This is a genomic window from Escherichia sp. 93.1518 (genome assembly GCF_013368915.2).
In the GTDB taxonomy this organism is placed as follows: domain Bacteria; phylum Pseudomonadota; class Gammaproteobacteria; order Enterobacterales; family Enterobacteriaceae; genus Escherichia; species Escherichia ruysiae.
Genome location: NZ_JABWMT020000010.1, coordinates 1 through 113,501 on the forward strand (window position 1 = coordinate 1; position 113,501 = coordinate 113,501).

General features: G+C 47.8%; 115 protein-coding genes, 2 tRNA genes and 3 pseudogenes (1 of these 120 running past the window's edge). 43 read left to right on the forward strand and 77 right to left on the reverse strand.

Going from position 1 to position 113,501, the window contains the following annotated elements; genetic code table 11:
• Window positions 1-328: 328 nt before the first annotated feature.
• From csgD to csgG, 4 genes are read left to right on the forward strand one after another with little or no spacing between them, the layout of a single operon-like run.
• On the forward strand, window positions 329-979 hold the full coding sequence (csgD, locus tag HEN21_RS09205; RefSeq protein WP_000481491.1) for a biofilm master transcriptional regulator CsgD: 651 nt from the start codon (window positions 329-331) through the stop codon (window positions 977-979).
• Between the two features lie 4 nt (window positions 980-983).
• Window positions 984-1,373 carry a curli production assembly/transport protein CsgE gene (gene csgE, locus HEN21_RS09210; RefSeq protein WP_000833234.1) on the forward strand — a complete coding sequence of 130 codons (390 nt, stop codon included), beginning with the start codon at window positions 984-986 and terminating at the stop codon, window positions 1,371-1,373.
• Window positions 1,374-1,396: 23 nt separating this feature from the next.
• Window positions 1,397-1,813 (forward strand): curli production assembly/transport protein CsgF, encoded by a 417-nt coding sequence (gene csgF / locus HEN21_RS09215; RefSeq protein ID WP_001264079.1) that lies wholly within the window; start codon window positions 1,397-1,399, stop codon window positions 1,811-1,813.
• A 26-nt stretch (window positions 1,814-1,839) separates the two neighbouring features.
• Window positions 1,840-2,673, forward strand: coding sequence for a curli production assembly/transport protein CsgG (csgG, locus tag HEN21_RS09220; RefSeq protein ID WP_001189336.1), 834 nt, complete (start codon window positions 1,840-1,842; stop codon window positions 2,671-2,673).
• A 62-nt stretch (window positions 2,674-2,735) separates the two neighbouring features.
• Here csgG and HEN21_RS09225 read toward each other — a convergent pair whose 3' ends face one another.
• The 3 genes and pseudogenes from HEN21_RS09225 to HEN21_RS09235 all read right to left on the reverse strand — a co-directional run.
• A complete protein-coding gene (locus HEN21_RS09225; protein WP_032147879.1) occupies window positions 2,736-3,227 on the reverse strand; it encodes a DUF1097 domain-containing protein in 492 nt (163 codons plus the stop codon).
• Between the two features lie 101 nt (window positions 3,228-3,328).
• On the reverse strand, window positions 3,329-3,883 hold the full coding sequence (gene ycdY, locus HEN21_RS09230; RefSeq protein WP_001001895.1) for a molecular chaperone YcdY: 555 nt from the start codon (window positions 3,881-3,883) through the stop codon (window positions 3,329-3,331).
• 23 nt (window positions 3,884-3,906) lie between these two features.
• Window positions 3,907-4,341, reverse strand: a pseudogene (locus tag HEN21_RS09235) (phosphatase); the annotation flags it as partial.
• Here HEN21_RS09235 and HEN21_RS09240 point away from each other — a divergent pair.
• The 4 genes from HEN21_RS09240 to HEN21_RS09255 all read left to right on the forward strand — a co-directional run bounded on the left by HEN21_RS09240 (window position 4,288) and on the right by HEN21_RS09255 (window position 7,382).
• Window positions 4,288-4,557: a hypothetical protein gene (locus HEN21_RS09240; RefSeq protein ID WP_097742834.1), complete on the forward strand. Its 270-nt coding sequence runs from the start codon at window positions 4,288-4,290 to the stop codon at window positions 4,555-4,557. The pseudogene HEN21_RS09235 and the gene HEN21_RS09240 overlap by 54 nt on opposite strands.
• A gap of 10 nt (window positions 4,558-4,567) precedes the next feature.
• Window positions 4,568-4,954 (forward strand): hypothetical protein, encoded by a 387-nt coding sequence (locus HEN21_RS09245; protein WP_097742837.1) that lies wholly within the window; start codon window positions 4,568-4,570, stop codon window positions 4,952-4,954.
• Window positions 4,955-5,264: 310 nt separating this feature from the next.
• On the forward strand, window positions 5,265-5,657 hold the full coding sequence (locus HEN21_RS09250; protein WP_176252308.1) for a hypothetical protein: 393 nt from the start codon (window positions 5,265-5,267) through the stop codon (window positions 5,655-5,657).
• A 45-nt stretch (window positions 5,658-5,702) separates the two neighbouring features.
• Window positions 5,703-7,382: a recombinase family protein gene (locus tag HEN21_RS09255; RefSeq protein ID WP_163500094.1), complete on the forward strand. Its 1,680-nt coding sequence runs from the start codon at window positions 5,703-5,705 to the stop codon at window positions 7,380-7,382.
• Window positions 7,383-7,464: 82 nt separating this feature from the next.
• On the opposite strand, the gene HEN21_RS09260 is transcribed toward HEN21_RS09255, so the two are convergent.
• Entirely contained in the window at window positions 7,465-8,640 is a 1,176-nt protein-coding gene (locus HEN21_RS09260) for a hypothetical protein (RefSeq protein WP_163500093.1), read from the reverse strand.
• Window positions 8,641-8,807: 167 nt separating this feature from the next.
• Between HEN21_RS09260 and HEN21_RS09265 the strand changes: the two genes are divergently transcribed.
• The 3 genes from HEN21_RS09265 to HEN21_RS09275 are packed head-to-tail and all read left to right on the forward strand — an operon-like array spanning window position 8,808 to window position 11,161.
• Entirely contained in the window at window positions 8,808-9,365 is a 558-nt protein-coding gene (locus HEN21_RS09265) for a hypothetical protein (protein ID WP_163500092.1), read from the forward strand.
• Entirely contained in the window at window positions 9,365-10,855 is a 1,491-nt protein-coding gene (locus HEN21_RS09270) for a DEAD/DEAH box helicase family protein (protein ID WP_183082907.1), read from the forward strand. The genes HEN21_RS09265 and HEN21_RS09270 overlap by 1 nt, the downstream gene beginning before the upstream one ends.
• Window positions 10,856-10,897: 42 nt before the next feature.
• Window positions 10,898-11,161: a UvsW-1 domain-containing protein gene (locus HEN21_RS09275; RefSeq protein WP_183082908.1), complete on the forward strand. Its 264-nt coding sequence runs from the start codon at window positions 10,898-10,900 to the stop codon at window positions 11,159-11,161.
• Between the two features lie 44 nt (window positions 11,162-11,205).
• Here HEN21_RS09275 and HEN21_RS09280 read toward each other — a convergent pair whose 3' ends face one another.
• The 23 genes from HEN21_RS09280 to HEN21_RS09390 form a co-directional block, all read right to left on the reverse strand.
• Complete coding sequence (locus HEN21_RS09280) at window positions 11,206-11,559, reverse strand: D-Ala-D-Ala carboxypeptidase family metallohydrolase (protein ID WP_097742848.1); 354 nt, start codon at window positions 11,557-11,559, stop codon at window positions 11,206-11,208.
• Window positions 11,560-11,569: 10 nt separating this feature from the next.
• Complete coding sequence (locus HEN21_RS09285) at window positions 11,570-11,917, reverse strand: hypothetical protein (RefSeq protein ID WP_097742850.1); 348 nt, start codon at window positions 11,915-11,917, stop codon at window positions 11,570-11,572.
• 38 nt (window positions 11,918-11,955) lie between these two features.
• A complete protein-coding gene (locus HEN21_RS23035; RefSeq protein ID WP_250845875.1) occupies window positions 11,956-12,639 on the reverse strand; it encodes a hypothetical protein in 684 nt (227 codons plus the stop codon).
• A gap of 1 nt (window position 12,640) precedes the next feature.
• On the reverse strand, window positions 12,641-12,811 hold the full coding sequence (locus HEN21_RS09295; protein ID WP_153443508.1) for a hypothetical protein: 171 nt from the start codon (window positions 12,809-12,811) through the stop codon (window positions 12,641-12,643).
• A 19-nt stretch (window positions 12,812-12,830) separates the two neighbouring features.
• Window positions 12,831-13,109: a hypothetical protein gene (locus tag HEN21_RS09300; RefSeq protein ID WP_137569957.1), complete on the reverse strand. Its 279-nt coding sequence runs from the start codon at window positions 13,107-13,109 to the stop codon at window positions 12,831-12,833.
• Between the two features lie 104 nt (window positions 13,110-13,213).
• Complete coding sequence (locus HEN21_RS09305; RefSeq protein WP_176252307.1) at window positions 13,214-16,963, reverse strand: phage tail tip domain-containing protein; 3,750 nt, start codon at window positions 16,961-16,963, stop codon at window positions 13,214-13,216.
• Window positions 16,954-17,382, reverse strand: a complete 429-nt coding sequence (locus HEN21_RS09310) for a DUF6950 family protein (RefSeq protein ID WP_225381833.1) — start codon at window positions 17,380-17,382, stop codon at window positions 16,954-16,956. Before HEN21_RS09310 ends, HEN21_RS09305 begins: the two co-directional genes overlap by 10 nt.
• A gap of 45 nt (window positions 17,383-17,427) precedes the next feature.
• Complete coding sequence (locus HEN21_RS09315; protein ID WP_309487108.1) at window positions 17,428-17,997, reverse strand: hypothetical protein; 570 nt, start codon at window positions 17,995-17,997, stop codon at window positions 17,428-17,430.
• Window positions 17,998-18,080: 83 nt separating this feature from the next.
• Complete coding sequence (locus HEN21_RS09320) at window positions 18,081-18,641, reverse strand: hypothetical protein (protein ID WP_097758669.1); 561 nt, start codon at window positions 18,639-18,641, stop codon at window positions 18,081-18,083.
• Between the two features lie 50 nt (window positions 18,642-18,691).
• Entirely contained in the window at window positions 18,692-21,115 is a 2,424-nt protein-coding gene (locus tag HEN21_RS09325) for a hypothetical protein (protein ID WP_176252305.1), read from the reverse strand.
• A 3-nt stretch (window positions 21,116-21,118) separates the two neighbouring features.
• Window positions 21,119-21,439, reverse strand: coding sequence for a hypothetical protein (locus HEN21_RS09330; RefSeq protein ID WP_250845874.1), 321 nt, complete (start codon window positions 21,437-21,439; stop codon window positions 21,119-21,121).
• Window positions 21,440-21,498: 59 nt separating this feature from the next.
• Window positions 21,499-21,807, reverse strand: coding sequence for a cytochrome (locus tag HEN21_RS09335; protein WP_176252304.1), 309 nt, complete (start codon window positions 21,805-21,807; stop codon window positions 21,499-21,501).
• Between the two features lie 81 nt (window positions 21,808-21,888).
• Complete coding sequence (locus HEN21_RS09340; RefSeq protein WP_176252303.1) at window positions 21,889-22,359, reverse strand: hypothetical protein; 471 nt, start codon at window positions 22,357-22,359, stop codon at window positions 21,889-21,891.
• Window positions 22,360-22,417: 58 nt separating this feature from the next.
• Window positions 22,418-23,425: a tail fiber domain-containing protein gene (locus tag HEN21_RS09345; RefSeq protein ID WP_404864661.1), complete on the reverse strand. Its 1,008-nt coding sequence runs from the start codon at window positions 23,423-23,425 to the stop codon at window positions 22,418-22,420.
• Between the two features lie 208 nt (window positions 23,426-23,633).
• A complete protein-coding gene (locus tag HEN21_RS09350) occupies window positions 23,634-23,912 on the reverse strand; it encodes a hypothetical protein (protein WP_176252302.1) in 279 nt (92 codons plus the stop codon).
• The gene (locus HEN21_RS23040; RefSeq protein ID WP_286192458.1) at window positions 23,912-26,383 is read right to left on the reverse strand and encodes a pyocin knob domain-containing protein; all 2,472 of its coding nucleotides are present in this window, start codon (window positions 26,381-26,383) and stop codon (window positions 23,912-23,914) included. The genes HEN21_RS09350 and HEN21_RS23040 overlap by 1 nt, the downstream gene beginning before the upstream one ends.
• Window positions 26,384-26,462: 79 nt before the next feature.
• Window positions 26,463-27,299 (reverse strand): hypothetical protein, encoded by an 837-nt coding sequence (locus tag HEN21_RS09360; RefSeq protein ID WP_176252301.1) that lies wholly within the window; start codon window positions 27,297-27,299, stop codon window positions 26,463-26,465.
• Between the two features lie 9 nt (window positions 27,300-27,308).
• Window positions 27,309-27,731: a hypothetical protein gene (locus tag HEN21_RS09365; RefSeq protein WP_052994784.1), complete on the reverse strand. Its 423-nt coding sequence runs from the start codon at window positions 27,729-27,731 to the stop codon at window positions 27,309-27,311.
• A complete protein-coding gene (locus HEN21_RS09370; protein WP_089590824.1) occupies window positions 27,715-28,005 on the reverse strand; it encodes a hypothetical protein in 291 nt (96 codons plus the stop codon). Before HEN21_RS09370 ends, HEN21_RS09365 begins: the two co-directional genes overlap by 17 nt.
• A gap of 188 nt (window positions 28,006-28,193) precedes the next feature.
• Window positions 28,194-30,212 (reverse strand): phage major capsid family protein, encoded by a 2,019-nt coding sequence (locus tag HEN21_RS09375; RefSeq protein ID WP_176252300.1) that lies wholly within the window; start codon window positions 30,210-30,212, stop codon window positions 28,194-28,196.
• A 42-nt stretch (window positions 30,213-30,254) separates the two neighbouring features.
• The gene (locus HEN21_RS09380; protein ID WP_176252299.1) at window positions 30,255-31,769 is read right to left on the reverse strand and encodes a phage portal protein; all 1,515 of its coding nucleotides are present in this window, start codon (window positions 31,767-31,769) and stop codon (window positions 30,255-30,257) included.
• Between the two features lie 10 nt (window positions 31,770-31,779).
• Window positions 31,780-32,274, reverse strand: a complete 495-nt coding sequence (locus HEN21_RS09385; RefSeq protein ID WP_176252298.1) for a hypothetical protein — start codon at window positions 32,272-32,274, stop codon at window positions 31,780-31,782.
• 69 nt (window positions 32,275-32,343) lie between these two features.
• Window positions 32,344-34,248, reverse strand: a complete 1,905-nt coding sequence (locus tag HEN21_RS09390) for a terminase gpA endonuclease subunit (protein WP_176252297.1) — start codon at window positions 34,246-34,248, stop codon at window positions 32,344-32,346.
• An 87-nt stretch (window positions 34,249-34,335) separates the two neighbouring features.
• Between HEN21_RS09390 and HEN21_RS09395 the strand changes: the two genes are divergently transcribed.
• Entirely contained in the window at window positions 34,336-34,947 is a 612-nt protein-coding gene (locus HEN21_RS09395) for a hypothetical protein (RefSeq protein WP_176252296.1), read from the forward strand.
• A 34-nt stretch (window positions 34,948-34,981) separates the two neighbouring features.
• On the forward strand, window positions 34,982-35,206 hold the full coding sequence (locus HEN21_RS09400) for a hypothetical protein (RefSeq protein ID WP_000208373.1): 225 nt from the start codon (window positions 34,982-34,984) through the stop codon (window positions 35,204-35,206).
• Between the two features lie 83 nt (window positions 35,207-35,289).
• Here HEN21_RS09400 and HEN21_RS09405 read toward each other — a convergent pair whose 3' ends face one another.
• From HEN21_RS09405 to HEN21_RS09415, 3 genes are all read right to left on the reverse strand, one after another.
• Window positions 35,290-36,111, reverse strand: coding sequence for a Rha family transcriptional regulator (locus HEN21_RS09405; protein WP_176252295.1), 822 nt, complete (start codon window positions 36,109-36,111; stop codon window positions 35,290-35,292).
• A gap of 94 nt (window positions 36,112-36,205) precedes the next feature.
• A complete protein-coding gene (locus tag HEN21_RS09410; RefSeq protein WP_176252294.1) occupies window positions 36,206-36,379 on the reverse strand; it encodes a hypothetical protein in 174 nt (57 codons plus the stop codon).
• 120 nt (window positions 36,380-36,499) lie between these two features.
• Window positions 36,500-36,958, reverse strand: a complete 459-nt coding sequence (locus tag HEN21_RS09415) for a hypothetical protein (protein WP_176252293.1) — start codon at window positions 36,956-36,958, stop codon at window positions 36,500-36,502.
• Window positions 36,959-38,231: 1,273 nt separating this feature from the next.
• Here HEN21_RS09415 and HEN21_RS09420 point away from each other — a divergent pair.
• The 3 genes from HEN21_RS09420 to HEN21_RS09430 all read left to right on the forward strand — a co-directional run bounded on the left by HEN21_RS09420 (window position 38,232) and on the right by HEN21_RS09430 (window position 39,797).
• The gene (locus tag HEN21_RS09420) at window positions 38,232-38,411 is read left to right on the forward strand and encodes a hypothetical protein (RefSeq protein WP_069720741.1); all 180 of its coding nucleotides are present in this window, start codon (window positions 38,232-38,234) and stop codon (window positions 38,409-38,411) included.
• 118 nt (window positions 38,412-38,529) lie between these two features.
• Entirely contained in the window at window positions 38,530-39,540 is a 1,011-nt protein-coding gene (locus HEN21_RS09425) for a hypothetical protein (RefSeq protein ID WP_176252292.1), read from the forward strand.
• A 14-nt stretch (window positions 39,541-39,554) separates the two neighbouring features.
• The gene (locus HEN21_RS09430) at window positions 39,555-39,797 is read left to right on the forward strand and encodes a hypothetical protein (RefSeq protein ID WP_069722513.1); all 243 of its coding nucleotides are present in this window, start codon (window positions 39,555-39,557) and stop codon (window positions 39,795-39,797) included.
• Window positions 39,798-40,083: 286 nt separating this feature from the next.
• On the opposite strand, the gene HEN21_RS09435 is transcribed toward HEN21_RS09430, so the two are convergent.
• The 4 genes and pseudogenes from HEN21_RS09435 to ghrA all read right to left on the reverse strand — a co-directional run bounded on the left by HEN21_RS09435 (window position 40,084) and on the right by ghrA (window position 42,816).
• Window positions 40,084-40,368 carry a hypothetical protein gene (locus HEN21_RS09435; protein ID WP_069722514.1) on the reverse strand — a complete coding sequence of 95 codons (285 nt, stop codon included), beginning with the start codon at window positions 40,366-40,368 and terminating at the stop codon, window positions 40,084-40,086.
• 127 nt (window positions 40,369-40,495) lie between these two features.
• Complete coding sequence (locus tag HEN21_RS09440; RefSeq protein ID WP_176252291.1) at window positions 40,496-41,053, reverse strand: hypothetical protein; 558 nt, start codon at window positions 41,051-41,053, stop codon at window positions 40,496-40,498.
• A gap of 365 nt (window positions 41,054-41,418) precedes the next feature.
• Window positions 41,419-41,823 (reverse strand): annotated as a pseudogene (locus HEN21_RS09445) (PHP domain-containing protein); the annotation flags it as partial.
• 54 nt (window positions 41,824-41,877) lie between these two features.
• Window positions 41,878-42,816, reverse strand: coding sequence for a glyoxylate/hydroxypyruvate reductase GhrA (ghrA, locus tag HEN21_RS09450; RefSeq protein ID WP_176252290.1), 939 nt, complete (start codon window positions 42,814-42,816; stop codon window positions 41,878-41,880).
• A gap of 233 nt (window positions 42,817-43,049) precedes the next feature.
• Between ghrA and HEN21_RS09455 the strand changes: the two genes are divergently transcribed.
• Window positions 43,050-43,137 (forward strand) — tRNA-Ser (locus HEN21_RS09455).
• Between the two features lie 284 nt (window positions 43,138-43,421).
• On the opposite strand, the gene phoH is transcribed toward HEN21_RS09455, so the two are convergent.
• The 5 genes from phoH to putP all read right to left on the reverse strand — a co-directional run bounded on the left by phoH (window position 43,422) and on the right by putP (window position 49,970).
• Window positions 43,422-44,210, reverse strand: coding sequence for a phosphate starvation-inducible protein PhoH (gene phoH / locus HEN21_RS09460; RefSeq protein WP_016158041.1), 789 nt, complete (start codon window positions 44,208-44,210; stop codon window positions 43,422-43,424).
• Window positions 44,211-44,950: 740 nt separating this feature from the next.
• Window positions 44,951-46,222 carry an iron uptake transporter deferrochelatase/peroxidase subunit gene (gene efeB, locus HEN21_RS09465; protein ID WP_176252289.1) on the reverse strand — a complete coding sequence of 424 codons (1,272 nt, stop codon included), beginning with the start codon at window positions 46,220-46,222 and terminating at the stop codon, window positions 44,951-44,953.
• A gap of 5 nt (window positions 46,223-46,227) precedes the next feature.
• The gene (gene efeO / locus HEN21_RS09470; RefSeq protein WP_000154421.1) at window positions 46,228-47,355 is read right to left on the reverse strand and encodes an iron uptake system protein EfeO; all 1,128 of its coding nucleotides are present in this window, start codon (window positions 47,353-47,355) and stop codon (window positions 46,228-46,230) included.
• Between the two features lie 57 nt (window positions 47,356-47,412).
• The gene (gene efeU / locus HEN21_RS09475) at window positions 47,413-48,243 is read right to left on the reverse strand and encodes an iron uptake transporter permease EfeU (protein ID WP_176252288.1); all 831 of its coding nucleotides are present in this window, start codon (window positions 48,241-48,243) and stop codon (window positions 47,413-47,415) included.
• A 218-nt stretch (window positions 48,244-48,461) separates the two neighbouring features.
• Window positions 48,462-49,970 carry a sodium/proline symporter PutP gene (putP, locus tag HEN21_RS09480; RefSeq protein ID WP_176252287.1) on the reverse strand — a complete coding sequence of 503 codons (1,509 nt, stop codon included), beginning with the start codon at window positions 49,968-49,970 and terminating at the stop codon, window positions 48,462-48,464.
• Window positions 49,971-50,390: 420 nt separating this feature from the next.
• Between putP and putA the strand changes: the two genes are divergently transcribed.
• Window positions 50,391-54,353, forward strand: coding sequence for a trifunctional transcriptional regulator/proline dehydrogenase/L-glutamate gamma-semialdehyde dehydrogenase (putA, locus tag HEN21_RS09485; RefSeq protein ID WP_176252286.1), 3,963 nt, complete (start codon window positions 50,391-50,393; stop codon window positions 54,351-54,353).
• A 40-nt stretch (window positions 54,354-54,393) separates the two neighbouring features.
• On the opposite strand, the gene rutR is transcribed toward putA, so the two are convergent.
• Together rutR and HEN21_RS09495 are read right to left on the reverse strand one after the other, a co-directional pair.
• A complete protein-coding gene (gene rutR / locus HEN21_RS09490) occupies window positions 54,394-55,032 on the reverse strand; it encodes an HTH-type transcriptional regulator RutR (RefSeq protein WP_010352087.1) in 639 nt (212 codons plus the stop codon).
• A 221-nt stretch (window positions 55,033-55,253) separates the two neighbouring features.
• A complete protein-coding gene (locus tag HEN21_RS09495; RefSeq protein ID WP_001273661.1) occupies window positions 55,254-55,427 on the reverse strand; it encodes a con-10 family general stress protein in 174 nt (57 codons plus the stop codon).
• A gap of 361 nt (window positions 55,428-55,788) precedes the next feature.
• Between HEN21_RS09495 and wrbA the strand changes: the two genes are divergently transcribed.
• Window positions 55,789-56,385: an NAD(P)H:quinone oxidoreductase gene (wrbA, locus tag HEN21_RS09500; protein ID WP_001151442.1), complete on the forward strand. Its 597-nt coding sequence runs from the start codon at window positions 55,789-55,791 to the stop codon at window positions 56,383-56,385.
• A 20-nt stretch (window positions 56,386-56,405) separates the two neighbouring features.
• The gene (locus HEN21_RS09505; protein ID WP_001143120.1) at window positions 56,406-56,633 is read left to right on the forward strand and encodes a YccJ family protein; all 228 of its coding nucleotides are present in this window, start codon (window positions 56,406-56,408) and stop codon (window positions 56,631-56,633) included.
• Window positions 56,634-56,670: 37 nt separating this feature from the next.
• Here HEN21_RS09505 and agp read toward each other — a convergent pair whose 3' ends face one another.
• Both agp and HEN21_RS09515 read right to left on the reverse strand, forming a co-directional pair.
• A complete protein-coding gene (gene agp / locus HEN21_RS09510) occupies window positions 56,671-57,912 on the reverse strand; it encodes a bifunctional glucose-1-phosphatase/inositol phosphatase (RefSeq protein WP_176252285.1) in 1,242 nt (413 codons plus the stop codon).
• A gap of 153 nt (window positions 57,913-58,065) precedes the next feature.
• Window positions 58,066-59,499, reverse strand: a complete 1,434-nt coding sequence (locus HEN21_RS09515) for a gluconate:proton symporter (protein ID WP_105284909.1) — start codon at window positions 59,497-59,499, stop codon at window positions 58,066-58,068.
• 272 nt (window positions 59,500-59,771) lie between these two features.
• On the opposite strand from HEN21_RS09515, the gene HEN21_RS09520 reads away from it, so the two are divergent.
• From HEN21_RS09520 to cbpM, 5 genes are all read left to right on the forward strand, one after another.
• Window positions 59,772-60,686: a LysR family transcriptional regulator gene (locus HEN21_RS09520; RefSeq protein ID WP_000776563.1), complete on the forward strand. Its 915-nt coding sequence runs from the start codon at window positions 59,772-59,774 to the stop codon at window positions 60,684-60,686.
• Window positions 60,687-60,736: 50 nt separating this feature from the next.
• A complete protein-coding gene (locus HEN21_RS09525; RefSeq protein ID WP_176252284.1) occupies window positions 60,737-61,990 on the forward strand; it encodes a D-amino acid dehydrogenase in 1,254 nt (417 codons plus the stop codon).
• Complete coding sequence (locus tag HEN21_RS09530) at window positions 61,987-62,343, forward strand: RidA family protein (RefSeq protein ID WP_105284948.1); 357 nt, start codon at window positions 61,987-61,989, stop codon at window positions 62,341-62,343. The genes HEN21_RS09525 and HEN21_RS09530 overlap by 4 nt, the downstream gene beginning before the upstream one ends.
• A gap of 213 nt (window positions 62,344-62,556) precedes the next feature.
• Window positions 62,557-63,477: a curved DNA-binding protein gene (cbpA, locus tag HEN21_RS09535; protein WP_176252283.1), complete on the forward strand. Its 921-nt coding sequence runs from the start codon at window positions 62,557-62,559 to the stop codon at window positions 63,475-63,477.
• Entirely contained in the window at window positions 63,477-63,782 is a 306-nt protein-coding gene (gene cbpM / locus HEN21_RS09540; protein WP_000024560.1) for a chaperone modulator CbpM, read from the forward strand. The genes cbpA and cbpM overlap by 1 nt, the downstream gene beginning before the upstream one ends.
• Before the next feature lie 141 nt (window positions 63,783-63,923).
• On the opposite strand, the gene torD is transcribed toward cbpM, so the two are convergent.
• From torD to torC, 3 genes are read right to left on the reverse strand one after another with little or no spacing between them, the layout of a single operon-like run.
• Window positions 63,924-64,523, reverse strand: a complete 600-nt coding sequence (gene torD, locus HEN21_RS09545; protein WP_176252282.1) for a molecular chaperone TorD — start codon at window positions 64,521-64,523, stop codon at window positions 63,924-63,926.
• Window positions 64,520-67,066 (reverse strand): trimethylamine-N-oxide reductase TorA, encoded by a 2,547-nt coding sequence (gene torA, locus HEN21_RS09550; RefSeq protein WP_176252281.1) that lies wholly within the window; start codon window positions 67,064-67,066, stop codon window positions 64,520-64,522. The genes torD and torA overlap by 4 nt, the downstream gene beginning before the upstream one ends.
• Window positions 67,066-68,238 (reverse strand): pentaheme c-type cytochrome TorC, encoded by a 1,173-nt coding sequence (torC, locus tag HEN21_RS09555; protein WP_176252280.1) that lies wholly within the window; start codon window positions 68,236-68,238, stop codon window positions 67,066-67,068. Before torC ends, torA begins: the two co-directional genes overlap by 1 nt.
• A gap of 129 nt (window positions 68,239-68,367) precedes the next feature.
• Here torC and torR point away from each other — a divergent pair, with 129 nt between their 5' ends.
• Window positions 68,368-69,060, forward strand: coding sequence for a two-component system response regulator TorR (gene torR / locus HEN21_RS09560; RefSeq protein ID WP_001120129.1), 693 nt, complete (start codon window positions 68,368-68,370; stop codon window positions 69,058-69,060).
• Here torR and torT read toward each other — a convergent pair.
• The gene (gene torT / locus HEN21_RS09565) at window positions 69,033-70,061 is read right to left on the reverse strand and encodes a TMAO reductase system periplasmic protein TorT (RefSeq protein ID WP_176252279.1); all 1,029 of its coding nucleotides are present in this window, start codon (window positions 70,059-70,061) and stop codon (window positions 69,033-69,035) included. The two genes, torR and torT, sit on opposite strands and share 28 nt — an antisense overlap.
• A gap of 82 nt (window positions 70,062-70,143) precedes the next feature.
• Here torT and torS point away from each other — a divergent pair, with 82 nt between their 5' ends.
• Together torS and HEN21_RS09575 are read left to right on the forward strand one after the other, a co-directional pair.
• A complete protein-coding gene (gene torS / locus HEN21_RS09570) occupies window positions 70,144-72,888 on the forward strand; it encodes a TMAO reductase system sensor histidine kinase/response regulator TorS (RefSeq protein ID WP_176252278.1) in 2,745 nt (914 codons plus the stop codon).
• Between the two features lie 71 nt (window positions 72,889-72,959).
• Window positions 72,960-74,033 (forward strand): 4Fe-4S binding protein, encoded by a 1,074-nt coding sequence (locus HEN21_RS09575; protein WP_176252277.1) that lies wholly within the window; start codon window positions 72,960-72,962, stop codon window positions 74,031-74,033.
• Between the two features lie 48 nt (window positions 74,034-74,081).
• On the opposite strand, the gene HEN21_RS09580 is transcribed toward HEN21_RS09575, so the two are convergent.
• The 5 genes and pseudogenes from HEN21_RS09580 to cspG all read right to left on the reverse strand — a co-directional run bounded on the left by HEN21_RS09580 (window position 74,082) and on the right by cspG (window position 74,858).
• A complete protein-coding gene (locus HEN21_RS09580) occupies window positions 74,082-74,255 on the reverse strand; it encodes a GnsA/GnsB family addiction module toxin (RefSeq protein WP_001019202.1) in 174 nt (57 codons plus the stop codon).
• A complete protein-coding gene (locus HEN21_RS23415; RefSeq protein WP_135486412.1) occupies window positions 74,245-74,295 on the reverse strand; it encodes a hypothetical protein in 51 nt (16 codons plus the stop codon). Before HEN21_RS23415 ends, HEN21_RS09580 begins: the two co-directional genes overlap by 11 nt.
• A pseudogene (locus HEN21_RS22850) lies at window positions 74,274-74,472 on the reverse strand (protein YmcE). Before HEN21_RS22850 ends, HEN21_RS23415 begins: the two are co-directional and overlap by 22 nt.
• The gene (gene ymcF / locus HEN21_RS09595; RefSeq protein ID WP_071524879.1) at window positions 74,447-74,635 is read right to left on the reverse strand and encodes a cold shock small protein YmcF; all 189 of its coding nucleotides are present in this window, start codon (window positions 74,633-74,635) and stop codon (window positions 74,447-74,449) included. The pseudogene HEN21_RS22850 and the gene ymcF overlap by 26 nt, the downstream one beginning before the upstream one ends.
• Before the next feature lie 10 nt (window positions 74,636-74,645).
• On the reverse strand, window positions 74,646-74,858 hold the full coding sequence (gene cspG, locus HEN21_RS09600; RefSeq protein ID WP_000066493.1) for a cold shock protein CspG: 213 nt from the start codon (window positions 74,856-74,858) through the stop codon (window positions 74,646-74,648).
• Window positions 74,859-75,143: 285 nt separating this feature from the next.
• Here cspG and cspH point away from each other — a divergent pair, with 285 nt between their 5' ends.
• Complete coding sequence (cspH, locus tag HEN21_RS09605) at window positions 75,144-75,356, forward strand: cold shock-like protein CspH (RefSeq protein ID WP_000087759.1); 213 nt, start codon at window positions 75,144-75,146, stop codon at window positions 75,354-75,356.
• Here the strand turns inward: cspH and HEN21_RS09610 are convergent.
• The 10 genes from HEN21_RS09610 to hyaA form a co-directional block, all read right to left on the reverse strand.
• On the reverse strand, window positions 75,344-76,654 hold the full coding sequence (locus HEN21_RS09610; protein WP_024191095.1) for an AppA family phytase/histidine-type acid phosphatase: 1,311 nt from the start codon (window positions 76,652-76,654) through the stop codon (window positions 75,344-75,346). The two genes, cspH and HEN21_RS09610, sit on opposite strands and share 13 nt — an antisense overlap.
• An 87-nt stretch (window positions 76,655-76,741) precedes the next feature.
• Window positions 76,742-76,834, reverse strand: coding sequence for a cytochrome bd-II oxidase subunit CbdX (gene cbdX / locus HEN21_RS09615; protein ID WP_000270308.1), 93 nt, complete (start codon window positions 76,832-76,834; stop codon window positions 76,742-76,744).
• 13 nt (window positions 76,835-76,847) lie between these two features.
• A complete protein-coding gene (gene appB / locus HEN21_RS09620) occupies window positions 76,848-77,984 on the reverse strand; it encodes a cytochrome d ubiquinol oxidase subunit II (protein WP_176252276.1) in 1,137 nt (378 codons plus the stop codon).
• Window positions 77,985-77,995: 11 nt separating this feature from the next.
• Complete coding sequence (gene appC / locus HEN21_RS09625) at window positions 77,996-79,540, reverse strand: cytochrome bd-II oxidase subunit 1 (RefSeq protein WP_176252275.1); 1,545 nt, start codon at window positions 79,538-79,540, stop codon at window positions 77,996-77,998.
• A 134-nt stretch (window positions 79,541-79,674) separates the two neighbouring features.
• Window positions 79,675-80,532, reverse strand: coding sequence for a hydrogenase expression/formation protein (locus HEN21_RS09630; RefSeq protein ID WP_176252274.1), 858 nt, complete (start codon window positions 80,530-80,532; stop codon window positions 79,675-79,677).
• Window positions 80,529-80,927: a hydrogenase-1 operon protein HyaE gene (hyaE, locus tag HEN21_RS09635; protein ID WP_000606444.1), complete on the reverse strand. Its 399-nt coding sequence runs from the start codon at window positions 80,925-80,927 to the stop codon at window positions 80,529-80,531. The genes HEN21_RS09630 and hyaE overlap by 4 nt, the downstream gene beginning before the upstream one ends.
• Complete coding sequence (hyaD, locus tag HEN21_RS09640) at window positions 80,924-81,511, reverse strand: hydrogenase 1 maturation protease (protein WP_176252273.1); 588 nt, start codon at window positions 81,509-81,511, stop codon at window positions 80,924-80,926. Before hyaD ends, hyaE begins: the two co-directional genes overlap by 4 nt.
• Window positions 81,508-82,218: a Ni/Fe-hydrogenase b-type cytochrome subunit gene (hyaC, locus tag HEN21_RS09645; protein WP_176252272.1), complete on the reverse strand. Its 711-nt coding sequence runs from the start codon at window positions 82,216-82,218 to the stop codon at window positions 81,508-81,510. Before hyaC ends, hyaD begins: the two co-directional genes overlap by 4 nt.
• 18 nt (window positions 82,219-82,236) lie before the next feature.
• Window positions 82,237-84,030 carry a Ni/Fe-hydrogenase large subunit gene (hyaB, locus tag HEN21_RS09650; protein WP_176252271.1) on the reverse strand — a complete coding sequence of 598 codons (1,794 nt, stop codon included), beginning with the start codon at window positions 84,028-84,030 and terminating at the stop codon, window positions 82,237-82,239.
• Window positions 84,027-85,145 carry a hydrogenase 1 small subunit gene (gene hyaA, locus HEN21_RS09655; RefSeq protein ID WP_010344442.1) on the reverse strand — a complete coding sequence of 373 codons (1,119 nt, stop codon included), beginning with the start codon at window positions 85,143-85,145 and terminating at the stop codon, window positions 84,027-84,029. The genes hyaB and hyaA overlap by 4 nt, the downstream gene beginning before the upstream one ends.
• A gap of 405 nt (window positions 85,146-85,550) precedes the next feature.
• Here hyaA and HEN21_RS09660 point away from each other — a divergent pair.
• The 3 genes from HEN21_RS09660 to tusE all read left to right on the forward strand — a co-directional run bounded on the left by HEN21_RS09660 (window position 85,551) and on the right by tusE (window position 86,926).
• Window positions 85,551-85,638: transfer RNA gene (locus HEN21_RS09660), tRNA-Ser, on the forward strand.
• A gap of 207 nt (window positions 85,639-85,845) precedes the next feature.
• On the forward strand, window positions 85,846-86,505 hold the full coding sequence (gene yccA / locus HEN21_RS09665) for an FtsH protease modulator YccA (RefSeq protein ID WP_000375136.1): 660 nt from the start codon (window positions 85,846-85,848) through the stop codon (window positions 86,503-86,505).
• A 91-nt stretch (window positions 86,506-86,596) separates the two neighbouring features.
• Window positions 86,597-86,926, forward strand: coding sequence for a sulfurtransferase TusE (tusE, locus tag HEN21_RS09670; protein WP_000904443.1), 330 nt, complete (start codon window positions 86,597-86,599; stop codon window positions 86,924-86,926).
• Here tusE and yccX read toward each other — a convergent pair.
• Window positions 86,923-87,201, reverse strand: coding sequence for an acylphosphatase (yccX, locus tag HEN21_RS09675; RefSeq protein WP_176252270.1), 279 nt, complete (start codon window positions 87,199-87,201; stop codon window positions 86,923-86,925). The genes tusE and yccX overlap by 4 nt on opposite strands.
• Before the next feature lie 93 nt (window positions 87,202-87,294).
• Here yccX and rlmI point away from each other — a divergent pair, with 93 nt between their 5' ends.
• Both rlmI and hspQ read left to right on the forward strand, forming a co-directional pair.
• Complete coding sequence (gene rlmI, locus HEN21_RS09680) at window positions 87,295-88,485, forward strand: 23S rRNA (cytosine(1962)-C(5))-methyltransferase RlmI (protein ID WP_000116312.1); 1,191 nt, start codon at window positions 87,295-87,297, stop codon at window positions 88,483-88,485.
• Between the two features lie 57 nt (window positions 88,486-88,542).
• Window positions 88,543-88,860, forward strand: coding sequence for a heat shock protein HspQ (gene hspQ, locus HEN21_RS09685; RefSeq protein ID WP_001295356.1), 318 nt, complete (start codon window positions 88,543-88,545; stop codon window positions 88,858-88,860).
• Between the two features lie 44 nt (window positions 88,861-88,904).
• Here hspQ and HEN21_RS09690 read toward each other — a convergent pair whose 3' ends face one another.
• Window positions 88,905-89,318 (reverse strand): CoA-binding protein, encoded by a 414-nt coding sequence (locus tag HEN21_RS09690; protein WP_010348869.1) that lies wholly within the window; start codon window positions 89,316-89,318, stop codon window positions 88,905-88,907.
• A 172-nt stretch (window positions 89,319-89,490) separates the two neighbouring features.
• On the opposite strand from HEN21_RS09690, the gene HEN21_RS09695 reads away from it, so the two are divergent.
• Both HEN21_RS09695 and mgsA read left to right on the forward strand, forming a co-directional pair.
• Window positions 89,491-90,153: a DUF2057 family protein gene (locus HEN21_RS09695; RefSeq protein WP_000847775.1), complete on the forward strand. Its 663-nt coding sequence runs from the start codon at window positions 89,491-89,493 to the stop codon at window positions 90,151-90,153.
• A gap of 95 nt (window positions 90,154-90,248) precedes the next feature.
• A complete protein-coding gene (gene mgsA / locus HEN21_RS09700; RefSeq protein WP_000424179.1) occupies window positions 90,249-90,707 on the forward strand; it encodes a methylglyoxal synthase in 459 nt (152 codons plus the stop codon).
• Window positions 90,708-90,738: 31 nt separating this feature from the next.
• On the opposite strand, the gene helD is transcribed toward mgsA, so the two are convergent.
• On the reverse strand, window positions 90,739-92,793 hold the full coding sequence (gene helD, locus HEN21_RS09705; protein WP_176252309.1) for a DNA helicase IV: 2,055 nt from the start codon (window positions 92,791-92,793) through the stop codon (window positions 90,739-90,741).
• A gap of 122 nt (window positions 92,794-92,915) precedes the next feature.
• On the opposite strand from helD, the gene HEN21_RS09710 reads away from it, so the two are divergent.
• Window positions 92,916-93,362 carry a YccF domain-containing protein gene (locus HEN21_RS09710; RefSeq protein WP_001261238.1) on the forward strand — a complete coding sequence of 149 codons (447 nt, stop codon included), beginning with the start codon at window positions 92,916-92,918 and terminating at the stop codon, window positions 93,360-93,362.
• 9 nt (window positions 93,363-93,371) lie between these two features.
• Window positions 93,372-95,534, forward strand: a complete 2,163-nt coding sequence (gene yccS / locus HEN21_RS09715) for a YccS family putative transporter (RefSeq protein WP_176252269.1) — start codon at window positions 93,372-93,374, stop codon at window positions 95,532-95,534.
• Here yccS and sxy read toward each other — a convergent pair.
• Entirely contained in the window at window positions 95,497-96,126 is a 630-nt protein-coding gene (gene sxy, locus HEN21_RS09720; RefSeq protein WP_000839140.1) for a CRP-S regulon transcriptional coactivator Sxy, read from the reverse strand. The genes yccS and sxy overlap by 38 nt on opposite strands.
• 217 nt (window positions 96,127-96,343) lie before the next feature.
• Between sxy and sulA the strand changes: the two genes are divergently transcribed.
• On the forward strand, window positions 96,344-96,853 hold the full coding sequence (sulA, locus tag HEN21_RS09725; protein ID WP_000288696.1) for an SOS-induced cell division inhibitor SulA: 510 nt from the start codon (window positions 96,344-96,346) through the stop codon (window positions 96,851-96,853).
• 355 nt (window positions 96,854-97,208) lie between these two features.
• Window positions 97,209-98,261 (forward strand): porin OmpA, encoded by a 1,053-nt coding sequence (ompA, locus tag HEN21_RS09730; protein ID WP_016158018.1) that lies wholly within the window; start codon window positions 97,209-97,211, stop codon window positions 98,259-98,261.
• Window positions 98,262-98,336: 75 nt separating this feature from the next.
• On the opposite strand, the gene matP is transcribed toward ompA, so the two are convergent.
• Window positions 98,337-98,789: a macrodomain Ter protein MatP gene (gene matP, locus HEN21_RS09735; RefSeq protein WP_000877169.1), complete on the reverse strand. Its 453-nt coding sequence runs from the start codon at window positions 98,787-98,789 to the stop codon at window positions 98,337-98,339.
• A gap of 185 nt (window positions 98,790-98,974) precedes the next feature.
• Here matP and HEN21_RS09740 point away from each other — a divergent pair, with 185 nt between their 5' ends.
• Together HEN21_RS09740 and fabA are read left to right on the forward strand one after the other, a co-directional pair.
• The gene (locus HEN21_RS09740) at window positions 98,975-100,735 is read left to right on the forward strand and encodes an AAA family ATPase (RefSeq protein ID WP_176252268.1); all 1,761 of its coding nucleotides are present in this window, start codon (window positions 98,975-98,977) and stop codon (window positions 100,733-100,735) included.
• A 68-nt stretch (window positions 100,736-100,803) separates the two neighbouring features.
• Window positions 100,804-101,322, forward strand: a complete 519-nt coding sequence (gene fabA, locus HEN21_RS09745) for a bifunctional 3-hydroxydecanoyl-ACP dehydratase/trans-2-decenoyl-ACP isomerase (protein ID WP_000227927.1) — start codon at window positions 100,804-100,806, stop codon at window positions 101,320-101,322.
• Between the two features lie 68 nt (window positions 101,323-101,390).
• Here the strand turns inward: fabA and rmf are convergent, their stop codons facing one another.
• From rmf to rlmKL, 6 genes are all read right to left on the reverse strand, one after another.
• On the reverse strand, window positions 101,391-101,558 hold the full coding sequence (rmf, locus tag HEN21_RS09750; RefSeq protein WP_000828648.1) for a ribosome modulation factor: 168 nt from the start codon (window positions 101,556-101,558) through the stop codon (window positions 101,391-101,393).
• Between the two features lie 255 nt (window positions 101,559-101,813).
• Window positions 101,814-102,377 (reverse strand): membrane integrity-associated transporter subunit PqiC, encoded by a 564-nt coding sequence (gene pqiC / locus HEN21_RS09755; protein ID WP_000759127.1) that lies wholly within the window; start codon window positions 102,375-102,377, stop codon window positions 101,814-101,816.
• A complete protein-coding gene (gene pqiB / locus HEN21_RS09760; protein WP_000445526.1) occupies window positions 102,374-104,014 on the reverse strand; it encodes an intermembrane transport protein PqiB in 1,641 nt (546 codons plus the stop codon). The genes pqiC and pqiB overlap by 4 nt, the downstream gene beginning before the upstream one ends.
• A gap of 4 nt (window positions 104,015-104,018) precedes the next feature.
• Entirely contained in the window at window positions 104,019-105,272 is a 1,254-nt protein-coding gene (gene pqiA, locus HEN21_RS09765) for a membrane integrity-associated transporter subunit PqiA (RefSeq protein ID WP_176252267.1), read from the reverse strand.
• Between the two features lie 188 nt (window positions 105,273-105,460).
• Window positions 105,461-107,368, reverse strand: a complete 1,908-nt coding sequence (locus HEN21_RS09770) for an ABC transporter ATP-binding protein (protein ID WP_105284927.1) — start codon at window positions 107,366-107,368, stop codon at window positions 105,461-105,463.
• An 11-nt stretch (window positions 107,369-107,379) separates the two neighbouring features.
• A complete protein-coding gene (gene rlmKL, locus HEN21_RS09775) occupies window positions 107,380-109,488 on the reverse strand; it encodes a bifunctional 23S rRNA (guanine(2069)-N(7))-methyltransferase RlmK/23S rRNA (guanine(2445)-N(2))-methyltransferase RlmL (RefSeq protein WP_105287154.1) in 2,109 nt (702 codons plus the stop codon).
• 97 nt (window positions 109,489-109,585) lie between these two features.
• On the opposite strand from rlmKL, the gene ycbX reads away from it, so the two are divergent.
• Window positions 109,586-110,695: a 6-N-hydroxylaminopurine resistance protein YcbX gene (gene ycbX, locus HEN21_RS09780; protein ID WP_000224256.1), complete on the forward strand. Its 1,110-nt coding sequence runs from the start codon at window positions 109,586-109,588 to the stop codon at window positions 110,693-110,695.
• Here the strand turns inward: ycbX and zapC are convergent.
• From zapC to HEN21_RS09800, 4 genes are all read right to left on the reverse strand, one after another.
• Entirely contained in the window at window positions 110,692-111,234 is a 543-nt protein-coding gene (gene zapC / locus HEN21_RS09785) for a cell division protein ZapC (RefSeq protein ID WP_001220664.1), read from the reverse strand. The genes ycbX and zapC overlap by 4 nt on opposite strands.
• Before the next feature lie 173 nt (window positions 111,235-111,407).
• Window positions 111,408-112,418 carry a quinone-dependent dihydroorotate dehydrogenase gene (gene pyrD, locus HEN21_RS09790; RefSeq protein ID WP_010355464.1) on the reverse strand — a complete coding sequence of 337 codons (1,011 nt, stop codon included), beginning with the start codon at window positions 112,416-112,418 and terminating at the stop codon, window positions 111,408-111,410.
• Between the two features lie 110 nt (window positions 112,419-112,528).
• Complete coding sequence (locus HEN21_RS09795) at window positions 112,529-113,239, reverse strand: fimbrial chaperone (protein ID WP_010348853.1); 711 nt, start codon at window positions 113,237-113,239, stop codon at window positions 112,529-112,531.
• Window positions 113,232-113,501, reverse strand: the 3' portion of a protein-coding gene (locus HEN21_RS09800; RefSeq protein ID WP_000919390.1) for a fimbrial protein. 246 nt of this gene lie beyond the right edge of the window; only the last 270 of its 516 coding nucleotides appear in the window; its start codon lies beyond the right edge, outside the window; its stop codon occupies window positions 113,232-113,234. Before HEN21_RS09800 ends, HEN21_RS09795 begins: the two co-directional genes overlap by 8 nt.

A 113,501-nucleotide genomic window follows, 5' to 3' on the forward strand; every position in this document is an offset into this window, starting at 1 on the left:
ATTATAGACTTAGCGTCATTTGTATGACTTTTTAAAATTGTGCAATAAAAGCCATATGTACAACTTTTCTATCAATTCTAAACTCTATAACCACGCTTCGTTAACATTTTAAAATTCCAGATTACATTTTGTTACACGTTTAACACTTGATTTAAGATTTGTAATGGCTAGATTGAAATCAGATGTAATCCATTAGTTTTATATTTTACCCATTTAGGGTTGATTTATTACTACACACAGCAGTGCAACATCTGTCAGTACTTCTGGTGCCTCTATTTTATAAAGGCAGCTGTCAGGTGTGCGATTAATAAAAAAGCGGGGTTTCATCATGTTTAATGAAGTCCATAGTATTCATGGTCATACATTACTGTTGATCACTAAACCTTCTTTGCAGGCGACCGCGTTATTGCAGCATTTAAAACAATCGCTGGCAATCACAGGAAAACTGCATAATATTCAACGTTCTCTGGACGATATATCTTCTGGCTGCATTATTCTGTTGGATATGATGGAAGCAGATAAAAAGCTCATTCATTACTGGCAGGATACATTAAGCAGAAAACACAACAACATTAAAACGCTGTTGTTAAATACTCCAGATGATTACCCGTACCGCGACATTGAAAACTGGCCGCATATCAATGGTGTTTTTTACGCCATGGAGGATCAAGAACGCGTAGTCAATGGGTTGCAAGGCGTCTTACGTGGTGAATGCTACTTTACGCAAAAGCTTGCCAGTTACTTGATTACACATTCCGGTAACTATCGTTATAACAGCACGGAATCAGCCCTCCTTACTCATAGGGAAAAAGAGATCCTTAATAAGCTGCGTATCGGCGCCTCCAATAACGAGATTGCTCGTTCGCTGTTCATCAGCGAAAACACGGTAAAAACGCATCTTTATAATCTTTTCAAAAAGATAGCAGTTAAAAACCGAACACAAGCGGTCTCATGGGCAAACGATAACCTCAGGCGATAAAGCCATGAAACGTTATTTATGCTGGATTGTAGCAGTAGAACTTCTCTTCGCTGCGGGAAATGTTCACGCCGTTGAAGTAGAAGTACCGGGATTGTTAACTGACCATACCGTTTCCTCTATTGGCCATGATTTTTACCGTGCCTTTAGTGATAAATGGGAAAGTGACTACACCGGTAACTTAACAATTAATGAAAGACCCAGTGCACGATGGGGAAGCTGGATCACAATAACGGTGAATCAGGACGTTATTTTCCAGACATTTTTATTCCCATTGAAAAGAGACTTCGAGAAAACTGTTGTCTTTGCACTGATTCAAACTGAAGAAGCACTAAATCGTCGCCAGATAAATCAGGCGTTATTGAGTACGGGCGATTTGGCGCATGATGAATTTTAAATAAAAATTGTTCGGAGGCTGCAATGCGTGTCAAACATGCAGTAGTTCTACTCATGCTTATTTCACCGTTAAGTTGGGCAGGAAATATGACTTTCCAGTTCCGCAATCCAAACTTTGGTGGTAACCCGAATAACGGTGCTTTTTTATTAAATAGTGCCCAGGCGCAGAACTCGTATAAAGATCCGAGCTATGACGATGACTTTGGTATTGAAACGCCATCGGCGTTAGATAACTTTACTCAAGCCATCCAGTCCCAAATTTTAGGTGGGTTGCTGACAAATATTAATACGGGTCAGCCAGGAAGAATGGTGACCAATGAATATATTGTTGATATTGCCAACCGCGATGGTCAATTGCAGTTGAATGTGACGGATCGCAAGACAGGACAAACCTCGACCATCCAGGTTTCGGGTTTACAAAATAACTCAACCGATTTTTAAGCCCCAGCTTCATAAGGAAAATAATCATGCAGCGCTTATTTGTTTTGGTTGCCGTCATGTTGCTGAGCGGATGCTTAACCGCCCCACCTAAAGAAGCCGCCAGACCGACATTAATGCCTCGTGCCCAGAGCTACAAAGATTTGACCCACCTGCCAGCGCCAACAGGTAAGATCTTTGTTTCGGTATACAACATTCAGGACGAAACCGGGCAATTTAAACCCTACCCGGCGAGTAACTTCTCCACTGCTGTTCCGCAAAGCGCCACCGCGATGCTGGTCACGGCATTGAAAGATTCTCGCTGGTTTATACCGCTGGAACGTCAGGGCCTACAAAACCTGCTCAACGAACGCAAGATTATTCGTGCGGCACAGGAAAACGGCACTGTCGCGGTAAACAACCGAATCCCGCTTCAATCGTTGACCGCAGCCAATATCATGGTTGAAGGCTCTATTATTGGTTATGAAAGTAACGTCAAATCGGGCGGTGTTGGGGCGAGATATTTTGGTATTGGTGCAGATACGCAATACCAACTTGATCAGATTGCAGTGAACCTGCGCGTCGTCAATGTAAGTACCGGTGAGATCCTCTCTTCGGTGAACACCAGTAAGACGATCCTTTCGTATGAAGTCCAGGCGGGTGTCTTCCGCTTTATTGACTACCAGCGGTTACTGGAAGGGGAAGTGGGTTATACCTCTAACGAACCGGTTATGCTCTGTCTAATGTCCGCCATCGAAACAGGCGTTATCTTCCTGATTAACGACGGCATCGACCGTGGCTTGTGGGATTTGCAGAATAAATCAGAGCGGCAGAATGACATTCTGGTGAAATACCGTCACTTATCAGTACCACCGGAATCCTGATACATAAAAAAGCCGGAGTTAATTCCGACCCTTGATGATTCAATATAAAGCGTGAGTGCTCCTCACGCTTTATTTTTGACTTGTTGCTCACGGTGAGCGGACTTAGCACTGCGCGCCGCCAGCCAAAGACCGCTGTTTTTCATTGCGTAACCAAACACCAGCCCAAGCGCCAGCGAAGGTAGCACCAGCTTCCAGTTCCCTTGCCCGGCAAACGTCGCACATGCACCAATAAACGTCCCCGGAACAAACGACAACAACACCTGTTTCGCCTGAATACACATCAGAAAAGCGACAATACCGGTTATGACATAACCGAGAATTTCCAGATGTGGTGCCAGAGCACTGCCGTAAATAATAACCATCGCCCACACCACGCCGCTAAGCAGTGTTGCAGCGGAAATAGCCAGCCCTTTTAGCCCACCTTGCGGACAGGCAAAGTAGGCCGTGCAGCCCAGGAAACCTGCCCAGCTAAGTAAGCCAAGGGAAACAGCCACCCAGCCCCAGATACCGGAGAGAATGCCTGTTGTGATTGCAATAGAGAGAAGTATGTTCATGCCGCGCATAATAGCAGAAAACGCGACTATGAATGAGATCGAGCACACATTTTATGCAACAGCTATATATAGATTGCAGTAATGAGTGATTCCGATCACATTTACTCCTCTGATTCTTCCTCAAGTTCATCCCACATTGCGCTGATTGCATCGCGGGTCAGCGGTGCCATGGTGCGCCAGAACGGTGTAGTCGCATGAGCCTCTACTTTTCCGAGAAATGCGCCGCACCAGGGCAACAAGTACTCGCTAAACAGTGTTTCCAGAGCTTCGCTTTCATCCTCTGTTGACTGATCTTCCAGCCAGGAAGCGGCCAGCAGCAAAGTACCGATGTGATCGGCTGGCGTATCCGCTAACGGCATCCCGCGTTCAGAAAGGAAAGTACGGATTTCCGCTTCTGTGGCTCCCTCAACCCAGGTGCTGCGATAAGGTGAAACTGCGCATTCATCACCGACGAATAATGCATTGTAATCGGCAGAAACTTGCGCCATATCACAGCTTTTCTGCAAACGCGCCAGCAATTCATCCTGTTCCAGCGGCCAGTTCGCCGCCAGTTTCCCTTCACGAATTAAGGTAAACAGCGGAACCAGTAAAGGATCCTGCGGTTGACGGTAATAGAGCGAACCCAGCACACGACACAGGATAGAAAACTCGTTCATTAATTTATTTCCGTTAATAGCAATTAAAGATCAGCAAATTCCGCAATCGGCGCCATACCGCGAGATTCAAGGAAATTCAGCAAACGGCGTGGCGAAACATTCAATATTCTCTCTTCCGGAAAATCCACTGCGTCGAGGATCTTACGGCATTCTTCAAAATCGCCCATGGTAAAAGCGGTATGAGAATCCGATCCTAACGCGACCCAACCTCCGGCATCGCGCACCGCAGCGGCAACCGCACGGCAGTTATCTTCACTGCCCTTACGCGAATGTAAGAATGAGGAGTTATTGATTTCCAGCGCCACCTGATACTTAGCAGCAGCTTCAGCAACAGCTTTAAAATCAATTGGATATCGTGGATTCCCTAATATCATAAACCCATCAACACGAGAGAGGGTACAACAATGAACATTACCAAAGCAATCCATAACTATGCTCGCCGCCGTGGAATCGAACTTCAACTCGAAGATGAGCAGGTTAGATTCTGGGAGACTGAACAAGATTGTGAATGGATGTTCAGCTATTCGATTGCTCAATGTGGTTGCTTGTTCTGGAAAGGTAATGTGTATCTTCCCCGCGATATTAAAGAAGAACTTCCGGCGATGATTGGCACCGATAAGAAGTTGAAAGAAGTTTTAGATTTTATCCATAAAGAGTTTATTAGCAAGAAGTAAGGGTAGCACTATGTTCAATATCATGATTCGTAAATTTGGTGAGATGACTTTCGAGAAAGCTGGTGTTGCTCGTACCGAAGAAGAAGCAATGGCCTTAGTTCTGGTAGCACTGAGATCATCACCTGAGATCATCGACGCTGAATATGTAGCTGCCTCTGGTGAGATTAACGAGATTAAAGCAATTGCTAAAGAGTTAGGCATTAAAGGTTTTCGTAAGCTGAGACTATCCCGCGAGTCATATGTAATTGGTAAGCAGGGGCAATATCTTGATGAGAATAGTGCGATTGTTCTACTGAATAAGATCACCCGCTATGGTTTCCAGATTGAACAATATAAAACCTGCTTCGAATTACACGAGAAAGGTTTGCTGGATACACTGACCATCACTCGCGCTTAATTAATTTCTAATTTGGTGGGTGTAATTCCCACCGCTTTTTAAACTAGGAGAATCAAACATGTTAGCTTTTATCTCATTCGTGGGAGGTAGTCTCACAACTATGATTAGTCTTTCTTATCTTGTCGTTAGTATGGGGTGAGTAATGAAACAGTTTCATGATGGCATTTCATCTAAGACATTCAAGAAAGATTATTCACTTAGTATTAGCTGGACTGATTTAATCTGCGCGGTTGCATTTGGTCTGATTATTAGCATCAACTTTTAACGATATAAATATATCGTAATTCAAATAACAAGAGGAAATTCTACTATGAAACGATTGATTATCGCGAGTGTTGTATTGGCTGCATTTGGTCTTACTGGTTGTAAGGCAGAGGAAGTAAAGCCGGATGTAAAATATTTCTGTGAGGTCGAAGATGTATATGATACCAGCACAGGAAACCATATCATTCAATTTGTTAATGGTAGTAAGAATTATAAAGGTAGCCGTGTTATGATTAAAGGTGACAATTCCGGCTTCATGTATGAAGATGTTTTAGGTGCGGTAGAAAAATCCCCTAAGTTACATCGACAATCTGAAAATCTCTACTCGTCTGAGAATGGAGTGTTCTCTCTAAAATATGACGAGTTCGGGGATATTGACGCTATAGAAATCAAATATGAAGATACCACTAGTGTTATTCATGAATGCGTTAAACGTTGATATAATGCCTCGACTTCGGTCGGGGCTTTTTTGTTTGGAAATGGTATGAAAACTAAACTGTATTCGTATATTCGCTTCTCGTCTATGCGTCAGAATGATGGTTCGAGTTATGAACGACAAATCAGGATGGCTAGAGAGGTTGCGGCAAAGTATGACCTTGAACTGGTAAATGATTATCAGGATCTGGGTGTATCTGCGTTTAAGGGTGCTAACTCTAAAACAGGTGCGCTATCTCGTTTCCTTGATGCAATTGGTAGATCCGTTCCTGTTGGTAGCTGGCTATTCATTGAAAACTTGGACCGCTTATCCCGTGCCGATATTGTCAGTGCGCAGGAGTTGTTCTTGTCTATCATCCGTAGGGGAATAACCATTGTTACGGGTATGGATAACAAGATCTACTCGCTGGATACTGTTACCGCTAATCCGATGGACCTGATGTTCTCCATCCTTCTATTCATCCGTGGTAACGAGGAAAGCCAGACTAAGCGCAATCGTACTAACTCAAGCGCATTGATTAAGATTAAATCGCATCAAGAAAATCCACAAAATCCGGCTGTTGCAATCGAGGAAGTTGGAAAGAATATGTGGTGGACTGATACCACTTCCGGTTATGTATGCCCCGATCCGGTTTACTTCCCGATTGTTAAAGAAATTGTGGAATTGCGGAAGAATGGACGTTCAACCTCCGAAATACTGAATTACCTTAACGAGACATATACACCACCACCAGCGGTTAGTAATAAGAAACATTCAAAATGGCCACGGGCGATGATTGGTAGGTTGTTCCATACCCGCGCTTTGATTGGTATCAAGGAAGTCTCGGTCGATGGCGTTAAGTATGAGTTAAAGGATTATTACCCGCGTGTTATTGATGATGCTACGTTCTATCACCTTAAGAAAAATATTGGTGCTAGAGCATGGAACTTTGGAGACAAGGAAGAAGTTAAACCGATCCCCCTGCTTAGTGGCATTGGCCTCTTGAAATGTGAACATTGTAGTTCCGCTATGATTAAGGTGAAGGGAACGAACAAACGCGCTGATCAATATCGTTATTCATGCGAGGGTATACGATCACATAGATTTGATTGTGAGCACCCAAACTGGAGTTTTCGAGGCGACCAATTAGAGAAAGCTGTATTGCAATTGCTGGCTGATAAAATCTGGATTGCTGAGGACAAGGCTAATCCGGTTCCGGCGTTGAAAGTACAGATTGATGAAATATCACGCAAGATTGATAACCTGATCGCCCTTTCTGCTATGACAGGAGCAACGAAGGAGCTAGCCGATCAGATTACTACCCTCAATAGCGAGCGTGAAACACTCTACAATCAAATTAAGATGGCAGAAGAGGAAATGTATTCTGTGGACTCTCAAGGCTGGGAGAAGCTCGCAGAATTTGATTTAGAAGATGTTTACAATGAGGATCGCATTAAGGTCCGGTTTAAGATTAAGCAAGCTCTAAGGCGGATCGGGTGTAGAAGGATTGACAGGAACAAAAACTTGTTTGTACTGGAATACGTTGATGGTAAGACCCAGAGAGTTGTAATAGAAAATTCAAGAGGAACGAGGAAAGGCCGGATATTCATTGATTTGAAGACTATCAATGATAGGCAGATTCTGGAAAGTAACGGGCTTGTTCTGCATCCATGTTTAGACATGCTGACAGATAAGAACTGGAAACCAGAAGAAGAAATACCAGGTCCGTTACAGGAATTTGGGATTTAAGCGGCCTAAATCGACGTATAACGAGTTAAACGCTTTAAGGGGTACAGATGTACCCCTTTTTAATTTAATTGCGTTAGAGAGCCTATAAAGGGCTTAAATCAAGTTCTAGGTCTTCCGGTTCCAAATCGGCTAACGGTGCATTCATCCATTGAGCTAAATCTTCATCGGTTACGACAAAATCCGGTTTTTCTTCCCATTCATTAAGATACATCGGACGATCTGGATTTGCTGCGATATATTCATTAATGAAGTTTAATGCTTTCTTGAGAGTTTTAATCGGGCGTGTTTCCGTCCATCCATCCGGTACATCATGTTTTGAGGCAGTCTTACCCTTAACATGAATCTTTAACCCTTTCTCTAAGTCGATTGCTTGCCATCCCTTTTCAAACAGATGATTGAATATCAATTCATGTTTGTATGTGGATAATTTGGCTTGTTGTTGCATTCTCTTTTTAGAGTTGGAGGCGAAACCGATTTTAATAAATTCATCTCCTAATTTCTGAATATAGAGATAAGTCGGACGTGTCTTGTCAATTCTTCTTAGATTATATTCACCTGTTTCTAATGAACGTTGGTTTGAAAGGCAATCTGGACAAATCAGGATTCCACGGTCGCAAGGTTCACGGGTAGTTAAATCCCAATCCCCATGATGCGGACAATTACAGCGCAAGAGTGTCTCTCTTACTCCCTTCTCTTCTGACAACCAACAAACGAAGGTGTATCCGAATTCTTTACACAATTCCTTAATCTGTGCTTCTCTCTTAGCTCTCAATTCGGTGAGCGTATTACATCCGTTTCTACGAGCCAGATTGCTCTCTGCGGTGCAGCATGAACAGTTTAAATTTCTTCTGAATGCCAGATTAAGAGGGATAGTGAATTCTTCGTTATGTTTCTGGCAGAGGAATTTTGCTTTGGTTCCTTTGATGTGATTGTACTCGCCATCCCAACCTAAAAATTGTTTCCCTTCCTGTTTCCCTCGTTCGGTTAGCTGGATTTTATATCCTTCCTCATTCCTTTTAAGGCTTCCCCCATTGATTTGATTTAACTGTTTCAGTGCATGAATGCTGGAAAGTCCGGTAGGTTGATATGACACCTGAAAACGGGCTTCTACTCCTGATACATATGGCAAAACGAAACCATCAAAGGTTAATCCATGTTTCTCGCACTGTTTAATGATTCTGGCTTGCACTTCTTCCGGTGTCTTCTGGTTTGGGTGAGTCTTAACAAAATCAATATCTTTGGCAAATGCTAGTTTCATAGTAGTTTCCTCTAAAATTATAAGTTCACTACTATTTATTGGATAAAATTATCTCACTATTGCATCCTCACCCACTTTGATATATAATCCGCGACCCTAAAGTTACAAACCAACCACATTTCGAGGGTGTGCCTATAAGTTAAAGTGAGGTCTATATGATTCCAGTAATGGCTAAAGATATTGTTTTTACCCCTAAATCATCCCGTGCTGTAACTCCACCAGCATTAGAACAACGCATTCTTACTCACATCAAAGATAATGACTTACCGTTAGTCTTTCATGGCTTTCTGGGTGAGTTTAAAGGGCTTCACACGAGAATTGCTCTTACATGTACTCGCTGCGGTGATAGAGCCGACAAATCAGCTACTAACCTGCTTAATGAAGGCAAACGCTGTGTATGTTTCAAGAGTGATTATTTTCAATATAAAGCGGGTGTGCCTTATCTCTATGTGATGCAATCCGGCGATATTGGTAAATTTGGTGTAACAAAATCGATTATCAAACGTAGGGTTAATCTGGGCTTACGCAATCCAGGTCATAACTTTGATATTGTCTATGCTCGTGAAATGCCATCAATGAAACATGCGCTAGCCACTGAGCGAGCAATAAAGAGAATGTTGGATGTGGGTATAGGCGGGATTGAATACGGCAAAACTGAAACATTCCACTACTGCAATAAATCACTAAACAATATAAAGAATATTGCAAGTGTGGAGTGGAATTAATGCAAGATATTAACATTCATTTTCAAGATTACAGTTTCGTTAAGGTTGAATGCTCTCCTTCTATCGGAATGGAATTAAGAGATTATTTCTCGTTTGAGGTTGAAGGGGCTAGATTTAGCCCCCGCTACAAATATTCCGGCTGGGATGGAAAGATAAGACTGTTTACGCATGAAAATACCCTGCCAATCGGATTATTGAAAACATTGGGTATCTTCGCTAAAAACATGGGCTATAGCGTATGGGTAGACCCCAGATTGCTTGAGAAGGAAGATGTAACCAAAGAACAGATTGATTCATGGATTGACTCTTTAGAAGTGTATTCCGGTAGCAATAAAATCAATCCTTACTGGTATCAAAGGGAGGCAGTCTTTCAGGGTATCCATAATCGCCGTAGAATGCTGGTTCTTCCTACCAGTGCCGGAAAGTCATTGATTGCTTGTATGCTGTCTCGTTGGTACTTAGAGAACTACACCGGAAAGATTCTAATCATTGTCCCGACTACATCGCTGGTGGTTCAAATGAGGGATGATTTTGTTGATTATCGGCTATTCCCTTATGAAGCAATCCATACAATGATGAGTGGAAGCGGGAAACATCCGGGAGACAGGTTAATCACTGTTTCAACATGGCAATCAGCTTGCAAGATGCCTCCTGAATGGTTCCGACAATATGGAATGTTGATAGTTGATGAATCACATCGTGCCAGTGCAAAGAACATCACCAATATCATCAACGGAATGAATCATTGCCAGTTTAAAATCGGTATGACTGGTTCCCCGAAAGAATCAAAGTGCCATTTAATGCAATATGTCGGTTTGTTCGGTGATATTCAGAAGATAGTAGCAATTAAACAATTGATGGATGACGGACAAGTTACCCAGCTTAAAATTAATGCTCTCTTCCTTAAGTACAAAGATGAAGAATGTAAAGCAATGCGGGGCAAAGATTATCAGGAAGAGATTAAATTCATCAACGCCCATAAGGTAAGGAATAAACTGGCTTGTAATTTGGCCTTAAAACTCGCCAGGAAGCAAGAAAACGTATTTTTGATGTTCCGGTACTCTAAGCATGGAAAAATTCTTTATAATGCATTACAGCGCGTTTACGATAAGGTTTATTACGTTTCCAGTGAGATTACAACCGCCGAACGTGATGCTCTAAAGAAAATGGCTGAAAATGAGAAAGGATTGATTGTAGTTGCCTCCTATGGTGTTTTCTCTACTGGCGTTTCAATTAAGAATCTTCATCATGTTATTTTTGGTCATCCAGTGAAGGAATCAACCATTGTCCGGCAATCAATAGGACGTGCTCTTAGGAAACATGGTAGTAAAGCAATTGCGTATGTGTGGGATTTGATAGATGTGATTTGTTCGAAAGACAAGAAAGGAAAATATACACGCAAGAATTATGCTTTAACTCATGGCCTCCAGAGAATCAATACTTACATATCAGATCGCTTCGAATATGTAACAAAAACCATTGAAATTTAATAAATAGGGGATTCGTCCCCTATTATCATACGGAGATTAAAAATGATTAGTTTTAAACGTTTTTTGGTTGAGGCCGCTATTGACGGTTTCATGAGTAAGATTTATTCTTGTAATACTATCGAGGGATTAAATGAACTTGAGGCATATTATGAGAAGCGCAAGAAAGAAACAGAATTGAAACCTGCTGATGATATTTCGATCCGTGATGCCATCGCCGGACGACGCAAGCAACTGGAAGCGGAGAACGAGCCGGATGAGGAGCCAGAAGAAGATTTTTCTATCATCAATTTGTGCCAGATAAAATAAAAGCGCCCATGTGAGGCGCTTTTTTGTTATATGTGAATTGATGATCAGCCATTCCATCGAGATTTTTTCGACCTGCTATCAATATGCGTAAAGGTTTTATATTTGCCTAAGCCGTATTGAGTAGGATATTTCCCATCAAGATAAGCATGGACAATATCAGGAGAAACACCCTTGACAACTAGGTCACACGCTCGACCGCGAACATGGTAGCTATTGGTTGCCCCGCCTACATTCTTGTTATGAGTCGGACAACGGTTCCCACTGTTAATAATTACTGGTTTCCCGAAGTGTTCTCGTACATCCTCAAGAATTACCAGTAATTCAGCGTCGATAGTATCATAATCACATTTTCCGCATTTACATTTAAATTCCTTGCGAGAAAAGTATTTGCTTAACATATTACCCCCATTAGATGTACTGCATAAGATACCCAATAAAGCGCATCCCCTTGATGTAATAAGGTGTAGTGCCTACACAAACCGCTCGTGCATCGCCAATACAATTGAAGTTGTAAGGATTAACTACATCAATCTCCTGCCCTACACGAAAGCGATACTTAGGACGTTTAGCGAGTGTCGCAACACAAAACACTAGCCCGTTACCATCATCGCGGATCATCTGCTTGAATTGTTTATGTTGGACTCTCTTCGCCTCAAAATCATGTGTCATGGATTCTGGGCTAATGCCATTAATAAAAATACCGGAAAGCTGTTCGACCGGATAAGTAGGAAATTCAGTAAAAATATTTTTAGCCATGTTATACCCCCATAAGATTCTATGAGGGTATTTATGGATTAAACGTATTTCATGCGCGATTTAATGTGCTTATTGATGTTTTCAAGCATCATTGCTTCGTTGCTTTCCCATGATCCCATTGTCGAATAACGAGTAGAAATTTTGTCCGACTTAACGGCAACAATTCGCTTACTCTGTTTCTGTGTGCGTTTCTCTAAGCGACGTTTTGCCACCGCCGACCCATTCTTAGCGCGTTTAGTTCGGGATTTCTTAGGCTTGTACTTCTTCATGATAAAAGTCCCTTCCTGGTTCTCTACCTTGATGAAGTTGCCGTTTTCGATGTTACGCATCATCTTACCGCCTTTGATGGCCTTAATGTTCCCGTGGGAGTCTAAGACCTTGCCGTTGGCGATTGGAACTAGCTTATTGATTTTGCCACCATCGAAATAATGTTTCAGATAGTCATCCTGACTGCCGATCTTCTTGTCCTTATCCCTTGCGCCCTTGATGAAGATTTGGTGTCTCGTCCCTGATCTGTTCTTATAGTTGGTATTACCTACAGCTTGCTGAGTCCAACGAGTAGGTCTATCAACATTCTTGTTTATCTTCTTCTGGAGTGCTCTGGAAGCAAAGATCGCCCCTTCCCCTATTGCCCTTTCGAATGTATCGGTTGCTTTATCAGTCCATTGGCGTAACGCTTTCTTAGTCCTTAGAGCGTTTCGTTTATTGGTACTGATTGCCATGTTAGCCCCCTAATAACGAAAAGACCCCCGCCAGTGTCCTTAGCAATTGTTCATCCACGGTCATAGCCGGGAGTTCAAGCCCAAAGGACGTAAGCAGAGGTCTAATAGCTACGTTATAAGTGAGGGCGATAATTAAGAGATAACCAAAATATTTCTTAAGTTTATTCTTCATATATTCACCCCTTTTATTATTATTTTTTCTTGAGTAAATCGATAACCTGATCAAATTTGGCGTCCATCGCAACCACTTTCTTTTCTATGCCGTGTAGTGTTTGTTCCATTTGGTAAACACGTTCAGCAATCTGAGTATGGTTGTTCTGCATCGTCTCAAACTTCTGGTTTAACAATGCGTCGCTGGATTCCAATTTAGACAACCTATTTTCTGTGGCTATTTGATTTCGGTGGAGTCTCCAAAGCCCACCACAAATTAAGGCGATAACACCGATACCGCCATATATAATTTCAGTCATTACGCCCCCGATATTTTTATATAGTTTAATGGCAGAAATATTTAGATAAAAATAATCCCGCCTAACTCAAAAGAATTAAGCGGGATTAATTATTAAATTAAATTTTAAGAAATAGAAATGCCCGTTGAGGCTTTCTTAGTGACAATTACAGTCAAATCACTGATATATCCAATAGGGTTATAGTTGTTAACACCATCGCAAGAAACTTCAAACGTTAGTGTTACCGCCCCCTGTCCGGCTGGCATATCAATTATACCACTGTACATACAGCCAGAAGTTGCCGTGCGATCATACAAAACAGTACCATTCTTTCTAACGATAAGGCGGCAAGTGTCCCATAAATCCGCGCTGTCATATTTCCTAACAGATCCATTGTGATGGATAGCCGGAATAATGATTTGTCGGTTGAAATTATGGTCATCTTCAATGCGCACTGTCAAAGTGCCGTTAGGCCAGTTGGCGTTTGTGTGTGGGAATCGCTTACCAACCGCTTTCACGAAGTCACCGCGTACCTGAGTAGCATCAAGCATACCCTTAATCGTACAGTTAGAGTTAATCGTGACGTTGTTCAGAGTACCAGAATCAGCCGTGATATTACCTTTAACGGTGGCGTTCATGAACGTAGCACTACCATTCTTGTTAATATGCCATCCGGTAGATCCGTTCCAGTTGGAAGACTGGATATAGTTACCGATTTTGGCATTATCAATAGCACCGTTTACGATCTTGGCATTGGTGATCGCCCCGTCCTGAATCTTCGCTGAGTTGATAGCAGCATTGCCGATCTTAGCGGTAGTAATAGCCGCATCATTGATCTGGGCTGTGCCAATCGATGCATTGCGGATCATTGCGGAATCGAGATAAACCTTGTTATTTTCGATACCAAACGGACAAACACCCGATCCAGTTTGTGGAGCTACCGCGATTTTATCAGCCGTAAAGATGATTCTCGTCGGTTGTGCCGGATCGTTGGTTGCGCTCATGTGAATACCAGCCACGCGACCATCTGCATTAACTGCCAGATTATATTTGCTGTTAATGGTTCCCTTCAAAGCATCGATTTTTACGTCTGCTTCCTGGTTAACGCCAGCAATCTTACCGTCCATTTCTACCCGAACTTGATCAATCTTACTTGCGCTTGCTGCCTCACTGGTAGCAATAGCTTGTTTCAGGGTAGTAGCAGATGCGCTAACTTCTTTGGTAATGTCGCCTTTCAGTTCAGCTTTAACTTGATCAATTTTAGTGGAGCTAGCTTGGTCACCAGAGACAATCAGACTCTTGAGAGTATCGGCTGAGGCTTGAACAGTTTTACCCGTTTCGGTAGTAATCTGCTTATGCATTGCATCAATCTTAGCATCGGCATTAGCGCCAGCTTGAGCAATAGCATCAGCGATAGTTTCATCTAAGCGATCCTGTAAACCAATCAGGTCTTCCAGTGCTTCTTTGTCCTGATCTTCCCAACTAATCGAAGATTTCATTTGCATGAAATAAGGTTCAGACCAGACAGCATCATCAGTACCGAAAATATCGTAGTGTGCCGCACGAAGATAATAATCACCGTCCGCAATATCAAAGGATGTATGACTAACACTATTCGTGCTTACTGCCCGTGCATTAGAAAAATCTTGAGTAGTTGCATACTGGATGATTGTACCCGCGTAATCTGACTCTAAAACATCACCATTCCAGCTAACGAAAGCAGAGTTAAAACCACCACGCGCACTAAAACCTTTAATTGCTTTATGTTGTGGGTTAATAGCCACTAAACGCGCTGGGGCGCTTTGTGAGTTGTTATAGCCCTTAGCCGATACTTCTACAGTCAATTCACGGGAAAGGCCGTTAAACTGGTTCATATCGAGCGTATAAGTCCATGATTCAGGATCGCGGGTACGGTACTGAATAGACTTACCAGCTTTGTTAGTGATCTTGATAATGTATGCGTCAAACAAATCACTGAATTTATTCGTTTCACCATTCACGACTACATCTAGCTTTTGCTGGTTTTCCCATGCAATAGTAAGGTCATTGCCTTTGAAGTAGTTCGGTTGGCTTCCAACGTTTTTAATTCGAATAACTGGAGTCGGCAATTCATAGGTAACAGTCGGATTCTGGTTGATCAGTTCCACCCAATCACTACGCGCAATGATACCGAAAGCACATACACGATAATCATAAGACCTATCGCTTGCCAGTGCATTGATATTAAAAATTTGCTGTGACGTCTGACCAGCTTTAATCCAGTTAGGTGATCCACTCACGCGGTAATCTACCTGGAAGCCGTAACGGTTAAAGTCTTCCGGTGCATCCCATGTTAAAGAGATATTTTTACCGTGTAGAGTCTCACCAGTTGCCTTAATTCTAAAGTTAGTTGGTGCTTGTACCGTCATCGAATCCGGCAATCCGGTCGGGCGATCATCTGGGTTTGCTGCATAGTTCAGATCGGTATAAATCTTGGAATTGTATTCCGTGGCGGTGATTGCCAACATACCAGCGATACCAGAATCAATAGAACGTTCAATTGCAGTAATACGCCAAAGGGAATTGCTTAATTTCAATTCATCATGAGTAACGCTGATAACGTCCCAGACTTCGGCGGTGAATGCGTCGGTAGTCATGAAACTGATAACCTGAGTAATACGAGATTTATTTCGTTCTACGCTCGCAAGTTTATCAATCTGCTTTTTATCTTTAACAAAGCGATATTCTACATCTTTAGCGATAATTCGCCCGTCTTGTTGGACTGTAGCATCACTTTCAGCATCAGCCGGATAACGTAGCATTGTTTCAGCATAGTCATTTGATGGGTTCTGATACATCGCGTTGATGGTATTAAAATAACCGTTAGTGCCACCTGTTTTCAGTGTCACTTTACCCATCATAATATTATCTTCGTCGAAAGTATGTTTAACCACATCAGGGGCATCAAGTTTCAGAGTAATACGCCCAAAGGATTCAAACATCACCCCGCCGAAAGTTTGCATCAATCCGGTCAAGTTCTCTTTAAAGCTGGCGTTAGGATCGCAAGCCCCGTTAGAGTGTAAATTCATCTGGCGAACTTGAGAACGTACTTTCAGGAATGAATCAACGTTAATGTTTTCAATTGGCACGGATAAACCATATTTGGTATTTGTCAGATAATGAAAAATCTGGTCCACACCGTTGGTGCTGGCTTCAATAGCATTAGTTTCAAGGTTACGAATCTTAAGGCCGGATACATCGACCGCGATCTGGCTGTTAGTCTGGAGAATCTCGACACCATCTGCCAACGAGCGATCATCACGACGTAAAATAATACACATGGTCGCAATGCCATTACCAGTATAACGGTCATCCCAATCTGAGCCTAAATGATGTTTCGCTAAAGACAATGCGGTATTTGGATTTTTACCCGTTCTAAATTCTACTTCTAAAACTTTGCGGTAGCGTTCTTTAATGTTCCCTTTATCCAAAACACCATCACGGATGGTCATTGTTTTACTATTGAGAACGTTCTTATTATCCATGTATAAGGCTTTATAGTGATCGATCTCACCCTCGGCAATTGCGAAAATCTGCACCAGCTTATTGCTTTCCTGTTTAGAAATAGCCTTATAAACGCAGATCGCACCGACACGGGTTACACCAAATACAACAGGTAATACTGTCTTCGGATCGGTTGTCGTTCCCAATGTAGTTGAGTTATCCGCACTCTGTACTTTTGGTGTTTTTGGAGTTGCCAAAGTGGAAGCGATCAAGGTCATCGCACCAGCAGCAACGCCGATAGCGACCGCCGTCATTACGGAAAACGTTGCAGCAGCAGCCATCCCAGCCGATGCACCCGCAATCACTGCACCGACCAATACTTCTACGCCCATAGATCACCCCCAAAACGATATGCTTCTTCAAATTCAATTTCGTAAACTGGTTTATTTGTCCAAATTCCATCTTCGGTAACGAGGCCATAACCGGAATAATAAGGAGTAACAGAATAGTATTTCCGGTTCCCTAGCTTATGAGTTTTAATCAGTAAATCACCGTCCTGTAATTCATCGGTGACTAACTTAAAATGCTTCTTAATTGGTTGAAGGATGTTTGTGTATCCGCTTAATTCTTTGCAGACTTTTAAGCCTTCTTCTTTCGTGGAATATTTTTGATAAAGAGAATCATGTAGGTCGGTTCCAGCGAGAATATCGATGATTTTACATGCAATCAGATTGCAATCATTCTCACCTTGAACAAATTCACGACCTACCAGAGAATTGATATAATCGGTGATAAGCCTAGTTTTTAGCATGTTTAATACCTCCATGCTGTTATTTACTAGGCTTAAGAGAAGGGATTATTTTTTATAAGAAGCCCAACGCGCTTCTGCGTTCCAGCGACCCACCCTTGAGAAGAACAGATCGTTCTCATTGCCTGGGTAGGAACGATGAATACCGTCTGAGGCATGACTACGAGCGTTTTTATCTAGAACTTCCCAGATACTATTAAGCTGGATCTCTGATTCGTTTTTACATTCATCTTCATTGTATTCGATAGAAATATTGATGTTATCGACTACCCCACGGAAAACAGGGTAAGTGGTTTCAACCATTCCTGTATTCGGGTTCAGAAATACCATCTCAATTTTCACATCTGATTTATCGAATTGCTTGTTACGAATCAGGGTAATGTATTCCTCGCGAACGTTAGAGATGTTTACGGTGATCCCGTTGTTGTTGATCTCTTTCTCTTCGGTGTTAGATGAAATATCGAGAAAGTCACCCGTCGCAAGATAGGTAAAGCCGTTATAGTCTAAATCGAAGTACCCATCAGTAAGCCGTAGAACGTCCCCTGACGCGGTGACGGCTTCGATAATGTGAAACATCGAGCCAGTGGAAAAAAGCTGCGGTAGCGTCAATCTAGACACGTTTTGACCCGTCTGGTCGTTGTATACCTCGATAAAGTCTACATTGGTGCATAGGCTATTAAATGCGTCTTGAATCGTTGCCATTAGACATTCTCCACTAACTCAAATTTCATTTTCCCAATCTGTGCTAATTGCCAATCAATCTGGTCTGATTTGAGAAGAAATTCACCCTCTACGTTCTGATATTTGATCACCTCACCCGCTAGAACATGCTGGCGTAAGTTAGGGAAGAGTTTCATTTCACCACCGGATTTCACGTCTTCGGTGATCGTGTAGATTTTCTTGTGGTTCTCAAACTGGATGATAGTTCCTGCTTTCAGTGTTCCGGTGAAGTTGGAGAGTCTTACCTTACGCCCACCACGGTCTGTGCGAGTAGCAGCCGTTACCATCTGCTTAACGTCCCCTGTGTATTTGGAATAGTAAGACAGTGGAACTTTGAACGGACGACCAAAAAGGTGTTTTGCTACAAATTCTTTTACTTCGTTGATGTGTTCAGCCATGAAGTTAGCTGTAAATTCTGCTTCATAAAAATGAATGCCAGTAAAGCGACGCTGGAACTTACCGGAAATAGATTGCGCCTTGAAGAAAGGCTGTTTTGATTTCAGAGTAAAATCTGTGATTTTAATATTACGAGAATTGAACATAGAAAAGCCCCCATAGTTTTATGATTATTTATCACTATGGGGGCAATTAATTACATTCTACGACGCTGGGCGTCTTCTACCGTTTGAGCAACTAATTTAGCATGACGCTTGATAGCTTCCATGACCATCTTGTCTGCGCTATTAACGTTGCCTTGAATGGTTAAAGGCGCATGAACTTCAATCGGCTGAGAGTTACCACCGCCTGATTTTTGAGAAGCAAGGAAGTCTTTCAAATCACCGTTAGTACGCTGATCAACTACTCGTTCACCCTTATCAAGCAACCATGTACCCTCACGAGGGATGTTATCGATACCATCATGAGCCATACCACTAACATTAGTCGATTTGATGTTTGCGATGTTCCCCATATTCTGAGAAACAGCCAATGCAGCAGCAGCGATCTTTTGTCCTGTGGTAACGTTGGTTGGATCGTTCCATGCATCGGTAGCAGCCGTCCACATGTTCACCGTCGCTTGTCCAATGGAGAATGCTTTATGAGCATTGAAAGCCATCTGCATAGCTTTAGTGTTTTCCTGCCCGAAGAGAGTCATTGCAGCAGCAAAACCGCCGTACATATCATCGGCTATTGACTGGCGAGCATCAGCATATTTCTTCTCAATTGCAGCCATTCGTTTTTGATGGTTTTCATTGAGTTTTTCTAATGCTTCCATCCGTTTAGCCGGATCGGTGATCCCATCAATCTTGAGTTTATCGGTCTTATAATCTTGTTCCGCTTCCGATTTCTCTTTATCGATTGCATTAAATTTAGCAAACGGGTTATTCGAGTCCTGATAGTCTAAACCATTGGTCAACTGATTGGTTTTAAAACCATCCATTCCCTGCAAAGATTCTTCAATCTGTGAATAACTTTGTTCGGTATCATTCACACGACGCATATATTCTTCGTAGGAGATAGCCTTACCATCAAGTAACCGTTTATGGCTTTCTAACTCATTGTCCCTGATTTGTTGCAATTGTGTTAAAGCATTTAGAGCATCAACCGGATCAGCACCTAAAACCATCTTATAGACGTTTGCGGCATTCTGGTCGATTAGCGCCTGGCGTTTCGCTGCGGCTTCTTCCTGAGAAATTACACCCAACTTTAAAGCATCATTAACATCTTTCAAGCTAGATTCTAATTGGCTATTTTGAGAAGAAATAGACGCGGCTGTCTGTCCTTGTAGTTTAACGTTTAGAGCATTCAATCGCTTGATTGCATCCTCACGTTCTTTCTGTGCTTTCTCTGCGGCTTCCTTAGCCTTTTTAGCTGCCTCTTCTGCTTTCTTGCGTTTTTCTTCCTCGGCTTTCTTCTCTTCGGCAGACTGACCCAATGAAGCTGGTCTGACTGGTTTATTTGGTAGAGTCAAACTACCGCTTGATTTGGTTGTCAGATGTTCACCAGCATCGACTACAATCAGAGAGCCATTTTTCTTATAAGAATTACCAAAACGTTTCTTAAATCCTTCAACATCAAAGCCAGCAGTACGAGGATCTACACCAGCACCACGGATCGCGGCCTTTTCCCAATCTGCCAGATTATTCCAACGCTTTTCTTTATTGTACTTGTCAATAATCTTTTGAGCGTCTTTATGGTTGGCGTTAAGAATACCACCAGTTGCGGTTGCACCTTCTTTATTCAGTCGGTCTAATGCCTTGAATAGAGAACTCTTCTCCCAATCAATATTAAACCAATCAAATAACCAGTTTAAGCTATCAACCAAAGGACCAGAGATGGTCATGGCTGCGCCTTTCATGTTATTTTCTAGCTTATCGATATTCTGAGAAAACTTATCAAATTTCTTTGCGTTTTCTTCGGTGACTTTAACAGATTGATTCTGGATAGCGGTCATCGCTTCTTGAGCATTATTATATTTCTCAAGCTGGCTGGTCATATGACTTGAATCACTGGCTAAAGATTCCATCATGAATTTGATTTCAGCCATTGATTTTCCGGCTTTCTTCATGTCATAGAACACTTGGATCGCCGCTTTCATACCACCTTGCGGATCTGTCATGAAGTGAGCATAGTTTTCTAACTTGAGTCCAACCGATTCTAAGTCATCGGCAATACCACCACCGTTAGCCCATGCATCACCCATCTTATCTAAGGTGTCTTTGTTGATGTCACCAAATTTTTCAACGGTTAGGCCAGTACCAGAAAATTCCTTTTCCAGTCTTTGAAGGGATTCAATCGAGAGTCCGGTCGCCTTAGATACTTCTGAATACTGTTTAACGTAATCAGCACCGACTTTAATCAGTCCAACCATTGCCCCGGTGACACCTAGAACACCACCAACGGCAAGACTAGCAGACCCACCCAAACCCCTGAGCGAGCTACCTAAACTTGATAACCCACCAGAAAAATCAAGTTTTGATGCCTTATCCGCAAGGTTATCAAGCATGTCAATAGCCTGATTTGTGCTTTTCCTTAAGCCACTATTATCCCCTTCCATTGTTACTACATGTTTTGTCATAAATTACCCCGTATGTGCGCTTCTGAGTTTCTCAAGCAAAGATGGATCGAACATGCTCAATGTTGCAGCTTTACGTTCTTCTTCTTTCTTGCGTGCAAGTTCTTCCAGTTCTTCTTTAGTTTTAAAGAGTTTTTCTTCTCTAATTAATTGGAATTGGCTAGGCTTGAGTTTCTTTGCAGTTTCGCGTGTCATTCCTTGCGATGTCATATACATGGAATATTGCAACATTGCATTCTGCATATCTTGAAACGCGGGGCTTTGTGGTTCTAAGTAGGTGTCGAAAATGTATAATTTCCAAAACAAAGTGATTGGCATATTATCCATTTCATCTTTACTAAGCCCCGATCGCATCATTTGCCGAAAATAGAAATTCAGAAGCGGGTTTACTTTACCTCGCTTTCAATTACTGCCGGATCTTGCATCAAGGACGCTTGAGCAACTAAGCCGATTAATTCACTGCGGACGTTAGTATACAGTGCTTTAACTTGTTCCATAGATTCAAATACTGGCTTACCGTCTTCATCTTCAATACAACGAAGAATAGAACGTTCATCACGGTCTTCTTTATCAGTATTGAAAACATGTTCGTTAAATTCTTTTACTGACATAGGGCGAGCATAGAAAGTGAATCCACCGATGGTTAGAGATTCGCGTTTCGGAGAAAGAGCTTTCAGCATTTCATTCAGATTCATTATTGTTTCCTCTTAAGTTAATTAGATATGTTTATTTAGAATTGGAAACAAAAAAGCCACCCCGAAGGATGGCTAATTTTATTATTCAGCAGAGAAAACGGCTTGTTTAACCGGAGCACCATCAACTACAAAGGTGTATTCTTTGGTGACTACTGAGTCATCGTCGCCCTGCATGGTAGCTTTAGAAATAAAGCCGTTAAATGCGGTGTGAATACCAGTTTTGCGGGTAGCGTCGATGTAATACTCGACCTTAATCTGAATGCGAGTACCAGCTTCTGCGGCAGCATCCAATTTAGTATGAACTGGATCTGACGGGATATAATTCACGGAAAGAGTCAGGTCGGAAACATTCATCTTACCAACAAGTTTTCGGTTGTACTGAGAAGAGAATGATTTTACTTCAATTGTGCTACGTTCTACGCCAGTTTCCGGGAATCCAGCACACTCTTTAATTTCTTCGTATCCTTCGTGCGCAAGATCGGTATTTTTGGTATCAGAATGATAGAAAATGCCAATCTGACTACCAGTGAAAATATCATTAATCTGAGACATATAATTACCCCTTTAAAATAGATGAACTTATACGGGGATATTGCATCCCCGACTTTTATTATTTAGTGATGAGAGTTTCTAAATGTGCGATTCGGTTTTCTAGTGCCGTTACTCGATCATCAGTTTCACGGGCAACTTGAACAAGCAAGCCAGTAACACCGGAATAATCTACTGTGTAATAACGTTCGCCTTCTTCCCCTTTCGACCCGCTTCCACCATCCTGATATTTCATTGCAGAGCCTACAACTTCTGGGATTGCTTCTAAGGCTTCTTGCGCGATAACACCAGCGTAAGGTATGCCATTTTCTTTAAGAGTGTAGGTATAGCCATTCATCTTACGGATGCGGTCGGTTGCATTATCGATCACCTGAATATTGTCTTTCAGATCTCGGTCGGAATGCTGGTTAAATGCGGTGGCATGACATGCACCATTAACGCTTAACATATAGGTGTTGTCGGTATTTTTCTGCGCATAGAACATATAAGCGCCACCATCAGCACCAACCTCATAAACAACCGGACGGGTAGAGTTACCCCACAAACTAGCAGTAACACCAGCGTGAGCGGTTCCCTGTGTGTTTATTGTCATGGTTGACCCATGATTGGCATATTTGATTTGCAATGAATCGGTATAATCAAATTTAATCAGGGAGTTGCTACTACGGTTTCCGTAAGACATGAGACAGTTACCCATTTTCAGATAACCGGACGTGCCGGGGAAAATCATTGTCCCACCATACAGGGTACTAAAATCCCACCAGCAAGCCTTACCCTTTTCATAAACATGTAAACGCGCCATTAGAGATTGGTCGCCGTCTACGTTTTTTCGGGTGTAGAATTCCGTATAAACGTCTATTGCGTCTGCCGTTTTATGGACGGAACGATGTTTACCACCAAATACCGTACCAGTTGCGGGTAATGCTGTATCTTTTTTGGTCGCGTCCCAATCACCTAAAACCTCACGTTTACCATCAACATAGGTCTTGGTCGCCAAAGTTCCCTGATCTGTTTTCAGTTTGCCTACGTCATTTTGCAAGTTAGTGATATTGGTTTTAGCGGTGGCAATATCACTTTTAGCGGTCTTTACATCATTTTGTAATGTCGTGATGTTAGTCTTTGCCGTGCTAATGTCTGATTTCGCTGTCTTCACATCATTCTGTAAAGTGGTGATATTAGTTTTCGCTGTGCTAATATCAGATTTAGCCGTAGTCATATCGGCTTTTAAATTATTAATATCGGTTGGAATTACCGTTACACTCGCCATCTTTCACCCCTTAAGCCCATTCATGAAGCGGAGCATCAAGGTTCACTACATTTCCGGTAAACGGTGATGCGTCCAGCTTATCATCTAAGATTCTAATATTTACAAAATAACCATCACGGCGCTTGTAAATTGGTTCATCGTCGGCATTTCTGCCGACTTCATCGAAGTAATATCCAATTACATCAATCAGGATCTGATCTTGTAATGTTTCGTTATTTTCCCAATCGATGTATTCTAAGAATTTTTTATATTCTTGTTTATCTTGAAACTTCAAAGTTAAATCTTTCATTATACTGATTCCCTCATTTGTGCATCAGTCAATTCTTTATGCCATAGACGGAGATTTCTTAAATGACCGAATAAATGACGGGTTCCCGATGTAGCTTGACCACCAATTCGAATAAATGTTCGAGTCTTAACGCCCGTCCATTCAGTTTTCATTGTTCCGGTAGCTTCACCATTAGTAACCACGCGTTTAGTACCGTTAGAATAAACGTTAAAACCGCCAACAAATTTACGAACATCAGTTCGACCAGTGAACACACTACTAACATAAGTGCTAGTTGATTCTTTATAAGTCTGCATATAAAGCTGACCGTAATATTTCTCGGTTGTGTTGAATGCATATGTAATGGATTCAATCGGAGGAACACCGGAGAAATCGAAAATTCGTGGTGCTACGTTCGGAGGAATATCACCCCAATTTCGATTAACCTCAACCAGACATGTAAGCGGTTTACTGTAAATGTTGTTTTCGGTCGGGATCGTCACCATATCACTAGCGCGGGTAGCTGGTGTGGTTGTAGTAACAATAAAAGATGACGCACACCCACCATTTTCAAATTGCGGCGTAGCCAAATAAACATAGTCTTCGGCTTCGGTTCCAGCACTTTTTTTCGGTGCATATTGAATCATGCCACCAATAAGGGATTCACCTTCAATCGCTTGTAGTGTTGCTTCAAAGAATATCCAACCAGTGACCGGATCTTTAATGGCACTTGCTGTTATACGGTTAGCAGCACCACCAGTTTTTTCAATTGTCATTGTGCTTGGGGTTAGATAAGCATCACCTAAAAATGTGTATGCCGACCCATCGTATTTTTCAAAACGAAGGCGTACTCGAATACCTTCCGGTGCTTTTACTCGACAAGAAATAGTAGAATATTTTTCGTCGCCGCTTGCATCAAATCCCTTAGATGCACTACATGCGTGCAAGTTAATGGCAGATGTTTGACCTACTAAAGCTGGTTTAACTTTCATCTTCGCATAAGTAAATCCAAACTCATCGACACCCGTTAAACTTTTGTCAATGTTACTGGATGCCGCCCACTCTGACGGGATATTAGATTTAGTAAAATAGTTAGTTCGCTGGCCTTCAATCAATAAGCCGTCTTTTTCAAATCGCGGTTCATCAATTCCAGCGACACTAAACACACCAGATTTATTGATATAAGTGGCAGTTGATGCGCGTTTAAATTTAACGGTCTTGTCACTCGGCATAGTAATTTCATCCTCGCCAATTACAATCTTTTTGTAACTAGGAGAAAATCCGGTGATCATATCCAGAGAATCATTAAACGGTATCCATACATCCGGCAAAGGCTGAATAGGTTTAGATACTAGCGCATTATCCAAATCAGAAATTTTCTTATCAATTTCCGCTTTATTGTATGTGCCAATTTCAGCAGGAGTAAAAAGACCAACCTTTTTCCATGCTTCCCATCTCGGCGCGGATGCATCCCACGAAGCGGCGAGAGTACGGATATACACACGACCGTTAACGGTAGTATATCGCTGCATACGGGAATAACTACCACCTTCAAAAACTTCTAACAATCCTCGACCATCTGCCCCTGCTTCTGGGAAGTTTCGATCTAACGACGCAATTGATGTAGACCCGTTTCGCCATAACCCAAAATGCTCAACACCACCAAAATCATTAAGGTCAATTGACGTTGAAAGCGGACGAGTACCCATCTGAATATTACGCCACGGTGTCCACGGACCATTAGTACCATTCCATCGAGCGGAAAGATTGCGAACAAAAATATTACCGTATCGTGTGGTATAACGCTGAGTTCCAGCAAAGTTACCAGCGGTGAAAACTTCCAAAATACCAACCGAGCCATCTTCTGGGAAACTATAAGCGGTGGTTGCGTTAGTTGAAGTTGATTTACCCCAGACACCGACAAAATCAGAAGTCGGACCATACGTATCTAAGTTTGCATCAGTCGGCAACTCACCACGGAAAACAGCATCATCAATGCGACCATCTAAACGGGTGATCTCTGCATCGGTTTGTGTTTTATTCGCATCAACCTTTTTATTAATGCTGGTGTTATTTGATGTAACGGTCGTCGTTAAAGCGGTGATCTTATTATCTGCATCTGTTTTGTTATTAGCTACGGTCTTTTGTAGGTTCAAAACAGCGGTATTGATACCATCAGCACGTTTATTGATTGCCGCATCTTTAGTATTGATAGTGTTATTCAATTCCGTTTTAGCTGCCGCAAGATTATTAGCCGCTTCGGTCTTGTTCGCTACAATAGTTGCATCGGTCGTTTTCTTGTTATTATCGACCTTAGTATTAAGCGTAGCATGTGCTTCTGGAGAAACAGAGATTTGCACTACAGCATTGCTTTTATCTTTTGTGTAGATTACATGATCTTTTAAGTTAAGGGCGATCTCCCCCTGCATTAATGCGTCTGGAGTCGGCTTTTTACCCGCGACATCAGATCGCTTAAATTGGATAGATTGCATTGTGAATCACCTCAATGTAAACCGGAAAAAAAGGGAGGCGTTAACCTCCCACGTCTGGTTTATTTAGGGTTCGAGTTCATCAATACTCGCCAAAATCAACGCGTGCAGTTAGTGACACTGCCCCTACATCTGCGGCGGTTGGCTTTTCAGCCGATGTGTAAACTTTAAACCATCCGGTAGCACCGTTTTTCTGAATGGTTCGAACACGAACACGAGGGTTTCCGGTCGTCGAGCTAGTAAGCTGCCATCCGCTTTCCTCGTTAGGTTGAAGGCTGATCATTGTGGTGTCAGCACCGAACGGGTTAGAACTAGCGGTTCCCTTATACGTTACGAATCGGTTTCCTGTCAGAGATTCGCTATCGATAACACCAGGAAAAACACCAACGCCAGCACCGATACCAAAATCACCCTCACGCAATACGCGTCCTTGTGTCGCGATCCCGTCTAATAGCACACCACCTTCTGGTTCTAATCGATATTCAATACTAACCGCGCTTGTGTCACTGCCCTTTGTTTTGGCGCTAGTGACGTAGGCGTCGTAGACACAATAATAGCCCGTCTGACCGCTTGTATTCTGGTCGGTGTCAATCACATAAAACACTCGGAAGCGGAGCAATTGCTTGCTTAGTACAGCCTGATTTAATAGCTCTTGATGTTCATCGTTAATGACACGATAGAGACTCAAGTTTGTATTTTCGATCTTACGTCCACCGCGTAATTTTGCCGTAACATCAGAATTATATTCTTCCAATGTCTCAATCTCATTGCTAAACGAGATGGTAGGAAACGACGCCAGATTCTCTACAGTAGAGAATGACGGATCGAAAAAACTAGGTTCAGCATCAATATTCGTAGAAATGGATAATTCAACATGCGATCCGGTGAAAATATCCATATTGTCATAAGTAATACTCATTTTTACCCCTTAAAAACGCGCTAGATAAGAAAATTTAAGGCTAAGTGTCCCAACGATACCCCCATCACTAGAATCATCGTCATAATCGGTATTAGAAGCGACTGGAGTTATATCTGAAATGGAGAAGCCTAAATCTTTAAAACGTGGGTTATCCGGCTGAATCTGGATTATCTGGCAAATACCCTCATGAATTTTGGTTTCATGAATCTGAGAATATAACTGCATTTCGATAACGCATTCAGCTTGCATTGCATTACCACCACGGACCCTAGTGTAAGTCTCATTCATTCCGGTAATCCAACACACCACGTCATCGCTAAAACCAGTTTGAGTTTGTTCTACGTTTAAAGCCAGACCTAGATCTTGTTCGATAATATCCTGTAAAGCACGTTTAATCTTAAGACGTGGCATATTATTAACGGTAGCGAGCATGAGCACCCCCTGCTAAAGTGATAAAGCAATCACTGGTATTGTCACCGTTGCGCTTAATGTATTGAACTTTGAAACGCTGATTTTCTACAATGACAATATCACCTTGCTTTAAATCTCCCTCACGACAGAATAAGAATTCTGTTTCTGTCATTACCCCTTGTTCGTCGGTAGTAGTAATTTCATGGTAAGCACGAATTGATTTACCACCTTCCACCACAAAAACAGGAGCACTCTTAAACATTCGATTTAATTGTGATTCTGATAATTTGAACATAGTTACCCCCTTTATGGAGTATTTACATACAAAAAAGCCCCACCGTTAGGCAGGGCTAATTATTATTCTTTAGGCTTGCGGCCTCGTTTTGTGGCTTTCGCCGTAACCGTCTGGGAATCTTCTTCCTGTGGTGGAGTCAGATTTTCTTCCCCCAATTCGGGGGAAGGTACAGAAGGTTCTACGTCAGTTCATTCAGCACCAATCTGGAGAACTTTCAGAGCTTCCGGCTGAGTAACAACATAATCCAGATCTACCCAGATACGCGGAACGATAGCAGACTGTGCACGGTAGGTAGTGTCGTCCATATCCAATTCCAGACCGCCCCACTCACCGATAGTGATGCCGGAGAAGTCACCCAGAACGATGTGATCTGCCGGAATAACACCAGAAGTAACTACTTCGTAACCAGCAATTTTGCCGTTTTCCATAATGAAGCCTTGAGCGTCACCACGATCAGATTTCAGAGTAGATTCCAGTTCGGCAGCAGTTGCACCGCTCATAGCAAACTTGATCGCCTGAGCAGGAACGCCAGCGTCGGTCAATGCGGCAATCTCTTTCAACAGGTCTTTGTAGCTGAAAGCGGCTTTCTTAGCAACACGACCACCGTCTACCAGTTGTTTAACCAGACCAGCCGGACCACGAGCATTTTCTTTGTCAGACAGGATCAGTTGTTCCAAGCGGATGCGAACAGCCTGGTTAATGTGATCAGTGATCAGGGTAGCAATTCCGGGTACGGTTTTGATGCTCTGGCGCGAAATTGGGTTCCCACCAGCAAACGTCTTAGGAGACAGTTTCACGTTCGCAAATTCAGCTTTGCTTTCCGGTGCAGCGCCGTTTTCATCAACGAAACCGAAAGCATCAACGCTGGATTTAGTCATTTTTGGAATAGCGGTCGGAGCAGTCAAGCCACTATAAACAGTCACACCCAGACGACCCAGAACAGATTCCGGCATCAGCATTTCGATGTAGGATTCAGTCATCAGTTTTTCGTCGGTGATAGCAGTCAGATCGGCTTTGGTGTTACCAGCAGCAGCAGCACGCATAGCAGCAGCCGGAACGAATACGGAGCCACCACGAGCAGCACGACCACGCTGCATAGTTGCAGTAGCAGCCATTGCAGAAAACTCGGCTTCGTTAGCACCCAGAGCTTCACCATCTACCAGAGAGCGAATTACGTTGTTCAGGTCAAAAGTTTTTTCCATTTTAGAGTCCTTAATTTGTTCGTTATTACGTTGAGCATTGGTAATGTTATTTAGTGCCTTAGTGCGGAATGCTTCCGGCGTCATGTCTTTAATTGCCAATGCGCGTTTTAATTCTTCGTCGTCAATATTTAGTTCCCGCGCGATCTCGCGGATTTCTAATTCGTCTTCTTCGGAACGTTCAGCCACTTCTTCGATTTTTTCTTCTTCAACCGGAGCGGCTTCACGTTCTTCTGTTTTTATTTCTTCTGCTTCCCGAACAGTTGAACTATCATCATCAACACTTTCAGGATGTTCAGCGTCTTTTCCGTCTTCGAGATTTTCATTTTCTTCATTCTCTTCAACTTGGCGCTCTTGAGTTTCTTCAACTTCCGATTCTTTATTTTCTTCTACCGGAGTTTCTTCAACCTGAGCGACTTCTTTTTCTTCTTCGTCTTTAACTTGTTCGATTTGTTCTTTAGTCATATCGCGTTTCGCCTCCAAATTAACTGTGATAGTATTTAGAGAGCGATTTAAACCGACCGAATCGTCAGCAGGAACTGTCACAAATGAAATTTCAAAGGGTGCCCACTTAGTAACAATCAATTGTCCTTTAGCGTAATCGATGTGATATTCTTTAATGTCATAGCCGACAGAAATTTTTTCCATCGTACCTTCAATGACTTTATTACGAACATCATTAGCCAAAGTGCCATGCTTAGAGAATTTAACCAGAGCACGGCCTACGTTATCCGCATCGATTCGAGCGTCGCAGACTACACCTAAATGATTATCGAAATTATGATTGAACAGCAACGGAGCGTTATTATTCAGGCGAGACAGATCAACCGCTTCCGGTGTATGTACCAGAATTTCATCTAATACCACCATTTCTTGATTTTGCTCATCCCAGAATTGGCGCTGATAAGGCTGTTCACTGGAGAAAGCAATTTCAAATTCGTATTGATCATTATGCCCTTCATTAATAACCCCACCGTAACCGTTAAGATCGCGGCGAAATTTAAGCATTTAATCACCTTTAATTAATTGGGGGCATTGCGCCCCCGTTGGTTATTGGGGATCGGCTTGAGAAGGGTTATCCTTGCTCTCGCCATTAACGATAATATTTAGTGCGCTCTTTTCGGCTTGAATCTCTGAGAATACTTTTTCAGGATCATCACCACGTTCAAGAATAACAGCAGTACGTGATTTAAGTCCTTTATCAATTAAAGCAATCTCGGCGTTTACGTCTTTAATTGGATCGACGGATTCAAAACGCGGACGAATAATAGTAGTGTTATCGATAATATGCGGAATTGCAGTAATACGAATCGGAACAATACCACGCGCGGAATAATGACGCAGATACGCTTCGAAAATTGGCAATACCACTGTTTCAATTAATTTGTTTTGCAGTGCTTTAACTCGTGTGCGTTGGGTTAATTCACCAAAACGTGCGGCTGAGTAGTTAATCTGGCTAGTATCACCAGTCAAGCCCTGTTTAAACACGCCTAAGCCCATTGATACGCTAGTGAACATCGCATCATTGAAGGAGTTAAAATCATCACCTGATTGGGTAGCCTGAATTGACTTAATCGTTGCCCCTTCCGGTAGTTCCTGAATAGTACCCGGTGCAAAATCCTGTACTACTTCCGGCGCTTGATATTGTTCTTCATCTTCACCAGTATCAAAATCGTCGCCAGAGTCTTTAGGACGTTCGATAAAGCCCATAGAACTAGCTGCAATGCGTTTCTGGATGATCGCAGTTTCGCGGAATGCGTCTTGATGTGCGATATCCTTAATCACTGGCAGGAAGTCGGTCACGCCGCGCAAACTCTCGGCGCACAGGGGCTGATAGTAATGACACACTTGCGAAGCATCGACACGATAGTTATCACCAGTGTAGGTTTGAGTCAGTAGGTTGACTTTTCTAAACCAGTATGCAACAGGGCGCATTGTTTCTACGTCATACTCTATTCCCTGATAGATAGCGCGGTCTTTGCTTACTTCACGGTTGAGTGTCCAGTCGCACTTATCAGCAGACAGGATAGAAACGTTTAACTCATTGTTTTCTTTAGTTAAAACGATGAAGCACTCACCACCCATAACGCGCTCACGTTCAGCCATTACCAGCAGTTCACGGAAGTTAAAGCGACCGTTACGAGAGAAGCGTTTAGCATTCTGCGCCCACTTCCAGAAAGCATTCTCGATCTGCTTATTCAGTGCGCTATCAAGTTTGCCGTTTGATTTAACGATAGATGGTTTCGGATCTAGGCCAGTACCTACCACCATATCAGTGATGTATTGCGTGTAGCGACTGCCTACGGAAGTGTTTAAGGCCAGAGTACGACCCTGATCATAAAGACGCTTACCGTTCGATTTGAGAGCCTTATTGAAGGTTCCTGTGATAGTGTCTTGTTGAAGCGATCCATCAATGCGATCACCTACTAAGCCCAGAGAACGTTTATTCAGTTCTTTTTGGAACTTGTCTACTTGTTTGTCGATAAAGATTTTTTGTTGTTGCTGGCGGTGATTAGTTTTAACTGGAGTTTCTACCGCCTTTTTGCGTCGAAAAAGATTAAACATGATTTACCCCTTATCGCGTCAGACGTAATTTGATATTTTTAATCGGGCTAATTCCCTGTTTACGTCGTTCGGCTTGAATTACTTTAGATAACTGACGTTCATAATCAGTCTTCAATTGCTGGAGAACACCCAATGACTCATAGGCGAAAGTATTCCCTTTCACGGTCATTGCAGATAATGCGGCTTCGTCCCCAGATAAACGGGCGAAAATAACTTGCTCGATTAAGGCGATAGTTTCCCGCAGATACTGTTTTTTGGATTGTTTTGCAAAGACGGGCAATACAGTCAATTGCTGCATTGACACTAGTTCTTCATCCAAAGTTATTAAGATGGTATATTTACCCTCATCAAACGAGAGAGTTTTAATCTCGTGATTAGCCGGAGAATCATCAACCTGATAAATGATACCTTTATTATTTCCTACCTGAATTGTTACACCCTCTTCATTCGCCAGCGTGATTTTTTCGCCTTTACGAATTACTAAGGGAATTAGTTCTAAACTCATAATTACCCCTATTTAATTGTTATTGGTTTAACAATATTTAGGGATGCCGCCCCGAAGGACGGCGAGTTATTAGAACGATGTTACCCAGCTACGGCCTCTATTTGGGCGTCTGGCGATGTTTTGACGTTGTGGTCGTGGGATTGGCTTAGTTTCTTCGATTTGCTCGTTAGATTGCGATTTAGGAGCTTCTACGGATTCTTCGACAACACGGTTTAAGCTGTCTTTCATTGCAATGAGTTTATCCCATGACATTTTTGAAAGGACGTAGCGAGAAGCAGCCGTCGCATAAACGGCGCAGTCGAGCGCCTCGTTCCTAACTCCTGGGTTCTTTACCCATCTCACACCAGTTGTAGTACGCTTGACAGATTCACTTAATAGCTGTTCGAGGTAATCATCAGGAACGGTGTCTGATATTTCTAAGCCAATATGAGGATTATCTTTCAGGTTCCTAGCCAACATTTCACGAAATGCAGTTTTACCCACGTTAACACCCAACATAAGCAATTCATGACCACCTGTGCGGGTAGGTTTAACCGGAATGATCGGAGCGTTACCAGCAGAACTACCCTTAATAGCATGAAGATTTTTCCACTTACCGCAAATACGGTATCCGGCTTGAGTGAATCGACCGTTCGATGTATCAAGGAAGCTGGCGAGCATAGGAACACGATCACCCGACACGGTAGTAAATTTGGTTTTATGGAAGTTGATTAATCTATCCCATACAGGGGATTCATATCGTTCACAGTTATGATCGTAAAAGCTGCGATGGTCCAGAATATAAATCTTATCCTTTGCCACGCCCATGATCGTAGTTTCTGCGCGGTCTAATTGCTGGTCAGTACCCGCACATAAGAAAATAACGTCATCAGGGATATTCTCGATAGAAACATCTGTTTTGAGTTGTTCCAGTTCATTGGCTTCTACGGCAGTGTCCTGATCATCATATACCTTTCCTAACACGGTGTTAAAAAATGATTGTAAATCAAAGGATTGCCATGCATGACTAAAATCAACCACACAAGCGCGGATCGTACTGAAAGGTGAATACAGACGGCTGATCCAGAATCCTGCTACTTCACTTTCACGGGTTGCTCTCCACTCGCCTTGTGCTACTGCCCTGATTCGTTCCCCTTCGGTCCAGGCGTTCTTACAATGGGGGCAAATATAACGAGCGGTATCAGGATCGGGTAAGTTCTTACCATCGATGTTACGCCATTCAAACTGTACGTTTTCCCACTCGATCACCTGGTGTTCCCCGCAATGCGGACACGGAACAAAAAACATACGCATATCACTTGATAACCATTGCTGGTTAATGCTTCCGAGCTTACTGGTCGGGGTACTGGATACGACTAATCGACCTTCATCGCCAAAGGTAGTTAAACGGTTAGCAGCAAGTGCCACCGGATCACCTTCTTCTGAGGCTGTAGCAGCATCGATTTCATCAAGCAATCCAACCTTTGCGGTCTTACCACGTAGGGTTGATGGACTGGTAAGCGATACCATGTACAGGAAGTGATTCGTTTTTAGCTGTAGCTGGTTATTGTTGTTAACAGCATTGCGATCATTCTTGTCTGTAACCACGTCTTTTAATGCATCACATGCTTCGATAGACGGTCGGATCTTACCCGCGAGATATTGAGACATTTCTTTAGCGGTTGATTGTCCGATAATCATATTGCATGGATCGTTAGCCATCTGGTTAAACAGGATACCGTTCAGGATGGTAGTCTTTCCGATCTGCGCACTGGTCATCAGAACATACTTTTTCTTGTTCTCAAGGAAAGGAGCATCAATCATGCCTTTCTGGAATGACAGCAATTTAACTTTATCCCCAGCTTGAGGACCATCTACCAGCACCATATTCGCTTCGCACCATTCAGAAGGAAGGAGTTTAGGCGGTGGAGTGATATATTTTGCGGCATTTCTAAGAATTCTTTTTAGTTTTGTTTTGTTCGAAATTAGTTTCATTCAAATACCCTCATTACAAAATATGAAGGTATTTATTAAATTGTTGATTTTCTGATAAATACGGGTATTAAGATTTAAGGGGGTTGTATGCTAATTAATCAGCAACAAAGAGATGAATTAGAATTAGCCTTTTCTTGTTGTATCGATCATGAATACCGTTTGCCAGTCAAGCATAAGCACGGAAGGAATGATATAACCACATCTGGATTTAGCCGCGAAGAAGCGAAAGAGATTTTAATAGAGTTTTATCGTGATTGCGGATATGGTGGCGACAGAAAAGCATTTTTTAAGAAGCACAGAACATCACAGACAGTATTTCAGACAGTCAGAGACTGGTTTGATTTTGACATCAAGCGGTTTTACAGAATCGACGATGGTCCAATCTACCGGATGCAGTGGATACCAGTAAGAGAAATGATGAAACAGGGAAGATTGCATAATCTAGCGGTTACATATCATCGTAATGATGCATTCAGGAAAGGATATGGTGATACAAGGGAATTGTTTGTAGAACTCGCTAACGTGAAGTACAGCCACTATTACAACGATCCTAAATCCTTCTTTGAAGTGCTTCGCAAGGTTGATATTAGTCGGGGTACATACTATTCACGGTTGAAGAAGTACGGGATTAAGGTTGAGTTCTTTATGAGTATTGACGATGGAGAACTTTTTCCGATAAAATGTAAATCCTCTAAATAAAGGTGAACATTCACTTTAATTTGGAGAAATGACTATGACTACTAAAGCTACTCGCGGACGTCCTTGCCGTTTTGATCGTGAACAACTGGCAGCGATTGTAAAAGCGTACTATCAAGCACCGAAAGGTAAAGCTGAAAAAGAGCAAGTATTGAGTGAACACGGTATTTCAATCGCTCAATTCTACAAATCACTCCATAAAGTTGATTTGAAATTCTTTGTTCAGGTTGACGGTGAAATGGTAGAAGCAACAGGAATTTGATTCTCTAGGCCAATCCTTCGGGGTTGGCCTTTTTTTATACCTACAGATACAAAAAAGCCCCTGAAATTCAGGGGCAAAAATTATCACAGTCCGAAGACTTCCAGTGATCCAACATTCTGGCGGAGACGTTCAGCCGCTTTATTTTGAATCAGAATAGTGTTGTTCGGCTTAGGAAGATTCAAAGTTGCTTTTTGTTCTTCTTCCAAAACACCCAATTCAACCAGCACCGGAAGCACATCAACAGTAAACTCAAGCTGGTAGTGAGCATTCATGCGGCAGAAAGACAGAGAAGAGTCATTAGCAACATACCCACACGGCTTGTTATTTTCATCATAGACGCGCTCAATGTAACCAGCAGTACGTAAGGCCGTCAGTGCTTCTTTAACCTTCGTAGCGCCCTTTTTAGCGCCTAACAGACGTGTCATTGAATGGCTATCTACGGATTTACGAACATGAAGTTCAATCAGCTTTTTATTTTCGCGAGTTTTCTTTAACGCCAGTTCGATCCAATCGGTTTCTTCAAAGTCTGCATACGGGTTAACAGCTAAACGTTCCTGACGCAGTTTTTCATTCTCTTCTTTCAGTCGTTTCCATTCCTGGATAACGATCATTCGACGCTTAACATCGTAACCAGTGACAAGAGTCAGCGTCAGTTCTTCGTCAAGATGAAACACTGGTTCTTTAACAGCGAATCCTAAGTGATTGATTTTCTCAACAAATCCAGTTTTGGATGCATGATCAATACCCAGAGAATCGAGCATTTCACGAATATCACGCATTACATGAAAGTGTTTCTTTCCGGTGAATTCCGCGATCTGACGAGAAGACATGGTCAGCGGTTTGGTGTTATCAACAACCAGAGACACAGAAGCAGTTTTAGTAGTCATAGTTTTAACAGTATTCATAGTAAAAATTCCCCTTAAACGGTTTTGCGATTTGGTCCTCCGTGTTCCGGCATCACCACCGGAACAATTTTATTTATAAGAAAAATAATTCTTATTAGTTTGCACACATACGGCTTAAAGCCATTTGAAGCGGTGAGCGTTTCGGTTGTTTGCTTTCGTCTTTGTATTCCACATCAACGGTTTCTGTTACCCAGCCATACTTACGGTCATAACGACGACGGCGGGTTTCAATTACTCCTTCTTCACGTTCACGAGTGTAGGTTTTCATTTAACAATCCTCTTACAAATCTAGGTCAAATCTGGTTAATGTTGTCAAGTGCGATAATCATAAAAAAGTCAGAAATATTTGTCAACACCCCTTGACAAGTCGCCAAAGGGTTGACCTAACTTACAGCATTTCTAAGCCATCGTGATAGCCGTAGAAGCCATTCTGAGAAGATAAACAGATTGGTGTATAGTCATCGTCATCTTCGTCTTGTTCATCTTCTTCTGGGGCTTCCTGAGCGGTTTCTTTACCGTAATCAGCCATAATCTGGTCCAGTTCGGCTAAAGAGTAGGAAGACCCTAAATCAACGTCATATTCACGAACATCAAAAGGCAGGTCATCACGAACAATAATTGCCGGAATGTCGTTGTATTGAGAACGGAACTTATCATCAAAGCAATCAACAATAACGGTAGGACGACCATTTCGTTTTAAAGCGTAGAAAGCAGTTGAGAAATTGGAGTCTTCGGAATGACGAATGATGTTATAACCACGATGAGCAAAAACTTCTAGCATATGGAAGTTGTTGTAGCTACGAGTATCAAAACCTAAAAGAATGAAAGGAGTGTTAGTCTTAATCATAGTGGTAATCCTCTAAAAGAAAGTGAATCAAACAAATTACACTAGTATTTATAACGAGAATTTTTTATCTATTTGGAAGTGATTGGTATTCAGTCTGGCTAAAGCCATCCTTCATGTACTAGAACAAGAATTATACAAAACAAATTTTCTTCTATAATAATATTATATAATAGTTCTTCGTTTTGATTAAATGATCATCAAACTAGTATTAGCAACCGAAGGTTGCAATCCCGAAGGGATAACCAATACCTTTCTAGAAAGTGATTATTACTCACTTCGTTTACTAGAATCAGTTAGTAATCATCTAGTATTAAATCCCTTTCTAAGAAAATCCTTTCAGAAGTGAGTGAACGCCGTAGGCGTGAACGTGAGCGAAGCGAACTATCCAATCCCTTTCGAATCCTACTTGCAGGTCTTAGAAGGTGTTGGTGGGCGCTACGCGCACGGCTACGCCGTATTCTTTTTGCGAGATCTTTCTTGAACGTAGTGAGAGAAAGCGAGCAAAAAGGAGAACGTTAGTTCGAGTTTTATATTCTATGGTCTGTGGGGTGCAATCTCTTTCAAGATCATACACTTACGAGATTGAAGTGTAGGGTTAGTGTAGGTGTGTAGGTTTCATAGTGTAGGTTTGATGGTGTTATAGTGTAGGTTTACTGGCTAGTGTAGTGTAGGCCAATCCCTTTAAAGTGTAGGTTTGTAGTGTAGGTTTTTCATCAAATATTTTGATAGAAAATTCTTGTATATTATTTAACCAAAAAATCACCGAAAATCGGTGTAAGTTAATGATTTAAAAAGAATTATCAAAATGTCTCCGTGCCATAATAGGTTATAAAGGTTGATAATCCTGATCAGCCGTTTTCACACAAAAATTTTGATAGTCATTTCTCGCCTAGATCATGGGTATTGACAATAGTCAAGAACTATTTTATACTTTTTCTCACTGGTGGGGGTTGAAATTTTCAAAACAATCCCCATATAGATGATAGGCAAGAATTTCTCTTGTATAAATACATGCATGAAATGATTGTTCACTTCTGAAATCTCCTGATTCACTGTTAATTCATACAGCACTGGTTAGATATACAGTGCTTTTTCGGTTGAATAATGTACGAATTGATTAATTATTAATCTTCTCTTTAGCAATTCGTGCTCCCACTGATCGGATATACAGTGGTTTTACAGGGTTTTTGAAAATCATTTTTATAAATAGAAGTATCAAGAGCGAAAAGCTCTTTTTATTGTCCTTATTAATCCACATTTGAGGAATCTACTTATGGCTAGACCTGTTAAGTTTACTCGTGAAATGATTGTTGATATTGCTAAACGCTTTTATGGCGATACTGAACGAGGCGGCGAGAATTTCTTTAAGAAGGAAGGAATTGATAGAAGCGGATTCTATAAGCTGATGAAAAAATACGACATCAAGGTGATGATTAACGTTCAAGTTTGCTAATCACTTTTCACTGAGAATTATATGATGGCTTTAAAAATAAAAAAGCCTCCCTGTTGGCGCAAGGAGGCTTTTAGCATGAAACATTAAAAACAAACACAGAGCATTCAGGAGTATTTATATGAAAAATTCTAAGCGCATTACCTTCAACATGTTTATCAAAGCAAACGGCAAACTGAACATTACTGTTATGGAAGGTAAAGCAAGCAAACAAGACAAATCCTTTGAAGTAGTATCCGGTAAGACTCTGACCGAAATGCGTCAGAATGCTGGCATCAAAGACGGTGCCGAATGGCAGATCACTAACCGTTTCGACAAACGTCACGTTAAACCTACACTGGTAGAAGGTGAATCCGTTTATTGCTTCGCTCGTGCTGTTAAAGCTGATGAGACTTACTATCTCGCTGTTGTTAAAACTGCTTCCGGCTTCCGTGCTGTAATGCATCACAAGAGCAAGCGTAACGAATACGGTGTAGAGACCCAGGAAGTTGCAAAACGCTTCCGTACTGTTGCTACTGAATCCACTGTAAAGGATGTTTCTGGTACTGTTAACACCGCTAAAGGCGGTTCTTTCTACAACCATGCGTTACAGGTTACTTCCTCCTTCTTCTGCAAAAAAGAAGCACAGAAAGAAGTTGCTCCGGTAGTAGTTGAAGAAGTTAAAGAAGAAGTTGCAGTGGTTGAATCTTCCGAAGTTGAAGCACTGAAAGCACGCATTGCTTCCCTGAAAGAAGAAAACGCATCTCTGAAAGCAGAACTGGCAGCACAGGAAACCACTTTCGAAGCAGTAGTTGAAGTTGAAGCAGTTGAAGAAAAATCCATTGATGAAGAACTGGAAGAACTCCTTAACTATCGCTGGGGTAACGGTGAAGTAGAAGAAGAAGAACAGGAAAACGAGAAAGAAGCTGATCCGGTAGTAGTTCCGGTTGAAGTTGAAGCAGAATCCGCACCAGTTACTAACTTTGAAACCCTGCGCAATAACTTTATGGCTAAATTCAAAACTACTTGGGAAGATACCGAAGAAGAACAAGAAGATATTGAAGTAAACGAAGACGAGATCCGAGAAGCACAGATGGCACTGCATGACGCTATCTATGACACTAACTACAGCGCCTACGCATACGCAGCTTAATCGAGGGTGAATCTATGATGAATCAAAACAAAGAATTTCTGGGTAATCTGATGTTAGAAATTACCAAAATGAAAGAAAGAATGGTAGCGATGGAATCAGAGATTAAATCACTTAAAGCTGATAATAAGGCGTTGAGAAAGTCCTTAAAGCTGATTGATGAGACTAATGCGGTTATGATGGATCATGTATTCCCTGAATGGCGAAATGAAACTAAACCTACACAACACAAGAAACCTACACTTCGGATTGTTGCATAAAAAAGGGAGTCCCATTTAAGAGACTCCCTATAGTTAGGTTAGGTTTGCACAACAAAGATGAGGTTATAATGAACATAATGCTACATTATTCTTTAAAGCCAGAAAATAACCGCCCCTTTCGAGGCGGGAGGATTAATACTCAATCTATACTTGTTATGTTTTTATGTTGTATAGATCACTGACTATGAAAACACTGTACTGGAGTTGTGTTTTATGGCTTTTAATCGGGAATCCTCAAAGAAGATCCCCTGTTAATAACCATAAGGAGAAAAGGCAGATTACACTATTATTTAGTACGCTTGAAAATGTGATTCAAAACGACAAACAGACAGTAAAACCAAAATGCGATTAACAACACATGAATTGATGAAGTCGGTTTAAAATCAAATAAGAACATCGCCAGACAATCCACCGTAAAGGAAATTACTTCGACAATCGCAAACAAACTAGCAATTCCACAAAACGCGCCTAAAAACAATTCCCAACGTTCTTTTTCATTGGTAGACAGTTTGAAAGCAGAAACGATAGAAAGAACAACGATGATCACGAGATAAGTTAAGAAAGTAGCCATTAGTATTTTGCCTCTAGTTAGACAAACATCCTCTAAAAATTCAAATCAGAAAAGTTAAGCGGGGGAGGACATCCCCCGTAGACGTTGACCCATTCAACACCCTTCATATATATTTAGTATCTATTTTTTAGGACACATCGAATTCATCGTCTTCTTCTGATTCTTCTTGTTCCGGTTCATCCATTAATGGCAATTCTTCTTCGTCCTCGTCTTCACCTAATTCTGCATTTTCGAACATATCCCCTACTTCATTTAAACGACGCTCGATGATCTCCCTTAGCTTATTCTTCAACGTTTTCTGATCGGTTGCAGATTCGAGAATTTCTAAAGCGTCGATTGTGGCGATCTGCAAAATAGTCTGTTTCACTTTCCCGCAATATTCCGCTAGTTCCTGTTCTACATATCCGACCGGAATCAGGAGATTCATTGCTTCCTGGTTCTCGCGTTCGGCTGCATCCGCTAAAGCACGTTCACGGCGTAATTTCTCTACGTCGATTTGTTCCTTGACAGTAGTTTCCCTGAGTGGACTGATGATATTTTTTGCTATCCATTCGGTCCCTTCCTTGAGTGGTACGCGTCGTGTATTGGTGTTAAATGGCATTCCTCGTTCTTGCCATTTCTTAGCGGCGTTAATTGTATAGCCGTATAAGCGGGAAATTTCTGTAAGGGTTAATTCTTCTTTCATCCGGTTATCCTCCATTAAATTTGCGTAAAATTATTTATCTGATCTGCGCATTCAGGAGAGCGCCTAAAACGCTTTATAACGAGATGAAAGATCGAGGCGGGGAAAGGGATTGGCTGGTGTTAATAGTCGCGTAGCGACCGCGCTGGTGGGCTGCACTGCACCTGTTTTAAAATCTCACACGCACATCAAATACCGGGGTGCCGAAAACTCCCTTTATTTGACCCGTGGAACAGTACCTTTTGATTTTGTCAAGTCTTTTTTGAAATTTTTTTCGAAGTTTTTTCATCTTTTTTCGTTCAATCGCTCACTAATCAATCAAACGATTCGATGAATAAAAATTTTAGTTATTGTGGGTTGACAACGTTTGGGTTTCCGGGATGGCTAACCACGTGCACATGCCCACTCGCCATCGCGGCAATCATGGCCTGAGTATTCGTAGCTTCATCATGCGGCGCAAAAACCGGTTCATGAAAACCAGCAATAATCAGATCCAGCGAGTCAAACATTTTGCCGCTGCAATCAATTTCACCATCAATATTTTTGATATTGGCTTCGATGCCACGCAGGATCCCCACCCCATCGACGACTCGCGGCCAGATACGCATATTAATAAAGTGCCAGTGATGCGGTGCATCTTCCATATCAGGGCCATGATCGGTAATCGCAAAAAGTTTAATGCCTTTCTGTTTGGCCTGGGCAATGTAATCACTTAATGTGCTATATGCATGTGTACTGGCAACGGTATGCATATGAAGGTCGACGGGATACATAACTCTCTCCTGTATTCAATTCCCGCCAAGGATAGCAGGAATCCGTATGGTTTATTAGTAGCCTCGTACACGGTCGACTTGTCCGCTGACCGTCTTCCCTTTTTCGAGTTGTGTAATGGCGTGTGCAATGTACTCCACTGCTTCAACGGGTCGGGTAATGGCTGCGACATGTGGTGTTATTGTCACGCGTGGATGTTGCCAGAGCGGGCTTTCAGGCGGTAAAGGTTCACGATTAAAAACATCCAGCATCGCCGCTTTAACTTTACCGCTATCCAGCGCCGCGAGCAGGTCATCTTCCACCACATGAACGCCACGCGCCAGGTTGAGGAGATATGCGCCATCCGGTAACTTTTCTAATAATTGTTGATTAATAATGCCGACGGTTTCAGGCGTATTCGGTAATAAATTAATTAATACACGGCATTGGCTCAAAAATTTTCCTAACTCTTCAGTTCCGGCAAAACTTTGTACGCCGGGCCAGCTTTTATGGCTACGGCTCCAGCAACGCAGTGGAAAACACCAGGTCTGCAAGCTCTGTGCGACTTTACTGCCCAATACGCCAGCCCCCAGAATGCCGATAGTAAAATCTTCCCGTTGATACTCAGGCAGAGGTTGCCAAAGCGAAGCATTTTGCTGCGCTCGATAATCGTCAAAACGTCTGAACCAATGGAGCACCTGACTGACAGCATATTCCTGCATTTGCTCGCCCATACCCGTATCTTCCAGGCGAAAAAGTGGAATAGACGGTTTCAGCATTTCAGGGTATGTCTGTAATTTACTCAAAATCGAATCAACGCCGGCACCTAATGCGAACACGGCCTTAAGATCACGACCTGCCAGCATTTCAACAGGCGGATGCCAGACCAAAGCATAATCCGCAGGATGATTATCACCGGTTTTCCATGCTCTGACTCTGGCCTGAGGAATAGCTTTACCCAGCGCATCAATCCACCAGGCAGTATCGAACACAGGATGATAAAAAATGATATCCATACTGACTCCCGAAAGCGGTTTTGCGGAATTTACCCGCGCTTATCATTATGATCTATAAAGCTCCTCAGCATAACAAATCCACTGCTGGTGGTAAAAAAAGCAAACTTTGCTTATTAAAGTTGCAGATTGATTGAAGTTTGAATAAACGCGCTATTTTTTTAAAAAGTTTGTTGACCTCAGGCCGTGATTTCCCTAAATTAGCGCCCGTTCCAGCAAGACAGGAACGACAATTTGGTGAGGTGTCCGAGTGGCTGAAGGAGCACGCCTGGAAAGTGTGTATACGGCAACGTATCGGGGGTTCGAATCCCCCCCTCACCGCCATCTTTTAAGAAGAGCCCGTACGTAAGTACGGGCTTTTTTTTCGCATATTGCACAACACCGGGGGGATGAGAAACCCCGACCGGGGTTCGTCAACTGGCGACAGCCAGTTGGACAGTCCGCGAACGCAGTGAGTGGGCTGCCCGCAGGGCGAGTGAAGCGAGTCAATCCCTCCCTCACCGCCATATTTTGAGAAGAGCTCTTATGAAAGTGGACTGCACCTTACTCAGCTGAGTGTCCAACTTTTGGGGTGCACTCCACGCCAGGGCTCTGTACCATTAAAAATCTCAACTATAGGCATGTAGCGTACGTTGGCAAAGTGCCGAACGTACGCAATCCTCTTTACTAAATCGGACAATCCCGACCATTTCATCTTCTTCGAAACGTTCCAGCGCGTCACTTAATCCGGAGCGCACACCGCGAGGTAAATCGCACTGTGTAATATCTCCGTTAACAATAACCGTCACGTTTTCCCCGAGGCGGGTTAAAAACATTTTCATTTGCGCGGCAGTCACATTCTGCGCCTCATCAAGGATGACGACTGCATTTTCAAAGGTACGTCCACGCATATAGGCGAACGGCGCGATTTCGACCTTCCCTATCTCCGGTCGCAGGCAGTATTGCATAAAGGAAGCGCCCAACCGCCGAACCAGCACGTCGTAGACCGGACGAAAATAAGGAGCAAACTTTTCTGCGATATCTCCAGGTAAGAAGCCAAGATCTTCATCAGCTTGCAGAACTGGACGGGTGACGATAATTCTGTCGACATCCTTATGTATCAGGGCTTCTGCCGCTTTTGCCGCACTGATCCAGGTTTTACCACACCCGGCTTCGCCCGTGGCGAATATCAGTTGCTTACTCTCAATAGCCTTCAGATAGTGCAATTGCGCTTCATTTCGCGCGAGGATTGGCGAGGTATCGCGACTGTCGCGAGCCATGCCAATGGCTTCTACGCCGCTCATCTGCACAAGCGAGGTGACCGATTCTTCTTCACGCTGTTTATGGCTGCGCGAATCCCGTCTCAGCACACGTTTTGCCTCGCGACGAGCTTTGATCACTGCTTTTTGTCTTCCCATGGAGAGCACCTTGAGTTGTTTGTATTCATCACACGCGCCGTTGGCAGCGCGATTATGCGCACGAACATCAGAGGGTTGGCTTCCTTGTAAGCCATAGTTTGCTTTTGGAGATAACACCGAAAACGGCTACGCGCACCGTTAAAGGCGTCGGTAACACGAATAAAGAAAGGAAGTGGGTAAAAATACAGAGTGACGAGATGACTACCGGAGGAGAACTCTCCGCGAGTGGTGAAGCGTTGCTTAACAAAACATTGTCCAGTACAGGACGTTACCATCCGCGATCTCCATAGTGACTGACTATCACTGCCGGGAACTACCGCTGTTACTTAATAAGTACAACAGTTTTTGCCTTTATTGCAACAATAAATTTACTTATATTTAACTATAAAACACCATTTTGATGACATTAGTTTCTACTGGAAAGATGACAGAGTGATGACAGTGATGGAAAAAGCTGTGTGCTTTCAGCAGGATTCGCGGTGCTGGTAAAATGTGCCTTGCGCTTGCCGGATGCGGCGTAAACGCCTTATCCTGCCTACCGATCCGGCACCGATTGTAGAACTGATAAGATGCGTCAGCATCGCATCAGGCACCAGCGCACGAACGTCGGATGCGGCGTAACGCCTTATCCTGCCTACCGATCCTACACCGATTGTAGGCCTGATGAGATGCGCCAGCATCGCATCAGGCATCAGCGCACGAACGTCGGATGCGGCGTAACGCCTATCCGCCTAAAAACATTAAACCCGCAATAATGCGCTTCCGAGATAATCGTTCGCGTCCTTCACCCCTGGCAACGCAAAGAAATAACCGCCACCGATAGGTTTAACGTATTCCTCCAGCGCCTCGCCGTTCAGCCTTTTTTGTACTGTCAGGAAGCCCTTTTCCAGATCGTGTTGGTAGCAAACGAACAGTAGCCCCATATCCAGTTGCCCGGAGTTGGTGACGCCCAGTGAATAACTGTAGCCACGGCGCAACATCAGGCTGGACTCACTCTCTGGCGTGCGTGGATTCGCCAGCCGGATATGGCTGTCCAGTGCTATCACCTTCCCTTCAGGATCGCTGGCGTAATCGGGCACATCATGCTCGTGCTGCATTCCTAGCGGAGCACCGGTTTGCTTATCACGACCAAAAATCATCTGCTGTTCTTTCAGTGGCGTTCTGTCCCAAAATTCCACCCGAAACTGAATCAACCGCACCGCCTGGTAGCTACCACCGATAGTCCAGGCAGGTTCCTGCTGATCTGCCGTGACCCACACCACTTTTTGCATCAACTTCGCATTATGGCTGTCGGGATTAGCAGTGCCGTCTTTAAAGCCCAGCAAATTAATCGGCGTCTCTTTGCCTTTACTACGCGCCGCATGATCGGAAATAAACCCTTCCCGCTTCCAGCGCACGCTGAGCAAATCCGGCGTGTGTTTAATGATATCGCGCAGCGCGTGGATCACCGTGTCCTGGGTATTGGCGCAAATCTGTAGCAACACATCTCCATGACATAACGCTGCATCAAGCGAGTCGTTGGGGAAACGCGTCATCTTCTGCAACTTTTTCGGCATCTGTGGCGCAAGGCCAAACCGCTCATCAAACAACGAGTGACCAACAGACAACGTGATGGTGAGATTATCAGGCGCAATGTAGCCGCCAAGAATACCGGAATCGAGTGGCGGCAGGCGCGGATTTGGCGTTTCTGGTGCCATTCCGCCCTGAGTCAGAAAAGCAAAACGCTGAGTCAACAAGCGAAACAACCGCTCAAGATCGGCTTTATCACTGGCAAGCACATCAAACGCCACCAGCATCATTGCGGCCTGCTGTGGCGTCACAATCCCCGCCTGATGTTCGCCATAAAACGGCTGTTTCTCATTGCGCGCATCCGGCGAAAGCGTACCCGGTGCACTTTGCGCTTTTTGTGCATGAGCCACCGGGCAACTTCCCGCCAGCGCCAGTGCACCAATCCCTTTCAGTAAACGTCGGCGTGACGGTTCATTCACGCCGTTTTCATCTTCATACTGCATAACGCTTAATCCAGTCCCAGCACACCGCGAAGTTGCGCCAGATCTTCCGCCAGCGCGGTAATCGGGCCTTTTAGCGCGTTACGGTCGGCATCAGTCAATTTGTCGTAGGTTTCAAAGCCGTCTTTGGTACGGTATTTCGCCAGAATGGTATCGACCTTTTTGAAGTTGGTATCGACTTTTGTTAACAGTTCCGGGTTAGCTTTTTTCAATTGTGGACGCAGCAGATCGACAATTTTCTGCGAGCCTTCAACGTTAGCCTGGAAATCCCACAGATCGGTGTGGCTGTAGCGATCTTCTTCACCGCTAATTTTGCTGGCTGCCACTTCCTCAATCAGTCCCGCTGCGCCGCCGACCACTTTTGAAGGTGGGAAAGCCAGTTCACTGATGCGTTTATGCAAATCGACCACATCGGTATAAAGCTGGTCAGCGTACTGATCCATTCCTTTGGTGGTGTTGTCGCCAAACAAGGCTTTTTCCAGACGGTGGAAACCGGTGAATTTTGGGTCGGCAGCTTTTTGCTCGTAATCATCCTCACGGGCGTCAATGCTGCCATCCAGATCGGAGAACAGTTCAGCGATCGGTTCAATGCGCTCATAGTGCTGGCGCGTCGGCGCATACAGTGCTTTCGCTTTTTCGATATCGCCCGCTTTAATGGCGTCGGTAAAGGCTTTAGTGTCGGTCACCAGCTGCGTGGTTTCCGCCATGACATACGTCTTATATGCGGTGATTGCACCGCCGAGGCTTAACAGTGCATCACTTTGCGCCGCATCCGCCGTCGCCTCGCCTTTGACGATCAACTTCCCTTTCGGGTTAGTCAGCAGACCGCAGGTCATATCGTATTCACCAGGCTGTAAATTCGCCGTCATTTTTTGGCTAAAACCAGGGGCGATATTTTCCCGCTCTTCCACCACCATCACGCCTTTGAGGATCTCCCACTCCAGCGCCTTCTGACTGTGGTTCTGAATGATAAACTGCGTTTTCCCGGCGTTAACCGTAATAGTCATTGGTTCGCACTGCTTATCCGTCACGGTCACTTTGACCTGCGGCACATCAGCGGCATTTGCCATAAAAGCAGAAGAGAACAGCGCAGCCACGCTTAATTGCAGTGCGCTACGGCGGAAGTTAATGGTCATGACGAGACTATCCCTTTAAAGTATGTTGTAACTAAGCAAGAGTTTGCGTCGTATTTGTTACGCGGAGCGAGACGCTGTCGTTCCTGCACGTGGCGGCAGAGCAAACGCCACCAGCGCCGGGATGAGATAAATAAACCAGACGGCGACTTCGCTGACGCTCGGCGCTTCCTGATAACCAAAAATACCTTCCATCAGCGTGCCGAACAGCGAGTGAGTTGAGAGCACCGCGCTCATATCGAAGGCGATTTCCTGAAAGTGGTTCCACAATCCGGCTTCATGAAATGCGCGAATGGCACCTGCAGCCAGCCCTGCGGCGACGAAGAGAATAAACAGGCTGGTCCATTTGAAAAATGCGCCAATATTGAGGCGAATACCGCCCCAGTAGAGCAGGAAACCAAGCACCACGGCCATGGCGAGGCCAAGCATTGCACCGAGCGGCGGCCAGATCCCGACATCTTGCTGAAATGCCGCCAGCAGGAAAAAGACCGACTCCAGCCCTTCCCGTGCAACGGCAAAAAAGACCATCATCACCAGCGCCCAGCCGTGATGATTCCCGCGCTGCAATGCGCTATCGACCGCCTGCTCCAGTTGCACTTTGACGTTGCGCGACACTTTGCGCATCCAGAAAACCATCCAGGTGAGGATCACCACGGCGATCACCGCCACGATACCTTCAAACAGCTCCTGTTCTTTTTGCGGAAATTCGCCGGTGGTTTCATTAATGAAGATACCCAACCCCAGGCACAACGCAGCGGCAAGCAACACGCCAATCCACATCACACCAATCCATCGGCCTCGCTGGGTACGCTTAAGATAGCTGGCAATCAAACTGACAATCAGCGCGGCTTCAAGTCCTTCGCGCAACATAATGAGAAACGGAACAAACATGCCACCCACCCTTAAACGTTTTTCTGAGTCAATCTATGCAAAGAAAAGTAAATCGCAGTGATAGCGATTATCATTACGGCGGAGAAATACACAAGCGGAATGTAGTGATAATGATGAGGAAATGTAAATTTTTTTTGCGAGAAAACACAGAGGGCAATCACTGATTGCCCTCTTCTGCTTCCCATTATGACGTGGAATTTTCGGTAAAACGCCTTCCCTTAACCTTCCTGCAACCGTGACGGTGGCGCCGAATGATAGTGCGCATCTGCTTCGGCAAAGCGTTTTTGCATCGCCGCTGACGGCGCTTTACCCAGCAAACTAAACACCACAATCCCAATGCTGCCGAAGATAAAGCCCGGAATAATTTCGTACAGACCCAGCCAGCCGAACTGTTTCCAGACGATAACCGTCAGCGCACCGATGATCATCCCCGCCAGCGCGCCGTTGCGCGTCATGCGTGACCACATCACCGAGAACAGCACCACCGGACCAAACGCCGCGCCAAAGCCTGCCCACGCGTAGCTCACCAGCCCCAGCACGCGGTTTTCCGGGTTCGCTGCCAACTCAATGGCCACCAGCGCCACCACCAGCACCATAACACGCCCTACCCACACCAGTTCTTTCTGGCTGGCATGTTTACGCAGAAATGCTTTGTACAGATCTTCGGTAATCGCACTGGAACATACCAGCAACTGACAGCTTAACGTTGACATCACCGCCGCCAGAATCGCCGACAGCAGGATCCCGGCAATCCACGGGTTAAACAGAATTTGCGCCAGTTCGATAAACACGCGTTCAGCGTTCTGGTTTACCGCACCTGCTACCGCAGGATGATCATTAAAGTAAGCAATCCCAAAGAAGCCGACAGCCACCGCCCCAGCGAGGCAGAGGATCATCCAGGTCATACTGATACGACGCGCATGGACGATGCTGTGGTGAGAATCCGCCGCCATAAAACGCGCCAGAATATGCGGCTGCCCGAAGTAACCCAGCCCCCAGCCCATCAGCGAGATAATGGCGACAAAATTCAGTCCTTTAAGCATATCAACGTTTTCAATGCTCTTTTGTTTGATCACTTCCAGCGAGTCGCCAAACCCACCAACGCTAATGATTACAATAACCGGCGTCAGGATCAGGGCAAAAATCATCAGGCTGGCCTGTACAGTATCGGTCCAGCTCACCGCGAGGAAGCCGCCAATAAAGGTATAGAGGATGGTCGCCGCTGCACCTGCCCACAGAGCCGTTTCGTAGCTCATGCCAAAGGTGCTTTCAAACAGACGCGCGCCTGCCACAATGCCCGAAGCGCAATAAATGGTGAAGAACAGCAAAATAACCAGCGCGGAGATAATGCGCAAAATACGGCTTTTATCTTCAAAGCGCCCGGTGAAATAATCCGGCAGGGTTAAGGCGTTATTGTTGTATTCGGTATGCACACGCAACCGCCCGGCCACCAGTTTCCAGTTAATCCACGCGCCTAATGTCAGGCCAATAGCGATCCAGCTTTCGGAAATCCCGGAAAGAAACACTGCGCCCGGCAGCCCCATTAATAGCCAGCCGCTCATATCCGACGCCCCCGCCGATAATGCCGTTACAAACGGCCCAAGGCTGCGACCGCCCAGAATATAGTCGTCAAAGTTTTTCGTTGATCGCCAGGCGATAAACCCAATCAATATCATGCCAAAGATATAGACACAAAATGTCACCAACATCGGTGTGCTAATAGCCATCTAAAGTCTCCAAAAAATTATTATCGGCAATGTCGAAACTTGCCGTTATATCTGCCACCGGAACGGGGTAACAGAGTTTATGTTTACCAGGGCGACCGTATCCTGCCGGAAGCGTTGGTTATTCACAATCGATTTAACACATCATTTACATTAAATTTTAGTGCCCAGCGATACTATTTTTCATCAGGTTGCACTCCCTCACATTTTTTGCGGTTGCACCTTTCAAAAATGTTAACTGCCGCAGAGAAAAAGTCTGCGTTATTTTTTATTCCCTGTCATATCGATTTCTTTTATTAACATTTCATTCATTTTTAAGCTTGCTACGTAAGTCACATTTAACATGGTTGCACAAAGTTGCAACATAATGGATATTTCACAATAACGTTAAGTTGCACCTTTCAGAACAACAGGAGTAATGGCATGGGAACCACCACCATGGGGGTTAAGCTGGACGACGCGACGCGCGAGCGTATTAAGTCAGCCGCGACACGTATCGATCGCACGCCACACTGGTTAATTAAGCAGGCGATTTTTTCTTATCTTGAACAACTGGAGAACAGCGATACCCTGCCGGAGCTGCCTGCGCTGCTTTCTGGCGCTGCCAATGAGAGCGATGAAGCACCGACTCCGGCAGAGGAACCACACCAGCCATTCCTCGACTTTGCCGAGCAAATTTTGCCGCAGTCAGTTTCCCGTGCTGCCATCACCGCTGCCTATCGCCGCCCGGAAACCGAAGCGGTTTCTATGCTGCTGGAACAAGCTCGCCTGCCGCAGCCGATTGCGGAACAGGCGCACAAACTGGCATATCAACTGGCAGATAAACTGCGTAATCAAAAAAACGCCAGTGGTCGCGCAGGCATGGTTCAGGGATTATTGCAGGAGTTTTCACTGTCATCGCAGGAAGGCGTGGCGCTGATGTGTCTGGCGGAAGCGTTGCTACGTATTCCCGACAAAGCCACCCGTGATGCGTTAATTCGCGACAAAATCAGCAACGGTAACTGGCAGTCACACATTGGTCGTAGCCCGTCTTTGTTTGTTAATGCCGCCACCTGGGGGCTGCTGTTTACCGGCAAACTGGTTTCTACCCATAACGAAGCCAGCCTCTCCCGTTCGCTAAATCGCATTATCGGTAAGAGCGGTGAACCGCTGATCCGCAAAGGTGTGGATATGGCGATGCGCCTGATGGGCGAACAGTTTGTCACTGGCGAAACCATCGCGGAAGCATTAGCCAATGCCCGCAAGCTGGAAGAGAAAGGTTTCCGTTACTCTTACGATATGCTCGGCGAAGCCGCGCTGACCGCCGCAGATGCGCAGGCGTATATGGTGTCCTATCAGCAGGCGATTCACGCCATTGGTAAAGCGTCTAACGGTCGTGGCATCTATGAAGGGCCGGGCATTTCAATCAAACTGTCGGCGCTGCATCCGCGTTATAGCCGTGCCCAGTATGACCGGGTAATGGAAGAGCTTTACCCACGTCTGAAATCACTCACCCTGCTGGCGCGTCAGTACGATATTGGTATTAACATCGATGCCGAAGAGGCCGATCGTCTGGAGATCTCCCTCGATCTGTTGGAAAAACTCTGTTTCGAGCCGGAACTGGCAGGCTGGAACGGCATCGGTTTTGTTATTCAGGCTTATCAGAAACGCTGCCCGATGGTAATTGATTACCTGATTGATCTCGCCACCCGCAGCCGTCGCCGTCTGATGATTCGCCTGGTGAAAGGCGCGTACTGGGACAGCGAAATCAAGCGTGCGCAGATGGACGGCCTTGAAGGTTATCCGGTTTATACCCGCAAGGTGTATACCGACGTTTCTTATCTCGCCTGTGCGAAAAAGCTGCTGGCGGTGCCGAATTTAATCTACCCGCAGTTCGCGACGCACAACGCCCATACGCTGGCGGCAATTTATCAACTGGCGGGTCAAAACTACTATCCTGGTCAGTACGAGTTCCAGTGCCTGCACGGCATGGGCGAACCACTGTATGAGCAGGTCACCGGGAAAGTTGCCGACGGCAAACTTAACCGCCCGTGTCGTATTTACGCGCCGGTCGGTACGCATGAAACGCTGCTGGCGTATCTGGTACGTCGCCTGCTGGAAAACGGTGCCAACACCTCGTTTGTTAACCGTATTGCCGACACCTCTTTGCCACTGGATGAACTGGTTGCTGATCCGGTCACTGCCGTAGAAAAAATGGCACAACAGGAAGGGCAAACAGGGCTACCGCATCCGAAAATTCCGCTGCCGCGCGATCTTTACGGTCAGGGGCGCGACAACTCGGCAGGGTTAGATCTCGCCAACGAACACCGTCTGGCATCGCTCTCCTCTGCCCTGCTCAACAGTGCGCTGCAAAAATGGCAGGCCTTGCCAATGCTGGAACAGCCGGTAGCGGCAGGTGAGATGTCACCCGTTATTAACCCTGCGGAACCGAAAGATATTGTGGGCTATGTGCGTGAAGCCACGCCGCGTGAAGTGGAACAGGCACTGGAAAATGCGGTTAATAATGCGCCAATCTGGTTTGCCACTCCTCCGGCTGAACGTGCGGCGATATTGCATCGCGCTGCCGTGCTGATGGAAAGCCAGATGCAGCAACTGATTGGTATTCTGGTGCGTGAAGCCGGGAAAACCTTCAGTAACGCCATTGCTGAAGTGCGCGAAGCTGTCGATTTTCTCCACTACTACGCCGGACAGGTGCGAGACGATTTCGCTAACGAAACTCATCGTCCATTAGGGCCAGTGGTGTGTATCAGCCCGTGGAACTTCCCGCTGGCGATTTTCACCGGGCAGATCGCCGCCGCACTGGCGGCAGGTAACAGCGTACTGGCAAAACCGGCAGAACAAACGCCGCTGATAGCCGCGCAAGGCATCTCTATTTTACTGGAAGCCGGTGTACCGCCAGGCGTGGTGCAATTGCTGCCAGGTCGGGGTGAAACCGTGGGCGCGCAACTGACGGGTGATGATCGCGTGCGCGGGGTGATGTTTACCGGATCAACCGAAGTCGCTACGTTACTGCAACGCAATATCGCCAGCCGCCTGGACGCTCAGGGTCGCCCTATTCCGCTCATCGCTGAAACCGGCGGTATGAACGCGATGATTGTCGATTCCTCCGCTCTGACTGAACAAGTTGTCATAGATGTGCTGGCCTCAGCGTTCGACAGTGCAGGTCAGCGTTGTTCGGCACTGCGCGTGCTGTGCCTGCAAGATGAGATTGCCGACCACACGTTGAAAATGCTGCGCGGCGCAATGGCCGAATGCCGGATGGGTAATCCGGGTCGCCTGACCACCGATATCGGTCCGGTGATTGATAGCGAAGCGAAAGCCAATATCGAGCGTCATATTCAGACCATGCGTAGCAAAGGCCGTCCGGTGTTCCAGGCGGTGCGGGAAAACAGCGAAGATGCCCGTGAATGGCAAAGCGGCACCTTTGTCGCCCCGACGCTGATCGAACTGGATGACTTTGCCGAATTGCAAAAAGAGGTCTTTGGTCCGGTGCTGCATGTGGTGCGTTACAACCGTAACCAGCTCCCAGAGCTGATCGAGCAGATTAACGCTTCCGGTTATGGTCTGACGCTTGGCGTTCATACACGTATTGATGAAACCATTGCCCAGGTCACTGGCTCGGCGCATGTCGGTAACCTGTATGTTAACCGTAATATGGTTGGCGCAGTGGTTGGTGTGCAGCCGTTCGGCGGCGAAGGGTTGTCCGGTACAGGTCCGAAAGCAGGCGGTCCGCTTTATCTCTACCGTCTGCTGGCGAATCGCCCGGAAAGCGCGCTGGCGGTGACACTCGCGCGTCAGGATGCAGAGTATCCGGTCGATGCGCAGTTGAAAGCCGCATTGATCCAGCCACTGAATGCACTACGGGAATGGGCTGCAAACCGGACAGAATTGCAGGCGTTATGTGCGCAATATGGTGAGCTGGCGCAGGCAGGAACACAGCGATTGCTGCCAGGGCCGACGGGTGAACGCAACACCTGGACACTGCTGCCGCGTGAGCGCGTGTTATGTATTGCGGATGATGAACAGGATGCATTAACTCAGCTTGCCGCCGTGTTGGCCGTTGGCAGCCGGGTGCTGTGGACGGATGACACACTGCATCGTCAATTAGTGAAGGCATTGCCATCGGCAGTCAGCGAACGTATTCAACTGGCTAAAGCGGAAAATATTACCGCTCAACCATTTGATGCGGTGATCTTCCACGGTGATTCGGATCAGCTTCGTGCACTGTGTGAAGCGGTTGCCGCGCGTGACGGTGCGATTGTTTCGGTGCAGGGTTTTGCCCGTGGCGAAAGCAATATCCTTCTGGAACGGCTGTATATCGAACGTTCGCTGAGTGTGAATACCGCTGCCGCCGGCGGTAACGCCAGTTTAATGACGATCGGTTAAAGAGCTTGCCGGAGGATGTTGCAACTTCCTCCGGCAATCATTAACGTGGTCGAATCCCTTCAATAATAATCCGCTGCACGTTTTCAACCGTTTGATTGAAAAACACCTCATCGCGCAACGTGGCGCCTGTCACCGCCTCCACCTGGGGAGCGAAATCGGCATAATGTTGGGTGGAAGCCCAAATCATAAAAATCAGATGCTGCGGGTCAATCGGCGCGAGTTTTCCGCTTTTGACCCAACCGGCAATCAGCGCCGATTTCTCATCAATTAACGCCTTCAAATCCCCCGTCAGCTCATCCATTAACAGCGGCGCGCCCGCCAGCATCTCCATACAGAACAGGCGCGAAGCCTGCGGATAATCACGGGAAACTTCCAGCTTCAGACGGATGTACTCTTTGATCGCCGCCAGCGGGGAAAAATCTTCACGAAACGCTTTTAACGGTGCCAGCCAGATATCGAGAATTTGCCGCAGCACGGCAATATACAGCGCCTCTTTCGACGGGAAGTAATACAGCAGATTGGTTTTTGACACGCCCGCCAACTCTGCGATCTGTTCCAGCCTTGTGCCGTGAAAACCGAATTGTGAAAAAGTGTCCAGCGCCGCACCAAGAATCGCTTTTTTCTTCGCGCTTACTGCACGCGAACGTTTACCCGTTGTTTTCACTGCGCCTTGCGTCATGCGCTCTCCCCTCTTGTAGATTGGCAACAGGATAGCAAAATCAGCACGATGCCTCGACCATCAACATTCACGGTACAAATGAATAATGGTGAAATGAGCGAGAAAGGTATTAACACAAGGATATTAAGAAGAGTACCAGAACGAAAAACCGCCGGAATTACCGGCGGCAGTGGCGTAATGACGTGCGTCAGACAAAACGCATTGGTCATGGAGTAGCCCGGCTAGTTGTTGCTTTTGCCGTGACTGCTTTTGCCCCCTTTTTTTCCTGCTTCAGATGCGCGCTGCGGGTCATTTTTGAAATTCCCCCCGCTGTGCTGTCCACCTTTTTTACCTGCTTCTGATGCTCTTTCGCGGTCTTCTGCAAAATTGCCGGAACCGCCTCGATGGTTTGCCATTACTGACCTCCGTCATCATAGTGCCCAGGATTAACGCGGCGTATGGCGGGTGCCATATTTTCGCTACGTGGGACTAAGCTTAGTGAACTGACGCGGGTAAGCCTGCGTTTGGTAATATCCTGCAACAGCTTCTTAGCGAGAATAGATATCATTTCCGGTAATCAGCCATAAGCCGCTCTTATGATTAAAAAAACGCTATGGGATAAAAATGTATCATTTTGCGACAAAATTACATGCTTGTGAAAATTGTTATAAATCAAATAAGTGGTTGTGAAATTTGCACTCTGAATAGGACGTCTTATCTTTAAATGAGTGGTAGCGAATCGCTACGGAATAGAGATAACACGAGGAGTGGTTAGAAATGGCTAAAGTTCTGGTGCTTTATTATTCCATGTACGGACATATCGAAACGATGGCACGAGCTGTCGCCGAAGGCGCAAGCAAAGTCGATGGCGCAGAAGTTGTCGTTAAGCGTGTACCGGAAACCATGCAGCCGCAATTATTCGAAAAAGCAGGCGGTAAAACGCAAACTGCGCCCGTTGCAACCCCGCAAGAACTGGCCGATTACGACGCGATTATTTTTGGTACACCAACCCGTTTTGGCAATATGTCAGGCCAGATGCGTACTTTCCTGGATCAGACTGGCGGCCTGTGGGCTTCCGGCGCTCTGTACGGCAAACTGGCAAGCGTCTTTAGTTCGACCGGCACCGGCGGCGGTCAGGAACAGACTATCACTTCAACCTGGACGACCCTTGCACATCACGGCATGGTGATTGTCCCTATTGGCTACGCAGCACAAGAGTTATTTGACGTCTCGCAGGTTCGCGGCGGAACGCCTTATGGCGCGACCACCATTGCAGGCGGTGACGGTTCGCGCCAGCCCAGTCAGGAAGAGTTGTCTATCGCACGTTACCAGGGGGAATATGTTGCTGGTCTGGCAGTCAAACTTAATGGCTAATCTTCAACAGGAGGATACACATGCCAACTCAAGAAGCGAAAGCTCATCACGTGGGTGAATGGGCATCTCTGCGCAACACGTCACCGGAAATAGCCGAGGCCATTTTTGAAGTCGCCGGGTACGATGAGAAAATGGCGGAAAAAATTTGGGAAGAAGGTAGCGATGAAGTGTTAGTCAAAGCCTTTGCCAAAACCGATAAAGATTCGCTTTTTTGGGGCGAACAGACCATCGAACGTAAAAACGTTTAACCAGTGACTCCCCCGCAGCTGACGGGGGAGTTTTCTGTTATTTCACCGCTTCATTCAACACGCTATCAAACTTATCCATCGGACAAAAACCATTAGCATCTATCGGGCAACCGCTTAATTCCAGCGTCACCCGCTGAGCCGGAGCCTGCAACGTTAACGCATCGGCATTACGTAACTGTTCCGCGCTCTGGTATACATACTCGATTTTCATCAAATCACGATTGGCTTTGCTGTCATGCCAACGCTGGAAAACGATTTTGCCGCCAATTGGCGTGCGTTCGTTCTGGTCATGCAACTGATAGGGTTTAAAATCCAGCGCGGTGAGCAGCGAGGCAATATTAGAGTCATGCCCTACCAACACAGTGATTTTCGGTGCGCTGGCGCGATCGGTGACCAGGGCTTTGTCGATATAACTGACCAGCGGTTTCGCAACATTGCGCGCTACTTCCGGTGAGGTAAACAAGCTGTCCTGGTAGCCGTTTTTCAGCTTCGACAACACCTTCCACTGTTGGTCAGATTTAATTTCCCCCCACGCCACCTGATCCATCGGGAAACCTTCGTAGTATTGCAAAGTAAACGCATCTACCAGCGAATTGCCGACTTTCAATGGCCCGGAAACGCCCGGCTCTTGTTGATACTTCGCACTAAAAGTATTTTTGCCATCCACCAGCGAACATTGCTGCTTCTCTTTACAGGCTGGAGAGTCTTTATAGTTAACGATTTTTTCCAGTAGCTGATAGCTGTCCGTCAGTTGTAGTTTGCTGAACTCTTTCTCCATTGCCGCCACCGCCTGCTCACTGAATGCGGCGGAATCATCGGTAATTACCGGGTTAAAGGTTGGGTCCATGGTGCCCATTTTTTCCTGGTGATGAACAGGAATATCACATCCAGGGAATGCACCAGTAATAAAGAACTGCGCGGTAGCGACGGTACGTTGCAGGCTGTTTGCGTAGGCATAAACGGTGTCCGGCGGCGGGCATTCACCCGACTTTACCATCCCCTGCTCTGCCAGCCACTCACGCATGTAATGACCCATATACACTTCCAGCACGCCACCTTTAGTGGTGAGCTGCCCGCCAGGAACATCCCATTCCGGCCATTTATTCGGCGTCGACTGCTCAAGCACGCTGCCATTATTTGCCAGCGGCGCACGTAAGTTATGGCGACTCATCATCAGCACTTGCTGTAGCTGATAGCCTTCCGGTACAGTCTGTGCCTGAGCATTTGAAGAAAGCAAAGCCATCCCTGCCACGGCTGCGGCGATTAGCGTTTTTTTCATTCCTCACACCTCTTTTGTTATCAATGATTAAAGAGTGTGACAGAAATATGACTTTTTTCCGGGAACAGGTTCGCAAATTAGCAGATAACGAGGCGGGAAACTTGCAGAGCACCAGGCGATAGCGAACAGTGCGCTATCGCCTGGTTTGTATCGTTAAACTAATACCTGAAACAGCACGGCAAAAAGAATGATATTGGCAATGACAATGGTCCAACCGTTATAAAGCATATATTTCAGGTGAGTTGATTGTGCCAGCCCCATTTGACCAAACATATCCGATGAAGGGAAAGGCCCAAACCAGTCCACTTGCGATGAGGCTAACAATACCGCCGTTGTCCCCTGTGGCGGCACTCCCGCAGCCATCAACATTGGACCAAATATTTTGTGCGTAAAGGTCATCTGAGCAACAGCGGCGCCTGGCACATGACCGATAATGTTAAAAGCAAAAATACAGAAGCAAAGCCATGCCGGTGATATCCCGGTTAACAGTGGTTGGGTGTATTCGAGCAATCCCTGATACGCCTGCAGGCTATCCATAAGTTCCAGAATCGGGTTATACAGCCAGTAGAGCAGAAACATCCACACCAGTCTGCCACACCCTTTATACAGCGCCTGCAGTATCCCGGCAGGGCTTAATCCTCCCACCAGTCCAGTGAACAAAGCCACCAGTAACATCACGATAATGGCAAAACTAAAACCTGCTTTTATCACTACACCGATAACCGCCATAACAATAATGGTTGCGGCAAATGCCAGCGCGCTGAGCTTGCGACGGCGAACGCGGGCGGGTTCCTCTTCTTCCTGAGTTTTCTCAGAGAGATCCACTTCGTAGTGTAATTTTCCTTCCGTCATCTTCTGAATTCGCCCGGCCATGATCCAGCCAGCGAATAACGTCACGGCGCTCATTGGTAATCCAACGTACATCAGGTATTGCGGATAAGTCAGGCCGCCGAGTTGTAAAATCGTCACGGTACTGGGGGTAAATGGCCCGGTAAACAATCCCACTGACCCCGCCGTCATCATCAGTGCAGCCACCGTAGGCGGTGTCAGCCGTACTGCCGCCGCCACAGGAATAATCACCGCGACAATAATGGCATTACCGCCTGCCATAGTGCCCAGCGCGCCACAGATGAGAATGGAAGATACAACGATGCCAAATTTGACCCGCGTCTGGCTGGAAAGCCCGATACGATGTACCACAAATTTGACCAGTTCAACGGCGGCTCCGGTACGTGTTGCCACTTCCCCGACACCGGCACCAAGCATGATGATCAGACCTACAGTGGCGATAAACGATCCCGTCGATTTTGCCAGCATGGTGCCCATTTCTGGTAAGCCGGTGGAGGTCATTATCATCGCAATAATAATCGATGAAATAACTGCCAGAACAATATCGACGCCTATCAACGAGAGCACCGCTAACGCTACCAGCGGTGTAAAACCAAGCAGTCCGAGTTCATTACCTGGACGCCCCTGACACCAGAACGCTGTCAGTAAAAAAACAACCAACAGTAAACCAATAATGACATTCTTTTTGGTGATATTTTGTCTGGTTAGCGAACCACCAGCGAGCATTGAGTCACTCATATAACTCCTTAACCCCATCGAATCGACTTTCAATATCAGCCGATGTATTTGGACAGCTCAGAAAATATCCCCCCTCGTTATTATTGTTAGCAAAATGCACTGAGGGTTTGTCCGGGTACTACAGGTATTATTCTGAGTTCGTAATTAACCCCTTTAGGTGGGCAAATAACGCATTGTTACCAGAACAGGCGTTACAGATTAAATTTATGTTAACTTGGTGCTACCATGAAATGACTTTTTATCTATCGTCTATAACTCTGGGTTAACTCTTAATGAAACTGCGCCACCTGGAAATCTTCTATGCCGTGATGACATGCGGGACACTTTCCCGGGCTGCGGAATCGCTGAATATTTCCCAGCCGGCCGCCAGTAAAGCGTTAAAAAACGCTGAACAAAAACTCGGTTTTCAGCTCTTTCAGCGAGTTCGTGGCAAGCTTCTTCCAACCAGCGAAGCGATCACACTTTTTGAAAAAGCGCAGTCGATTTATCACGAACTCGATAACCTGCGACTGCTGGCCGATAACCTGACGCGAGATCCGCGAGCCAAAATAGCCCTGGGATGCCTGCCAAGTCTGGGGTTAAGTCTGGTGCCAGAAATAGTCACCGCGTTTTACCAGCAGAATGCGAATCTGGTAATGACACTGACGACAGAGCACACCGAAACGTTGGTTAAAAAGCTTGATCTGCGTGAGATTGATCTGGCTCTGACGCTACAGCCGATTCAACAGGGGGAGATTATGACGACGCTGATAGCCGAAGTTCCACTGGTTTATATCGACCGGGACTATCGACAGGGCGCGGTAGAAATAGACAAGATTGACCAACAACGCTGGATTTCTCCCGGCCCCTATTCCCTTTCCGATGCAATAGCCAAACGGCGTGATTTTTTGACGACGCGCCTGAATGTCCAGACATATTACATGGCGACTGAATTTGTAAAACGAGGAATGGGATGCAGTATTACCGATATTTTCTCTGCCCGTCATAACCTCCCGGCAGAGACAATTCACTCCATCGAACCACCAATAAAAATTGATCTTTGCTTACTACGCCGTGCCGATGTTTCGCTTAGCCCTATTACACAAAAATTTGTCGATTTCCTCTGTCAGCAATTACGTCAGCAACTGCGAGCCATTAACCTTGAGTTATACCCTGAAAATAAAAAGTCAATTGCTCCTCAGGCCTAAATGTTTTGACATATCCCCAACGCATTTATTAGCGGTGGATATCTCAGGTGATGAAAAAACGCATTGTAGTTATTGGCGGCGGGGTAATTGGTCTGGCGACAGCATGGGTTCTGGTAAAACAGGGCCATCAGGTGCAATTGTTAGAACGCAACGGTCAGGCAGGTATCGCCACCAGTTTCGCTAATGGCGGGCAACTCAGCTATCGCTACGTTGCTCCTCTGGCGGATAAAGGCGTACCGATGCAGGGGCTTAAGTGGATGGGGAAAAGTGACTCCCCTCTGAATATGCGTTTGCGCATGTCATTTAGCCAGTGGCGCTGGTTGCTGGCGTTTTTAATGTCCTGTAATAGCCGGACAAATAAACTCAATGGCGACCATATTTTACGCTTATCACTGTTAAGTCGTCAGGTCATGGAAGAGTGGCTGCTGGAGGATAATCTTGATGATTTTCACTGGCGCCGTTCTGGCAAACTGATTATTCATCGCCGCCAGCAAGATTTAGCCAAAGCAGCAAAAGGCATTGATCCGCAATTTCAACAGGCTTTATCACGCGAAGAGTGTGTTCATCTTGAACCAGCACTAAAACATATTGGTCATTCCCTGTGCGGTGGTATTTACTCCCCCGGCGATGAAACGGCGGACTGCTATAAGTTCTGTCAGGCATTACTTGCCAAACTTAATGCCAGTGCGAATTTTTCGCTACAGACCGATTGCGAAGTTTTGCAGTTGAATAAAAAAGGTGAGCGCATTGAGTCTATTACCACCCGCACTGGAACGCTGGTTGCGGATGATTATGTCGTTGCCGCCGGTAATGGCAGCACGCATTTGCTTGCCGGAACCGGGACTCACGTACCGCTCTGTGGTCTGAAAGGCTACAGTCTGACGCTCCCCTTCCCACAAAAAATGGGGATCGCACCACAAATCAGTGTCACCGACTATGGTCATAAAATTGTCTATGCCCGGCTCGGTGACCGGTTGCGCATCGCCGCCATGGTCGATATTGGCTATGACGGTACTGAACTGCGCTCTGAACGCATTGGCGCCTTAAAACAGATCGTAGCTGCCAGTTTTCCGCAACTGCAAGGTATCGATGAGGCCGAATTATGGACGGGTATGCGTCCATCCACCCCTGCGGGTCCGCCACTATTAGGACGGGCGAAGTATCAAAATCTATGGATGAATCTTGGTCAGGGCAGTCTGGGCTTTACGCTGGCGGCGGGTAGTGCCGTGGTGTTAGGCGCTCTGCTGTCGGGCGAAGATCCTGCAATTTCACTTGATGGACTGACATGGAGCCAATCAGCTTGAATATCAAACGTAATAACCCACAACCGCGTCTTGCCGCCAGTGTAGAATATGGCAATCTTGTTTTTCTCTCCGGTCAGACACCGAAGAGCAATACTCCGTCCATCGCGCAACAAACGCGCGAAGTGCTGGAGAAAATCGACGCATTACTTGCTAAAGCTGGCAGTGATAAATTTCATCTCTTGTCTGCTCAGATATGGTTAAAAGATATCAGCCGCGATTTTGCCGAGTTCAACGACGTATGGGTTAGCTGGATGCCAGAAGGATATAGCCCGGCACGTGCTGCCGTACAAGCGGAGATGGCCCGCCCGGAGATTCTGGTTGAAGTGATGGTCACTGCGGTAAAAGCGGGATAAGTACCCATTTTCTGCCCCCTGGCAAGATAGTCATGGGGCATCCCTGAAGGTTAAACATCCCCTCTTTCACCTGCCAACATTCAGGCTGAAAATATCATTTTTAGTTATGTTGTTGTCTCTGGCCTACGATTTTTTCTGATTTCCCCTACACTTAACACTGATACCTTGTCAGGGGTTTCCCTTTGTCTGTATTGATTTACGCGAGATAACGCTATGGAATTAAAGGATTATTACGCCATCATGGGCGTGAAACCGACGGACGATCTCAAGACAATCAAGACCGCCTATCGTCGACTGGCCCGCAAATACCATCCTGATGTCAGCAAAGAACCGGATGCCGAAGCCCGCTTCAAAGAGGTCGCTGAAGCCTGGGAAGTGTTAAGTGATGAACAACGTCGCGCTGAGTATGATCAGATGTGGCAACATCGCAACGATCCGCAATTTAGCCGTCAGTTCCAGCATGGCGACGGTCAGAGTTTTAACGCCGAAGATTTTGACGATATCTTCTCGTCAATTTTCGGTCAGCATGCCCGCCAGAGCCGTCAACGCCCCGCCACACGCGGCCACGATATTGAAATCGAAGTGGCGGTATTCCTCGAAGAAACGCTTACTGAGCATAAGCGTACCATCAGCTATAACCTGCCGGTTTATAACGCCTTTGGCATGATCGAACAGGAAATCCCGAAAACGCTGAATGTGAAGATCCCGGCGGGCGTCGGCAATGGTCAACGCATCCGTCTGAAAGGCCAGGGGACGCCGGGCGAAAACGGTGGTCCAAATGGCGACCTGTGGCTGGTGATTCATATTGCGCCGCATCCGTTGTTTGATATTGTCGGTCAGGATCTGGAAATTGTGGTGCCGGTTAGCCCGTGGGAAGCGGCACTGGGTGCAAAAGTCACTGTACCAACACTGAAAGAAAGCATTTTGCTGACTATCCCGCCAGGCAGTCAGGCCGGGCAACGATTACGCGTTAAAGGCAAAGGTCTGGTCAGCAAAAAACAGACCGGCGACCTGTATGCAGTGCTGAAAATCGTCATGCCACCGAAACCGGATGAGAACACTACCGCGCTGTGGCAACAACTGGCAGACGCCCAGTCGTCTTTTGATCCACGTAAAGATTGGGGGAAAGCATGATGGCTAATGTTACGGTGACTTTTACCATTACCGAATTTTGCCTGCATACCGGCATCTCTGAAGAGGAGTTGAATGAAATTGTCGGTTTGGGGGTGGTTGAACCGCGTGAGATCCAGGAAACAACCTGGGTGTTTGACGACCATGCCGCCATCGTGGTGCAACGCGCAGTACGCCTGCGTCATGAACTGGCTCTGGACTGGCCTGGGATCGCGGTGGCGCTGACGTTAATGGATGATATTGCGCACCTGAAGCAGGAAAACCGCCTGCTGCGCCAGCGGCTTTCCCGGTTTGTGGCTCATCCGTGAGTTTGTTGCCTGATGCGACGCTTAACGCGTCTTATCAGGCCTACGAAGGGCATTGTTCCCGTAGGCAGGATAAGGCGTTCACGCCGCATCCGGCGGCTCTGCCATAATGCCTGATGCGACGCTTAACACGTCTTATCAGGCTTACAAATCGGCATTATCTCTATTGGTTATCGCAAGCAACAACTGGCTTAGTGCCGCGTAAAAACCAAAGCTATCATACCGATGGCAACGCGCAGCAAACTCAGGTAACCATTGCCACAGTGCCGTTAGCGTTTTTTGCCGCAAACAGTCGATTCTTCGCGCAGGAACAGTCCCCTCTCCCAGTGAAAAATGCAGATGACTTAACAACTCCAGATAGATCGCCAGATGATCTGACGGTTCGTTGAAATTGCCACTGGTTTCCATCCCCGCCTCAACTAACAAGCGTTTAATCTCTTGCTCGTCCTGTTTGTAGGCCGATGCATAAGGCAGCGCCGCTTGTTTGTCAGTCATCAGAAACAGTCCGCAAAAGTCAGCGGCGAGTTCCAGACGGGCGTCGTCACGAACCGTCAATGCGGCGATTTTAGCTTCCAGTTCGTTCACCGCCGCAGCTAACGGCGGTTCGCTTTTCAGCAAAGAAAACCATTCAGACATCTGCGCACTGGCGATTTGCGTCAGTTGTTCATCGTCCAGTTCACGGGAGAACAACTGCGCCAGCCAGGCGTAAACACAGGCCGTCTGCTCCGCCGTTAGTGAAGTCATGATTTCACCTGCGACGCGGGAACATATTCGCACTGCGCCACCATCTCCACGGGGCCGTTAAACGCCGTTACCTGCTCCACTGTTCCGTTGTACTTCTCAATTTCTACCAGCGTAGTGTGCGCACTGGTCGCCTGCGCCAGCTGTGAAGTACCGATGTCGATGGTCAACACGTTGGGGTTACCGTATTTGCACAGCGCACCACGCTCGCCACCTTTATCTGGATCGTACCATGCCCCTTCGTGAATTCGCGCCACGCCGGGCGCATAGCGGTCAGAAACTACTGCTCCTGCCAACACCTGACCGCGAGCGTTAAACACGCGTACCACATCACCGTTACGAATACCGCGCGCGCTGGCATCCTGCGGGTTAATGAACACTGGCTCTTTACCCGCTACCGTATATTGCTGACGCAGCGTTTCCGACTCACATAACTGCGAGTGAAGTCGGAAATCCGGATGCACAGATTGCAGATGCAACGGATACTTTTGCGAGCCAGGCCCACCGTGGGAGCGTTCGATTTTCTCAAACCACATCGGATGCCCCTGACAATCGTCGTAGTTCATATCGGCGATGGTTTTCGAGTAGATCTCAATCAGGCCACTCGGCGTGCCCAGCGGTTCGAGATCCGGATCTTCGCGGAATGCCTGGTGGCGAACAAACATCTGCGGATGGTCAAACTCGACGTACTCTTTGTTATTCCAGAAGTCATCAAACGCTGGCAGATGAACGCCGCGCCCTTTGCCTTGTTGTACACCTTCCTGCCAGATGCGTTTCAGCCAGCCCATTTCGTCCAGCCCTTCGGTAAAGGCTTCTTCGCGATTAAAGCGGCGGCACAGCTCGCGGAAAATATCAAAGTCGTTGCGCGCCTCGAACTGCGGCGGCACGACCTGTTTCATGGCGATAATGCCACGGTTGGAGTGGTTGCCGTACTGGTCGAGATCGTTACGCTCAAACTGCGTGGTCGCAGGCAGCACGATGTCGGCAAAGCGGCAGGTTGAGGTCCACTGGTTATCTATGGCGATAACCGTTTCCAGCTTGCGCCAGCCTTCAATAATGCGGTTGATCTGCTGATGGCGATGGAACGGGTTAGTTCCGGCAAAAATACACATTTTCAGCGGCGGCAGTTTTACCGATTTACCGTTCCAGTTGATCACTTTCCCCGGTTCGAGGATCGCATCGATAAAACGGGCAATCGGAATGGTGCTGCTGTAGCCTTTGTAGTCACTGTTGTCGTGAACAGGCGGAATCGACGTAGAGCCGGAGAAACCACTCAGAATAACGCCTTTACGCCCCGGCGTGCCTGCGCCGTTATAGTGCCAGCCAAAACCAAAGCCACCACCTGGCAGGCCAATTTGCCCCAGCATCGCCGCCAGAACGACAATCATCCACGCCCACTGTTCACCGTGCTGCATACGCTGCACGCACCAGCCAGCAATAATTTGCGTTCTGTTCGCCGCCATCTGCCGCGCCAGCCCACGAATGGTTTCGGCATCAATGCCGGTCAGTTTTTCAGCCCATGCGGCATCTTTCGGCTGACCGTCTTTCTCACCCAGCAGATACGGCAGGAACTGCTCAAAACCCACACAGTAGTTAGCGAGGAAGTTTTTGTCGTACAGGTTTTCACTGTACAGCGTATGTGCCAGCGCCAGTTGCAGCGGCACGTCAGTTTGCGGGTTAACCGCAATGTGCTTCACATGCTCGCGCCCCAGATACTCATGGGTGGATGTGACAACCGGATCGATGCTGATGACCACAACTTCACCGGCAGCGACTTTCGCTTTTAGCTGCTCGTAATATTCATAAACATCGTGATCCGGGCACCACCAGTTCGCTTGCTGGTTTTTCAGCAAATCGGAGCCCCACAGCACAATGGTTTTGCTGTTTTGCAATACCAGCGGCCAGGAGGTCTGCTGTTCATACACTTCCATTGAGCCGACCACGCGCGGCAGGATCACCTGCGCAGCACCGGTGGAGTAATCTCCGCCCGTACCCACGCTATTACCATGTAAGGCAATAGCTTTCGCCAGCATCCCCGAAGCGTTATGGAACATCCCCGTCGATTGCCAACCACTGGCGGTCAGCAAGGCACTCGGCCCGTGAGTTTTCTGTACGCGTTCCAGTTCTTCATAGAACATGTCGAGGGCTTCATCCCAGCTCACGCGCACAAAACGGTTATCACCGCGCTGGGAGGTGTCGCTCAGATGGCGCTTACGCAGCCAGTCCACGCGTACCATCGGGTAACGAATACGCGCCGCGTTGTGTACATGATCCGGCAATCCGGCGATCATTTTCGACGGATATTTATCCAGTTCGAACGGTTTTGCTGCCACAAAGCGACCATCCTTCACCGTCGCGCGGATAGCCCCCCAGTGCGACCCGGTAAGAATACCCTCTTTCGAGATGACAGCCTCAGTCGCCGCTTGCGCCGCAGTCGCACGGCGCGGCGTTAACAATGACGTCCCCAGCATCCCGGCGACGGTTAAGCCGCCGAGTTGTGCCAGAAAACGCCGACGTGATGCCTGAAAGAGATCGTTATTGTTCATTATTTTTCTTCCTTCTTATCGCCGTGAGCCTTACCTGCGGTGTCAGACGCATTCATTTGCAGATATTTCAACAAGGTGCGTTCTTCACGTTTATCGAGGCTGGTAAAGCCAATCATGCCGTTGAGCGTGCCGATCCAACCGTTAGCGTCAAAGTGGGATATTTCCGGTGCGCCGTGGCACTGGTTACAGGTGCCGTTGTACAGCGAATCCGCATAAGCCCAGATCGGTTTGATATCGTTCACCATGTCGCCTTTCTTCATCCACGCGGTGGCCTGTAACTTGCTCCACTCGGTATTGGTGTCGGCTACGGTGGTTTTCTCCAGCGTTTTCACCTGCTGCTGCACATCACCACGAATCGAGGCAACAAAGATGCGTTTACCTGGCAATTGGGTGAGTACACGCTGACGTCCGGCGCTTTCCGTCCAGCCGGTAATTTCAATTTGCAGCCAGTCGCCGTCACGTTTAAGGACTTTCACTTCCGAAGCAGGCAGCAGAGAACCAGAGGCTTCTTTATCGCCTTTCGCCGCATAAATCGGCTTAATATCAATAGAGTACAGCGTGTCACCACTGTCATTAGCACTGGCGCGCAACTCATCGAACTGCTTACGGAAGCCGCTACTCATATCCGGTAACTGGTGGGCAATACCTTTATGACAGTCGATGCAGGATTGATTATCTTTCGCTGCCACCTTCATCTGACGTGCCGCTTCCGGATGCTGCTTCGCATGATCCATCGCATCGTAGTTATGGCAGGAGCGGCAGGTTGCCGAGTTGTTTTCTTTCATTCGCGCCCACTCACGCTCGGCAAGTTCCGCGCGTTTGGCTTCGAATTTTTCAGGTGTATCAATGGAGTGGGCAATAAAGGTCTGGTAGATATCGTTGCTCGCTTCCAGTTTGCGCTTCACCATGCCTGGAATATCCGGCGGGATATGACAGTCATGGCATTCAGCTCGCACGCCGGAGGCGTTCTGGAAATGCACCGACTGTTTATATTCTTCATACACCGGTTGCATACTGTGGCAACTGACACAAAATTCGGTTGTGCTGGTGACTTTGATCCCAACGTGTGGCAATACAATCAGCGCAATGCCAATCACAATCCCAGTAGCGACCAGCGCCAGTACCGACCAACGAGCACTGGGTCGGCGTAGCGCGTTCCAGAGTTTCCGCATAATAGCCCCTGTAAAATTATGGTTTAGTGAAGCGATCTTAATGAGCAAATATGAACAGCGGCACTGGTCAGGATGAACGGCTTACGGCAGAATATGAACAGATATGAACAGAATGAGTAAAACCCTCTGATGCCACATCATATTGTTATTGTTGAAGATGAGCCGGTTACCCAGGCGCGATTACAAACCTACTTCACTCAGGAGGGGTATACCGTTTCCGTTACGGCGAGCGGTGCCGGACTGCGGGAAATTATGCAGAATCAGCCAGTGGATTTGATTCTGCTGGATATCAACTTACCCGATGAAAATGGCCTGATGTTAACCCGCGCCCTGCGAGAACGCTCAACGGTGGGGATTATTCTGGTTACCGGACGCAGCGATCGAATTGACCGTATTGTTGGGCTGGAAATGGGCGCAGACGATTACGTCACCAAACCGCTGGAACTGCGCGAACTGGTAGTACGGGTAAAAAATCTGCTCTGGCGAATCGACCTCGCGCGACAAGCTCAACCGCACACTCAGGACAACTGCTATCGCTTTGCCGGTTATTGCCTGAATGTGTCGCGCCATACGCTGGAGCGGGATGGCGAGCCGATTAAACTGACCCGCGCAGAGTATGAAATGTTGGTGGCATTTGTGACGAATCCGGGCGAAATTCTCAGCCGTGAACGTCTGCTGCGTATGCTTTCTGCGCGTCGGGTGGAAAACCCTGACCTGCGCACCGTCGATGTGTTAATTCGTCGTTTACGCCATAAACTCAGCGCGGATTTACTGGTGACGCAACATGGCGAAGGTTATTTCTTAGCCGCTGATGTGTGCTGATAAAAATAGACCGGACGAAATCCCCCTGGCGACAGCGAGCGGCGGATATGTTCACGGTCGGCATTTTTCGGCGTCAGAACTAAAATCGGTGGGCTGACATTATCAGACACCGATTGCCCCTGTAATTGCCTGATGGCCTGCTCAACCGCCAGTTCCCCCTGCCAGACCATTTGATCGCTGGCAGCCATAATCACTCTTCCCCGCTTCAGCCCGCGATACACCTGATGTGAAAGATAAAACGACACCACGGTAAGCGGCGTTTTCAGGTTGCGCCCTTCACCCATAGCCGCCTCTGCCGCAATGGCCGTTCCGGCAACGACGTCGATTTCTGGATGGCGCTCCAGCATCTCCTGCAACAGGTTACGCTGGATTTCAATATCGTTATCACCAAGCGCAATATCAACAATACGCACCGGGCTTCCGGCAATGGCTGCGCGAAAACCCTCGACCATCTCCTTACTGCCCCCGGCGTTATCGGGTCCGGGCATCAACAGCACGTTCAGTGGTTTACCGTGCGCCCATTGCACCAGATATCGTCCTGGTTGATAGCCCATCTGAAACCAGGGCACACCAACGCGGCTTTTCACCTGGGGAGCATCAATAGCATTTACCAGTTCGATCACCGGCAGACTTGCTACCTGCTTTTGCAGATCGGGAAATGACGTCGTGCTACTACCGAGCAAAATGGCCTCTGCGCCCCACTCTTTACACTGGTCGATTTGTGCTTGCTGGGTAGCCAACTGGCTGTAGCCGCCTGCCTCCAGCACTTTTAAATCCACACCGTAGCGGCGGGCAGCCTCCTGCATACCATAGTTCAACGATAACCAGTATGAATCTTTCAGGCTGGGATAAAGCGCGCACAGTTTCCATACGCGTTTGGCTTTAAGCGGCATAGAGGCTTGCACCGTGAAATGCTGCGCATCATGCCAGCGCAACAGGTTATCAACCGAAAATGCCGATAACATGAAAAGGGAAAGAAGTAAAAATAGCAGTACGCGCATGATAGCCTCATCAATAATAAGGCTTTATGCTAGATGCATTCCGCTTTGCGACTCAACCTTTTTCACCTTAAGTGCACCGACCGTGAATTTAACCCTGACCCGAAGACTCTGGATGGGCTTTGCCCTGATGGCGCTGTTAACCCTGACCAGTACCCTGGTGGGATGGTACAACCTGCGCTTTATCAGCCAGGTGGAAAAAGACAACACTCAGGCATTGATTCCTACCATGAATATGGCGCGCCAGTTGAGCGAAGCCAGCGCCTGGGAACTTTTCGCCGCGCAGAACCTGACCAGTGCCGATAACGAAAAGATGTGGCAGGCGCAGGGGCGAATGCTCACCGCACAAAGCCTGAAGATTAATGCGTTGCTGCAAGCGTTACGGGAACAAGGTTTTGATACCACCGCTATTGAACAACAGGAGCAGGAGATTTCCCGTTCGTTACGTCAACAAGGGAAGCTGGTGGGGCAGCGTTTGCAACTGCGCCAGCAACAACAGCGACTCAGTCAGCAGATAGTCGCCGCCGCCGATAAAATCGCACGCCTGGCGCAAGGTCAGGCGAATAATGCGGCCACCTCCGCCGGAGCTACCCAGGCCGGGATTTACGATTTGATCGAACAACATCAGCGTCAGGCTGCTGAAAGTGCACTCGATCGGCTGATTGATATCGATCTTGAGTATGTTAACCAGATGAATGAACTGCGCCTTAGTGCTCTGCGGGTGCAGCAAATGGTGATGAATCTGGGGCTGGAACAGATCCAGAAAAATGCGCCAACGCTGGAAAAGCAGCTCAATAATGCGGTGAAAATTCTGCAACGTCGGCAAATACGCATTGAAGATCCGGGAGTTCGTGCTCAGGTCGCAACAACGTTAACTACCGTTAGCCAATATAGCGATTTGCTGGCGCTGTATCAGCAGGACAGTGAAATCAGCAATCGCCTGCAAACTCTCACCCAAAATAACATCGCCCAGTTCGCGCAGTTTAGTAGCGAAGTCAGTCAGCTGGTCGACACCATTGAGCTGCGTAATCAGCACGGACTGGCGCATCTGGAAAAAGCCAGTACACGCGGGCAATACAGCCTGTTATTGCTGGGAATAGTTTCACTTTGCGCACTGATTCTGATCCTCTGGCGTGTGGTTTATCGTTCAGTCACTCGCCCACTAGCCGAACAAACGCAGGCGCTGCAACGCTTGCTGGACGGCGATATCGACTCCCCTTTCCCGGAAACCGCTGGCGTGCGGGAACTGGATACCATTGGGCGGCTGATGGATGCGTTTCGCAGCAGTGTTCATGCGCTTAATCGCCACCGCGAACATCTGGCGGCGCAGGTCAAAGCACGCACGGCCGAATTGCAGGAGCTGGTAGTAGAACACCGACAGGCACGGGCGGAAGCAGAAAAAGCCAGCCAGGCAAAATCGGCATTTCTGGCGGCGATGAGTCATGAGATCCGCACACCGCTGTACGGTATTCTCGGCACCGCGCAACTGCTGGCAGATAACCCCGCACTTAACGCCCAGCGTGATGATTTGCGGGCAATTACCGACTCTGGAGAATCGCTGCTGACCATCCTTAACGATATTCTCGATTATTCGGCTATCGAAGCAGGCGGCAAGAATGTTTCGGTCAGCGATGAACCCTTTGAACCACGCCCGCTGCTGGAAAGTACCCTGCAATTAATGGGCGGACGGGTGAAAGGTCGTCCGATTCGACTGGCAATGGAAATTGCCGATGATATGCCGACCGCGTTAATGGGCGATCCGCGACGTATTCGCCAGGTTATTACCAATCTGTTGAGCAACGCCCTGCGTTTCACTGACAAGGGGCAGATTATCCTGCGCAGTCGCACTGATGGCAAGCAATGGCTGGTCGAAGTGGAAGACAGCGGCTGCGGTATTGATCCCGCGAAACTGACAGAAATCTTCCAACCATTCGTTCAGGTGAGCGGCAAACGCGGCGGCACCGGGCTGGGGCTGACTATCAGTAGCAGTCTGGCCCAGGCGATGGGTGGCGAACTGAGCGCCACCAGCACGCCGGAGGTTGGAAGCTGTTTTTGTTTACGCTTGCCGTTACGTGTTGCCACTGCACCCGTGTGCAAAACAGTCAATCAGGCTGTACGTCTGGATGGTGTACGTTTGCTGTTAATTGAAGATAACCCGCTAACCCAGCGAATTACCGTTGAGATGCTGAACACCAGTGGTGCGCAGGTCGTTGCCGTGGGAAATGCCGCGCAGGCAATAGAGACGTTGCAAAATAGTGAACCGTTTGCTGCCGCACTGGTGGATTTTGATCTGCCGGATATCGACGGCATTACCCTTGCCCGGCAACTGGCACAGCAATATCCGTCGCTGGTTTTGATTGGCTTTAGCGCCCATGTCATCGACGAAACGTTGCGCCAGCGTACCAGTTCGCTCTTTCGCGGGATAATCCCTAAACCGGTGCCGCGTGAAGTGCTCGGTCAGTTACTGGCGCACTATCTCCAACTGCAAACCAATAACGATCAATCGCTGGATGTATCGCAACTCCATGAAGATGCTCAGTTAATGGGGACGGAGAAGATTCGCGAATGGCTGACATTATTTAAACAACATGCCCTGCCACTTCTCGATGAAATAGACGCGGCCCGCGCCAGACGGGACGGCGAAAAAATTAAACGTGCCGCGCACCAGCTAAAAAGCAGCTGCTCGAGTCTGGGAATGCGTAGCGCCAGCCAGCTATGCGCGCAACTGGAGCAGCAACCATTATCTGCGCCCCTCCCACACGAAGAAATTACACGCAGTGTTGCCGCTCTGGAAACGTGGTTGAATAAGAAAGACCTGAACGCGATTTGAATCAATATCAGCCAGTTAAGAATATTTAGAATAGTGGCATTTAGTATGCAACTTAACGGGCTGGCAAAATCATGACAGAGAAAAAAAGAACCCGCTGGCAGCGGCGGCCAGGCACGACGGGCGGCAAATTACCGTGGAATGACTGGCGCAATGCCACCACCTGGCGTAAAGCGACGCAATTATTACTGTTAGCAATCAATATTTATATTGCCGTCACCTTCTGGTACTGGGTGCGCTATTACGAAACAGCAGGTAATACGGCATTTGTCGCCAGGCCGGGAGGCATCGAAGGCTGGCTACCGATTGCCGGTCTGATGAATCTGAAATACAGCCTTGAGACAGGTCAATTACCTTCCGTCCATGCCGCTGCGATGCTGTTGCTGGTCGCTTTTATCATCATCAGTCTGTTGCTGAAAAAAGCCTTTTGTTCATGGCTATGCCCGGTTGGTACGCTTTCTGAATTAATCGGCGATCTCGGGGAAAAACTGTTTGGTCGGCAATTTGCCCTTCCCCGCTGGCTGGATATTCCTCTGCGCGCAGTGAAATATTTGCTGTTGAGTTTTTTTCTCTATATCGCGTTATTGATGCCCGCTCAGGCGATTCACTATTTTATGTTATCGCCCTACAGCGTGGTGATGGACGTTAAAATGCTCGATTTCTTTCGCCATATGGGAACAGCGACGTTAATCAGCGTGATCGTTTTACTGATTGCCAGCCTGTTTATTCGCCATGCCTGGTGTCGTTATCTCTGCCCGTATGGTGCGCTGATGGGACTGGTTTCATTATTTTCGCCGTTTAAGATTCGTCGCAATGCCGAAAGTTGTATCGACTGCGGCAAATGCGCAAATAATTGTCCGTCACGGATACCTGTCGATAAATTAATCCAGGTTAGAACGGTGGAATGTACCGGCTGTATGACCTGCGTCGAGTCATGTCCGGTCGCTTCAACATTAACTTTTTCGCTGCAAAAACCTGCGGCAAATAAAAAGGCCTTTGCGTTGTCTGGCTGGTTAATGACGCTACTGGTTCTGGGGATTATGTTTGCGGTGATTGGTTATGCGATGTATGCGGGCGTATGGCAAAGCCCGGTGCCAGAAGAATTGTATCGACGCTTAATTCCGCAAGCACCAATGATTGGTCATTAAAATAGCAACAAGCGGAACATCACCTCGTGCGGGGTGATGTTCACAAAATCACATTATTTTGATTTTGACGTCATAACCTTCAAGCCCGGTCATTTTCTCCCGCGCAGTAAAGCGAATTTCAGAGACTTCTTTCCCTGTGTTCTTATTCAACTCGGCGATTTTTTGCGCAATAAACTCGGAGATTTCCGTTTCGGCTTGTTTTTTTAGCTCTTCAATATTCACTGTTAACCTCTTCTGGTCTTAAAAGACAGCAACACGCCAGCAAGGTGTTGGTTCCGATCCCCTGGTCAGGTTAGAAATGTTATAAGCCATCTGCATGAAAGATTCAATAATCAGTAGGTTATCGCTCAATATGCGTACAGGGATAAGTGCAAACAGAAGATATAAAAAAGGCTCCGCGAGGGAGCCTGATATTATTTTGTGAAATCCAGCGGCGCATGGTCAGTGCGTATTTGCAAGGCAACGTTATCAAAGGTGATCATCGTCGATTTACAGAAAATACACTTAGCGCCCAAAGGGTTTCGCTCCGTCACATCGAATGCCGATGTGCGGTACTGTGAACCATGACAACATGGACAGCGGAAATGGAGATGTTGAGTAATAACGGCAACCTTAGAGCGTAACAACGTTCGCTGCCGAGGGACCACGCTGCCCCTGCTCAATAGAAAATTCGACTTTCTGATTTTCATTCAGAGTGCGGAATTCATTGCTCTGGATGGCGGTGAAATGAACGAAAACGTCCTTGCTGCCATCATCAGGAGTGATAAAGCCAAAACCTTTATCTGCGTTAAACCATTTTACTAAACCAGTCATTTTATTAGACATATTTTACTTCCTTCATTTTGGGCCTTTCGGCAAACAGGGCTTTATTACAGAAACTACTTAGTGTTCAGGAGAGAGACTCAAAAGAAGGGGATAATGCCTGATAATGAGAACTGCTTTAGTAAACTACTTTGTATGCTGTCTGTCTTTCAAACCGACGCAGCTATTAACGCATGATAAATATGATTAAGCAAATTTTATTTTAGCCGTCCGGCGGTCTTAAATATCACTGGCTTTATTTTATTAACACCGTATAGTGCAGCGCAGTATTTTTAGTAAGGAATTTGTTTGTCCCGTAAAATGACAGGAATTGTCAAAACCTTTGATCGCAAAAGCGGCAAAGGATTCATCATCCCCTCCGACGGTCGTAAAGAAGTCCAGGTTCATATTTCCGCATTCAGTCCCCGCGACGCAGAAGTGCTCATCCCAGGATTACGCGTAGAATTTTGCCGCATTAATGGCCTGCGTGGACCAACAGCGGCAAATGTTTATTTATCCTGATGTAAACTACATGCCGGAATGCGCGCTTCATTCACTATTTGCGTAAAATCCGCCAGTGAACACATGCCCTGCGCGTTTCTCTCCTCACATTCTGCCAGTGTCAGTTTTACCTCTCCAGGCGGCGTTTTTAGCGATAGCGGCGTTTTATCACGCATCTGCTGCAAGGTCTGGAATACCAGCGAAACCTGAATCCATTGACTGTTATCACTTAGCCGCCGCCAGCGTTCAAATACCAGTTCACCACCCGGCGGGGTGTTATCCGGTTGGCCCGGCAGCGTCCAGTTAAGCTTCAGTGCGCCACCGAGATTCGCCAGGTTGGTATCGTGCCCGGCAATAAACAACAGTGAAGTCGGTAGCGTAATTCCATAGATCGATTTTTGCGGGTTGTTTGGCGTCAGCGCCGTCAGAACTAAATCCAACAACGGTGTGGCACGGCTACGAGCCACGTCAGGGGTACGTTGCAGCAAATAAAACTGCGCATTATGCAGACTTAATAAGGTGTTCCACTGATGTGAATCAGTGATTCGTCCCCAGCCAGGCTCCGGCATTCCCTGTGCTTGTTGCAGGAGAAAGATCTCCGTCAGCATGGATGCGAGGCTTACCGCACCTGTTAATGAGACGTTATCAGCACTCACCTTGAGTTCAGAGGGTAATGCCTGCGTGAACGAACAGCTTTCGTCTTGTTTCTCTCGTTTGAGGCACAGACTTGATTGCGGAAAATTGAGTACCCGCTCCAGTTCGTGAAATGCCGTTTGCCGATGATCGGTAAAATCAACGAGAGAGCCGCCTGCCCTGCTGAGAATCGCCTCAGTCACGTTCACTTTATCCAGTTGGCAAACACCGGTTTTCAGGGGATTAAATAACGGATCGGGACGGGAAGTGTCTGACTGAGTATGTACGGTTATTGCACAATCGGGAGCCAGCCCGGCAGCAAAGGCTTCACCTGTTTTACGAGTGCGCTCGTCGACATCGGCAATAATCTCGACCTGCCCAGCTTTCGGGCAACCATTTTTTGCCAGTAAACCGTCAGCCACCAGGCGTTGGCGTTGGTAATGTCCGAGATAAGAGATCAGCTCACCGCCTCGTGGTGTCAGCCAACCCAGCTTCACCGGCCAGCCAGGCCAGGTGTCTGGAGTAACGTCCTGCATGAGTTGCGTAGATTTGGTGGGTGCCCGCACACCATGACGGCTGACAATCACTACACTTTCCAGCTTCAGTTCCGGCGCCCCCTGAGCAAATGCAGGTAGCGGTGTTAACGGAAGCAAAAGAGAAAAAAAGGGGATCAAAATCGCTTTCATCGCCAGGTTTCCGTTTTTCATGTTTCGCATTATTGCCTGATGCGACGCTGATGCGTCCCATCAGGCCTACGTTCGTTGTGCGTCAAATCAACCTTTCAGACGCTGTTCCAGCCATACCAACACCACGGTGGAGAGTGAACACATCAACAAAATTCCGACGAACCACAATAAATACCACATTGATCATCCCTCCTTAGTACAGCTCACTATCGTGACGGCGAAGAGTTTCAGTTGTCATGCGCCCCCACATTTTGTAGTAGCTCCATACAGTGTAGAGCAACACAATAGGCAAAAATATCAGCACAATTACTAACATAATGCTCAACGTCAGCTGACTGGAGGTGCTGTCCCACAGCGTCAGGCTGGAGATCGGACTGATGTTCGAAGGCATGACAAACGGAAACAGCGTGATACCTGCCGTGAAGATAACGCCAAATTGCATCAATGATGCCAGCAGAAATCCCCAACCGGGGCGACCACGATAAATCGCCATCACTGTCAGTAACGGGCAGAAAAACCCCAGCAGCGGGAAGATCCACAATATCGGCGATTCAACAAAATTATTCATCCAGGCACCGGGCAGTACGGCAACCAGTTTCATTAACGGATTGGACGGGCCGTTAACATCCTGGGCAAGCAATACGAAGCCATCAATACCCACCCACAGCCAGTACCCCGCCAGCAAAAAGCACAGCATGACCAACAGCGCAGCGCGTTTGGTCGCCAGTTGCGAACGCAGGTGAATAGCACCGACTGTTTTTAGTTGTAACCAGACGCCCCCTTGCAAAATCACCATGCCCAGACTGAGCAAACCACACAGTAATGGGAACGGTGTCAGCAATTGCCAGAAAGAACCGAGGTACTCCACGCGTAATTGCGGCGTGAAGACAAACGGCACGCCAAGTAACAAATTGCCGAACGCGATACCGAAGACCACCGGCGGCACCAGACTACCGATGACCAGACCGGCATCCCACATTTTACGCCAGCGTGCATCGGCGATTTTTCCACGATAATCAAAAGCCAGCGGGCGAAAGAACAGCGAGCACAGCACCAGAATCATCGCCACGTAAAAACCAGAAAACGCCGCTGCATAGACTCTGGGCCAGGCGGCAAATAATGCCCCGCCCGCAAGAATCAACCAGACCTGGTTGCCTTCCCAGTGCGCGCCAACGCTGTTAATCAATACCCGACGTTCATCATCATCACGTGCCACCAGCGGCAGCAGACAGCCAATCCCCATGTCAAATCCATCGGAGATCATAAAGACCACCAGGATGACGCCAATCAGCAGCCACCAGATGAAGCGCAATGTTTCATAATCAAACATGATTCTCTCCTTTACCCCTGTTGCTGCGTCGGTTGTTCACTCTGCATCGCGCTCGGCCCCAGACGGGCATATTTCTGCATCAGGTAGACTTCGGCGATTAAGAACAGGGTATAAAGCCCTACGATCATGATCAGTGAGAAAGCCAGTTGGCCCGTGGTTAATGCGGAGTGCGCGGAGTATGTCGGTAAAATGTCCTGAATCGCCCACGGCTGACGACCAAACTCGGTCATAAACCACCCGGCTTCAATGGCAATCCACGGCAGTGGCAAACTCCAGAGCGCCATTTTCAGCACCCAACGATGCTGGTCGATTTTGCCGCGCAGCGTCTGAACGAGCGCAATCAGCATTACCAGTAACAGCAGCGAACCGCAGCCCACCATGATGCGGAAACTCCAGAACACCGGCGCAACCTGTGGAATAGCGCCACGCATCGCCGCCTGATACTGCGCAGGTGTGACATGATTCATATCCGGCGCATAGCGGGAGAGCAACATGCCGTAACCGAGATCGCTTTCCAGATTACGAAACGCCTGCAGAACATGTGGCTCACGGTTGCCCTGCGAGATCTCCTGCATCAGCAGCCAGGCCATACGTCCGCGTTGCAAGCGTGGATAGGTTTCAGCCATCAAATTTTTCAGCCCCGGAACGGGCTTATCTAATGAGTGAGTGGCGAGGATCCCTAACAGTGCGGGAATTTTGATGGCAAAGGCATTACGTTCTTGATCCTGTTCCGGCCAGGCAACAAGATGGAACGGCGCAGGTGCGGGTTCGGTTTGCCACTCCCCTTCCATTGCTGCCAGTTTTACCGGCTGAACGCGTGCGACTTCATAAGCAGAACTGTCTCCAAGTTGCAGCGCGCCGATTATCGCCAGTGTGCCAAAGACCGAGCCAATGGCAAACGAACGTAGCGCAACATCACGCTCCCGTCCGCGCAGTAAATACCAGGCGCTGATCGCCATAATGAACATCGCCCCGGTCACATAACCCGCCATCACCGTATGGACAAACTTCACCTGGCTGACAGGGTTAAAAACCAGATCGCTGAAATTGGTCATCTCCATACGCAGGGTGTCGATATCGAAATGCGCGCCGGTCGGGAACTGCATCCAGCCGTTGGCATTCAAAATCCACAATGCGGAGATATTGGAACCGAATGCCACCAGCCAGGTAACCAGCAGATGCTGGTATTTATTCAGCCGTTGCCAGCCGAAGAAGAACAGACCGACAAAGGTGGATTCGAGGAAGAAGGCCATTAATGCTTCCATCGCCAGCGGTGCGCCAAAAATGTCGCCCACATAGTTGGAATAGAATGACCAGTTAGTACCAAACTGAAACTCCATCGTCAGGCCGGTGGCCACGCCGAGAGCGAAGTTGATACCGAAGAGCTTACCCCAGAAACGCGTCATATCGCGGTAGACTGTTTTGCCGGTGACCACGTAAATGGTTTCCATGATAGCCAGCAAAAAAATCAGCCCCAGGGTAAGGGGCACGAATAAAAAGTGGTACAGCGCGGTCAGTGCAAACTGCCAGCGCGATAAGTCAATAACATCCCACATGCGAACTCCTGTAGGCGAAGAGAGGGAAATAACCCTTTAATAGTAGATCTCCCTTTTTACCCTTACAGTTTGTAGGTGGTTGTATTCGCTGATTGCGATATTCATAAGACTGAAAGCGACATTTGCCGCCGTTTTCACTGTTGCTCGTTTTCCACCAGCCACTGGCACACCTCGCCCAACCGCTGCGCAGAATCCGCCAAATCTTCCGGCGCTGCCAGCACAACTTCCGGTATAGGGCAGATTTCATAACTCTCAAGCAGCGGGCCTTTTAGGGTGTCCGTGCAGCGTAAATGCCAGACATGGCGTAACCCGGTGGCGTTGATATAGCTCTCGCCATAGCCAATGGTGCGAATCTGAATATTTCCCGGCCCACAGAGACGTGAGAGAAAAAGCCGATCAGCCTCGCTGATAGGTAATTGCGTCAGATTAATGCTGTGCGGCTGCGCGTCAGGATTACGTACATGTGCCAGTATTTCATGAGCCAACGGTAGGCCATTCATCAGACCATCAATGGGCGGCGGTAACAGCGAATCTGTCGGCAAGACGTTTTGCGTTGCCGCCTGCCACAATGCCAGCGGCGCGCAGCCAGCCTCCAGTTTGTCCTCCAGCAACTGTTCGCCGCAACGTCTGCGCACCCGCCATAATCCGCAGAAGATCGTCTCCTGTATTTCACTTTCACTGTCGTCAGCCTGTTGAATGCGCACTGACACTTCCCCTTCCCCGAGAAGCGTATTGATAAAGTGACGATCGTCGGCGTTGAGATTTAACAGATCGACTGACAGCACCTCGCCCAGCGGCAGCTGGCGCTCGCTTAGTTGATGTTGTAACTCGTTTAACAGCGCAATCACCTGCGGGCTGTGAGCACATTGCTCTAGGGCCTCCATACTCGGTTCATCATTCACCTGACAGGTGATCGGCAGTGGATTCATACTGAAACTGTCATCGTTCGGTTGCGTTCCTGGCCCCAGCAAATGGAAAAAAGTGTCACTCATGAGGCACGCTCCTGTTGCGGTTCGACAAGCCCACGCATCAGGTTTATCAGCTCCGCCCACGGGTGAATACCATTCAGCACGCCGCGATAGCTACCGCCGGTAAACACCAGTGTGGCGGGAAAGCGAAAAACACCAAAGCGATCGCCGATGGCTTCGCTCTGTGCAAGATCGGCTACCGCCACCTGCCAAACATAGTCTGGAAATTCGCGCAGTAATTCGCCAATCATTACCGGATTATCGCTGACCTCCGGCGTGCGTTTCGGATCGCTGCTTAACAGCACTACGCCGTCTGGCGCCTGCGATAACCAGTCATCAAGGCTGGATTCTGTGACAGGTGTCCATCCACGCGCCAGCATACGCTGCCACAACGCATTAAAAGGAGAGTCATTGATCATCCCTGCTCCTCCAGCGTCATCCGGTACTGGCGTAAGCGAACGCCTTCATAATTTTCCATCGACAGACAGTCATAGTTGAGACAGCGTGATTCCTCTGCCAGATGCGGCACTATTCCCCACTCAGCCAGTTGCGCCAGCGCCAACTGTTCTGCTGCTGGCAGTTGTTCACGCGCCAGCTCGCTCAGGCTGCCGCCGTAGTCGTCGAGCATCGCGGGTTGCAGACCGACGAGGGCAATACGTGCTGGCAAATGACCACGTATATCCGCCAGCGCCAACACTTCGGAGAAACTGTTCTGGTGCAGACTCATTTTCTTCGCGCTGAGGTATGCCGGAATGCGCTCTCCGGCATACGTCCGTAGCGTTCCTGGCTCCAGCCCATAATCAATGGCATCGAGGATCAACAAGTGGCTGGCGCTTTCAACGTAGCCCAGCAAATTCAGCCCCTGAGTGCCGCCATCGACAATCTCCACGTTTTCGGGCCAGTGATAATGGGCATATAGCCGTTCCGCCACCCGCACGCCGAAACCTTCATCGGCCCACAGCAGGTTGCCCAGCCCCATCACCACCACGCGCTGCTCGCTCATGAACGCTCCTTGTTGCTTTTGACTTTAAAAAACTTGTGGCTGCGGTAGCCGTTCACCATGGTGGAGATCACCGTGTCGTCGGACATGATGTCTTCACGCAGCGCCATATAGACATGACCGATCACAAACGCACCAATTAGCCACATCCCCAGCCGATGCCAGCTGTGAATGTCCAGCGAGTTGCCGCCCGTCCAGTAGAAAAACTCCACCACATAACGGAACGGCGCAAAAATAGCGTACTGGCTGTGTTCGCTGTACAGCGCAAAACCTGTGATGATCATAAAGACCGACATCAGGAAATAGCCGAACATCGCCGCCTGGGCGATGGGGTTATGACCGATGTCGGCGCTCGGGCGTTTTGCCAGAAACAGATACCAGCGGATTTCATACCACACGCCCAGCCACCAGCTTTTACGCCATACCGGCACGATGAAAAGCTCGCGTGAATAGCGATTACCAACGAACGCCCAGTAAATCCGCATTAGCAATATCACGGTAAAAATCATGCCTGCGCTGAAGTGAATTAACCTGATGTAGCCCATATAGAACAGATACGTCGCCTCGCCACTGACCGAAGGCAGCGGCTTGCCGATAAAGTAACCGGTGACCATCAACACCGCCATGCATAACACCGTCAGCCAGTGCCATATCCGCACAGGTGCTTCAAAGACATAATGGCTGACAACGTTGTCGCTTTTCTGTTGCATGATGATTCTCCTTCGCTGTTAACGCACCTGCACGGAGATAAGCTCGCTACCGTCGTCGCCCAGCACGTGTGTTGAACAGGCGAGGCACGGGTCAAAGCTGTGCAGAGTACGAAGGATCTCCAGCGGTTGCTCGGGGATCGCCATTTTGGTGTTCATCAGCGCCGCTTCATAAGCGCCAATCTGCCCTTTGGGATCGCGCGGGCTGGCGTTCCAGGTGGTCGGCACCACGCACTGGTAGAGATCAATCTTGCCATCGCGAATGGCGGCCCAGTGACCTAACGCCCCGCGCGGTGCTTCGGTAAAACCGACGCCACGGCACTCTTTCGGCCAGGTCGCAGGCTCCCATTTTTCGGTAGAGGCAGTGGCAAGATTGCCGTTTTTCAGGTTGGTCATCAGCTTGTCGAAGAAATATTGCAACTTGCCTGCGGCCCACTGCGCTTCGTGTGCGCGGCACAAAATGCGGCCCAACGTTGACTGGATACCGGAAAGCGGCAGGTTCAGCGCCGACATCATACGATCGATCGACTCAACGGTCGCTGCATCGCCTTTGTGATAAGCGATCAATGTGCGTGCCAGCGGCCCTACTTCCATCGCGTTACCGCGCCAGCGTGGCGCTTTGATCCACGAGTAACGTTCCTGTTCATTCAGTTGCTGAATGTTGGTATCGCTGCCTTTGACATCGCCAGGGTTGTACCACGGGTCGGTGATGCCATCGAACGGATGACGCCCGACCTGATCGTTGGGATAACGATACCAGGCGTGATCGACAAACTCCTGCACCTGCTGCGGATCAACCAAATCCACTGGCAGCACATTGTTGAAGTCGCCGTTAATCACCGCGCCGCTAGGCATCAGCAGACTTTTCTCGCCAAAGTCGTTGGCAATATCCGGGAATGCGCCGTAGCTGAGGACACATTTATCAGAAAGACCAGTGCCGATTTCGCTCCACGGTTTGTTGAACTGACCGATGGCTAAGGCGTCGGGGATCATCACGTTGTTAATGAAATCCGCCGTGCGGGTGATAATCGACAGCACCAGGTTCAGGCGTTCCATATTGACCGCCCCGACCGCGCCGCTTTCGTCAATGTTAATGGCGCACGGCATCCCGCCGACAATCCAGTTCGGATGTGGGTTTTTACCACCAAAAACGGCGTGAATTTTGACGATCTCCCGCTGGAAATCGAGGGCTTCGAGATAGTGGGCAAAGCCCATCAGGTTGGCTTCTGGCGGCAGTTTGTACTGCGGGTGCCCCCAGTAGCCGTTGCGGAAAATCCCCAACTGCCCGCCTTCAACAAATTTCTTCAGTCGGTTTTGTACGTCGAAGAAATAGCCAGGGGATGATTTCGGCCACGAGGAGAGGCTTTGCGCCAGTTCTGACGTTTTTCGTGGGTCGGCTTTCAGCGCATCTAACACATCTATCCAGTCCATCCCGGCGAGCTGATAGAAGTGGACCAGATGGTCGTGGCACCAGAGGGTCGCCAGCATAATGTTGCGGATGATATTGGCGTTGTCCGGCACTTTAATGCCTATGGCATCCTCAATTGCATAGACCGAAGCCAGAGCGTGTACGCCAGTGCAGACGCCGCAGATACGTTCAACGAACGCCCACGCATCACGCGGATCGCGGCCTTGCAGGATGATCTCCAGCCCGCGAAACATAGTGCCGCAGGAAACTGCATTGGTAATCACATTCTGATCGTTAATATTCACTTCGCAGCGCATATGACCTTCGATGCGCGTAATCGGATCGACCACCAGGCGACGTCCGGCATTATTGATGGTATATCCCTGAGTTTCGTACTGAGTGCTCATGCCTGTTTATCCTCGTTGCCCGGCTGTTGTTCGGCTTCTGCAAGTTGCTGGTTATGACGTCTGCGCTGGTCAACGGCGCTGGCGACTGCATGTACACCAACAGCCGCTGCCACGACACCAAGCGCGGTTAAGCCCACGGTATCGGCGGTAGAGTGCGTTCCCATCTGCGGAATATCGACCACGCGACTGTAGAACGAGCCGCGATCCCAGAAGCCATTTTCAGAACAGCCCAGGCAGCCGTGACCAGACTGAATCGGGAAGGAGACCCCATCATTCCAGCGGGTAGAGGAACAGGCGTTATAAGTGGTTGGCCCTTTGCAGCCCATTTTGTACAGGCAGTAACCTTTGCGCGCGGCGTCATCATCCCAACTCTGCACGAACTCTCCGGCATCAAAGTGGGCGCGGCGATAACATTTATCGTGGATTCGCTGACCATAGAACATTAGCGGACGCCCCATTCTGTCGACATCCGGCAGGCGATCGAACGTCACCATATAGGTAATGATGGCGCTCATCACATCCGGGATCGGCGGGCAGCCAGGAACTTTGATAATAGGTTTGTCGGTAATAACTTTGTCGATGGGTGTTGCCTGCGTAGGATTGGGCCGCGCGGCCTGCACACAGCCCCAGGACGCACAGGTGCCCCAGGCAATAATTGCACTGGCTCCGGCAGCTGCACGTTTGAGTTTCTCAATAAACGGTCGACCGCTACTGATACAGAACATCCCCTGCTCGCCCAGCGGCGGGTTACCTTCTACTGCGAGGATATATTTGCCGTTGTATTGCGTGATGATGTCTTCAAAGACTTCCTCTGCCTGAGTGCCTGCGGCAGCCATCAGAGTATCGTCGTAGTCAAGAGAAATAAGGGAAAGAATGACATCCTTCGCCAGCGGATGAGCAGAACGGATAAAAGATTCGGTACAGCAGGTGCATTCCAGACCATGGATCCACACCACTGGAATGCGGGGTTTATTCTCCAGTGCCCAGGCAATCTTTGGTGCCATCCCCGCGCCTAATCCCAGCGAGGTGGCAGCCAGACTGCAATATTTAAGAAAACTTCGCCGGGTAACCCCCTGACGTCGCATAGCCTGGTAAAAGGTTTCCTCGTTATTCATATAGCACGTCTCTTCTCCTTGCGACACCGGCTGGAGTGCCGGGCGCTTTTGGTCGGCAAGCGACGTCCCTGGAGCAAGGCAAACCATCGCTTCACGAGAGAGACAGAAAACGAAAGCTCATCCTTCTGCACTGGCGCACGTCGCCAGAAAGTATTGTTAATAAAGCGTAGTGAAACTTTTGCACAAAACAATACAGAGTGTGTGGATTTATCTTTTAACGATAAAAATGAACCTTATTTTCCTTAAGGTTTGCCGCAGGAAGGTTATGAAGCGATTTTTATGGCGATGGAATGCGCAAATTGCTGTTATTTCACGCAATCAACACGATTTTGTCTGTTTTTCAGGCAAACAAACACATTGGGGGTTTACACGACGCATCGGGATGTTTATAGTTCGCGTCATTCCGGAAGTGTGGCCGAGCGGTTGAAGGCACCGGTCTTGAAAACCGGCGACCCGAAAGGGTTCCAGAGTTCGAATCTCTGCGCTTCCGCCAAATAAGATAAGGGGTTAGCTAAATGCTAACCCCTTTTTCTTTTACCTGTCAAAATCGCCATGCCGTTATGTCATCCCCAATGGCTTACTCTGTCTTTGCTAAATCTGTTCCAGATCAAATGCGTAAAGATGGGTAAAACCTCTGGGTAGCTTTCGGCAATATCATTATGCTGCTTTATTAATTACACCTGTCATAGAGAGTGACTCCATGGATCGTATAGTTAGTTCTTCACATGACCGTACATCGCTACTTAGCACCCATAAGGTGCTGCGTAATACCTATTTCCTGCTGAGCCTGACGCTGGCCTTTTCGGCGATTACCGCAACGGCCAGTACAGTTCTGATGCTGCCATCTCCGGGTCTGATTCTGACGCTGGTGGGGATGTATGGTTTAATGTTCCTGACCTATAAAACGGCGAATAAGCCGACCGGGATTATCTCCGCGTTCGCCTTTACCGGTTTTCTCGGTTATATCCTCGGACCAATTCTGAACACTTACCTGTCTGCCGGAATGGGCGACGTAATCGCTATGGCGCTGGGCGGCACAGCATTAGTGTTCTTCTGCTGCTCTGCGTATGTGCTGACTACCCGCAAAGACATGTCTTTCCTCGGCGGTATGCTGATGGCAGGTATTGTGGTGGTATTGATTGGAATGGTAGCGAATATCTTCCTGCAGCTACCTGCTCTGCATCTGGCAATCAGTGCGGTATTCATTCTGATCTCCTCTGGCGCGATTCTGTTTGAAACCAGCAACATCATTCATGGCGGTGAAACGAACTACATTCGTGCCACGGTTAGCCTGTATGTGTCGCTGTACAACATCTTCGTCAGCCTGCTGAGCATTCTGGGCTTCGCCAGCCGCGATTAATCTCACCCGCTAACACTTTCATAGCCTCGCTTTATGCGGGGCTTTGTTTTTTGTTACACTGCCGCCAGTCTGATTAAGGTAGTAAAAAATTATGCTGATCTTCGAAGGTAAAGAGATAGAAACGGATACCGAAGGCTATCTCAAAGAAAGCAGCCAGTGGAGTGAACCGCTGGCGGTGGTGATTGCAGAGAACGAAGGAATTACGCTGTCGCCAGAACACTGGGAAGTGGTGCGTTTTGTGCGTGATTTCTATCTGGAATTCAATACTTCTCCAGCGATTCGTATGCTGGTAAAAGCGATGGCGAATAAGTTTGGCGAAGAAAAAGGTAACAGCCGCTATTTATACCGACTGTTCCCCAAAGGCCCGGCAAAGCAAGCCACCAAAATTGCTGGCCTGCCAAAACCAGTAAAATGTATTTAACGGATACGAAAATCAGTTAATTCCCCCGAGGGATGATGCGGCTCGCTAAGTACCCGTTCCACACGCGCAGAACGCGGGCCGCCACTCTTTAACCACTGCATTAATTTTTCCACCTGTCCTTCTTCACCACACGCGACCACTTCCACGCTGCCATCGTTAAGGTTTTTGGCATAGCCGGTTAATCCCAGTTTTTTCGCTTCATACTGCGTGGTATAGCGAAAGCCTACCCCCTGAACTCGCCCATAGACCCAGGCAATTATGCATACTTTCGACATTACCGCTCTCCTTATCCTTATAGCTGCGTTGCAAATCCATGGAAAACTCCGGACAATGGCGCCCATTTCTTTGCATCGACAGAATAGTAAATTATGAGTGTACGTTTAGTGTTAGCCAAAGGGCGCGAAAAATCATTACTTCGTCGCCATCCGTGGGTCTTTTCCGGAGCCGTTGCCCGTATGGAAGGTAAAGCCAGCCTCGGTGAAACCATCGATATTGTTGATCATCAGGGAAAATGGTTAGCACGCGGCGCTTATTCGCCGGCTTCGCAAATCCGCGCTCGCGTCTGGACTTTCGATCCTTCGGAATCCATCGACATTGCCTTTTTCACCCGACGCTTACAACAGGCGCAAAAGTGGCGCGACTGGCTGGCGAAAAAAGATGGCCTCGATAGCTATCGTTTAATCGCTGGTGAATCCGATGGCCTGCCGGGTATAACTATCGATCGTTTCGGTAATTTTCTGGTGCTGCAACTGCTGAGTGCTGGCGCAGAGTATCAGCGCGCGGCATTGATCAGCGCCCTACAAACGCTATACCCGGAATGTGCGATTTACGATCGCAGCGACGTCGCAGTACGTAAAAAAGAAGGAATGGAGCTGACCCAGGGGCCAGTCACTGGCGAACTGCCACCAGCCCTGCTGCCGATTGAAGAACACGGCATGAAACTGCTGGTGGACATTCAACACGGACACAAAACAGGCTACTACCTGGATCAGCGCGACAGCCGACTGGCAACGCGCCGCTACGTTGAAAATAAACGCGTACTGAACTGTTTCTCCTATACCGGTGGTTTCGCGGTATCGGCATTAATGGGCGGTTGCAGCCAGGTTGTCAGCGTTGATACCTCCCAGGAAGCACTGGATATTGCACGGCAGAACGTTGAGCTGAACAAACTGGATCTGAGCAAAGCAGAGTTCGTGCGTGATGACGTCTTTAAATTGCTGCGTACTTATCGCGATCGTGGGGAGAAATTTGACGTTATCGTAATGGACCCGCCGAAGTTTGTTGAGAACAAAAGCCAGTTGATGGGCGCATGTCGTGGCTATAAAGACATCAACATGCTGGCGATTCAGTTGCTGAATGAGGGCGGTGTTCTCCTGACTTTCTCCTGTTCAGGCCTGATGACCAGCGATTTATTTCAGAAAATCATCGCGGATGCCGCAATTGATGCCGGTCGTGATATACAATTTATAGAGCAGTTCCGTCAGGCAGCCGATCATCCGGTGATCGCTACCTACCCGGAAGGGCTATATCTGAAAGGGTTTGCCTGTCGCGTCATGTAACTTGAAATGTGGAATTTTACCCTTATATCAAAGGTGAAGATTTCCCGGGAGGTGACTATGATTGCCAGCAAATTCGGTATCGGCCAGCAGGTCCGCCATTCCCTGTTAGGTTATCTCGGAGTGGTCGTGGATATCGACCCGGTTTATTCGCTCTCTGAACCGTCGCCTGATGAGCTGGCGGTGAACGATGAGCTTCGCGCCGCTCCGTGGTATCACGTGGTGATGGAGGATGACAACGGCCTACCGGTTCATACCTACCTGGCTGAAGCCCAGCTAAGTAGCGAATTGCAGGATGAACATCCTGAACAGCCATCTATGGATGAGCTGGCGCAGACCATCCGCAAACAACTCCAGGCGCCGCGTCTGCGTAACTAATCCCCATACAAATACCCGGAAGGCAAAAACCTTCCGGGTATTTTTTATTTAGCCAGCCCCAGGCGAGGGATCTCAATTGCCGGACAGCGATCCATAACTACCTGTAACCCGGCATCACGTGCCAGTACTGCCGCTTGCTCATTAATCACTCCTAGCTGCATCCATAAGGTTTTTGCCCCAATGGCGATAGCTTCCTGCGCCACGCCCCACGCGGCTTCTGAATTACGGAAAACATCGACCATATCGACTTTTTCCGGAACTTCTGCCAGCGTGCCGTAGCCCTGCTGACCCAGCAGCGTTTTACCGGCGACTTTAGGTGAGACCGGGATGACGTGATAGCCCTGATCAAGCAAGTATTTCATCACGCGATAACTTGGACGGTCGGGTTTATCACTTGCCCCTACCAGCGCAATGGTATGAGTGGACGTTAAAATGGCTGCAATATCGGTCTCTTTCATCATTTCCTCCAGACTATTTATCAAAGTGTACGACAATCCCAACATACCAACCATGCAGCTAATACGAATGAATGAGAGCAAAAGCGGAAAACATGTCTATATGTTAGTAAGTATGATTAAAGAAAAATTTTGATACATTATTATTCAGGCGGTCATTAGACAGGAGCTATCTATGAAAACCGGCATTTTGACCACCTTGATTGCATTATGTTTGCCGGTATCCGTTTTTGCCACCACGCTACGGCTGTCCAGCGATATTGATCTTCTGGTACTCGACGGCAAGAAGGTTTCAAGCTCTTTGCTGCGCGGTGCGGACAGCATTGAACTGGATAATGGACCGCATCAGTTAGTGTTTCGCGTCGAGAAAACTATCCATCTTTCCAGTAGTGAAGAACGGCTTTATATCTCTCCGCCGCTGGTCGTCAGTTTTAATACACAGCTCATTAGCCAGGTGAACTTTCGCCTGCCACGCCTGGAGAATGAACGGGAAGCCAACCATTTCGACACAACGCCGCGCCTTGAATTGTTAGATGGCGATGCGACGCCGATTCCGGTAAAGCTGGATATTCTGGCTATTACTTCAACCGCAAAAACGATTGATTATGAAGTCGAGGTCGAGCGTTATAACAAATCCGCGAAACGCGCTTCTCTACCGCAATTTGCCACCATGATGGCAGATGACAGTACACTGCTTTCTGGTGTTTCCGAACTGGATGCTATTCCGCCACAGTCCCAGGTGCTCACTGAACAACGGCTGAAGTATTGGTTTAAACTGGCAGATCCGCAAACGCGCAATAACTTCCTGCAATGGGCGGAAAAACAACCATCTTCCTGAGATTTTTGTGCCTGTGCGCAGGCTTTTTCGGTCTTTATCTTGCAGCGATAAGTGCTTACAGTAATCTGTAGGAAAGTTAACTATGGATGTAAATTATGGAACTGACGACTCGCACTTTACCAGCGCGGAAACATATTGCGCTGGTGGCACACGATCACTGTAAACAAATGCTCATGAGCTGGGTGGAACGGCATCAACCATTACTGGAACAGCACGAACTTTATGCAACGGGCACCACGGGTAACTTAATTTCCCGCGCTACCGGTATGAATGTTAACGCCATGTTGAGCGGCCCAATGGGCGGTGACCAGCAGGTGGGCGCATTGATTTCGGAAGGGAAAATTGATGTGCTGATTTTCTTCTGGGATCCACTAAATGCCGTGCCGCACGATCCTGACGTGAAAGCGTTGCTGCGTCTGGCGACGGTGTGGAACATTCCGGTCGCCACCAACGTGGCAACGGCTGATTTCATTATCCAGTCGCCGCATTTCAACGACGCGGTAGATATCCTGATCCCCGATTATCAGCGTTATCTCGCGGATCGCCTGAAATAATATTGCACAGGTGGCAAACGCCACCTGTTTCTTACGGTTTTCTCACCACCGGCACATCCAGATTTTTCAGTATTTCCACAAAGGGGGAAGGATTGTTTTTGTTGAACAGCGCCCATACCCGATGTCGTGCGCGGGTCAACGCAACGTACATTAACCGTCGTTCTTCGGCGTCCGGGAAATCCTCAACCGGCGGCAGTAGCGCCTCTTCCATAATCGACTCACGTGCCACGGCCGGGAAGCCATCACTCCCCTCCTGCAAGCCAACAATAATCACGTAATCCGCCTGTTGCCCTTTGCTGGCATGAATAGTCATAAAATCGATTTGCAACTTCGGCCAGCGCGTTGCCGCTTTTTCCAGGCTGGCGGGCTTCATGTGGTGGTAACGCGCCAGAACCAGGATGCGCTCTTCCGGTTTAGCGTAACCAGAGAGCTTATCCAGCAACGCATCAAGCTGGCTCTCATCCAATAACGTGACGGCCTTTTTATCGCCAGCGATTAAACTGTTTAGCGGCTTTTTCAACTGACTCGGGTTCTGCTGAATAAACCGATTAGCCACCTCACCGATACGGCTGTTAAAACGGTAAGTCGTGTCTAAATCACAGCGATCGCCGTCACCAAAGTTTTCATGGAAAGCCGTGGTGAGCGACATTTGTGCACCGCTGAAGCGGTAAATCGCCTGCCAGTCATCGCCAACGGCAAACAACGTCGTCTGACTGTTTTGCTTGCGTAATGCCGCTAACAACGCTGCGCGCTGCGGCGAGATATCCTGAAACTCATCAACCAGAATATGTTTCCACGGGCTGATAAAGCGACCTTTCTCAAGGAGAGCAATCGCCTGATGAATAAGGCCAGAAAAATCGACGGCGTTTTCTGCTTTCAGCGCACCTTTCCAGGCTTTCAGCAACGGAGCCATTAACTTGATTCGTTTGCTGAACAGATCACGGATTTCTTCGGGCGTGCTGGCAATCATTTCTGCCTGTGCACCGCCGTGCATCCGCATCAGACTTACCCAGCGATCGAGGCGAGAGGCAAGACGACGCTGTAATTTTTCATCATCCCAGAAGTTACCTTCTGGCACTGACCACTGCATTTCTTCCGTCAGCCATTGCCGCCAGCCCTTCGCCTGCGCTTTCTTCTCGCTGCATTGCTTGCGCCACTCAGCAATAAAGAGTTCATGCCGGGAAGCGGTGTCATTTTCCAGTTTGCTGACTGTGGGTACTTTTTTGCTACATTGCTGAATAATATGCAGCGCCAGTGAATGAAACGTGCGTGCGGTAATGTCTTCGGTATGCAGCCGTTCGCGAATACGCTCGTCCATCTCCTCAGCGGCTTTGCGACCAAACGCCAGCAATAAAATTTGCTCAGGGGACGCTTCACCACGCGCCAGCAACCAGCCTGCACGCGCTACCAGCACCGACGTTTTACCGCTTCCTGCGCCTGCCAGCACTAACAGGGAATGTTCGCCATTAACGACTGCCCGAGCCTGTGCCGGATTAAGTGGTGAAGATTCAACCTGACGGAAAAAATCCGCATACTCGTTAAGCATGGCTTCGGTATACGCCTGATTATGCTGCAACCGAGCGCCTTCAATATCTTTCAACCAGGCCTGACATTTGCGCCACGCCTCACGGCAGTTATCGAATTCTTCCAGTCGATTGACCGGCAACGGCAACGCCGACAAAGCCTGGCGGATTTGTTGCTGCACGCCAGAAGTTTGCTCCCGCGTCAGCCATTTATTATCGTTGGTGCGCGCGGCAATAAGATCCAATTGCTGCTGTAATACACCAGCCGCAATTTCGCTCATCTCTTCGCTCCAGCGCCGCCAGAGAGCATCAAGATGACGGTGAAAACGCTGCGTCTCACCCCATTCGGTGCCGTGCAGACGCACTACTTTTTCATCAGACAGTACAAATTCCAGCTCACCCCATACCAGACCGCGTTTACAGTGAATCGCCAGTAATTGATTGAAAGGAATGAGATATTCGTGACGATCGCCGGAGACTTTTATCCCGGCATTGAGGATCACCGCCCGATCGTAAGGGTGCTGTGCCAGACGTTTGCCAAGAGTTGTCGCTTTCAGTTCCATGACTCTGTAGATCCACACGATGTTATTTCTTATCAGTGTAACCGTCAGAGAAAACGTGCTCCAGCCCAAAAAAACGTTACAATTGCCGCCCATTACTGAAAACCACAGTAAAGCGAGGTTTTATGCGTACCGTTTTGAACATTCTGAACTTTGTGCTTGGCGGATTTGCCACCACTCTGGGCTGGCTGTTGGCGACCCTGGTCAGTATTGTGCTGATTTTTACCTTACCGCTGACACGATCCTGCTGGGAGATCACCAAACTGTCTCTGGTGCCTTATGGCAATGAGGCCATTCATGTCGATGAACTGAATCCGGCAGGTAAAAATGTGCTGCTGAATACTGGCGGTACGGTACTGAATATTTTCTGGCTGATTTTCTTTGGCTGGTGGTTATGCCTGATGCACATTGCGACAGGTATCGCACAATGCATTTCCATCATTGGCATTCCGGTTGGCATTGCGAATTTTAAAATTGCCGCTATTGCACTGTGGCCAGTCGGTCGCCGCGTAGTTTCTGTGGAAACAGCTCGTGCTGCGCGTGAAGCCAATGCGCGACGTCGTTTTGAATAATCTAACATTATGGCTTTTATGCTAAGTCCTTTGCTCAAACGCTATACCTGGAACAGCGCCTGGCTGTATTACGCGCGTATTTTTATTGCGCTTTGTGGTACTACTGCATTTCCGTGGTGGCTGGGTGATGTAAAACTGACGATTCCGCTGACCCTGGGGATGGTGGCAGCGGCGCTGACCGATCTCGACGACCGACTGGCTGGGCGTCTGCGTAACCTTATCATTACGCTATTCTGCTTTTTTATCGCCTCGGCCTCGGTAGAATTGCTGTTTCCCTGGCCCTGGCTGTTTGCCATTGGCTTAACGCTCTCCACCAGCGGTTTCATTTTGCTCGGCGGTCTGGGTCAACGCTATGCAACAATCGCTTTTGGCGCGTTGCTGATCGCTATCTACACCATGCTGGGAACGTCTCTGTATGAGCACTGGTATCAGCAGCCGATGTATCTGCTGGCCGGTGCCGTCTGGTACAACGTCCTGACACTTATTGGTCATCTGCTGTTCCCGGTCCGCCCGCTGCAGGACAACCTGGCGCGTTGCTATGAACAACTGGCGCGTTATCTTGAGCTCAAGTCGCGCATGTTTGATCCTGATATTGAAGATGAAAGCCAGGCACCGCTGTACGATTTGGCTCTCGCCAACGGTCAGCTGATGGCGACATTGAATCAGACGAAACTCTCGCTGCTGACCCGCTTACGTGGCGATCGTGGTCAACGGGGAACGCGTCGCACACTGCATTATTACTTTGTCGCGCAGGATATTCACGAGCGTGCCAGCTCTTCTCATATTCAGTATCAAACATTACGTGAACATTTTCGTCACAGCGACGTGCTGTTCCGTTTTCAGCGGCTGATGTCGATGCAAGGCCAGGCGTGCCAGCAACTGTCACGCTGTATTTTGTTGCGTCAGCTTTATCAACATGATCCGCATTTTGAGCGCGCTTTTACGCATATTGATGCTGCGCTGGAGCGGATGCGCGATAACGGCGCGCCTGCTGATTTACTCAAAACACTGGGATTTTTGCTGAACAATTTACGCGCCATTGATGCCCAACTGGCAACAATTGAATCAGAACAGGCCCAGGCACTACCCCATAATAATGACGAAAATGAGCTCGCTGATGACAGCCCGCACGGATTGAGTGATATCTGGCTGCGTCTTAGCCGTCACTTCACGCCGGAATCCGCCCTCTTCCGTCATGCGGTAAGAATGTCGCTGGTGTTGTGCTTCGGCTACGCCATCATTCAGATAACCGGAATGCATCACGGGTATTGGATCTTGCTGACAAGTTTGTTTGTCTGCCAGCCAAACTATAACGCCACGCGCCACCGCCTGAAGTTAAGGATTATTGGTACGCTGGTAGGTATCGCCATTGGCATTCCTGTGCTGTGGTTTGTGCCATCACTGGAAGGGCAGCTGGTGCTGCTGGTTATTACCGGTGTTCTCTTTTTTGCCTTCCGTAACGTGCAATACGCTCATGCAACAATGTTCATTACGCTTCTGGTGCTACTGTGCTTTAACTTGCTGGGTGAAGGTTTTGAAGTGGCATTGCCTCGCGTAATCGATACGCTGATCGGATGTGCCATTGCATGGGCTGCGGTAAGTTACATCTGGCCAGACTGGCGGTTTCGTAATCTGCCCCGAATGCTTGAGCGCGCAACCGATGCTAACTGCCGTTATCTCGATGCTATTCTCGAACAATACCACCAGGGGCGCGATAACCGTCTGGCATATCGTATTGCTCGTCGCGATGCGCACAATCGTGATGCAGAGCTGGCGTCGGTGGTGTCGAATATGTCCAGCGAACCGAATGTCACACCGCAAATTCGCGAGGACGCGTTCCGGTTACTGTGCCTTAACCATACGTTTACCAGTTACATTTCTGCCCTCGGCGCACACCGTGAGCAGTTAACTAACCCTGAAATTCTGGCGTTTCTTGATGACGCAGTCTGCTATGTGGATGACGCGCTACATCATCAACCAGACGATGAAGAACGCGTCAATCAGGCATTAGCTGACCTGAAACAACAGATGCAGCAACTTGAACCACGGGCAGACAGCAAAGAACCTCTGGTTGTACAGCAAGTCGGATTATTGATTGCATTACTACCAGAAATTGGTCGTCTGCAGCGCAGAATTACTCAAGTTCCGCAGGAAACTCCTGTTTCGGCGTAATTGAATCTGCCCATTCTGCAAGCTCCTGGCGGCGTGCCACCGGGAGCGCAGCTTCATGAATACCGAGAATTGCGCCTTCAAGCATAAATAAGATTTTTTCTGTCACCAGACTGTTCTGTTGCCGCAGTCGCAACCAACACATTTTCGCCCCAAGAATACGTAACGCCCGTACATCCTTAATCCCCACTTCCCCAAGAATAGCCTCAAGATGGTAAGACATATTGGGTAAATCTTTCAGCCGTTGCCGGATATTGCGCGTACTTTTCTCTTTAAGCGCAGCGTCCAGAGAATATTTCGACAGGCGCACCAGCTTTTGTTGATTTCGCCATAGGCTTTCATCGACCCGGTAGTAATTGAGGGTAACAAACCGCCCACACTTTTTATATGTCAGCCATACTGGCGGATGTTTTACACAGTATTGTGCACTTTGTTCACAAGCCCGAAGATACAACTCGCCATCAGAAACCATTGCAAATACCGTGTCATCAACGGTCAGACTGTAACTACCAAACAATGATCGGTATTCAATAGTGCCCAGCGTAGCCAGGTATTCTTGTGACTTATAGATCCGCTTATAAGAGAGGCTTTTCATAAAATTCCTTTTAAAATCATAATATAAAAGAATGATTCACATTAACGGATCCGTTAAATACGAAAATAGGCAACTTATTATCAAGGGGCAAGATTAATTTAAGTTTTCAGGTCACCAACGACAAAATTTGCGAGGCTCTTTCCGAAATTAGGGTTGATCTTTGTTGCCACTGGATGTACTGTATATTCATACAGCAACTCACGGGGCTGGATTGATTATGTACACTTCAGGCTATGCACATCGTTCTTCGTTGTTCTCATCCGCAGCAAACAAAATTGCGCGTGTCTCCACGGAAAACACAACAGCCGGGCTAATTAGTGAAGTTGTCTATCGCGAAGATCAGCCCATGATGACGCAACTGCTGCTTTTGCCATTGTTGCAGCAACTCGGCCAGCAATCACGTTGGCAACTATGGTTAACACCAAAACAAAAACTGAGTCGTGAATGGGTTCAGGCCGCTGGACTACCTTTAACGAAAGTGATGCAGATAAACCAGCTTTCCCCTTGCCATACAGTGGAATCAATGGTTCGCGCTTTACGCACGGGAAATTACAGCGTGGTGATCGGTTGGTTAACAGATGATCTGACAGAAGAAGAACATGCAGAGCTTGTGGATGCCGCTAATGAAGGTAACGCAATGGGGTTTATTATGCGTCCAGTGAGCACATCCTCTCACGCCACGAGACAACTTTCCGGGGTAAAGATTCACTCTAATTTGTATCATTAAGTAAATTTAGGATTAATCCTGGAACTTTTTTTATCGCCCGTCTGACGATTTCACTCATGGCTAACTTTCCCTGCGGAGGCTTGTCTGAAGCGGTTTCCGCGATTTTATGCTGTAAAGTGTCGTTAACAAAAAAGGTTAAACGCGCCTTATACAAATCTTTTTTTTCATATGCCTGACGGAGTTCACACTTGTAAGTTTTCAACTACGTTGTAGACTTTACATCGCCAGGGGTGCTCGGCATAAGCCGAAGATATCGGTAGAGTTAATATTGAGCAGATCCCCGGTGAAGGATTTAACCGTGTTATCTCGTTGGAGATATTCATGGCGTATTTTGGATGATAACGAGGCGCAAAAAATGAAAAAGACAGCTATCGCGATTGCAGTGGCACTGGCTGGTTTCGCTACCGTAGCGCAGGCCGCTCCGAAAGATAACACCTGGTACACTGGTGCTAAACTGGGCTGGTCCCAGTACCATGACACTGGTTTCATTCCTAACAATGGTCCGACCCACGAAAACCAACTGGGTGCAGGTGCTTTTGGTGGTTACCAGGTTAACCCGTATGTTGGCTTTGAAATGGGTTACGACTGGTTAGGTCGTATGCCGTACAAAGGCGACAACATCAATGGCGCATACAAAGCTCAGGGCGTTCAGCTGACCGCTAAACTGGGTTACCCAATCACTGACGATCTGGACATCTACACTCGTCTGGGTGGTATGGTATGGCGTGCAGACACCAAGGCTAACGTACCTGGTGGCGCATCCTTTAAAGACCACGACACCGGCGTTTCCCCGGTATTCGCAGGTGGTGTTGAGTACGCGATCACTCCTGAAATCGCTACCCGTCTGGAATACCAGTGGACCAACAACATCGGTGACGCACACACCATCGGTACTCGTCCGGACAACGGTCTGCTGAGCCTGGGTGTTTCCTACCGTTTCGGTCAGGGCGAAGCAGCTCCGGTAGTTGCTCCGGCTCCGGCTCCGGCTCCAGAAGTACAGACCAAGCACTTCACTCTGAAGTCTGACGTTCTGTTCAATTTCAACAAAGCAACCCTGAAACCGGAAGGTCAGGCTGCTCTGGATCAGCTGTACAGCCAGCTGAGCAACCTGGATCCGAAAGACGGTTCCGTAGTTGTTCTGGGTTACACTGACCGCATCGGTTCTGATGCTTACAACCAGGGTCTGTCCGAGCGTCGTGCTCAGTCCGTCGTTGATTACCTGATCTCTAAAGGTATCCCGTCTGACAAGATCTCCGCACGTGGTATGGGCGAATCCAACCCGGTTACCGGCAACACCTGTGACAACGTGAAACAACGCGCTGCACTGATTGACTGCCTGGCTCCGGATCGTCGCGTAGAGATCGAAGTTAAAGGCATCAAAGACGTTGTAACTCAGCCGCAGGCTTAAGTTCTCGTCTGGTAAAAAACCCCGCTTCATGCGGGGTTTTTTTTCGTCTTCAATAAAGTAAATAACCCTGGCAAGTTATTCCTTACCCAGTAAGGCCTGCAAATCCTGCTTCAAAGAAGACATTTTATTTGCATATTTCTCTTTGTTTTCCGCATCTTCAATCAGCTGGACAATCGTTTCGGAAAGTGTTTTACCGCGCCGCTGTGCAAGACCTGCCAGCCGTTGCCAGACAATAAATTCCAGATCGATTGATTTCTTACGCGTGTACTGATGTTCCGCATTAAAATGGCGTTTCCGTCTGGCCCGAATTGTCTGCTTCATGCGATTGACCAGCTCGGGATTCATATGCTTGTCAATCCAGCCATTTACCAGCACGGGTTCATTTTCCAGCGATAGCAACACGTCAACGGCTTCCTGGGCGGCACTGGCTTCTACGTAACGGGTAATTAACTCCCCTTCACGGTGTTTCTTCACCAGATACTTCCATTTCCAACCGCTTTCCAGATTTTCAAGTTGTTGATATTTCATAGCGATCTCAATGTTACCGTGTAACTCTTTACAGAATATCAGTTTTTTAACTGTGTGATGAAAAGAATCTCCATCCTGTGAGCTTTCGCGCGCACGACAGGTCTTTTGTCATCGCTTTCCACGTGTGCTGAAGTGCCGGTTACGGTATAATCGCATCTTTGACAACAGACTAAAAAACATCAACTTTGACCATTACGAAACTTGCATGGCGTGACTTAGTGCCTGATACCGAAAGCTATCAGGAAGTATTTGCACAGCCACATTTGATTGACGAAAACGATCCTTTATTCAGTGATACTCAACCGCGACTGCAATTTGCGCTGGAACAGCTACTGCATACGCGAGCATCCTCCTCTTTTATGCTGGCAAAGGCCCCGAATGAGTCTGAGTATCTGAATCTTATTGCCGATGCCGCACGTGCGCTACAAAGCGATGCAGGCCAACTGGTGGGCGGTCATTATGAGATTTCCGGCCACACCATTCGCTTACGTAACGCAATTAGCGCAGATGATAATTTTGCGACTTTAACGCAGGTTGTCGCTGCCGACTGGGTAGAAGCAGAACAACTCTTTGGCTGCCTGCGCCAGTTTAATGGCGACATTACCTTGCAGCCAGGCCTGGTGCATCAGGCAAATGGCGGTATTCTCATCATCTCTTTGCGTACTCTGCTGGCGCAACCTCTGCTGTGGATGCGGCTGAAAAATATCGTTAACCGCGAATATTTTGACTGGGTAGCGTTTGATGAGTCGCGTCCTCTCCCTGTCTCCGTTCCTTCAATGCCACTGAAGCTGAAAGTCGTTCTGGTCGGCGAACGCGAATCATTGGCCGATTTCCAGGAGATGGAGCCAGAACTCTCTGAGCAGGCTATTTATAGTGAATTTGAAGATACCCTTCAGATTATCGACGCCGAGTCAGTAAGCCAGTGGTGTCGCTGGGTGACATTCACCGCCAGACATAACCACTTGCCTGCGCCGGGAACTGATGCCTGGCCGGTACTTATCCGCGAAGCCGTCCGCTACACCGGTGAACAAGAAACGCTGCCGCTTAGCCCGCAGTGGATCCTCCGCCAGTGTAAAGAAGTCGCTTCCTTGTGCGATGGCGATACCTTCTCCGGCGAGCTGCTAAACTTAATGCTACAGCAGCGTGAATGGCGCGAAGGTTTCCTCGCCGAACGGATGCAGGATGAGATCCTTCAGGAGCAGATCCTGATTGAAACCGAAGGCGAACGCATCGGGCAAATTAACGCCCTTTCGGTCATCGAATTTCCGGGCCATCCGCGCGCTTTTGGCGAACCTTCTCGCATTAGCTGCGTTGTGCATATAGGTGATGGCGAGTTTACCGATATCGAACGCAAAGCCGAGCTTGGCGGCAACATACACGCTAAAGGGATGATGATCATGCAGGCGTTCCTGATGTCGGAGCTTCAGCTTGAGCAACAGATCCCTTTCTCAGCATCGCTAACTTTTGAGCAGTCATACAGTGAAGTGGACGGCGATAGTGCCTCGATGGCTGAACTCTGCGCCCTGATAAGCGCCCTTGCCGATGTGCCGGTGAATCAGAGTATCGCTATTACGGGTTCAGTCGATCAGTTCGGTCGCGCCCAACCGGTCGGTGGTTTGAATGAGAAAATCGAAGGCTTCTTTGCGATTTGCCAGCAACGTGAGTTAACGGGGAAACAAGGTGTCATTATCCCTACCTCTAACGTTCGCCATTTAAGTCTTCACAGTGAACTTGTGAAAGCGGTAGAGGAAGGCAAATTCACCATCTGGGCAGTAGACGATGTGACTGACGCACTGCCGTTATTATTAAATCTTGTGTGGGATGGCGAAGGCCAGACAACGCTGATGCAAACTATCCAGGAACGTATTGCGCAAGCATCGCAACAGGAAGGACGTCACCGTTTTCCATGGCCATTACGTTGGCTGAACTGGTTTATTCCGAACTGATCGGACTTGTTCAGCGTACACGTGTTAGCTATCCTGCGTGCTTCACTAAAATAAGGCTTACAGAGAACATGGTAGATAAACGCGAATCCTATACAAAAGAAGACCTTCTTGCCTCTGGTCGCGGAGAACTGTTTGGCGCTAAAGGCCCGCAATTGCCAGCACCAAACATGCTGATGATGGATCGAGTGGTCAAAATGACCGAGACTGGCGGTAACTTCGACAAAGGCTATGTCGAAGCAGAACTGGATATCAATCCAGACCTATGGTTCTTCGGCTGCCACTTCATCGGCGATCCGGTAATGCCGGGATGTCTGGGTCTGGATGCGATGTGGCAGCTGGTAGGGTTCTACCTTGGCTGGCTGGGCGGCGAAGGTAAAGGCCGCGCACTGGGTGTAGGCGAAGTGAAGTTCACTGGTCAGGTTCTACCTACCGCGAAAAAAGTGACCTACCGTATTCACTTTAAACGCATTGTTAACCGTCGCTTGATCATGGGTCTGGCAGACGGCGAAGTGCTGGTAGATGGTCGTCTAATCTATACCGCCAGCGACCTGAAAGTCGGTCTGTTCCAGGATACTTCTGCATTCTGATTTAAATCAGGCTACATATTAAAGGCGAAACCTCCGCATTGCGGAGGTTTCTTTTTAAAGAGACAGAATCAGGCCATTACTACCCTGTCCGCCATGGCTTCTCGCCAGCCTCCCAGCCATTGTGACCTTTGATTCAGCGTCTGATAGGGACACATTTCTTTTGAGCGTCCGGCGATGCCGGCCTGATAACCACGTTGATGTGCCCGTTCCAGGCGATCTCGTTTTTGTCTCTTCATGCCTCGTTTCCCTCATACTGGTTTCTGGTGGAAAAGAAAACAGTGATTACTAAATGTGCAATCACAGTTAAGCAATACCGCGAATCATAACTGCCGTCAATGCGCAAAATTCACGCCACTGTCATATTTGTGAGCCATACAGGCATGTTGGTTGTACAAAAAATGTGAAGCGGAACAAGTTTTTCTCGATGGATTAAACAAAAAAACCGCCTCAGGCTACATGCCGGAGACGGTTATATTTACAAATATTTATAATTAAGGTAGACGCTTTATCTCTTGCGCAATAGCAGTGGCTTCCTGACTCCAGACACTGGCCAGCACTTTGACCATTTCATCGTAGCCATCCTGATTTTGCACCCCTTCCAGACGGAACGGTCGTTTGATCAATTGTCCCTGGTGGTTCAACAGCCACTCGCCACTGACAATGACCTTGCCATCATAGCGACCGTTAAACTCCGTTACGGTTACGTTGAGCGTGTCCTGGGCGCTTCCCAGAGGCTGGGAGGCAACCACCCAACCGGGGAGCTGCGTACTCAGATTAGCAACCAGGGTGTTGCGCAACTGTTGATCCAGCGGGCTGGCCCACAGGTTGTTATTGGCAATCACATACTTCACATCACTGGTCTGATAAACCACCCCATTCCCCGCCAGATAATCTGGAACAACGACTTGCTCTACCCATAACAGGCGATTGCCCTGGCTGGCGGTACTTTGCGTACCGCTCTGCACAACAGGTAACTGGTAATAGTTTTTATTGATCTCGCCGGAGCTGCATCCGGCCAGCCACAGTGCCGCAATCGTCACTAGCCACTTTTTCATTGTTTCGCCCTCTTCGGCTCTGGATCTTTTTTGTCCTTCGCTTCAAATACCAGCGCGTTACTCTTCTCATTAAGCGTTTTCAGCACCGGTTGCAGTTCACGCAACACCTGATCAAGCCGCTGCATATCCGCCACCATCTTGTTGTAGGCTGCGGAGCCAGGCTGGAAGCCCTGCATACTGCGATTCAGCTCACGCAACGTTGACTGCATATCCGTGGGCAACTGCTGCATCGACTGGCTGGCGAGTATCTTGTTCATGCTATCCAGCGTCGCTTGCAGGTTTTTCATCGTGCGCTGGCTTTCAGACAGCGTACTGGTCGCCTGCTCAATCATCGGATTCAACGGCAGCTTGTTGATCTTATCTAATGCTTCCATCAGACGTTGCTGGATTTGCGCCAGACCGCCGCTAACGGTCGGGATAATCTGATAACCATTAAATTCACGAATACCGGTTATTGCTGGCGTATTTGGATAGAAATCGAGATCAACATAGAGCGCGCCAGTGACCAGATTTCCGGTCTTCAGCGATCCGCGTAAACCACGTTTCAACAACTCTCCAAGGTGCTTAACGACATCCGCATTTTCGCCAAGCTGCATTTTCAGCCGTTCCGGTTCAATGCGAATGAGTACCGGAATACGGTAATCATCATTAAATGTCTGACGCATATTCGGCGCAAAGAAAGGTACTTTACTTACTGTACCCAGGCGAATACCCCGGAATTCTACCGGAGCGCCAGGCTGCAAGCCGCGTACCGAATCTTTAAAGAACATCAGATAGTCAATGTGATCGGTGTATAGCGAATCCTGAATGCTCTTCTGGTCGTCATACAAAACGAATGCGGTTTTCGGCGCAACAGGCTGCCCTAAATCCAGACCTTCCGGCACGTCAAAGCTGACGCCGCCGCTGAGTAGCGTTGTCAACGAGCCCATCTCTACGCGCATTCCCGCTGACGTCAGATCAACCGCAATGCCACTATCTTTCCAGAAGCGAACATTGCCGGTCACCAACCGGTCATAAGGCGCATTGATGAACAGTTGATAGCTGATATTGCGTTTTTGCGTATCGAAGGTGCTGGTTTCAACCGAACCTACCCGATAGCCACGGAACAGCACCGGATCTCCCGGCGAGAGTTGTCCGGCCTTTTTGCTATCAAGAATCACACGAATACCTTTCGCATCAGGCGGTGCCAGCGGTGGCGAATCGAGCAAATCATAACTTGCCTGTTTGCTGCCTTTCGCCCCCGGTTGCAGTTCGATATACACACCGGAAAGCAGTGTGCCCAGGCCACTAATACCTTCTCGACCTATCTGCGGTTTTACCACCCAGAAGACGGTATCTTTATGCAGCAGCTTCTCCATACCGGCATTCAGGCGCGCTTTGATTTCAACGTGCGTCAAATCATCGGCTAGCGTTGCGCTCTCGACCACGCCGACGTCAACACTACGGCTTTTAATGGTAGTCTTGCCGCCCTCAATCCCTTCCGCATTCGCGGTGATCAGGGTAACTTCCGGCCCCTGATGACTGTAATGATAAAAAAGAACCCACGCCCCTATAAGCGCCGTGACGATAGGAAATATCCACACGGGAGACCAGTTCTTCACTTTCTGGATTTTGGCTTCCCCATTATTAGATTCCATACTGTCAGGACTCCTCATGCACTGATTCAGGTTGACGATCCCACGACAAGCGTGGATCAAACGTCATCGCAGAAAACATTGTCATTATGACGACTAAAGCAAACATTAACGCACCCATTGCCGGATAAATATTCATTAAACCTCCCATACGCACCAGCGCCGAGAGCACCGCAATCACGAAAACGTCAATCATCGACCAGCGGCCTACAAACTCAACAACTTCATAAATTAAATGCATTCTTTCGCTGTCACGCTTGCCGTGCCCTTTGGCATCCCAGCACAACCATGCGATGGCGATCATCTTTAACGTTGGCACCATGATACTGGCTAAAAAGATAACCGCAGCAACAGGGTAAGAACCTTCACTCCACAACAGGATGACCCCGGCGAGAATCGTCGACGGCATCTTCGAACCTAATAAATCGGTCACCATGATGGGTAATAGATTAGCCGGGAGATACAGCATGATGGACGTCACAAGCAGCGCCAGCGTCCATTGCAGGCTATTTCTGCGCCGAACGTATCCTTTCGTGCCGCAACGCGGGCACACCGTTTCATCGGCGGGAAGGATCGCCGTACAGCAAGAGCAAGAGCGCAATCCTTGTCGGATACCCGTAATGCCCGGTTTTAACGGCTTAAATAGTTCTGGCATCGGCGCAATATCATCCCACAACCAGCGACGATCAACGCACTGGAAGGCGCGCAGTTGCAGCACACAAAATAAACACCAGGGGAGAAAACTGCTGCCCACACCAATACTGCCGTAGGCCATCAGTTTGACGAAACTGACCAGCACACCCGCGAGGAAAATCTCTGCCATTCCCCAGGTTTTGAGTTGAAAGAGCACCCGTGCCAGTTGCTCTTTCAGACGTACCGGTAATTCGGCGCGATTCACCAGAAGCAGAATGGTAATCAGGCAAAATGCAGGAACCAGTTGCACAAACAACAAGAAAAAAGTGCCGAGGCTGGCGTAGTCCTCAGAAAACAGCACGCCCGGAATTTCCAGTAATGTAATTTCACTGGTAACTCCTGCGACGTTCATATTCACAAAAGGGAATAAGTTGGACAGCAACAGCATGAACAGTGCGGCCAACGCATAGGCGGTAGGACGCTGCCGGGGCGCGTCCCACGCAACGGTTAACGTTGTGCCACACCGAGGACATGCCGCTTTCTGACCATGCTCAAGGTGGGGTAATGCCACCAGCATGTCACACTGCGAGCATAAGATATGCTTCGCGGCATGATGATGTTCGCACATTGGTACTCCTTAATGATGCGCTATTCTACAGATTGCTGACAAAGTGTCCTTTTTTCATGCCGGATGCAGCATAGGTGCCTTTACCGGTCTGAGAGAATACAAATAGTTTCCCCCATGCCTGATAAGCGTAGCGCATCAGGCAATTTTACCTTTGTCATCAGCCTCTATATCAATCAACTGTTTTGCGATCAGCCACCATTTTTTAACGCTTCAAGATACTCCCAGCGTTCAAAAGCCTGCTCCAACTCCTGCTCCGCAGCAGCCAGATCAGCGAGCACTTTTTGCGTATGTTCATGAGACTGGCTGAAGAAGGAGGCATCCGCCACCTGCGCCTGTAAGGCTTCCAGCTTCGATTCCAGATCTTCAAGCAATTGAGGAAGCTGTTCCAGTTCGCGCTGCAATTTATAGCTTAGTTTGCTAGTGTTGCGTTTTACAGTTTCTGTTTTTGGCGCTGCCGCTTCTTCGGTTTTTTTCACTACAGGCTGTTTAAGCGCCACATACTGTTCTTGCTGACCACGGGCATCATGATAACCGCCAACATAACGACCAATTTTGCCGCCGCCTTCGAAGATCCAGCATTCTGTAACGGTGTTATCGACAAACTGACGATCGTGGCTTACTAACAACACCGTCCCCTGGTAGCTGTCGATTAGCTCTTCAAGCAGTTCGAGCGTTTCGACGTCAAGGTCGTTGGTCGGTTCGTCGAGGATCAGTAAATTGCTTGGCTTAAGGAACAAGCGCGCTAGCAGCAGACGGTTACGTTCCCCGCCAGAAAGCGCACGCACCGGCGTCATCGCTCGTTTCGGATGGAACAGGAAGTCCTGCAAATAGCCCAGCACGTGGCGTGGTTTACCGTTAACCATCACCTCTTGCTTACCTTCTGCCAGGTTATCCATTACCGTTTTATCGGGATCGAGTTCCGCGCGGTGTTGGTCGAAGTAAGCCACTTCCAGTTTGGTGCCGACATGAATACGCCCGCTGTCCGCTTGAAGTTGACCGAGCATCAGTTTCAGTAGCGTGGTTTTACCACAGCCATTCGGGCCAATCAGGGCAATTTTGTCGCCACGTTGAACCTGGGCAGAAAAATCTTTCACCAGTTGCTTGCCGTCAACCTGGTAGCAAACGTCTTCCATTTCGAAAACGATCTTACCGGAGCGGCTGGCCTCTTCCACCTGCATCTTTGCCGTACCCATTACCTCGCGGCGTTGGCTACGTTCACGACGCATCGCTTTCAATGCACGCACGCGACCTTCGTTACGGGTACGACGCGCTTTGATCCCCTGACGGATCCACACCTCTTCCTGCGCCAGTTTGCGGTCGAACTCGGCGTTTTGCAGCTCTTCCACGCGCAGGGCTTCTTCTTTTTCCAGTAAATACTGGTCGTAATTACCTGGATAGGTCACCAGCTTGCCGCGATCGAGATCGACAATACGCGTCGCCATATTGCGAATAAACGAACGGTCGTGGGAGATAAAAATAATCGTCCCGTTAAAGGTTTTCAGGAAACCTTCCAGCCAGTCGATGGTTTCGATATCCAGGTGGTTCGTCGGTTCGTCAAGCAGTAACACGCGCGGATTGCTCACCAGCGCGCGTCCCAACGCCGCTTTACGCAACCAACCGCCGGAAAGTGACGACAGCGCAGCATTGGGATCTAACCCCAGTTGCGCCAGCACTTCGTTGATGCGGTTTTCCAGCTGCCACAGGTTGTGGTGATCCAGCTGTTCCTGAACCTTCGCCAGTTCGTTGAGATTTTTCTCGCTCGGGTCGTTCATCACCAGGCGCGAAATATCGTGATAGCGTTTCAGATATTCCGCTTGTTCTTCAATGCCTTCGGCAACGAAATCATAAACGCTACCCTCAACGTTACGCGGCGGATCCTGTTGCAGACGAGCTACAATCAAATCTTGCTCGTAAATAATGCGACCGTCATCCAGCCCTTGTTCACGGTTGAGGATTTTCATTAACGTCGATTTGCCTGCGCCGTTGCGGCCCACCAGACAAACACGTTCGTTATCTTCGATATGCAGTTCTGCGTTATCGAGAAGCGGCGCGTCGCTGAACGACAGCCATGCGCCATGCATACTGATTAATGACATTACTATTCCTTTCAGGCTGCGGTAATCAGCCAGCAGTTGTGGATCTGGCGGTTACGGGCGAAATCCTGGGAGAGCGTTTTTTGCGTAATTTCTTGTGCTTTCAGTCCCAGTTTTGCCAGTCCGTCAAGATCCATACGGAAGCCGCGTTTGTTGTTCGAGAACATGATCGTCCCACCTGCACGCAGCAGACGTTTCAAATCTTTCATCAGCGCCAGATGATCGCGCTGAACATCAAACGCATCTTCCATTCGTTTTGAGTTAGAGAAGGTTGGCGGATCGATAAAGATCAGATCGAACTGTTCATTAGCTTCACGCAACCACGCCAGGCAATCGGCCTGAATCAGGCGATGCGCACGACCGGTTAAGCCATTCAGACGCAGGTTGCGTTCTGCCCACTCCAGATAAGTACGCGACATATCCACCGTGGTGGTGCTGCGCGCACCGCCTAAGCCCGCGTGCACGGTGGCGCTACCGGTATAGGAGAAAAGGTTGAGGAAATCTTTGCCTTTACTCATCTGACCGAGCATACGACGGGCGATACGGTGATCGAGGAACAAACCCGTATCGAGGTAATCCGTCAGGTTCACCCACAGGTGCGCGTTATATTCGGTGACTTCAAGAAACTCGCCCTTCTCGCCCAGTTTCTGATACTGATTTTTGCCTTTCTGGCGTTCACGGGTTTTCAGCACCAGTTTGTTTGGCGCAATCCCCAGTACCGAAATGGTCGCAGCGATAATATCGAACAGACGTTGACGCGCTTTGTGCGCATCGATGGTCTTCGGCGGCGCGTACTCCTGCACGACCACCCAGTCGGCGTAGCGGTCAACAGCGACGTTGTATTCCGGCAAATCGGCGTCATACAGACGATAACATTCAATCCCTTCCTGACGCGCCCATTTTTCGAATTTCTTCAGGTTCTTACGCAGACGGTTGGCGTAATCTTCCGCCACCATCGCCGGTTTGCTGTCCGGAGTACTTTCAGCAACGTGGTAATTTTTCTGCACGCAGTCCAGCGGGCCATTTTTCGCCTTGTACTGTTTGTCTGCGCGCAATTGCAGACAACTTAACAAATCCGGTGAGGCGCTGAATAAAGAGAGATTCCAGCCACCGAACTGGTTTTTCATGATTCGACCCAACAAACTATGCAGCGCAATCAGCGCCGGTTCGCTGTCCAGACGCTCGCCGTACGGCGGGTTGCTCAGTACTGTACCATACGGTCCTTTTGGCAGCGGATTGGTCAGTTGCGCGACATCTTTCACGTCAAAAGTGATCAGTTCGCCAATCCCCGCCAGGCGGGCGTTAGTACGCGCACGTTGAATCACCCGCGCATCGCTGTCGGAACCGTAGAAATGAGAGCTGTATTCTGCCAGACCTTTACGAGCACGAGTTTGCGCTTCCGCTTTCACTTCCTGCCAGATGGCTTCGTCGTGCTGCGCCCAGCCGCTAAAGCCCCAACGCCCACGGTGCAAGCCCGGCGCGCGGTCGGTCGCCAGCATCGCTGCTTCAATCAGCAACGTACCGGAACCACACATCGGGTCAAGCAGTGGTGTTCCTGGCTGCCAGCCGGATCGCATCACAATGGCAGCCGCCAGTGTTTCTTTGATTGGCGCAATACCGGCACGGTCACGATAACCACGCAGATGCAAACCATCACCACTTAAGTCGAGAGCGATACTGGCGGTTTCTTTATGTAGCCAGACATTAACGCGGATATCCGGCGCATCGCGATCAACATTTGGTCGCGGCAGATTTTTACGCGTGAAAGCATCAACAATTGCGTCTTTAACTTTCATCGCGCCGTACTGGCTGTTGCGGATAGTGTCATTCAGACCGCTAAAGTGGACAGCAAAGGTCGCGCCAGGATTAAACATCTCTGTCCAGTTGATCGCCTGAACGCCGAGATAGAGGTCTAAATCGCTGTAAACCTTACACTCGCCCAGCGGCAACATAATACGCGAGGCCAGGCGGCTCCACATCAGGCTCTGGTATACAAGCCGCGTGTCGCCCTTGAAATGGACCCCACCCTGAACCACCTGGCATTCAACGGCCCCCAGGTTTTCCAGTTCAGTTTTTAACAGCTCTTCCAGCCCACGGGCCGTACTGGCAAACAGAGAATTCATATCGTCACTTTTACTCTAAGAAAATTGTTGCGCATTATAGCTAATAAGTCCGTCATGTCATAAAGTTGAGGGCTTATTTTCATTTGGGGACCGCACCGTGGCGACATTAACCCGGCTTTTTATTCATCCTGTTAAATCCATGCGTGGCATCGGTCTGACACACGCTCTTGCAGATATCAGCGGGCTGGCCTTCGATCGCATTTTTATGCTGACAGAACCTGACGGTACGTTTATTACCGCTCGTCAGTTTCCGCAAATGGTACGGTTTACCCCTTCTCCCGTGCATGACGGCTTACATCTCACCGCGCCCGATGGTAGCAGCGCGTGGGTCCGCTTTGCCGATTTCGCCAAACAGGACGCACCAACGGAAGTGTGGGGTAACCATTTTACTGCGCGCATTGCGCCAGATGAGATTAACAAATGGTTAAGCGGATTTTTCTCCCGCGACGTGCAATTGCGCTGGGTGGGGCCGCAGATGACGCGGCGCGTAAAACGCCACAACACTGTACCCCTGTCATTCGCTGATGGCTATCCGTATCTGCTCGTCAATGAAGCTTCATTGCGCGATCTCCAACAACGCTGTCCGGCAAGTGTCAAAATGGAACAATTCCGCCCCAATCTGGTTGTTTCTGGCGTAGCCGCGTGGGAAGAAGACACCTGGAAAGTGATTCGTATTGGCGATGTGGTGTTCGATGTGGTGAAACCTTGTAGCCGTTGTATTTTCACCACCGTTAGCCCGGAAAAAGGGCAAAAGCATCCGGCTGGCGAACCATTAAAAACGCTGCAATCTTTCCGTACAGCCCAGGATAACGGCGATGTCGATTTCGGTCAGAACTTAATTGCCCGTAACAGTGGTGTTATCCGTGTTGGCGATGAGGTGGAAATCCTGGCGACAGCACCGGCAAAAGTCTACGGTGCGGCCGCAACGGACGATACTTTCCCTGCGCCCCAACAACCGAATGCGAATGTTGATATCAACTGGCAAGGGCGGGCATTTCGCGGTAATAACCAACAGGTACTGCTGGAACAATTAGAAAATCAAGGGATTCGTATTCCCTATTCTTGCCGTGCCGGCATATGTGGAAGTTGTCGTGTTCAGCTTCTCGAAGGCGAAGTCACCCCGCTGAAAAAATCAGCTATGAGCGACGATGGAACAATTCTTTGCTGTAGTTGCGTACCGAAGACTGCATTGAAACTGAAAAGTTAAACGGCTTGTTCAAGGCTGACGCTGTCATAACTCACATGCGGTCTCAGCCTGTCATTCATAATTTTGATGGCGTCACCCAGTTGCATGGCGCGCCCGGCGATAATGACGCAAGGTTGCGCCAGCAGGCAAAGTGCGGCATTTTCGCCAGATTCAATAACCAGTAAATTGACCTGCTCATTGGTGTCGCTTAACCAGACACAGGCAGCATCACCCGACGCTGGTGCCCACATTTCGCCATGAGAAACAAAATGCCAGCTTTTCGGCATTTGCGGTTTGAGATAACGAATCGCTACCAGTGCATTAAGCACCAGTTCAGCTTTTTGTTCTTTTGATAAGTTAAGGTCGCGGCATTTTTCTTCAAACGTGAAATAGAGCGCGGCGTCATCAACGCAAAATCCCGCAGGAGAAAAAGCATCCGGCGTCAACATTTTACGTGCAAAACGTGAGCGAAACAGCATACCATTGGCTAAATCAAGCATCATTCGATCATGCTCTTCATCGTAATACCAACGCCAGTTATCGTCTGGTTTAATTCGCATATGCCTCTCCTCTACCCTATAAATTCACTGCAACACATTCCATTGTTGCTTTGCTTAATAACCTCAACAAGAAAAGTACAAAATGTCTAAATAAGTAACAGGAATGAATATAAAACAACCAGGGCTGAAAATAAAGCCCTGATTATCTTATAAAGAGAAAGTGAAAGAAATAATTAGATATGAGTAACGATTTCTTTAATCAGCGGCGGCCCTTTAAAAATAAAACCAGAATAAATTTGCACCAGTGAGGCTCCTGCGGCTATCTTCTCACGGGCAGCGATAACCGAGTCAATACCACCAACACCAATGATCGGTAAACGACCATTTAATTCCTGCGACAAGCGGCGAATAATTTCTGTGCTTTTTAATTGTAACGGACGACCACTTAAGCCACCGGTTTGCTCGCAATTTTTCATTCCCTGAACTAAAGAACGATCGAGGGTGGTATTAGTCGCAATAACGCCATCAATATTATGGCGTACCAAACTATCGGCCACCTGGATCAACTCCTCTTCAGAAAGATCCGGCGCGATCTTCACTGCGATCGGCACATATTTATGGTGCATCGCTTGCAAATCATTTTGCTTATTTTTAATTGCCGTTAATAAATCATCCAGTGCTTCGCCATATTGCAGAGTACGTAATCCTGGGGTATTCGGTGATGAGATATTGATGGCGATATATCCTGCATAGGCGTAGATTTTCTCCATACAAATCAGATAGTCATCTTTGCCTTGCTCAACCGGTGTATCTTTATTTTTACCGATATTAATTCCCAGAACGCCATCATAATGTGCTTTTTTAACGTTCTCAACGAGGTTATCAACGCCGAGGTTATTAAAGCCCATACGGTTGATCAAACCTTCAGCATCCACCAGGCGGAAGAGACGTGGCTTGTCATTTCCTGGTTGTGGACGAGGGGTGACAGTGCCGATCTCGATCGATCCAAATCCCATTGCGCCTAAAGCGTCAATACACTCCCCGTCTTTATCAAGACCGGCAGCCAGACCAAGCGGATTTTTAAAGGTCAGTCCCATGCAGTTAACCGGTTTCGCTGGAACGTTCTGTCGAACAAGTGCTTCAAACGGCGTTCCGGTAATGCGACGTAATTGCTGAAAAGTAAACTCATGAGCGCGCTCAGGATCGAGCTGGAACAGGGCTTTACGAACGAAGGGGTAGTACATGAACTCTCCTGGATTCCCGGTGTGCAAACCGGGTGCGTATTATGTGCGAGTTCGGATCAAAAGGGAATTGACCTGTGGCAAAAAAAGCGCAAACGTTTTCTGAACCTGTTTTAGGGCAGATTTTGCTCCTTCTTTTCACTCAAACCGCCGTAATCATTTATCGTCCGCCAGGAGACCTGGCACTGTGCCACTGACTGGCACCAACTTGTCTGACGCTGACTTTTAGGAGCCACAACCCCCGCGTTGCTTAGCGGTTGACCATTTACGCTAACCTGAATCAAGTTGATGTAGTAAGGCGTGGGGTTAATCAGTTGCACCCCCTGCGAAGTCCGTGACCAGCGTAATTGTTGATAAGCCTCCAACGGATCGCCTTGCAAACCTTCGGGTCGCCAGAACAGTTTAAATACTGAACGCATCGCCACTTTCACGCTTTGATTTTCCACTTTGCCAGAAGGCACGCTGGCAATGCTTAATTCGAATAGCGTTTCACGATCCGCAGGTAATAAATTGCTTTCAGTTTTCAGCAAGCGCAACGTTCCTGTGGTTCCCGGCTTCAACAGAAAAAGCGGCGGAGCTGCCAGTAATGGTGCTGATGTGGCAGGTGCATCTCCCCCCGCCCAGCGTACAGGGCGATTAATTTTACTGTTGATAAGCCAGGATTCCTGACTGGTATTGGTCAGTGAAATCGAAATCGATTCTCTGTCAGCAGGAAAGACAAATCGCGTTCCCCCAACCACAACCCCCGCCTGTAACTCTCCCGCTACCAGCAGGAGTAAGACGACAAAAATAGACAGCGTAAATCTGTTCCAGATATTAGTCATAATGAAGTACAAATGTCGCGCTGGCACTCACATTGCCCGACTGCACACCGCCACCGACAGGTCGCAGTTGCGCATAAAACGTTAATGGCACATTACCGCTATGTAAGCTGTAGTCTTTGCTCGCCTGATTAAGCGGTATCAATATTTTCGCATCATCCAGAATCGCAATAGCCAGCCCACTGGCTGCATCCGTACCACTTTCAATGGACAGCATTTCGCTCTGCATTCCGTCGGGTATTCCTGAAAAGGTGACGTCTACCGT

Excerpts from the sequence above, each read along its gene's own strand:
- HEN21_RS09515 (WP_105284909.1), bottom strand. The coding sequence starts at position 59,499 with ATGAGTGACTCAATGCTCGCTGGTGGTTCGCTAACCAGACAAAATATC.
- csgE (WP_000833234.1), top strand. The coding sequence starts at position 984 with ATGAAACGTTATTTATGCTGGATTGTAGCAGTAGAACTTCTCTTCGCT.
- HEN21_RS09380 (WP_176252299.1), bottom strand. The coding sequence starts at position 31,769 with ATGTTTAATCTTTTTCGACGCAAAAAGGCGGTAGAAACTCCAGTTAAA.
- HEN21_RS09405 (WP_176252295.1), bottom strand. The coding sequence starts at position 36,111 with ATGAATACTGTTAAAACTATGACTACTAAAACTGCTTCTGTGTCTCTG.
- HEN21_RS09360 (WP_176252301.1), bottom strand. The coding sequence starts at position 27,299 with ATGAGTATTACTTATGACAATATGGATATTTTCACCGGATCGCATGTT.
- tusE (WP_000904443.1), top strand. The coding sequence starts at position 86,597 with ATGCTGATCTTCGAAGGTAAAGAGATAGAAACGGATACCGAAGGCTAT.
- yccX (WP_176252270.1), bottom strand. The coding sequence starts at position 87,201 with ATGTCGAAAGTATGCATAATTGCCTGGGTCTATGGGCGAGTTCAGGGG.
- HEN21_RS09520 (WP_000776563.1), top strand. The coding sequence starts at position 59,772 with ATGAAACTGCGCCACCTGGAAATCTTCTATGCCGTGATGACATGCGGG.
- HEN21_RS09495 (WP_001273661.1), bottom strand. The coding sequence starts at position 55,427 with ATGGCAAACCATCGAGGCGGTTCCGGCAATTTTGCAGAAGACCGCGAA.
- phoH (WP_016158041.1), bottom strand. The coding sequence starts at position 44,210 with ATGGGAAGACAAAAAGCAGTGATCAAAGCTCGTCGCGAGGCAAAACGT.
- csgG (WP_001189336.1), top strand. The coding sequence starts at position 1,840 with ATGCAGCGCTTATTTGTTTTGGTTGCCGTCATGTTGCTGAGCGGATGC.
- torC (WP_176252280.1), bottom strand. The coding sequence starts at position 68,238 with ATGCGGAAACTCTGGAACGCGCTACGCCGACCCAGTGCTCGTTGGTCG.
- HEN21_RS09265 (WP_163500092.1), top strand. The coding sequence starts at position 8,808 with ATGGCTAAAGATATTGTTTTTACCCCTAAATCATCCCGTGCTGTAACT.
- putP (WP_176252287.1), bottom strand. The coding sequence starts at position 49,970 with ATGGCTATTAGCACACCGATGTTGGTGACATTTTGTGTCTATATCTTT.
- fabA (WP_000227927.1), top strand. The coding sequence starts at position 100,804 with ATGGTAGATAAACGCGAATCCTATACAAAAGAAGACCTTCTTGCCTCT.
- HEN21_RS09400 (WP_000208373.1), top strand. The coding sequence starts at position 34,982 with ATGACTACTAAAGCTACTCGCGGACGTCCTTGCCGTTTTGATCGTGAA.
- HEN21_RS09385 (WP_176252298.1), bottom strand. The coding sequence starts at position 32,274 with ATGAGTTTAGAACTAATTCCCTTAGTAATTCGTAAAGGCGAAAAAATC.
- HEN21_RS09300 (WP_137569957.1), bottom strand. The coding sequence starts at position 13,109 with ATGACTGAAATTATATATGGCGGTATCGGTGTTATCGCCTTAATTTGT.
- HEN21_RS09410 (WP_176252294.1), bottom strand. The coding sequence starts at position 36,379 with ATGAAAACCTACACTCGTGAACGTGAAGAAGGAGTAATTGAAACCCGC.
- HEN21_RS09330 (WP_250845874.1), bottom strand. The coding sequence starts at position 21,439 with ATGGATAATATGCCAATCACTTTGTTTTGGAAATTATACATTTTCGAC.
- HEN21_RS09285 (WP_097742850.1), bottom strand. The coding sequence starts at position 11,917 with ATGGCTAAAAATATTTTTACTGAATTTCCTACTTATCCGGTCGAACAG.
- appB (WP_176252276.1), bottom strand. The coding sequence starts at position 77,984 with ATGTTTGATTATGAAACATTGCGCTTCATCTGGTGGCTGCTGATTGGC.
- ompA (WP_016158018.1), top strand. The coding sequence starts at position 97,209 with ATGAAAAAGACAGCTATCGCGATTGCAGTGGCACTGGCTGGTTTCGCT.
- ycdY (WP_001001895.1), bottom strand. The coding sequence starts at position 3,883 with ATGAACGAGTTTTCTATCCTGTGTCGTGTGCTGGGTTCGCTCTATTAC.
- HEN21_RS09690 (WP_010348869.1), bottom strand. The coding sequence starts at position 89,318 with ATGAAAGAGACCGATATTGCAGCCATTTTAACGTCCACTCATACCATT.
- hyaC (WP_176252272.1), bottom strand. The coding sequence starts at position 82,218 with ATGCAACAGAAAAGCGACAACGTTGTCAGCCATTATGTCTTTGAAGCA.
- HEN21_RS09250 (WP_176252308.1), top strand. The coding sequence starts at position 5,265 with ATGAAACGATTGATTATCGCGAGTGTTGTATTGGCTGCATTTGGTCTT.
- HEN21_RS09390 (WP_176252297.1), bottom strand. The coding sequence starts at position 34,248 with ATGAAACTAATTTCGAACAAAACAAAACTAAAAAGAATTCTTAGAAAT.
- HEN21_RS09245 (WP_097742837.1), top strand. The coding sequence starts at position 4,568 with ATGTTCAATATCATGATTCGTAAATTTGGTGAGATGACTTTCGAGAAA.
- HEN21_RS09505 (WP_001143120.1), top strand. The coding sequence starts at position 56,406 with ATGCCAACTCAAGAAGCGAAAGCTCATCACGTGGGTGAATGGGCATCT.
- HEN21_RS09435 (WP_069722514.1), bottom strand. The coding sequence starts at position 40,368 with ATGGCTACTTTCTTAACTTATCTCGTGATCATCGTTGTTCTTTCTATC.
- HEN21_RS09365 (WP_052994784.1), bottom strand. The coding sequence starts at position 27,731 with ATGCTCGCTACCGTTAATAATATGCCACGTCTTAAGATTAAACGTGCT.
- efeU (WP_176252288.1), bottom strand. The coding sequence starts at position 48,243 with ATGTTTGTTCCGTTTCTCATTATGTTGCGCGAAGGACTTGAAGCCGCG.
- HEN21_RS09695 (WP_000847775.1), top strand. The coding sequence starts at position 89,491 with ATGAAAACCGGCATTTTGACCACCTTGATTGCATTATGTTTGCCGGTA.
- appC (WP_176252275.1), bottom strand. The coding sequence starts at position 79,540 with ATGTGGGATGTTATTGACTTATCGCGCTGGCAGTTTGCACTGACCGCG.
- HEN21_RS09255 (WP_163500094.1), top strand. The coding sequence starts at position 5,703 with ATGAAAACTAAACTGTATTCGTATATTCGCTTCTCGTCTATGCGTCAG.
- hyaD (WP_176252273.1), bottom strand. The coding sequence starts at position 81,511 with ATGAGCGAGCAGCGCGTGGTGGTGATGGGGCTGGGCAACCTGCTGTGG.
- HEN21_RS09275 (WP_183082908.1), top strand. The coding sequence starts at position 10,898 with ATGATTAGTTTTAAACGTTTTTTGGTTGAGGCCGCTATTGACGGTTTC.
- HEN21_RS09420 (WP_069720741.1), top strand. The coding sequence starts at position 38,232 with ATGGCTAGACCTGTTAAGTTTACTCGTGAAATGATTGTTGATATTGCT.
- cbpA (WP_176252283.1), top strand. The coding sequence starts at position 62,557 with ATGGAATTAAAGGATTATTACGCCATCATGGGCGTGAAACCGACGGAC.
- pyrD (WP_010355464.1), bottom strand. The coding sequence starts at position 112,418 with ATGTACTACCCCTTCGTTCGTAAAGCCCTGTTCCAGCTCGATCCTGAG.
- yccA (WP_000375136.1), top strand. The coding sequence starts at position 85,846 with ATGGATCGTATAGTTAGTTCTTCACATGACCGTACATCGCTACTTAGC.
- HEN21_RS09370 (WP_089590824.1), bottom strand. The coding sequence starts at position 28,005 with ATGTTCAAATTATCAGAATCACAATTAAATCGAATGTTTAAGAGTGCT.
- csgD (WP_000481491.1), top strand. The coding sequence starts at position 329 with ATGTTTAATGAAGTCCATAGTATTCATGGTCATACATTACTGTTGATC.
- HEN21_RS09375 (WP_176252300.1), bottom strand. The coding sequence starts at position 30,212 with ATGCTTAAATTTCGCCGCGATCTTAACGGTTACGGTGGGGTTATTAAT.
- HEN21_RS09260 (WP_163500093.1), bottom strand. The coding sequence starts at position 8,640 with ATGAAACTAGCATTTGCCAAAGATATTGATTTTGTTAAGACTCACCCA.
- HEN21_RS09770 (WP_105284927.1), bottom strand. The coding sequence starts at position 107,368 with ATGTCATTAATCAGTATGCATGGCGCATGGCTGTCGTTCAGCGACGCG.
- cspG (WP_000066493.1), bottom strand. The coding sequence starts at position 74,858 with ATGTCTAATAAAATGACTGGTTTAGTAAAATGGTTTAACGCAGATAAA.
- HEN21_RS09325 (WP_176252305.1), bottom strand. The coding sequence starts at position 21,115 with ATGACAAAACATGTAGTAACAATGGAAGGGGATAATAGTGGCTTAAGG.
- HEN21_RS09440 (WP_176252291.1), bottom strand. The coding sequence starts at position 41,053 with ATGAAAGAAGAATTAACCCTTACAGAAATTTCCCGCTTATACGGCTAT.
- sxy (WP_000839140.1), bottom strand. The coding sequence starts at position 96,126 with ATGAAAAGCCTCTCTTATAAGCGGATCTATAAGTCACAAGAATACCTG.
- matP (WP_000877169.1), bottom strand. The coding sequence starts at position 98,789 with ATGAAATATCAACAACTTGAAAATCTGGAAAGCGGTTGGAAATGGAAG.
- pqiA (WP_176252267.1), bottom strand. The coding sequence starts at position 105,272 with ATGTGCGAACATCATCATGCCGCGAAGCATATCTTATGCTCGCAGTGT.
- rutR (WP_010352087.1), bottom strand. The coding sequence starts at position 55,032 with ATGACGCAAGGCGCAGTGAAAACAACGGGTAAACGTTCGCGTGCAGTA.
- efeB (WP_176252289.1), bottom strand. The coding sequence starts at position 46,222 with ATGCAGTATGAAGATGAAAACGGCGTGAATGAACCGTCACGCCGACGT.
- HEN21_RS09425 (WP_176252292.1), top strand. The coding sequence starts at position 38,530 with ATGAAAAATTCTAAGCGCATTACCTTCAACATGTTTATCAAAGCAAAC.
- yccS (WP_176252269.1), top strand. The coding sequence starts at position 93,372 with ATGGCTTTTATGCTAAGTCCTTTGCTCAAACGCTATACCTGGAACAGC.
- wrbA (WP_001151442.1), top strand. The coding sequence starts at position 55,789 with ATGGCTAAAGTTCTGGTGCTTTATTATTCCATGTACGGACATATCGAA.
- HEN21_RS09630 (WP_176252274.1), bottom strand. The coding sequence starts at position 80,532 with ATGAGTGACACTTTTTTCCATTTGCTGGGGCCAGGAACGCAACCGAAC.
- HEN21_RS09225 (WP_032147879.1), bottom strand. The coding sequence starts at position 3,227 with ATGAACATACTTCTCTCTATTGCAATCACAACAGGCATTCTCTCCGGT.
- HEN21_RS09310 (WP_225381833.1), bottom strand. The coding sequence starts at position 17,382 with ATGCTAAAAACTAGGCTTATCACCGATTATATCAATTCTCTGGTAGGT.
- putA (WP_176252286.1), top strand. The coding sequence starts at position 50,391 with ATGGGAACCACCACCATGGGGGTTAAGCTGGACGACGCGACGCGCGAG.
- sulA (WP_000288696.1), top strand. The coding sequence starts at position 96,344 with ATGTACACTTCAGGCTATGCACATCGTTCTTCGTTGTTCTCATCCGCA.
- HEN21_RS09415 (WP_176252293.1), bottom strand. The coding sequence starts at position 36,958 with ATGATTAAGACTAACACTCCTTTCATTCTTTTAGGTTTTGATACTCGT.
- rmf (WP_000828648.1), bottom strand. The coding sequence starts at position 101,558 with ATGAAGAGACAAAAACGAGATCGCCTGGAACGGGCACATCAACGTGGT.
- csgF (WP_001264079.1), top strand. The coding sequence starts at position 1,397 with ATGCGTGTCAAACATGCAGTAGTTCTACTCATGCTTATTTCACCGTTA.
- HEN21_RS09340 (WP_176252303.1), bottom strand. The coding sequence starts at position 22,359 with ATGTCTCAGATTAATGATATTTTCACTGGTAGTCAGATTGGCATTTTC.
- HEN21_RS23040 (WP_286192458.1), bottom strand. The coding sequence starts at position 26,383 with ATGCAATCTATCCAATTTAAGCGATCTGATGTCGCGGGTAAAAAGCCG.
- HEN21_RS09395 (WP_176252296.1), top strand. The coding sequence starts at position 34,336 with ATGCTAATTAATCAGCAACAAAGAGATGAATTAGAATTAGCCTTTTCT.
- HEN21_RS09575 (WP_176252277.1), top strand. The coding sequence starts at position 72,960 with ATGACAGAGAAAAAAAGAACCCGCTGGCAGCGGCGGCCAGGCACGACG.
- hspQ (WP_001295356.1), top strand. The coding sequence starts at position 88,543 with ATGATTGCCAGCAAATTCGGTATCGGCCAGCAGGTCCGCCATTCCCTG.
- hyaA (WP_010344442.1), bottom strand. The coding sequence starts at position 85,145 with ATGAATAACGAGGAAACCTTTTACCAGGCTATGCGACGTCAGGGGGTT.
- hyaB (WP_176252271.1), bottom strand. The coding sequence starts at position 84,030 with ATGAGCACTCAGTACGAAACTCAGGGATATACCATCAATAATGCCGGA.
- torT (WP_176252279.1), bottom strand. The coding sequence starts at position 70,061 with ATGCGCGTACTGCTATTTTTACTTCTTTCCCTTTTCATGTTATCGGCA.
- HEN21_RS09525 (WP_176252284.1), top strand. The coding sequence starts at position 60,737 with ATGAAAAAACGCATTGTAGTTATTGGCGGCGGGGTAATTGGTCTGGCG.
- helD (WP_176252309.1), bottom strand. The coding sequence starts at position 92,793 with ATGGAACTGAAAGCGACAACTCTTGGCAAACGTCTGGCACAGCACCCT.
- HEN21_RS09795 (WP_010348853.1), bottom strand. The coding sequence starts at position 113,239 with ATGACTAATATCTGGAACAGATTTACGCTGTCTATTTTTGTCGTCTTA.
- HEN21_RS23035 (WP_250845875.1), bottom strand. The coding sequence starts at position 12,639 with ATGGCAATCAGTACCAATAAACGAAACGCTCTAAGGACTAAGAAAGCG.
- HEN21_RS09350 (WP_176252302.1), bottom strand. The coding sequence starts at position 23,912 with ATGAAAGATTTAACTTTGAAGTTTCAAGATAAACAAGAATATAAAAAA.
- ghrA (WP_176252290.1), bottom strand. The coding sequence starts at position 42,816 with ATGGATATCATTTTTTATCATCCTGTGTTCGATACTGCCTGGTGGATT.
- cbdX (WP_000270308.1), bottom strand. The coding sequence starts at position 76,834 with ATGTGGTATTTATTGTGGTTCGTCGGAATTTTGTTGATGTGTTCACTC.
- pqiC (WP_000759127.1), bottom strand. The coding sequence starts at position 102,377 with ATGAAAAAGTGGCTAGTGACGATTGCGGCACTGTGGCTGGCCGGATGC.
- torA (WP_176252281.1), bottom strand. The coding sequence starts at position 67,066 with ATGAACAATAACGATCTCTTTCAGGCATCACGTCGGCGTTTTCTGGCA.
- HEN21_RS09270 (WP_183082907.1), top strand. The coding sequence starts at position 9,365 with ATGCAAGATATTAACATTCATTTTCAAGATTACAGTTTCGTTAAGGTT.
- HEN21_RS09610 (WP_024191095.1), bottom strand. The coding sequence starts at position 76,654 with ATGAAAGCGATTTTGATCCCCTTTTTTTCTCTTTTGCTTCCGTTAACA.
- torD (WP_176252282.1), bottom strand. The coding sequence starts at position 64,523 with ATGACTTCACTAACGGCGGAGCAGACGGCCTGTGTTTACGCCTGGCTG.
- HEN21_RS09710 (WP_001261238.1), top strand. The coding sequence starts at position 92,916 with ATGCGTACCGTTTTGAACATTCTGAACTTTGTGCTTGGCGGATTTGCC.
- HEN21_RS09320 (WP_097758669.1), bottom strand. The coding sequence starts at position 18,641 with ATGTTCAATTCTCGTAATATTAAAATCACAGATTTTACTCTGAAATCA.
- mgsA (WP_000424179.1), top strand. The coding sequence starts at position 90,249 with ATGGAACTGACGACTCGCACTTTACCAGCGCGGAAACATATTGCGCTG.
- HEN21_RS09280 (WP_097742848.1), bottom strand. The coding sequence starts at position 11,559 with ATGTTAAGCAAATACTTTTCTCGCAAGGAATTTAAATGTAAATGCGGA.
- torR (WP_001120129.1), top strand. The coding sequence starts at position 68,368 with ATGCCACATCATATTGTTATTGTTGAAGATGAGCCGGTTACCCAGGCG.
- HEN21_RS09305 (WP_176252307.1), bottom strand. The coding sequence starts at position 16,963 with ATGGGCGTAGAAGTATTGGTCGGTGCAGTGATTGCGGGTGCATCGGCT.
- pqiB (WP_000445526.1), bottom strand. The coding sequence starts at position 104,014 with ATGGAATCTAATAATGGGGAAGCCAAAATCCAGAAAGTGAAGAACTGG.
- HEN21_RS09240 (WP_097742834.1), top strand. The coding sequence starts at position 4,288 with ATGAACATTACCAAAGCAATCCATAACTATGCTCGCCGCCGTGGAATC.
- agp (WP_176252285.1), bottom strand. The coding sequence starts at position 57,912 with ATGAAAAAAACGCTAATCGCCGCAGCCGTGGCAGGGATGGCTTTGCTT.
- HEN21_RS09335 (WP_176252304.1), bottom strand. The coding sequence starts at position 21,807 with ATGAATCTGAATGAAATGCTGAAAGCTCTTTCTCCGAAACGCGAATCT.
- rlmKL (WP_105287154.1), bottom strand. The coding sequence starts at position 109,488 with ATGAATTCTCTGTTTGCCAGTACGGCCCGTGGGCTGGAAGAGCTGTTA.
- hyaE (WP_000606444.1), bottom strand. The coding sequence starts at position 80,927 with ATGATCAATGACTCTCCTTTTAATGCGTTGTGGCAGCGTATGCTGGCG.
- HEN21_RS09430 (WP_069722513.1), top strand. The coding sequence starts at position 39,555 with ATGATGAATCAAAACAAAGAATTTCTGGGTAATCTGATGTTAGAAATT.
- zapC (WP_001220664.1), bottom strand. The coding sequence starts at position 111,234 with ATGCGAATTAAACCAGACGATAACTGGCGTTGGTATTACGATGAAGAG.
- rlmI (WP_000116312.1), top strand. The coding sequence starts at position 87,295 with ATGAGTGTACGTTTAGTGTTAGCCAAAGGGCGCGAAAAATCATTACTT.
- HEN21_RS09295 (WP_153443508.1), bottom strand. The coding sequence starts at position 12,811 with ATGAAGAATAAACTTAAGAAATATTTTGGTTATCTCTTAATTATCGCC.
- cbpM (WP_000024560.1), top strand. The coding sequence starts at position 63,477 with ATGGCTAATGTTACGGTGACTTTTACCATTACCGAATTTTGCCTGCAT.
- efeO (WP_000154421.1), bottom strand. The coding sequence starts at position 47,355 with ATGACCATTAACTTCCGCCGTAGCGCACTGCAATTAAGCGTGGCTGCG.